General features: G+C 64.0%; 78 protein-coding genes, 6 tRNA genes and 5 pseudogenes (2 of these 89 cut by a window edge). 36 read left to right on the top strand and 53 right to left on the bottom strand.

The window, feature by feature from the left end:
- From fhuB to ACZ9GA_RS01190, 3 genes are all read left to right on the top strand, one after another.
- On the top strand, positions 1 to 1,210 hold the 3' portion of the coding sequence (gene fhuB / locus ACZ9GA_RS01200; protein ID WP_457357736.1) for a Fe(3+)-hydroxamate ABC transporter permease FhuB. The gene continues 776 nt to the left of window position 1, outside the view; the window shows 1,210 of its 1,986 coding nt (coding positions 777–1,986); its start codon lies beyond the left edge, outside the window; the stop codon is at positions 1,208 to 1,210.
- Entirely contained in the window at positions 1,207 to 1,965 is a 759-nt protein-coding gene (gene fhuF / locus ACZ9GA_RS01195) for a siderophore-iron reductase FhuF (protein WP_457357737.1), read from the top strand. Before fhuB ends, fhuF begins: the two co-directional genes overlap by 4 nt.
- Positions 1,966 to 2,069: 104 nt before the next feature.
- Positions 2,070 to 4,514, top strand: a complete 2,445-nt coding sequence (locus ACZ9GA_RS01190) for a TonB-dependent siderophore receptor (protein ID WP_457357738.1) — start codon at positions 2,070 to 2,072, stop codon at positions 4,512 to 4,514.
- Between the two features lie 64 nt (positions 4,515 to 4,578).
- Here ACZ9GA_RS01190 and ACZ9GA_RS01185 read toward each other — a convergent pair whose 3' ends face one another.
- The 11 genes and pseudogenes from ACZ9GA_RS01185 to ACZ9GA_RS01135 all read right to left on the bottom strand — a co-directional run bounded on the left by ACZ9GA_RS01185 (position 4,579) and on the right by ACZ9GA_RS01135 (position 44,841).
- Entirely contained in the window at positions 4,579 to 5,526 is a 948-nt protein-coding gene (locus ACZ9GA_RS01185; protein ID WP_457357740.1) for an alpha/beta hydrolase, read from the bottom strand.
- A 23-nt stretch (positions 5,527 to 5,549) separates the two neighbouring features.
- Positions 5,550 to 13,994 carry an amino acid adenylation domain-containing protein gene (locus ACZ9GA_RS01180; RefSeq protein WP_457357741.1) on the bottom strand — a complete coding sequence of 2,815 codons (8,445 nt, stop codon included), beginning with the start codon at positions 13,992 to 13,994 and terminating at the stop codon, positions 5,550 to 5,552.
- A gap of 18 nt (positions 13,995 to 14,012) precedes the next feature.
- A pseudogene (locus ACZ9GA_RS01175) lies at positions 14,013 to 18,455 on the bottom strand (amino acid adenylation domain-containing protein); the annotation flags it as partial.
- Between the two features lie 33 nt (positions 18,456 to 18,488).
- A pseudogene (locus tag ACZ9GA_RS01170) lies at positions 18,489 to 21,665 on the bottom strand (amino acid adenylation domain-containing protein); the annotation flags it as partial.
- A 21-nt stretch (positions 21,666 to 21,686) separates the two neighbouring features.
- Positions 21,687 to 23,123 (bottom strand): annotated as a pseudogene (locus tag ACZ9GA_RS01165) (condensation domain-containing protein); the annotation flags it as partial.
- 184 nt (positions 23,124 to 23,307) lie between these two features.
- The gene (locus tag ACZ9GA_RS01160; protein ID WP_457357745.1) at positions 23,308 to 29,778 is read right to left on the bottom strand and encodes an amino acid adenylation domain-containing protein; all 6,471 of its coding nucleotides are present in this window, start codon (positions 29,776 to 29,778) and stop codon (positions 23,308 to 23,310) included.
- On the bottom strand, positions 29,775 to 36,212 hold the full coding sequence (locus ACZ9GA_RS01155; RefSeq protein WP_457357747.1) for an amino acid adenylation domain-containing protein: 6,438 nt from the start codon (positions 36,210 to 36,212) through the stop codon (positions 29,775 to 29,777). Before ACZ9GA_RS01155 ends, ACZ9GA_RS01160 begins: the two co-directional genes overlap by 4 nt.
- 131 nt (positions 36,213 to 36,343) lie before the next feature.
- Positions 36,344 to 42,727: pseudogene (locus tag ACZ9GA_RS01150) on the bottom strand (amino acid adenylation domain-containing protein); the annotation flags it as partial.
- Between the two features lie 74 nt (positions 42,728 to 42,801).
- Complete coding sequence (locus tag ACZ9GA_RS01145) at positions 42,802 to 43,779, bottom strand: TauD/TfdA family dioxygenase (protein WP_457357749.1); 978 nt, start codon at positions 43,777 to 43,779, stop codon at positions 42,802 to 42,804.
- Between the two features lie 41 nt (positions 43,780 to 43,820).
- Positions 43,821 to 44,039 (bottom strand): MbtH family protein, encoded by a 219-nt coding sequence (locus tag ACZ9GA_RS01140; RefSeq protein WP_457357751.1) that lies wholly within the window; start codon positions 44,037 to 44,039, stop codon positions 43,821 to 43,823.
- An 85-nt stretch (positions 44,040 to 44,124) separates the two neighbouring features.
- Positions 44,125 to 44,841, bottom strand: coding sequence for a thioesterase II family protein (locus ACZ9GA_RS01135; protein ID WP_457357753.1), 717 nt, complete (start codon positions 44,839 to 44,841; stop codon positions 44,125 to 44,127).
- Between the two features lie 179 nt (positions 44,842 to 45,020).
- Between ACZ9GA_RS01135 and ACZ9GA_RS01130 the strand changes: the two genes are divergently transcribed.
- Positions 45,021 to 45,545 carry an RNA polymerase factor sigma-70 gene (locus ACZ9GA_RS01130; protein ID WP_457357754.1) on the top strand — a complete coding sequence of 175 codons (525 nt, stop codon included), beginning with the start codon at positions 45,021 to 45,023 and terminating at the stop codon, positions 45,543 to 45,545.
- On the opposite strand, the gene ACZ9GA_RS01125 is transcribed toward ACZ9GA_RS01130, so the two are convergent.
- Positions 45,529 to 46,449: a LysR substrate-binding domain-containing protein gene (locus ACZ9GA_RS01125; RefSeq protein ID WP_457357756.1), complete on the bottom strand. Its 921-nt coding sequence runs from the start codon at positions 46,447 to 46,449 to the stop codon at positions 45,529 to 45,531. The genes ACZ9GA_RS01130 and ACZ9GA_RS01125 overlap by 17 nt on opposite strands.
- A gap of 115 nt (positions 46,450 to 46,564) precedes the next feature.
- Between ACZ9GA_RS01125 and ACZ9GA_RS01120 the strand changes: the two genes are divergently transcribed.
- Complete coding sequence (locus ACZ9GA_RS01120; RefSeq protein WP_457357758.1) at positions 46,565 to 48,019, top strand: amidase; 1,455 nt, start codon at positions 46,565 to 46,567, stop codon at positions 48,017 to 48,019.
- A 170-nt stretch (positions 48,020 to 48,189) separates the two neighbouring features.
- Here the strand turns inward: ACZ9GA_RS01120 and ACZ9GA_RS01115 are convergent, their stop codons facing one another.
- Positions 48,190 to 49,407: an MFS transporter gene (locus ACZ9GA_RS01115; protein ID WP_457357760.1), complete on the bottom strand. Its 1,218-nt coding sequence runs from the start codon at positions 49,405 to 49,407 to the stop codon at positions 48,190 to 48,192.
- Between the two features lie 318 nt (positions 49,408 to 49,725).
- On the opposite strand from ACZ9GA_RS01115, the gene ACZ9GA_RS01110 reads away from it, so the two are divergent.
- The 7 genes from ACZ9GA_RS01110 (at position 49,726) to ACZ9GA_RS01080 (ending at position 54,169) form a co-directional block, all read left to right on the top strand.
- Positions 49,726 to 49,802 (top strand) — tRNA-Met (locus tag ACZ9GA_RS01110).
- 227 nt (positions 49,803 to 50,029) lie between these two features.
- The gene (locus ACZ9GA_RS01105; protein ID WP_457357761.1) at positions 50,030 to 50,272 is read left to right on the top strand and encodes a hypothetical protein; all 243 of its coding nucleotides are present in this window, start codon (positions 50,030 to 50,032) and stop codon (positions 50,270 to 50,272) included.
- Positions 50,269 to 50,676 (top strand): PIN-like domain-containing protein, encoded by a 408-nt coding sequence (locus tag ACZ9GA_RS01100; protein ID WP_457357763.1) that lies wholly within the window; start codon positions 50,269 to 50,271, stop codon positions 50,674 to 50,676. The genes ACZ9GA_RS01105 and ACZ9GA_RS01100 overlap by 4 nt, the downstream gene beginning before the upstream one ends.
- 373 nt (positions 50,677 to 51,049) lie before the next feature.
- Positions 51,050 to 51,391 carry a DUF6124 family protein gene (locus ACZ9GA_RS01095; RefSeq protein ID WP_457357765.1) on the top strand — a complete coding sequence of 114 codons (342 nt, stop codon included), beginning with the start codon at positions 51,050 to 51,052 and terminating at the stop codon, positions 51,389 to 51,391.
- A gap of 113 nt (positions 51,392 to 51,504) precedes the next feature.
- Positions 51,505 to 51,948 carry a Panacea domain-containing protein gene (locus tag ACZ9GA_RS01090; protein WP_457357767.1) on the top strand — a complete coding sequence of 148 codons (444 nt, stop codon included), beginning with the start codon at positions 51,505 to 51,507 and terminating at the stop codon, positions 51,946 to 51,948.
- A 48-nt stretch (positions 51,949 to 51,996) separates the two neighbouring features.
- Positions 51,997 to 52,377 carry a hypothetical protein gene (locus ACZ9GA_RS01085; RefSeq protein WP_457357769.1) on the top strand — a complete coding sequence of 127 codons (381 nt, stop codon included), beginning with the start codon at positions 51,997 to 51,999 and terminating at the stop codon, positions 52,375 to 52,377.
- A 100-nt stretch (positions 52,378 to 52,477) separates the two neighbouring features.
- The gene (locus ACZ9GA_RS01080; protein WP_457357771.1) at positions 52,478 to 54,169 is read left to right on the top strand and encodes an acid phosphatase; all 1,692 of its coding nucleotides are present in this window, start codon (positions 52,478 to 52,480) and stop codon (positions 54,167 to 54,169) included.
- Positions 54,170 to 54,416: 247 nt separating this feature from the next.
- Here ACZ9GA_RS01080 and ACZ9GA_RS01075 read toward each other — a convergent pair whose 3' ends face one another.
- The 3 genes from ACZ9GA_RS01075 to ptsP are packed head-to-tail and all read right to left on the bottom strand — an operon-like array spanning position 54,417 to position 59,976.
- Positions 54,417 to 56,150 carry a PTS fructose-like transporter subunit IIB gene (locus tag ACZ9GA_RS01075; RefSeq protein ID WP_457357772.1) on the bottom strand — a complete coding sequence of 578 codons (1,734 nt, stop codon included), beginning with the start codon at positions 56,148 to 56,150 and terminating at the stop codon, positions 54,417 to 54,419.
- An 11-nt stretch (positions 56,151 to 56,161) separates the two neighbouring features.
- Positions 56,162 to 57,103: a 1-phosphofructokinase gene (gene pfkB / locus ACZ9GA_RS01070; protein ID WP_457357774.1), complete on the bottom strand. Its 942-nt coding sequence runs from the start codon at positions 57,101 to 57,103 to the stop codon at positions 56,162 to 56,164.
- The gene (gene ptsP, locus ACZ9GA_RS01065) at positions 57,103 to 59,976 is read right to left on the bottom strand and encodes a phosphoenolpyruvate--protein phosphotransferase (RefSeq protein WP_457357776.1); all 2,874 of its coding nucleotides are present in this window, start codon (positions 59,974 to 59,976) and stop codon (positions 57,103 to 57,105) included. The genes pfkB and ptsP overlap by 1 nt, the downstream gene beginning before the upstream one ends.
- Before the next feature lie 350 nt (positions 59,977 to 60,326).
- On the opposite strand from ptsP, the gene cra reads away from it, so the two are divergent.
- Both cra and ACZ9GA_RS01055 read left to right on the top strand, forming a co-directional pair.
- Complete coding sequence (gene cra / locus ACZ9GA_RS01060) at positions 60,327 to 61,322, top strand: catabolite repressor/activator (RefSeq protein WP_457357778.1); 996 nt, start codon at positions 60,327 to 60,329, stop codon at positions 61,320 to 61,322.
- A 3-nt stretch (positions 61,323 to 61,325) separates the two neighbouring features.
- The gene (locus ACZ9GA_RS01055; RefSeq protein WP_457357780.1) at positions 61,326 to 62,108 is read left to right on the top strand and encodes a TatD family hydrolase; all 783 of its coding nucleotides are present in this window, start codon (positions 61,326 to 61,328) and stop codon (positions 62,106 to 62,108) included.
- Positions 62,109 to 62,234: 126 nt separating this feature from the next.
- On the opposite strand, the gene ampE is transcribed toward ACZ9GA_RS01055, so the two are convergent.
- The 3 genes from ampE to ACZ9GA_RS01040 form a co-directional block, all read right to left on the bottom strand.
- On the bottom strand, positions 62,235 to 63,071 hold the full coding sequence (ampE, locus tag ACZ9GA_RS01050) for a regulatory signaling modulator protein AmpE (RefSeq protein WP_457357782.1): 837 nt from the start codon (positions 63,069 to 63,071) through the stop codon (positions 62,235 to 62,237).
- Positions 63,068 to 63,631, bottom strand: a complete 564-nt coding sequence (gene ampD, locus ACZ9GA_RS01045; protein WP_457357783.1) for a 1,6-anhydro-N-acetylmuramyl-L-alanine amidase AmpD — start codon at positions 63,629 to 63,631, stop codon at positions 63,068 to 63,070. The genes ampE and ampD overlap by 4 nt, the downstream gene beginning before the upstream one ends.
- Positions 63,632 to 63,710: 79 nt before the next feature.
- Complete coding sequence (locus ACZ9GA_RS01040) at positions 63,711 to 65,936, bottom strand: DUF1631 domain-containing protein (protein WP_457357785.1); 2,226 nt, start codon at positions 65,934 to 65,936, stop codon at positions 63,711 to 63,713.
- A 365-nt stretch (positions 65,937 to 66,301) separates the two neighbouring features.
- On the opposite strand from ACZ9GA_RS01040, the gene nadC reads away from it, so the two are divergent.
- Positions 66,302 to 67,150, top strand: a complete 849-nt coding sequence (nadC, locus tag ACZ9GA_RS01035) for a carboxylating nicotinate-nucleotide diphosphorylase (protein ID WP_457357787.1) — start codon at positions 66,302 to 66,304, stop codon at positions 67,148 to 67,150.
- Between the two features lie 43 nt (positions 67,151 to 67,193).
- Positions 67,194 to 67,457: a hypothetical protein gene (locus ACZ9GA_RS01030; RefSeq protein WP_027981259.1), complete on the top strand. Its 264-nt coding sequence runs from the start codon at positions 67,194 to 67,196 to the stop codon at positions 67,455 to 67,457.
- Between the two features lie 110 nt (positions 67,458 to 67,567).
- On the opposite strand, the gene ACZ9GA_RS01025 is transcribed toward ACZ9GA_RS01030, so the two are convergent.
- A complete protein-coding gene (locus ACZ9GA_RS01025; RefSeq protein WP_457357789.1) occupies positions 67,568 to 68,341 on the bottom strand; it encodes an EAL domain-containing protein in 774 nt (257 codons plus the stop codon).
- Positions 68,342 to 68,621: 280 nt separating this feature from the next.
- Here ACZ9GA_RS01025 and ACZ9GA_RS01020 point away from each other — a divergent pair, with 280 nt between their 5' ends.
- The gene (locus ACZ9GA_RS01020) at positions 68,622 to 69,017 is read left to right on the top strand and encodes a hypothetical protein (protein WP_457357791.1); all 396 of its coding nucleotides are present in this window, start codon (positions 68,622 to 68,624) and stop codon (positions 69,015 to 69,017) included.
- A 23-nt stretch (positions 69,018 to 69,040) separates the two neighbouring features.
- Here ACZ9GA_RS01020 and ACZ9GA_RS01015 read toward each other — a convergent pair.
- From ACZ9GA_RS01015 to ACZ9GA_RS01005, 3 genes are all read right to left on the bottom strand, one after another.
- A tRNA-Thr gene (locus tag ACZ9GA_RS01015) sits at positions 69,041 to 69,116 on the bottom strand.
- A 66-nt stretch (positions 69,117 to 69,182) separates the two neighbouring features.
- Positions 69,183 to 69,599 carry a pilin gene (locus tag ACZ9GA_RS01010; protein WP_457357793.1) on the bottom strand — a complete coding sequence of 139 codons (417 nt, stop codon included), beginning with the start codon at positions 69,597 to 69,599 and terminating at the stop codon, positions 69,183 to 69,185.
- A gap of 57 nt (positions 69,600 to 69,656) precedes the next feature.
- Complete coding sequence (locus ACZ9GA_RS01005; RefSeq protein ID WP_457357794.1) at positions 69,657 to 70,079, bottom strand: pilin; 423 nt, start codon at positions 70,077 to 70,079, stop codon at positions 69,657 to 69,659.
- Positions 70,080 to 70,305: 226 nt separating this feature from the next.
- Here ACZ9GA_RS01005 and pilB point away from each other — a divergent pair.
- The 5 genes and pseudogenes from pilB (at position 70,306) to yacG (ending at position 74,920) form a co-directional block, all read left to right on the top strand.
- Positions 70,306 to 72,004 (top strand): annotated as a pseudogene (gene pilB / locus ACZ9GA_RS01000) (type IV-A pilus assembly ATPase PilB).
- Between the two features lie 3 nt (positions 72,005 to 72,007).
- Positions 72,008 to 73,225, top strand: coding sequence for a type II secretion system F family protein (locus tag ACZ9GA_RS00995; RefSeq protein WP_457357797.1), 1,218 nt, complete (start codon positions 72,008 to 72,010; stop codon positions 73,223 to 73,225).
- Positions 73,226 to 73,227: 2 nt separating this feature from the next.
- Positions 73,228 to 74,097, top strand: a complete 870-nt coding sequence (locus tag ACZ9GA_RS00990; RefSeq protein ID WP_457357799.1) for a prepilin peptidase — start codon at positions 73,228 to 73,230, stop codon at positions 74,095 to 74,097.
- A complete protein-coding gene (gene coaE, locus ACZ9GA_RS00985; RefSeq protein WP_457357801.1) occupies positions 74,097 to 74,720 on the top strand; it encodes a dephospho-CoA kinase in 624 nt (207 codons plus the stop codon). Before ACZ9GA_RS00990 ends, coaE begins: the two co-directional genes overlap by 1 nt.
- On the top strand, positions 74,717 to 74,920 hold the full coding sequence (gene yacG, locus ACZ9GA_RS00980) for a DNA gyrase inhibitor YacG (protein WP_425224195.1): 204 nt from the start codon (positions 74,717 to 74,719) through the stop codon (positions 74,918 to 74,920). Before coaE ends, yacG begins: the two co-directional genes overlap by 4 nt.
- Positions 74,921 to 75,020: 100 nt before the next feature.
- Here yacG and ACZ9GA_RS00975 read toward each other — a convergent pair whose 3' ends face one another.
- Positions 75,021 to 75,698, bottom strand: a complete 678-nt coding sequence (locus ACZ9GA_RS00975) for an energy-coupling factor ABC transporter permease (RefSeq protein WP_457357803.1) — start codon at positions 75,696 to 75,698, stop codon at positions 75,021 to 75,023.
- A complete protein-coding gene (locus tag ACZ9GA_RS00970) occupies positions 75,695 to 76,162 on the bottom strand; it encodes an FAD/FMN-containing dehydrogenase (RefSeq protein ID WP_457357805.1) in 468 nt (155 codons plus the stop codon). Before ACZ9GA_RS00970 ends, ACZ9GA_RS00975 begins: the two co-directional genes overlap by 4 nt.
- A 111-nt stretch (positions 76,163 to 76,273) precedes the next feature.
- On the opposite strand from ACZ9GA_RS00970, the gene ACZ9GA_RS00965 reads away from it, so the two are divergent.
- The 5 genes from ACZ9GA_RS00965 (at position 76,274) to hutC (ending at position 81,216) form a co-directional block, all read left to right on the top strand.
- Complete coding sequence (locus ACZ9GA_RS00965) at positions 76,274 to 76,903, top strand: DUF1780 domain-containing protein (RefSeq protein ID WP_457357807.1); 630 nt, start codon at positions 76,274 to 76,276, stop codon at positions 76,901 to 76,903.
- A 197-nt stretch (positions 76,904 to 77,100) separates the two neighbouring features.
- Positions 77,101 to 77,274 carry a DUF3094 domain-containing protein gene (locus tag ACZ9GA_RS00960; protein ID WP_008371549.1) on the top strand — a complete coding sequence of 58 codons (174 nt, stop codon included), beginning with the start codon at positions 77,101 to 77,103 and terminating at the stop codon, positions 77,272 to 77,274.
- A gap of 63 nt (positions 77,275 to 77,337) precedes the next feature.
- Complete coding sequence (locus ACZ9GA_RS00955) at positions 77,338 to 78,633, top strand: NAD(P)/FAD-dependent oxidoreductase (RefSeq protein WP_457357809.1); 1,296 nt, start codon at positions 77,338 to 77,340, stop codon at positions 78,631 to 78,633.
- A gap of 328 nt (positions 78,634 to 78,961) precedes the next feature.
- A complete protein-coding gene (hutH, locus tag ACZ9GA_RS00950; RefSeq protein ID WP_457357811.1) occupies positions 78,962 to 80,497 on the top strand; it encodes a histidine ammonia-lyase in 1,536 nt (511 codons plus the stop codon).
- Positions 80,494 to 81,216: a histidine utilization repressor gene (hutC, locus tag ACZ9GA_RS00945; RefSeq protein WP_457357813.1), complete on the top strand. Its 723-nt coding sequence runs from the start codon at positions 80,494 to 80,496 to the stop codon at positions 81,214 to 81,216. Before hutH ends, hutC begins: the two co-directional genes overlap by 4 nt.
- A 177-nt stretch (positions 81,217 to 81,393) precedes the next feature.
- Here the strand turns inward: hutC and ACZ9GA_RS00940 are convergent.
- From ACZ9GA_RS00940 to rluD, 7 genes are all read right to left on the bottom strand, one after another.
- Positions 81,394 to 81,470 (bottom strand) — tRNA-Pro (locus tag ACZ9GA_RS00940).
- A gap of 97 nt (positions 81,471 to 81,567) precedes the next feature.
- A tRNA-Lys gene (locus ACZ9GA_RS00935) sits at positions 81,568 to 81,643 on the bottom strand.
- A 5-nt stretch (positions 81,644 to 81,648) separates the two neighbouring features.
- A tRNA-Pro gene (locus ACZ9GA_RS00930) sits at positions 81,649 to 81,725 on the bottom strand.
- Positions 81,726 to 81,735: 10 nt separating this feature from the next.
- Positions 81,736 to 81,811: transfer RNA gene (locus ACZ9GA_RS00925), tRNA-Asn, on the bottom strand.
- A gap of 431 nt (positions 81,812 to 82,242) precedes the next feature.
- On the bottom strand, positions 82,243 to 84,807 hold the full coding sequence (gene clpB, locus ACZ9GA_RS00920) for an ATP-dependent chaperone ClpB (RefSeq protein WP_457357815.1): 2,565 nt from the start codon (positions 84,805 to 84,807) through the stop codon (positions 82,243 to 82,245).
- A gap of 244 nt (positions 84,808 to 85,051) precedes the next feature.
- Positions 85,052 to 85,780, bottom strand: coding sequence for a peptidoglycan editing factor PgeF (gene pgeF / locus ACZ9GA_RS00915; protein ID WP_457363600.1), 729 nt, complete (start codon positions 85,778 to 85,780; stop codon positions 85,052 to 85,054).
- A gap of 8 nt (positions 85,781 to 85,788) precedes the next feature.
- Positions 85,789 to 86,751: a 23S rRNA pseudouridine(1911/1915/1917) synthase RluD gene (gene rluD / locus ACZ9GA_RS00910; RefSeq protein WP_027981229.1), complete on the bottom strand. Its 963-nt coding sequence runs from the start codon at positions 86,749 to 86,751 to the stop codon at positions 85,789 to 85,791.
- Between the two features lie 149 nt (positions 86,752 to 86,900).
- Between rluD and ACZ9GA_RS00905 the strand changes: the two genes are divergently transcribed.
- From ACZ9GA_RS00905 to ACZ9GA_RS00890, 4 genes are all read left to right on the top strand, one after another.
- Positions 86,901 to 87,926 carry an outer membrane protein assembly factor BamD gene (locus tag ACZ9GA_RS00905; protein WP_457357817.1) on the top strand — a complete coding sequence of 342 codons (1,026 nt, stop codon included), beginning with the start codon at positions 86,901 to 86,903 and terminating at the stop codon, positions 87,924 to 87,926.
- 286 nt (positions 87,927 to 88,212) lie between these two features.
- The gene (locus ACZ9GA_RS00900; protein ID WP_457357818.1) at positions 88,213 to 88,446 is read left to right on the top strand and encodes a PP0621 family protein; all 234 of its coding nucleotides are present in this window, start codon (positions 88,213 to 88,215) and stop codon (positions 88,444 to 88,446) included.
- Entirely contained in the window at positions 88,436 to 90,028 is a 1,593-nt protein-coding gene (locus tag ACZ9GA_RS00895) for a sensor histidine kinase (RefSeq protein ID WP_457357820.1), read from the top strand. The genes ACZ9GA_RS00900 and ACZ9GA_RS00895 overlap by 11 nt, the downstream gene beginning before the upstream one ends.
- A gap of 2 nt (positions 90,029 to 90,030) precedes the next feature.
- Entirely contained in the window at positions 90,031 to 91,371 is a 1,341-nt protein-coding gene (locus tag ACZ9GA_RS00890) for a sigma-54-dependent transcriptional regulator (protein WP_457357822.1), read from the top strand.
- 111 nt (positions 91,372 to 91,482) lie between these two features.
- Here ACZ9GA_RS00890 and thiO read toward each other — a convergent pair whose 3' ends face one another.
- From thiO to ACZ9GA_RS00855, 7 genes are read right to left on the bottom strand one after another with little or no spacing between them, the layout of a single operon-like run.
- Positions 91,483 to 92,586: a glycine oxidase ThiO gene (gene thiO / locus ACZ9GA_RS00885; protein ID WP_457357824.1), complete on the bottom strand. Its 1,104-nt coding sequence runs from the start codon at positions 92,584 to 92,586 to the stop codon at positions 91,483 to 91,485.
- A gap of 30 nt (positions 92,587 to 92,616) precedes the next feature.
- Positions 92,617 to 93,015, bottom strand: a complete 399-nt coding sequence (locus ACZ9GA_RS00880; protein WP_457357826.1) for a type IV pilin protein — start codon at positions 93,013 to 93,015, stop codon at positions 92,617 to 92,619.
- A 12-nt stretch (positions 93,016 to 93,027) separates the two neighbouring features.
- The gene (locus tag ACZ9GA_RS00875; protein WP_457357828.1) at positions 93,028 to 96,162 is read right to left on the bottom strand and encodes a pilus assembly protein; all 3,135 of its coding nucleotides are present in this window, start codon (positions 96,160 to 96,162) and stop codon (positions 93,028 to 93,030) included.
- The gene (locus tag ACZ9GA_RS00870) at positions 96,152 to 96,667 is read right to left on the bottom strand and encodes a pilus assembly PilX family protein (protein WP_457357830.1); all 516 of its coding nucleotides are present in this window, start codon (positions 96,665 to 96,667) and stop codon (positions 96,152 to 96,154) included. The genes ACZ9GA_RS00875 and ACZ9GA_RS00870 overlap by 11 nt, the downstream gene beginning before the upstream one ends.
- 10 nt (positions 96,668 to 96,677) lie before the next feature.
- The gene (locus ACZ9GA_RS00865) at positions 96,678 to 97,397 is read right to left on the bottom strand and encodes a PilW family protein (RefSeq protein WP_457357832.1); all 720 of its coding nucleotides are present in this window, start codon (positions 97,395 to 97,397) and stop codon (positions 96,678 to 96,680) included.
- Positions 97,394 to 97,885, bottom strand: a complete 492-nt coding sequence (gene pilV / locus ACZ9GA_RS00860) for a type IV pilus modification protein PilV (protein ID WP_457357833.1) — start codon at positions 97,883 to 97,885, stop codon at positions 97,394 to 97,396. Before pilV ends, ACZ9GA_RS00865 begins: the two co-directional genes overlap by 4 nt.
- Positions 97,882 to 98,346 carry a GspH/FimT family pseudopilin gene (locus tag ACZ9GA_RS00855; protein WP_457357835.1) on the bottom strand — a complete coding sequence of 155 codons (465 nt, stop codon included), beginning with the start codon at positions 98,344 to 98,346 and terminating at the stop codon, positions 97,882 to 97,884. The genes pilV and ACZ9GA_RS00855 overlap by 4 nt, the downstream gene beginning before the upstream one ends.
- A 143-nt stretch (positions 98,347 to 98,489) precedes the next feature.
- On the opposite strand from ACZ9GA_RS00855, the gene ACZ9GA_RS00850 reads away from it, so the two are divergent.
- Positions 98,490 to 99,035, top strand: a complete 546-nt coding sequence (locus tag ACZ9GA_RS00850; protein WP_457357837.1) for a GspH/FimT family pseudopilin — start codon at positions 98,490 to 98,492, stop codon at positions 99,033 to 99,035.
- Here the strand turns inward: ACZ9GA_RS00850 and ispH are convergent.
- The 6 genes from ispH to murJ form a co-directional block, all read right to left on the bottom strand.
- Positions 99,015 to 99,959, bottom strand: a complete 945-nt coding sequence (gene ispH / locus ACZ9GA_RS00845; protein ID WP_457357838.1) for a 4-hydroxy-3-methylbut-2-enyl diphosphate reductase — start codon at positions 99,957 to 99,959, stop codon at positions 99,015 to 99,017. The two genes, ACZ9GA_RS00850 and ispH, sit on opposite strands and share 21 nt — an antisense overlap.
- 33 nt (positions 99,960 to 99,992) lie before the next feature.
- Positions 99,993 to 100,430: an FKBP-type peptidyl-prolyl cis-trans isomerase gene (fkpB, locus tag ACZ9GA_RS00840; RefSeq protein WP_027981215.1), complete on the bottom strand. Its 438-nt coding sequence runs from the start codon at positions 100,428 to 100,430 to the stop codon at positions 99,993 to 99,995.
- Entirely contained in the window at positions 100,423 to 100,938 is a 516-nt protein-coding gene (gene lspA, locus ACZ9GA_RS00835; protein WP_457357840.1) for a signal peptidase II, read from the bottom strand. The genes fkpB and lspA overlap by 8 nt, the downstream gene beginning before the upstream one ends.
- Positions 100,931 to 103,762, bottom strand: coding sequence for an isoleucine--tRNA ligase (gene ileS / locus ACZ9GA_RS00830; protein WP_457357841.1), 2,832 nt, complete (start codon positions 103,760 to 103,762; stop codon positions 100,931 to 100,933). The genes lspA and ileS overlap by 8 nt, the downstream gene beginning before the upstream one ends.
- Before the next feature lies 1 nt (position 103,763).
- Positions 103,764 to 104,717 (bottom strand): bifunctional riboflavin kinase/FAD synthetase, encoded by a 954-nt coding sequence (ribF, locus tag ACZ9GA_RS00825; RefSeq protein ID WP_455922124.1) that lies wholly within the window; start codon positions 104,715 to 104,717, stop codon positions 103,764 to 103,766.
- A gap of 107 nt (positions 104,718 to 104,824) precedes the next feature.
- On the bottom strand, positions 104,825 to 106,363 hold the full coding sequence (gene murJ, locus ACZ9GA_RS00820; RefSeq protein WP_457357843.1) for a murein biosynthesis integral membrane protein MurJ: 1,539 nt from the start codon (positions 106,361 to 106,363) through the stop codon (positions 104,825 to 104,827).
- A 251-nt stretch (positions 106,364 to 106,614) separates the two neighbouring features.
- Between murJ and rpsT the strand changes: the two genes are divergently transcribed.
- Complete coding sequence (rpsT, locus tag ACZ9GA_RS00815) at positions 106,615 to 106,890, top strand: 30S ribosomal protein S20 (protein WP_027981210.1); 276 nt, start codon at positions 106,615 to 106,617, stop codon at positions 106,888 to 106,890.
- 170 nt (positions 106,891 to 107,060) lie between these two features.
- Here rpsT and ACZ9GA_RS00810 read toward each other — a convergent pair whose 3' ends face one another.
- From ACZ9GA_RS00810 to rplU, 6 genes are all read right to left on the bottom strand, one after another.
- On the bottom strand, positions 107,061 to 107,696 hold the full coding sequence (locus ACZ9GA_RS00810; protein ID WP_457357845.1) for an autoinducer binding domain-containing protein: 636 nt from the start codon (positions 107,694 to 107,696) through the stop codon (positions 107,061 to 107,063).
- A gap of 613 nt (positions 107,697 to 108,309) precedes the next feature.
- Entirely contained in the window at positions 108,310 to 108,771 is a 462-nt protein-coding gene (locus tag ACZ9GA_RS00805; protein ID WP_457357847.1) for a CreA family protein, read from the bottom strand.
- A gap of 9 nt (positions 108,772 to 108,780) precedes the next feature.
- The gene (proB, locus tag ACZ9GA_RS00800; protein WP_455922128.1) at positions 108,781 to 109,899 is read right to left on the bottom strand and encodes a glutamate 5-kinase; all 1,119 of its coding nucleotides are present in this window, start codon (positions 109,897 to 109,899) and stop codon (positions 108,781 to 108,783) included.
- Between the two features lie 203 nt (positions 109,900 to 110,102).
- Positions 110,103 to 111,326 (bottom strand): Obg family GTPase CgtA, encoded by a 1,224-nt coding sequence (gene cgtA, locus ACZ9GA_RS00795; protein WP_457357849.1) that lies wholly within the window; start codon positions 111,324 to 111,326, stop codon positions 110,103 to 110,105.
- 185 nt (positions 111,327 to 111,511) lie between these two features.
- Complete coding sequence (gene rpmA, locus ACZ9GA_RS00790) at positions 111,512 to 111,769, bottom strand: 50S ribosomal protein L27 (RefSeq protein ID WP_003281574.1); 258 nt, start codon at positions 111,767 to 111,769, stop codon at positions 111,512 to 111,514.
- A gap of 34 nt (positions 111,770 to 111,803) precedes the next feature.
- The gene (gene rplU, locus ACZ9GA_RS00785) at positions 111,804 to 112,118 is read right to left on the bottom strand and encodes a 50S ribosomal protein L21 (RefSeq protein WP_007950961.1); all 315 of its coding nucleotides are present in this window, start codon (positions 112,116 to 112,118) and stop codon (positions 111,804 to 111,806) included.
- 239 nt (positions 112,119 to 112,357) lie between these two features.
- On the opposite strand from rplU, the gene ACZ9GA_RS00780 reads away from it, so the two are divergent.
- The 3 genes from ACZ9GA_RS00780 to ACZ9GA_RS00770 all read left to right on the top strand — a co-directional run bounded on the left by ACZ9GA_RS00780 (position 112,358) and on the right by ACZ9GA_RS00770 (position 114,301).
- On the top strand, positions 112,358 to 113,326 hold the full coding sequence (locus tag ACZ9GA_RS00780) for a polyprenyl synthetase family protein (RefSeq protein ID WP_457357851.1): 969 nt from the start codon (positions 112,358 to 112,360) through the stop codon (positions 113,324 to 113,326).
- Positions 113,327 to 113,576: 250 nt separating this feature from the next.
- Positions 113,577 to 113,918 (top strand): zinc ribbon domain-containing protein YjdM, encoded by a 342-nt coding sequence (locus tag ACZ9GA_RS00775; protein ID WP_027981204.1) that lies wholly within the window; start codon positions 113,577 to 113,579, stop codon positions 113,916 to 113,918.
- A gap of 140 nt (positions 113,919 to 114,058) precedes the next feature.
- Complete coding sequence (locus ACZ9GA_RS00770; RefSeq protein WP_457357853.1) at positions 114,059 to 114,301, top strand: PA4570 family protein; 243 nt, start codon at positions 114,059 to 114,061, stop codon at positions 114,299 to 114,301.
- A 106-nt stretch (positions 114,302 to 114,407) separates the two neighbouring features.
- On the opposite strand, the gene ACZ9GA_RS00765 is transcribed toward ACZ9GA_RS00770, so the two are convergent.
- Positions 114,408 to 115,025, bottom strand: a complete 618-nt coding sequence (locus tag ACZ9GA_RS00765) for an FKBP-type peptidyl-prolyl cis-trans isomerase (RefSeq protein WP_457357855.1) — start codon at positions 115,023 to 115,025, stop codon at positions 114,408 to 114,410.
- A 122-nt stretch (positions 115,026 to 115,147) separates the two neighbouring features.
- A protein-coding gene (locus ACZ9GA_RS00760; RefSeq protein ID WP_027981201.1) for a DUF6482 family protein crosses the window boundary here: on the bottom strand, positions 115,148 to 115,343 show its 3' portion. 110 nt of this gene lie beyond the right edge of the window; the window shows 196 of its 306 coding nt (coding positions 111–306); its start codon lies off the right edge, out of view; its stop codon occupies positions 115,148 to 115,150.

Raw genomic sequence — 115,343 nt, 5'->3', positions numbered from 1 at the left:
CTTTGTCGGCCTGGCGGCGCCAACCCTGGCCCGCCTGCTGGGTGCCCGGCGCCTGCAATCACGGTTGATCTGGGCGCCGTTGATTGGCGCCGTGCTGCTGTGGCTCACCGACCAGATTGTGCTGCGCTACCCCATGGGCTATCGGGAAATTCCAACCGGCATTGCCACGGCGCTGTTGGGTGCCCCCCTGCTGATCTGGCTGCTGCCGCAACTGCGGCCGTCGCGCCAGTTGCCGGTGGCGCGCACTGCGGCGTTCAGGCCGCTGGCCAAGCCACGGGCCTGGATGGGGCTGGGCTGCCTTCTGCTGGCCAGCCTGATCGGCGTCGCCCTGTTTGTGGGCCAGGGCCCGGCCGGTTGGCAATGGGCCGACAACAGCCAGTGGCAAGGCCTGCTGGCCCTGCGCGCGCCACGGGTGTGCGCGGCCGTGGCGGCCGGGGTGATGCTGGCGCTGGCCGGACTGTACATCCAGCGCCTGACCGGCAACCCCATGGCCAGCCCCGAGGTACTGGGCATCAGCGAGGGCGCCGCCATGGCGGTGATTGCCCTGACCTTCCTGGTGAGTGCACCGGAGCGCGGCACACAGTTGCTGGTCGGCGCGCTCGGCGCCTTGTTGATGATGGCGGTGCTGTTTGCCCTGAACGTGCGTGCGCATTTTGTCCCCGAACGGGTGCTGCTCAGCGGCATCGCCATTACCACGGTGTTCAGCGTGGTGGTGACGGTGCTGCTGTCCAGCGGCGACCCGCGCATGGTCGGGCTGCTGAGCTGGATGTCCGGTTCCACTTATCAGGTCAGCGCTGCCGAAGCCGTCCTGGCCGTGGCCTGCTGCCTGGTGCTGGCCAGCCTGACCCCGCTGTTGCTGCGGTGGCTGGAGCTGCTGCCCATGGGCTCGCCCACTGCCCAGGCCTTGGGCGTCAATATCGGCCTTGCACGTGTGTGCGTGTTGGTGATGGTGGCGCTGTTGAGCGCTGCCGCCACCCTGATTATCGGCCCGCTGAGTTTCGTGGGCCTGATGGCGCCGCATATCGCCCGCCTGCTGGGCTTGCGCAGTGCCGCACAGCAGGCGCTGGGCGCCATGCTGGTGGGCGCGCTGATCATGGTCATCGCCGACTGGCTGGGGCGCAACCTGATCTACCCGTTCCAGATTCCTGCCGGGCTGTTCGCCACCTGCATCGGTTGCCCTTATTTCATTTGGCTGATGCGCAAGGCATGAGCCGCCCGCCGCTGCCCGCCACCGCCGAGCAACGCCTGCAGGCCCTGCAGGACGATGCGCGGCTGCCGGCCCTGCATCGCTTTTCACTGGACCCTCACCAGGCCACCCTGCGCGCCAGCCAATTGCTGGACGACGCCACGCTGACCCACCTGCTGGGCCTGTACAGCCAACGGTTCCCCGGATGTGACCGGCGGGCGATTGTTTCACTGTGGAGCAAAGGCTATTTCGAGGCGTTGTTCCCGCCCTTGCTGGCCAGCTGCCTGGCCTTGGAGCTGCAACTGCCGATTGCCCTCGACCGCCTGGGGCTGGCGGTCAATGAACGCGGCACGCCGGTGTTGATCGTCCTGGAAAGCGCGGGCCGGATCATGGACAGCGCCGGGCAGGCACCGCTGCAGATCTGCGCCCTGTTCCACGACAACCTGCAGCCGTTCATCGAGCAGGTCGCCCGCTTTGGCCGGGTGTCGGCCAGGGCCCTGTGGGGCAATGTGGCCGCCTACCTGGCCTGGGCGCTGGGCCTGCTGGTGCAGCACCAGTGGATCAGCCCGGCGCGTGCGCTGGAGCTGCGTGCGCTGTTCAGCGCCCCGCAACTGCCCGATGGCAGCGTCAACCCGCTGCACAGTGCCTACCAGTTCGACACCGCTGACGGCCAGCCACGGCGCAGGGTGTGCTGCCTGCGCTATCAGCTGCCCGACCTGCCCTACTGCGCCGACTGCCCATTGACGTGTCGCCCGCCACGCCCTGCCCGCCGGGGCTGAAGCGCCCCTCAAAAAAACACAAAAAAATTTTCAGGTTTAATCCAGCAATTACGTCTCATTACTAATAACTAAAAATCTGCCACCTTCAACACTGGATAAAAAGCATGATCAACACCCTTGTGTCGCACCCGACCCTGCTCGCCCGGATAGTGCGCCAGCGCTGGCAGCCACTGGCTGCCGGCGCGATCTCCCTGGCGCTGATGTGCACACAGGTGCAGGCGGCACCGGTGGCCGTCAACATCAGCGCCCAACCCATGGCCGGTGCGTTGATGGCCCTGGGCCAACAGAGCGGACTGCAAGTGCTGTACCGCAGTGACCTGATCAAGGGCCTGAGGGCGCCAGCCGTGCAGGGTGAGATGGAGCCGGCCCAGGCGTTGCAGATGCTGCTCAACGGCACGGGGGTGAACTTCACCATCAGCAATGGCAGTGTCACCCTTTACCGCGCCGCCGACGAAGCCCTGACCCTGCCCAACACCAATGTGCAGAGCGTCCAGGTGCAAAGCATCACCGGCCCCATCGAGGGCATCGTCGCCAACCGCTCCGCCGTGGGCACCAAGACCGACACCGCGATCAACGAGGTCCCCCAGTCCATCTCGGTCATCACCCGCGACGAAATGGACAAACGCGGCGTGCAGGACTTCAACTCCGCCGTGGCCTACACCCCCGGTATTCGCGCCATCGACTACGTGGGCGGCCAAGGCGCACCCGACATCTACATGCGCGGCTTTCGCTCGTTCAACCTGTTTGGCATCTACAAGGACGGCCTGCGCACCGGTTTCAACCAGTACGACACTGATTTCGAAACCTTTGGCCTTGAGCGCATCGATGTAATCAAGGGCCCCGCCTCGGTGCTGTACGGCCAGATGGCCCCCGGCGGCATGGTCAACCTGACCAGCAAGCGGCCCACCGACGAGCCGATCCACGAAGTGCAGATCCAGGGCGGCAACTATGACCGCAAGCAGGGTGCCGTTGACTTGGGTGGGCGGCTGGATGACGACGGCAAACTGACCTACCGTTTCGTGGCCCTCAAGCGCGACAGTGGCACCCAGGTCGACCACTCGCCCGACAACCGCACTTACGTGGCGCCGTCGCTGACCTGGAAACCGGACGAGGACACCACCTTCACCGTGCTTGCCAGCTACATGAAGACCCGCGAAGGCGGTGCCGAACAGAGCTTTCCGGTCAACGGCACCCTGCACAACACCGCCCTGGGCCATGTGCCTTCCAGCACCTACCTGGGCGATCCCCATGTCAGTAAATACGAGGTGGAGAACACCTCGATCGGCTACCTGTTCGAACGCCAGCTGAGCGAGAACTGGAAGTTCAACCAGAACTTCCGCTACATGGAAGCCGACGTCGACTACATCAGCAACGGTGCGCGCAACAGCGGCCAGCTGGGCACCGATGGCCGCACCTACACCTTCGGCTACCAGAAGCGGCCGAAGAAAACCGACACCTTCCTGCTCGACAACAACCTGCAAGGCCACTTCAACACCGGCCCGGTCAGCCACGACGTGATGGTTGGCATCGACTACGGCCACTATTCGGGCCGCGAATCGCGCACCGGCTCCAACAACCAGACAGTCGACATCTACAACCCGGTGTACAACAGCACGGTGGTGTGGAACAGCGCCAAGTCCACCGACGGCAAAAGCGTGATCGTGCAGAAAGGCCTGTACGTGCAGGATCAACTGGCCCTGGACAACTGGCGCCTGACCATCGGCGGCCGCAACGACTGGCTGTCGGACCGTGAATACGATTACCTGGCCAACGCCCACAGCACCCAGTACGACCACAAGTTCACCGGCCGCGTGGGCCTGGCGTACCTGTTCGACAACGGCATCACGCCCTACGCCAGCTACAGCACCTCATTCCAGCCTACGTCCGGCACAGCCCAGGATGGCAGCACCTTCAAGCCGACCGAGGGTGAGCAATACGAGCTGGGCATCAAATATGCCCCGCCAGGGAGCAACAGTTTCATCACCGCGTCGGTGTATGACCTGACCCAGAAGAACGTCACCACCACCGACCCGACCAACGCCAGCTTCCAGGTGCAGACCGGCGAGCAGCGCTCGCGCGGGCTGGAGCTGGAAGGCAAGGCCGAGCTCACCAAAGGGCTGGACCTGATTGCGTCGTACGCCTACACCGATGCCGAAGTCACCAAGGCCAACACCGTGGGCACCGGCGCCACCGCCTACAGCCTCAAGGGCAATGTGCCGATTTCCGTGGCCAGGAACACCGCTTCGCTGTGGCTGGACTACACCCTGCAATCAGGGCCGCTGGAAGGCCTGGGCCTGGGTGCCGGCCAGCGTTACGTGGGCTCCTCCTATAACGCCAAGAATACCGTCAAGGTGCCGGGCTACAGCCTGACGGACGCCTCGGTGCGCTATGACCTGGGCCACGTGAGCGAAGACCTCAAGGGCGCCTCGGTGGATGTGTCGGTGAACAACCTGTTCGACAAGACGTATTTCACCCCCGGCTTCTATGAGAACACCGTGTTCTACGGCACCCGCCGTACAGTGATCGGCAGCCTGACCTACAAGTGGTAATACAGCAGTAGCCGAAAGGCCCCGTGCGGTCCGCCGCACGGGGCTTTTTTGTGTGTGGGCCAGGCTACTTGAACGCCTGGGCCAGCGCCTGGGCAATCAAGACCTGGGCCTGTTCGGCTTCATCCACCAACGCGCCCATTCGCACAAAGTCGTGGGTCATGCCCGGGTACACCTGGCACTGCACCGCGATGCCGCTGGCCTGCGCTTTGCGGGCGTAGGCCAACGCCTGGTCGTACAGGGGGTCGTGATCACCGATCAGCATCAGCATGGGCGCCACCTGCGTGGGCACGCTCCCCAGCAACGGCGAGAAGCGCGGGTCCAGGCGGTCTTCCAACCGAGTCTGATAGTGCTGGTAAAACCACTCCAGGGTGCGGGCCTCCAACAAGAATCCCGAGGCGAAACGCTGCATGGATTCGCCCTGATCGGTTGCGTCGGTGACCGGATAGATCAGCACCTGCAATCTTGGCTGCACGTCGGCCAACGCCGGGTTGGCCGCCAGCCGGTTGGCCAGCACGGTGGCCAGGCTGCCCCCCACGCTATCCCCTCCCAGGGCGATGCGCGAAGGGTCCAGGCCATGTTCGGCGCCGTTGGCCAACAGCCAGCGCAACGCCTGCAATGCATCATCGCAGGCTGCCGGAAAGCGATGCTCCGGCGCGCGCCGGTAGGCCACGGCCAACACCGCGCACCCAGCGCCGCGGGCCAGGTTGTGGCACAGGGAGTCATGGGAATCCAGACTGCCCACCACGTATCCGCCGCCGTGGAAGTACAGCAACGTGGGCTGCGGCGTGCCGTCGGTACCGCCCAGGTACAGGCGGCCCGGCAAATCGTCGCCCAGGTTCAGGGCCTGCACCGGCACTGGTTCGTCGGGGCCAAGGTCCAATTGTCGCGACGTCTGCTCAAACTCATGACGCGCCTGCGCGGGGCTCAAGTCGGCCATGGACTGCACCTTGCCTTGCGCCCGACCTGACTGGGCCAGTTCAAGGAATGCCGCGATTTCCGGGTTCAACTGCATACCACTCTCCCTCAAAGACAGGTTCAACGGGCACTCTCCAGCGAGTGTCCCAGCAGGCCTTGCAACGCCTCGAGCAGCGAGGCGTTGTGCATCACCTCGAAATGCCCGCAGGCCAACGGCGCCTGGCCCACGGCCTGTTGCCCCAACTGGCTGTTCAAGCGCTGCGCGTCGGCCTCGCGGCGGCCAATCCACCAGCACAACGGCACCGCCTGCACCGCAGGGCAGGCCGGCAAGCGGCGCGACAAATGCTTGAGCTGCCGCGCCACGCAGAACACCTGGGTCAACTCCTCACAGCCCAGGCGCGCCGCGAAGCTGTGCGGGTCAGCCCCTTCATCCAGGAAAGCATGCACGCTGGCACTCACGGCCTCGCGGCTTTCCGCGCCCGGCGGCACCGGCGGCACCGTACGCTCGCCGGCCATCAGCCCGAGAAACTCGCGCAGGTCATGGCGCCAATCGTCGATCGTGCTCGCGGCCTGCGGGTTGGGCACGTAACCGTCGATCAACCCCAGCAACTCCACGCGTTGGCCCATGCCCTCAAGCTCGGCGGCCATCAGCGTGGCGAGGGTGGCCCCCAGAGACCAGCCCAGCAGCAGGTAAGGCCCCTGCGGTTGCACCCCGCGTACCGCCTGCACATAGTCACGGGCCATCTGCTCCAGCGAGTCATCCTGCCAGCCGGGTTCGAGCAACATGCGTGACTGAATCCCGTACACCCGTCGCTGGCCATCAAGCCGGCGAGCCAGCGGCTCGTAGTCGAACACGGTGCCGAACCCGGCATGCACACAGAACACGGCCGGGGCATCGCCGGCGGCACTGTTCATGCTCAACAGCAGTTGCGGGGCATCGCTGCCCGCCTCCTGCGGCAGCAACTGGGCGATGGTCGGCTTCTGCATCAGTTCGCGCAGCTTGAGGCTGAACCCCAGGCCCTTGAGGGACCGGCTGCGGGCCACTACCTGAAGGCTGAGGATGGAGTCACCGCCCAATTCGAAGAAGTTGTCATCCAGCCCGACCTGTTCGACTTGCAGCACGTTTTGCCAAATCTCGGCCAGGGCTTTTTCCAGCGCAGTCCGGGGCGCGCGGTAGCCCTGCTGCGCCGTACCCGGGGTGACGGCCGGCAACGCCTGGCGATCGAGTTTGCCATTGGGCATCAGCGGCAACCGCGCCAGCACGCACCACTGGGCGGGCACCATGTAGTCGGGCAGTGCCGTCGCCAGCTGGACGCGCAGGCTGGCCAGCGCCGCTGCCTCATCCGCCTGGCCGGGCGCGAGCACCACGTAGGCCAGCAACTGTTTGCCGCTGGCCGCCGCTGTGGCTACCACCACGGCTTCGCGCACCTGGGGCTGCGCCCGCAGGCACGCTTCCGCCTCACCCAGCTCGATGCGGAAACCACGGACCTTCACCTGGTGGTCGATACGCCCCAGGTAATCGATCAGGCCATCCTCACGCTGGCGCACCAGGTCACCGGTGCGGTACAGCCGTGCGCCCACACTGAAGGGGTCGGCCACGAACCGCTCGGCCGTCAGCCCCGGACGTTGATGGTAACCACGTGCCAGGCAATGGCCACCGATGTAAAGCTCGCCGGCAACGCCAGTGGGCACCGGGTTCAGGTGCCCGTCCAGCACATGCAGCGAGCGCTCGCCCACCGCCGTGCCGATAGGGGCGTAGCTGGCCTGGCACGCCATATCGGCATCCGCCTTCCACAGCAGCGGGGTAATCACGGTTTCAGTGGGCCCGTAGCCATTGATGATGAACTGCGGGCGCAAGGCCGCCTTGGCGCGTTCGAAGCTGGCCTGGGGCACCGCTTCGCCACCGAAGCAGTAAACCCGTACAGGTGGAGGATTGCCGTCGCGCTCGGCCTCCTCGGTCAACTGCTGCAGGTACACCGGCGGGAAAGCGGCCACGGTCACCTGGTACTCCTGCAGGGCCTGGTAGGTACGCTCGGCGGTCCACAGTTCATCGTCGCGCACCACCAGGCTGGCGCCGTGGCTGAGCGCCGTCAGCCAGCGCTCCTGGGCGCCGTCGAAGGCGAAGGACATGAACAGCAGTTCGCGGTCCCCGGCGCTCATTTCATAGCGCTCGCCAATGGCCGCGCAATGGGCCGCCAGGGCCCCGTGCGCCACGGCCACGCCCTTGGGCTGCCCGGTGGAGCCGGAGGTGTAGATCAGGTACGCCAGGTCGTCGGGGTGCACGGCCGTGTGCATGGGCTCGGCGACGGCCTGGCCCATGTCCAGCCGGTCCAGCAGCAGCCGCAGCCCGGTGGCCGGCACCGGTACGTTGTCCTGCAATTGGCTGTGGGTAATCAGCAGCGCAACGGCGGCGTCTTCCAGCAGGTACTGCAAGCGCTCACGCGGGTAGCCGGTGTCCAGGGGCACGTAGGCGTGGCCGGCCTTGAGCACGGCCAGCATCGCCACGATCATCTGCTCGCTGCGCGGCAGTGCCAGGGCAATGTGACTGCGCTGCGCAAGCGGCAGGCTGCTCAAGTGTCGAGCCAGGCGGTTGGCCTGATCGTCAAGTTGGGCAAAGGTCAATTGCCGCCCCTGGCACAGCACGGCCACGGACTGCGGCTGGCTGGCGGCCTTTTCGGCGATGCGCTGATGCAACGGCGCCAGGCCAGGCATCGGCGCCAATGCCTGCGGCGTTAGCAGCGGCACAAGCGCCACCTGCCCCAGCGGTCGCGTGGCGTCCTGGGCCAGGGACAGCAGCAGGTGCTCCATGTGCCCGCGCAGGCGTTCGGCATGTTCGGTCTCGAACTTGTCCCGCAGGTACAGGTATTCGATTTCCAGGGTCAGGCCGACGCTGACCGCCAAGTCCATGGCGAAATGCGTGACATCGATTTTGCTCGGCTTCTCGAACCGCAGGCCGTGCTCGGTACGCGCCTGGAAGGCGCGGTCCACCGGGTAGTTTTCAAACACGATGATGCTGTCGAACAATGCCTGGCCTCCCAGCCCTGCCAAGCGTTGCACCTGTGAAAGCGGCGTGTGTTCGTGTTCGCGCAGTGCCAGGTTGTAGGCCTGCAGCTCGCGCAGCCATTCTCCGATCGGTTGCCCGCTGCGGGGCGTCTGGATCACCGGCAGGGTATTGATGAACAACCCCAGCATTTCCTCCGAGCCGGGCAAGCCCGCCGGCCGCCCCGAGACCGTAGCGCCGAACGCCAGCGTACGCTGGCCGGTATAGGCCTGCAGCAACAGCGTCCACGCCGCCTGCACCAAGGTGTTCAACGTTACCCGCTGGGCTTGGGCGAAGGCTTGCAACTGTTGCGTGGCACTGGCGTCCAGGCGTGTGTAAGTCACCCCATGGCCGCTGCCCGGCTGGGTGCAGGGCAAGCTTTGGGCCAGCAGGGTCGGCTCATCCAGCGCCTGCAGCCGCTCGCGCCAGAAGCTGTCGCTCAAGCCCTGATCCTGCTGCCCCAGCCAGGCCAGGTAGTCGCGGTAGCGCCCGGTCACCCTGGGCAGCGTATCGCCCAGGTAGGCCTGCATCATTTCACTGATCAGGCGCGCGCTGCTCCAGCCATCCATGAGGATGTGGTGGCTGGTCCAGATCAAATGGTGGGTGTGCTCACTGGTGCGCACCAGCACAAGCCTCAACAACGGCGCCTGCTGCAGGTCGAAGCCCTTGATGCGCTCCGCCTGGGCCAGTTGCAGCAGTTCCGGTTCGAGGTTTGCCGGGGCCTTGCCTCGCCAATCCAGCTCGCTGACCGGCACCTCGACGTGCTGGCGAACCACCTGCAACGGTGCTTTCAATTCATCCTGCCACAGGAAGCCGGTGCGCAGGATGGCATGGCGGCCAATCACCTGGCCCCAGGCCGCGCGGAAGCGCGCAAGGTCAATGCCGTGCACACGCACGTTGACCTGGTTGACGTACAAACCCGATGCCGGCGCGTTGACCGAGTGGAACAGCAAGCCCTGTTGCATGGGCGCCAGCGGATAAATGTCCTCCACCGTGCGCGGTACCAGCGCCAAGCGATCCAATTGGCCCTGATCCAGGCCCGCCAACGGGAAGTCGGCAGGCGTGAGGCCGCCCGCCTCGGGGGCGCAGCAATGCTGGATCACCGCGTCCAGCTCTTGCAGGTAATCATCGGCCACGCCCTGGAGGGTGGCGTGCTCGAATTGCTCGCTGCTGTAGATCCAGTTGAAGCTCAGCTGGCCATCGTGGACGTGGCTGTTGATGGTCAGCCAGTTGCTCATGGGCGCGTCTGCACTCTGGTTGGCGCCGGTGCCCTCGCTGGCCGGGGCCAGCAGACCATCGGCGGCAAAGCTGCTGTCCAACTGCCCCAGGTAGTTGAAGGTGACGCGCGGCACCGGCAGCCCGGCCAACTGGCTGACCACCTGGGCGTCCGCCAGATAGCGCAGCACGCCAAAGCCCAGCCCCTTGCCCGGCACGGCGCGCAATTGCTCCTTGATGGCCTTGATGGAGCCGTCCAGCGTATCGGCGGGGGTCAGTTGCACGGGGAACAGGCTGGTGAACCAGCCCACGCTGCGGCTCAGGTCCAGGGTGTCGTCCAGCGGCTCGCGGCCATGGCCCTCCAGCTGCACCAGGCACGAGTCGCCCTGGGTCCAGCGGCACAAGGTGCGGGCCAGGGCGGTCAGCAGCAGGTCGTTGATCTGGGTGCGGTAGGCAGCGGGCGCCTGCTTGAGCAGGCGCGTGGTACGGTCACGGTCCAGGCTGACGCTCAAGGTGCACGCACTGGCGTTGCTTGGTTCACGGTCCGGCATCGCACAGGGCAACGGTTGCACCGCATCACTGCCCTGCGCCAGCCAGAATGGCAGTTGCCCGTGCAGCGCCGGCGACGTCGCCAGGGCCTCAAGGCAGTTGGCCCATTGCTGCAGCGAGGCAGTTTTTGCCGGCAGCACATGCGCAGCGCCCGCTTCATACAGGCCCTGCAAGTCTTCCAGCAGTACCCGCCACGACACCCCGTCCACCACCAGGTGGTGAATCACCAGCAACAAGCGCTGGCTGCCATCGGCCATGTCCACCAGCAATACCCGCAACAGCGGCCCCTGGGCCAGGTCCAGGCTGCGCTGAGCTTCGTCACACAAGGCCCGCAGGGCCTGCTCGTCGCGGGCCCTGCGGTAACCGATCACGGTACTGGCCGGCGGGGCCTCGGCGAACTCGCCTTGCCACTGACCTTGCACCTGGTGGAAGCGCAGACGCAAGGCGTCGTGCTGTCGGATCAGGGCATCCACGGCCTGTTCCAGGCGCTGCGGCACCAAGGGCTGGCGGCTGGCGAGCAGCACCGACTGGTTCCAGTGATGGGCGTGGGGGATTTGACGCTCGAAGAACCGACGCGCCACCGGCAGCAGGTTCAGGGTGCCGCGCGGCCCCTGGTGTTGCACCGTGGCGGCTGCGCCGACGGCATCGCCGATGCTGGCCGCCAGTTGTTCGATGGTCTGCATTTCGAAGATCTGCCGCGAGCTGAGTTTCAGGCCGCGGCGACGCGCCCGGGCAATGATCTGCAGGCTGAGGATCGAATCGCCGCCCAACTCGAAGAAGTTCTCGTTGACGCCCACTGCCGGCACTTTGAGCACATCGGCCCAGACTTCGGCCAGCAGCTGCTCCTGCGGCGTGCGGGGCGCCAGGCGCTCCCCCGCGGCCTGCTCGATGACCGGCAAGGCCTTGCGGTCGAGCTTGCCGTTGGCGGTCAGCGGCATGGCTGGCAGCGCCATCCAGCGCGAAGGCACCATGTAGTCCGGCAGCCGTTCGGCCGCCAGGGCGCGGACCGCCTCCACGGCCCCGTCGGCGGCCAGCACCAGGTAAGCCACCAGTTGCGGCGCCTGGCCGCTTTCCTCGAGTACAACCACGGCATCGCGCACACCGGCCAGCCCTTTGAGGGTGACGGTGATGTCGCCGGTTTCGATGCGATAACCGCGCAATTTGATCTGCTCATCGCCGCGGCCGAAAAACTCCAGTGCGCCGTCCAGACGCTGGCGAACCCGGTCGCCCGTGCGATACAGGCGCTCGCCCTGCCCGAAGGGGTTGGCCAGGAAACGTTCCGCGCTGTGCCCCGGCGCCCCGCGGTAGCCGTTGGCCAGGGTCGGGCCGGCCACGTAAAGCTCGCCGATGGCCCCGGACGGCAGCGCGTTGAGCTGGTCATCCAGCACGTACACATGGGCTTGCCCCAACGGCACACCCAGCGGCACGCGCACGTCATGGGGCTGTTGCGGGTGCACCTGGGTGGCCAGCACACCGACCGTGGTTTCGCTCGGCCCGTAGTGGTTGTACAGGCGGCAACCGGGCTTGAGGCTGGCGGCCAGCTCCAGCAATGGCCAGTCGCAGGCCTCGCCGCCCAGTATCAGCGCATGGGCCGGCAGCACATCCGCCGGGCTGGCCGCTTGCAACAACGCCCGCAGGTGGCTGGGGACAATCTTCAGCACGCCCACCTGATGCTCGGCCATATAGTGGGCGAATGTGTCAGGGTCACGCACTTGCTCATCGCTGAGCAGGTGCAGCGTGCGCCCACTGCACAGGGCCCCGAACAACACCGTATGGCCCAGGTCGGCGGCGACGGTGGAGACCATGGCCATGCTGGCGTCGGCCGGCATTTGCACCCGCGCCAGCAACCCCGTCACGTACTGGTACAGCGCGCCGTGGCTGATGTCCACGCCCTTGGGCGCACCTGTGGAACCGGAGGTGTAGATCAAGTACGCACTGCTGGCGGCTGGCAGGCTGCACGGCGTGTACCGGGCATCCCCGGCCCGCAGGCTGGCGATGTCCTGGCAGGGGGTGTCGGCCAGCGGCTCCGTCTGGCGCCCGATCAGCAGCGGTGCGCCGCTTTGCCTCAAGACCGCAGCCAAACGCTGCATCGGTGTCGAAGGCTCCAGCGGTACATAGCTCAGGCCGGCCTTGAGTACGCCCAGCAGGGCAACCACCCAGTCGCAGCTGCGTTCCAACAGCAGTGCCACCGGCGTACCCAATGGCCAGCCATGGGCCTGCAACCGCAAAGCCACCTGGTCACTGGCCTGATCCAGCCGGGCGAAGGTCAATGCTTCGCGCTCATCCCGAATGGCCAGGGTCTGGGGCGTGCGCGCCACCGCCTCGGCAAAGTACTGCAGTACGGTGGCCTGCGGTGCGGGGGCCGGCGCGGGCGTGGCCGGTTGCGGCGCCAGCAGGCGCACTTCCCCGACACGCTGCTGGGCGCCGCGCGCCATGCCGTGCAGCAGGTAGGTCAATTGCTCGATGATCTGCCCCGCCGCCGCATCACTGAAGTGCTCGCAATGCCAGGCCAGCAGCAAGCCCAGGCAGCTGCCAGGTTCCACCATCAGGCTGAGCGGGTAATTGGAGCGGCCCGCAGTGCCCGAACCGCCCTCGCCACGCTCCAGCGACGGCAACAGGTTGATGCTCAAGGCTTGCTCAGGGCCTTGCACGGCTTCGGCCAAGGGGAAGTTCTCGAACACCAGAATGCTGTCGAACAGGCCCTTGCCTTCGTCATTGCCGGTGAGTTTGAGGATGTCCTGAAGCGCGCTGTGCTCATGCTCGCGGGTCAACAAGGCCTGCGCCTGGATGCCCTTGAGCCATTCGCCCAGGGGCTGATCGTCCAGCACGGCCACGCGCGCCGGCAACGTGTTGATGAACAGGCCGACAATGTTCTCGACGCCATCGTGCTCGGGTGAACGGCCTGACAAGGTGGTGCCGAAAATCACTTCGTCCTGCCCGGCAAACCGCGCCAGCAGCAACGCCCAAGCCCCCTGCACCAGGGTATTGAGCGTGACCCCGGCCTGCCGGCATACCGCATTCAACTGGTGGGTGGTGGCCTGGTCCAGGTCAAAGGCGCGTTCGCCATAGCGGCCGGCCAGCGCCACCTCGCGGGCCTGGTAGGGCAACGGCGTGGGCCGTACGGACTGGGGGAATACCCCGCGCCAGTAGGCCTCGGTGCGGGCCTGGTCGTGGCGCGCCTGCAGCCAGGTCAGGTAGTTGACGTAGTCGGTGCCGCCCTGTGCGGCCAGCTCCTGGCCCGCCGCCAGCGCACGGTAGGCCACCAGCGTGTCGCGCAGGGCCAGGCCCAGGCCCCAGCCGTCCAGGCTGATATGGTGATAGCTCCACACCAGCCAATGCTCGTCGGGGCCGACCTTCACCAGGTTGAACGACAGGTCCGCCGCCTGGCGGAAGGCGAAACCTGCCGCGCGTTTATCCGCCAGTAGCTGGCGCAGGCGTGCCCACTGCTCATCGCGGCTGCACGCGCTCCAGTCCAGGGTCGGCAAGCCAACCGGAACCTGCTTGAAGACGATCTGCACCGGGACGTCCACTTCTTCCCACCGATAATCGGCGCGCAGGGCCTGGTGGCGATCCACCGTGTGCTGCAGGGCCTGGTGGAAGGCCGCCACCTGAAGGTCGCCGCGCAGGCTGAATACCTGCTGGTAGTGGTAGGGGTCCTGGTTACCGCATTTGAGTGCATACGCCAGGATGCCCTTCTGCACCGACGTGATGGGCGCTACCACCTGGATATTGGCTTTGTGGCGAGGATTGACGGCAGTCATAGGGAATTCCATAAGTCGTTAAAATTCGCTGAGCAGTTCATCGAGGGCGTCCTGGTCAAGGTCAACGCCCACGACATCCGAAGGGGTAAGGGCACCGGCGTCGGCCCCCAGGCAATGGCCGATGACGGCCATCAGTTCCTGGCTGTACTCATCCGCCAGGGCCTGGATGACCTGGGGCTGCAGCACCTGGTCACTGAAGCTCCAGTGCACAGCCAGTTGCCCGTCCATCACCTGGCCGTTGAGGTTCAGCCAGTTGCTCAGTGGCGTGTCGGCGGCCTGGCTGAGACCACTGCTTTCCTCGGCCGGGGCGAACCGGCCGGTGGCCTGCAACCCGGCGTCGACCTGGCCCAGGTAGTTGAAGGTGACCCGGGGTTCGCCCAGTGTTGCCAGCGCCTGGCGGGTGGCGTCATCGCCCAGATAGCGCAGCACGCCAAAGCCCACGCCCTTGTCCGGCGCACCGCGCAGTTGCTCCTTGATGGTCTTGATGGTGCTGGCCATGTCGGCAGCCGGCGTGAGCCGTTGCGGGTAAGCGCTGGTGAACCAGCCCAGGGTGCGGGTCAGGTCGAGGTCGGCGAACAATTCTTCGCGGCCGTGGCCTTCCAGCAATACCTGGGTGGCCGCCTGCCCGGTCCAGCGGCACAGCACGCGGGCCAGCGCACTGAGCAGCAGATCGTTGACCTGGCTGCGGTACGCGGCTGGCGCCTGTTGCAACAACTGCCGGGTGTGCTCAGCGTCCAGGCGGCTGACCACTGTCCGGGCGTGGCGGCTGGCGTGGCTACCCGCCGGGTTGCTGCCCGGCAGCGGCTGGTCGGCGCCCTGCAATTGCGCCTGCCAGTAGTGCAATTGGGCCTGGGCCGCAGCGCTGCCCGCGTGGGCATGCAGGTGTTCGGCCCAACGCTGGAACGCACTGGTCTTGACGGGCAAGCGCAGCGCCTGCCCGGCCTCGAGCTGCTGGCAGAGCTGGTGCAGGTCCTCCAGCAGCACGCGCCACGAGACACCGTCTACCACCAGGTGATGAATCACCAGCAGCAGGCGCTGGCTGCCGTCGGCCATGTCCACCAGCAAGGCACGCCACAACGGGCCGTGCTGCAGGTCGAGGCTGGCCTGGGCCGCATCGCAGTGGTGTTGCAGTTCGGCGCTGTCGGCGGCCCGGCGGTGCCACACGACGGCGTCGGGCTGGGCGTCCCGGTAATGCCCGCCGGCGCTGTCGAACACCAGCCGCAGCACGTCGTGATGAGCCTGCAGGGCCTGCACCGCACGGCTTAGAACGTCCACGCCCAAAGGCTGGCGCACCTGTAGCAGCACAGCCTGGTTCCAATGGTGCGGCGCGGCCAGGTCACGGCCCAGGAACCAGCACTGGATCGGGGTAAGCCGTTGCTCACCTGTCACCGGCCCTTGGGGGCTGGCCTGGCCATCATCAATCTTCGCCACACGCGCCAGCGAGTGCACGGTAGGGTGTTCGAACACATCCTTGGGCGTCAGGCGCAACCCGGCCTGGCGGGCCCGGCCTACCACCTGGATGGAGATGATCGAGTCGCCGCCCAGTTCGAAGAAATTATCATGCACGCCAATATCGACCTGGCCGAGCGCCGCCTGCCACACCTGCAACAGGGTCTGCTCGACGGCGTTGGCCGCCGCGACGGCCACCGCCTGTTCGCGACGCTCCAGCTGCATGGCCGGCAGCGCCTTGCGATCAACCTTGCCATTGGGGGTCAATGGCAAGGTCGCCAGCACCATGATGTGCGTGGGTATCATGTAGGCCGGCAGGCGCTTGCGCAGGTGGTCCTTGAGGCTGTCGACACTGACCGCGGCATTGCCGCCGGCCACATACGCCACCAACTGCTGGCTGCCCGCGATCTGTTGCGCCTGGACCAGTGCCGCGCTGACCTGGGGGTGGGCCAGCAAGCCCGCCTCGATCTCGCCCAGTTCGATGCGAAGGCCGCGTATTTTCACCTGGTGGTCGATACGCCCTACGTATTCCAGCTCGCCCGAACCGTTGCAGCGCACCAGGTCGCCGGTGCGGTACATGCGCCGCCCGCCTCCGGCAAACGGATCGGCGACAAAACGCTCCGCCGTCAGTGCCGGCTTGCCCAGGTAGCCACGGGCCAGGCCTGCGCCCCCCAGGTACAACTCGCCGACAACCCCTGCCGGCACCAGGGCGCCCACGGGGTCCAGGATATAGGCATGGGTACCGGGCAGCGGGTAGCCAATGCTGGCGCGCCCCTTGGCCTGGCGACGGCAGACCGTGGAGTAGGTGGTGTCCTCCGAAGGGCCGTAAAGATCGTAGACGTGCTCGATGTGCGGCAGCCCGTACAAGTCATCCACCAGGCTTTGCTGCAAGGCCTCACCCGCCAGGTTGACGATGCGCACCGAAGGCGGAATCTGCCCGGCACGCAGCAGCGCTGCAATCGCCGAGGGCACGGTGTTGATCAGGCGTACCTGGTGGCGGGCAGGCAAGTCCGCCAGCGCCAGCGCATTGTCTGCCAGCACCAGGTAACCGCCACTGGCCAACGTGACAAAACACTCCCACACCGACAGGTCAAAGCATACCGAGGTACTGGCCAGCACGCCCTGCAGGTCGGCAGCCGTGTAGGTGCCCTGTGCCCAGCTGATCAGGGCACTGACATTGCGCTGCTCGATGGCCACGCCCTTGGGCTGGCCGGTGGAACCCGAGGTATAGATGACGTAGGCCAGGTCCTGGGGCGCCCCGATGGGCTGCGGGTTGCTGGAGGGATACCCGAGCACCTCCTCGTCCAGATACAGCAGGCGCACGGGTGCGTCCGCAGGCAGGTCCGGCGACAGCGACGGCAGGGTGATCAGCAGGCTGGCACGGCTGTCGCCGAGCATGTAGGCCTGACGGTCACGCGGGTAGTCAGGGTCGATGGGCACGTAGGCGCCCCCGGCCTTGAGCACGGCCAGCATGGCCACCGGCAGCAGCTGGGTGCGCGGCAGTGCAATGCCGACCAGGACGCCCGGCCCCACGCCCATCTGCCGCAGTTTGTGTGCAAGGGGATTGGCCTGCTGGTTCAACTGCCGGTAGCTCAGCTGCTGGTGACCGTCGATCAGCGCCAACGCGTCGGGGGTACGCGCTACCTGCGCCTCAAACCACTGGGCCAGGCCGAGCACCGGCGCATCCAGCTCACCTGAGCGTCGGCCCGCCGCCAGCACCGCGGCCTGCTCGTGATCATCCAGCAGGCTGAGGTTGCCCAGTGCCGCCTGGGGCTGCGCCATGAACGCCAGCAGCAGCTGGCGCAAATGGTCCGCCACACGGGCCACCCCCTGTGCGTTGAATGCACGGCGCTGGTATTTGAACTGCAGGCTCAACGGGCCCGCCGCCGTCACCACCAGCGTCAGGGGATAGTTAGTCTGCTCCTGCGCCTGCACGGCGCCGAAGCTCAGCCCCTGGGGCGCCCCCGCCTGCAGGGCTTCGCTCACCGGGTAGTTTTCGAACACCAGCAGGGTGTCGAACAACGGTTCGCCATTGTGCCCGGCCCAGCGCTGCACATCCGCCAGGGCCGTATGCTCATGGTCACGCAGCGCCAGGCCCGCGGCCTGAACGCTGTGCAGCCACTGGGCCACGCTGTACTGCGGGGCGGGCTGCAGAATCATCGGCAAGGTATTGATGAACAGCCCCAACTGCTGCTCGATGCCGGGCAACTGCGCCGGCCGCCCCGATACCGTGGCGCCAAACGCCACGCCTGGCTGGCCGTTGTAGCGCTGCAACAGCAAGGCCCAGGCCGCCTGTACCAGCGTATTCAAGGTGGTTTTCTGCTGGCGGGCGAAGTCCCCAAGCTGTCGGCTCACGCTGGCGTCCAACACCAGGTGGTGCTCGCCATGGCCGTCCTGGTCACTGCCCTTGCCAAGCACGGCGGCCAGGTGAGTGGGATCGCCCAGTTCGCCCAGGCGTGCCTGCCAGAATGCCTGGCTCAGCCCGGCATCACGCTGCTGCAGCCAGCCCAGGTAATCCCGGTAGCTACCCAGGCCAGGCGCCAGGGGCTGGCCGGCGTAGCGTTGCAATACTTCACCCAGCAGTTGCGAATTGCTCCAGCCATCGAGCAGCAAGTGGTGGCTGGTAAACATCAGGTGATGGCGCTGCTCTGCCGTGCGCACCAGGGTCAGGCGCAGCAGCGGCGCCTGATCCAGCGCAAAGCCGCTGGCCTGGTCCGCCTGGGCCAGGTGCGCAAGCCGGGCGGTCGGGTCGGCGTCGGCGTCGGCGCGCCAATCCTCGACGCTGATCGCCAGCGGCGCCTGCCGGTGAATGATTTGCAGGGGCCGGGCCAGGCCTTCCCAATGGAAGCCGGCACGCAGCACAGGGTGGCGGTCGACCGTGGCCTGCCAGGCCGCGCAGAACCGCTCCACGTCCAGGCCATCGACGTCCACGCGCATCTGGTTGACGTAGGCGGCGGTGTGCGGTTCGTACAGGCAATGGAACAACATGCCCTGCTGCAAGGCCGTCAGCGGGTAGATGTCCTCGATGTCCGCCGCCGCTACGGTCAGGGCCTCCAGTTCATCCTGGCCCAGGTCACGCTGGGTGAAATCGCTCGGGGTGACGCCCGCCTCGCCCACGCACAGGCAATGCTCGACCAGCTCCGTCAGTTCGTCGGTAAAGGCGTCGGCCAGCGCCTGAATGGTGTCAACGTGAAAACGCTCGGCGCTGAAGGTCCAGGTCAGGCTCAGGCAACCGTCGTACACCTGGCCATCGATACCCAGGTCACTGGTCAGCGGCGCCAGGGCATCGACGTCACTGCCACGCGGTTCACTGGCCGGCAGCCATGCCGCATCGGCCTGGAAGCTGGCATCGAACTGGCCCAGGTAATTGAAGGTGATGCGCGGTTGGGGCAGCGCCGCCAGCACGCTCGCCTCGCCACTGAGGTAGCGCAGCACACCATAGCCCATGCCTTTGTCAGGGACGCCGCGCAGTTGCTCCTTGATGGCCTTGATCGATTCCGCCAGCTCGCTGCGCGGGGTCAGGTGCACCGGGTAGACACTGGTGAACCAGCCAAGGGTACGGCTCAGGTCGGCATCGGCCACGGATTCCTCGCGGCCATGGCCTTCCAGTTGCAGCAACACCGATGGCTGGCCGGTCCAGCGCACCAGCACCCTCGCCAACGCCGTCAGCAGCAGATCGTTGATCTGCGTGCGGTAGCTGGCAGGGGCTTGCTGCATCAGTTGCCGGGTGCGCGAGCGATCGAGCACGGTGCGCAGCCGCGTCGCCTGGCCGTGCAAGGTCTGCACTGGCTGGCCATCCTCGGGTAGCGCCACGCTGGCACCGGCCAACTGGGCCTGCCAGTAGTCAAGCTGGGCCAGCAGTTGCGGGCTGCGCGCATAGTCCGACAAGCCCCGTGCCCAGTGCTGCAATGACGTGGTGCGGGCGGGCAGGCGCGGTGTCTGACCTTGGCTGGCCTGCTCCCAGGCACTGTGGAGGTCTTCAAGCAAAATGCGCCACGAGACGCCATCGATCACCAGGTGATGCACCACCAGCAACAGGCGCTGCTCGCCATCGGGCAAAGTCATCAACACCGCACGCATCAGCGCGCCACTGGCCAGGTCCAGGCTGGCCTGGGCTTGGGCACAGAGCGGCGCCAAGGCCTGGAGCGATGGCAACGCCCGCACCCACAGCGGGTCCGCCACCTCGCCGAGGGGCAGGTACACACCCTGACGCTCATCGAAAGCCAGGCGCAGCCCGTCGTGGTGGGCCAGCACTGCCTGCAATGCCACCTGCAACGTGTCGGCGGCCAGCGACTGGCGCGGTTGCAGCAGCAGGGACTGATTCCAGTGGTTGGCATTGCTCAGCTCAAGCGCCATGAACCAGTGCTGCACCGGCGTCAACGGCACCTCGCCATGGGCCGGAGCCTGGTCGACCGACACCGATGTCTCGGCCCGCGTTACTGCCGCCAGCGCCGCCAGGGTCTGCTGCTGGAACACGTCCTTGGGGCTCAGTTGCAGGCCGCCCTGGCGGGCGCGGCTGACCACCTGGATGGCGACGATGGAATCGCCCCCCAGCTGGAAGAAGTTGTCATCGCGCCCTACCCGTTCCACGCCCAACAGGCCTTGCCAAATCTGCGCCAGGGCCTGTTCGACCGGGCCCTGGGGCGCCAGATAGGCCCCTTGCAGTTGCGTGATATCCGGGGCCGGCAACGCCTTCCTGTCCACCTTGCCGTTGGGCGTCAGGGGCAGGTGGTGCAGCAGCACCAGGTGGGTCGGCACCATATAGTCGGGCAGCACGTCGCGCAGCCAGGCTTTGATCGCCGGCATCAAGGCCGCTTCATCGTCCGCCTGGGCAGTCACGGTGACGTAGCCCACCAGTTGCTTGCCCGCCACGGCCTCCCGGGCCACCACCACGGCTTCGCGTACCTGGGGATGTTGTTGCAGGCGTGCTTCGATCTCGCCCAGCTCAATGCGGAAGCCGCGGATTTTCACTTGCTGATCGATACGGCCGATGTACTCGATGACGCCGTCCTCGCGCTGGCGCACCAGGTCGCCGGAGCGGTACAGCCGCCCCCCACCGCCAAACGGGTCGGCGACGAAGCGCTCGGCCGTCAGGGCCGGCCGCTGATGGTAGCCGCGCGCAAGCCCTTCGCCGCCCAGGTACAGCTCGCCGACGGCGCCCAGTGGCACCGGATTGAGTTCAGTGTCCAGCACCCAGGCGCTGCGCTGTCCGACCAGGCTGCCGATGGGCGCATACGCCGCCCCGCAGCGGTCAGCGGGGCCGGCCTTCCAGATCAGCGGCGTGACCACTGTTTCGGTAGGCCCATAGCCGTTGATGATGAACTGCGGGCGCAGTACGCGCTTGACCTGTTCGAAAGCGGCCTCGGGCACGGCATCACCGCCAAAGCAGTAAATGCGTACCGGCGGCGGGTTGCCCATGCGCTCGGCATGCTCGGCCAGCTGCTGCAAGTACACCGGCGGGAACGCGACGACACTGACACGGTGCTGATGCAGGGCTGCGTAGGTCTGCTCAGGCGTCCACAGCTCATCGTCACGCAACAACAGGCTGCCGCCGTGGGTGAGGGTCGTCAGCCAGCGCTCATGCGCACCATCGAAGGCGAACGACATGAAGTGCAGCTCGCAGTCTGCTTCACTCATCTCGTAGCGCAGGCCGATGGCCGCGCAGTGCATGGCCAGGGGCCCGTGCGCCACGGCCACGCCCTTGGGCTGGCCGGTGGAGCCGGAGGTGTAGATCAGGTACGCCAGGTTCCCGGGTTCGCACGCCACGTCCGGGCTGTGCCCGGGCTGGGCGTGCAGGTCCAGCCCAGCCATGTCCAGCACGGGCAAGTGCGCGGGCACCGGCAGATCGGCCAGCACGGCGGTGTCGCTGATCAGCAGCGCCACACCGGCATCGTCCATCAGGTAAGCCAGGCGTTCAGCTGGGTAGCTGGCGTCAAGCGGTACATAGGCGCCGCCGGCCTTGAGCACTGCCAACAGCGCCACCAGCAACTCGGGCGAGCGCGGCAGGGCCACGCCCACCCGCACTTCGGCGCCGATACCCAGCCCCCTCAGGTGCCAGGCCAGTTGATTGGCGCGGGTATCAAGTTCAGCGAAGCTGGTGCGCCACCCCTGGCAGATCACCGCAGTGGCCTGGGGCTGGCGCTGGGCATGGGCGGCGATTTTGCGATGCACCGGCACATAGGCCACGGCCGGGGTCTGCGGGCCGTTCCAGGCCCTCTGTCGCAGCAACTCGCCGGTGTCGACCAGCGACAGGTCGGCCAGCGGCCGTTGCTGATCCTCCACGATCTGCCCCAGCAGGGTTTCGAAGTGGCCGCGCAGGCGCTGCATGCGCGGCTCATCGAACAAGTCGGTGGCGTAGCTCAAGGTGGCGAACACGTTGCCCGCAGCGTCCTCGGCAGTGTCCAGCGCCACATCGAACTTGGCCACCGGGGCGCCCACGGCCAGCACCTGCGCCGTGACCCCGGTCAACCCTTGCAGGCTGCCCAGCTCACGGCGCTGGTGGTTGTACATCACCTGGAACAACGGGTTGTAGCTGAGGCTGCGCGGCAGGTCGAGCCCCTCGAGCAACTGCTCGAAGGGCAGGTCCTGGTGCGCCTGGGCTTGCAGGGTAGTGGTTTTCACCTGGGCCAGCAGGTGCGCGAAGCTGGCCTGGCTGTCCAGCTGGCTGCGCAGCACCTGGGTGTTGACGAAGAAGCCGATCAGGCCTTCGGTTTCCAGCCGGTTACGGTTGGCCACCGGTACGCCGACGCGGATGTCGGCCTGGCCGCTGTAGCGGTGCAGCAGCACCTTGAAAGCGGCCAGCAGCACCATGAACAGCGTGGCATTGTGGCGCCGGGCAACAGCGTGCAGCCCCTGGCACATGGCAGGGGGCAGGCTGAATTCCAGGCTCGCGCCGCGCAAGCTTTGCTCGGCGGGACGCAAGCGATCGGACGGCAGTTCCAGGGGTGGGTGTTCCTGCCCCAGCGCCTCGCGCCAGTAGGCCAGCTGGTGCTGGGCTTCGCCCGCTTCCAGCAGGCTTTTCTGCCACACCGCATAGTCAACGTACTGGATCGGCAACGGCGCCAGGCCCGCCTGGGGGCCGCTACTGAACTGGCCGTACAGTGCAACCAATTCACTGATCAGCACCTTCATCGACCAACCGTCGGCGACGATGTGGTGCATGCACAGGCTCAGCACATGCTGCTGTTGCCCCGTCTGCAACAGGGTGGCGCGCAGCAGCGGGCCATGGTGCAGGTCGAACGGTGCCAGCGCATCGGCGCGCAGAATGTCCTGCACCTGTGCAGGCTCGCAACGGCGCTGCTGCAGCGTGAAGCCCGACTCGGCCTGCACACGTTGATAAGGCTGCAGGTCGTCCTGGCTGAAGGTGGTCCGCAACGCGGCATGGCGGTCGATCAACGCGGCGAATGCCTGGGCCAGCGCCGACGGGTCAAGGGCACCGTCCAGTTGCACCGCCGAGGCGATGTTGTAGGCGCCGCTGTCGGGCTGCATCTGCCACAGCACCCACATGCGTCGCTGGGCGAACGACAGCGGGGTCTGCCGGTCACCGGCCAGGCCATCGGGAATCGGATACAAACTGAAGTCCACGCCACGCTCGCGCAGGCTGCGCCAGAAGATCTGCTGTTTCTCACGGGGCAGACCGATGAAACGCCGGACCAATTGCTGGGACTCTTGTGTGCTCATTCCGATTCTTTTCTATCGCTGACGGCGCAAGCGCCGGCATGGGTTGATGTTTCGCCGTGACAGGTCGCCAGGCGCCCACGTGGCTCATTAATCAGATGACGAAGGGTGTGGCGGTTTCTTTAGCGAGGCATTGGCTGAAGTCCGGCGGCGCGGCGCCGCCGGACAGGCCAGTGAGGGGCGGGGGTCAGGCCTGTTCGAGGCTGGCCAGCAGGTCGTCGATCATCGCCGCATCGCCGCCGCTGGCCCGTGGGGCCGTGCTGGTTTCGATGTGGCTGGCCAGGTCGGCCAGGGTGGCGCAGTCGAACAGCTGCGCCAGGCTCAGGCGCACGTGCAGGGTTTGCTGGATACGCGACAGGGCCTGGGTCAACAGCAGGGAGTGGCCACCCAGTTCGAAGAAATCATCGTCCAGGCCGATGCGCTCCACCCCCAGCAACGAGGCCCAGATGCTCGCCAACTGGCGCTGCAGTTCGGTGTGTGGCGCACGGTACTGACGCGCCTGCACCTGGGGCAGCGGCAAGCCCTTGCGGTCCAGCTTGCCGCTGGGCGTAAGCGGCAGCGCAGGCAGCACCTGCCAATGGCTGGGCACCATGGAGTCCGGCAACGACTGCCGCAGGTACTGGCGCAACGTGGCGGGCAAGTCGCCGCCATGCTTGGCGTCGGCCAGCACCAGGTAAGCCACCAGTTGCGGACCACTGCCACCCTGGTGGGCGATCACCACGGCTTCATCGACAAGGACATGCTCGCCCAGCCGCGCCTCGATCTCGCCCAGCTCGATGCGCACCCCGCGGATTTTCACCTGATGATCAACCCGCCCCACGTACTCCAGCACACCGGCCTCGGTGTAGCGGGCCAGGTCGCCACTTCGGTAAAGGCGGCTGCCATCGGCGGCAAACGGGTCGGCCATAAAGCGCTCCGCGCTCAGCGAAGGCCGCTGGTGGTAGCCGCGCCCCACGCCAGTGCCGGCGATCAGCAGTTCGCCCACCGCACCGGGCGGCAAGAGGTTGAACTGACTGTCCACGATGTACAGCCGGGTGTTGTCCACGGCGATGCCGGTGGGCACCTCGCCGTCAGTGCCCTGCCAGGTATGCCAGGCCACCACGTCGGTGCACTCGGTGGGGCCATAGCTGTTGTGCACCTGGGGCGGGGTGGGCAAGTGCGCCAGATGCCCACGCAGTTGGGCGCCGTGTATCGGCTCGCCCCCCAGGAACACGTGGCGCAGGCTGCCCAGCTGGGCGGCCGTGCCCATGTCGAGCAACGGGTAAAACATGCTGGGGGTACAGTTGAGCGCCGTGATGCCTTGGCCGGCGATGTGCTCCAGCAACGCCAGCGGCTGGTAACCGGCGGCCGCCATGTGCACCTGCCCACCGCAGAGCAGGGGCGCGTAGAGGTTTTTCTGGGTCAGGTCGAACGCCGGCGATGTCATCACCAGGAAGCGGTCGGCCGCGCCCAGATCAAACTGCCCGCCGTACCAGTGCAGCAAATTGGCAAAGCCTGCGCGCGTGACGCCCGCGCCCTTGGGCTGGCCGGTGGAGCCCGAGGTGTAGATCACGTACAGCAAGGCCTCAGGGCCGGCCAGGGGTGGCAGATCGTGACTGTCCAGCACGGCCAGTGCAGGTTCGTCGCGGTCCAGGCACAGCACCTCGACGCCCTGCACGGGCAGGCGCGGGGCCAGGCTGCTCTGGCTGATCACCAGCCGCGCACCGCTGTCTTCCAGCATGTAGGCCAGCCGTTCGGCGGGGTAATCGGGGTCCAGCGGCACATAGGCGCCCCCCGCCTTGATCACCGCCAGCAGGGCCACCAGCAGCGCCGAGGACCGCTCAAGTGCCACGCCTACCAGCACGCCGGGCGCCACGCCGCGGCGACGCAACTCACGCGCCAGGCGATTGGCCCGGGCGTTGAGCGCGGCATAACTGAGGGTCTCGCTGGCGCAGGCGACGGCGATGGCGTGCGGGCTGCGGGCCACTTGCGCCTGCACCCCCAGGCTCAGGCACGGCAGGGGCAACGGCCGCGCTGGCGGGTTGAAACCCAGCACCTGCGCCTGGGCGCGGCGGTCGAGCAACTGCAGATTGCCCAGCGCCGCGTCGGGCGCCTCCAGCATCTGGTCCAGCACGTGCAACAGCTGCGCCTGCAACGCCTGTATGCGCGGTTCGTCGAAGGCCTCACGGCGATAGCCGAAGACAATCTCCAGGGTGCTGCCGGCGTGCACCGTCAAGGTCAACGGGTAATGGCTGGTCTCGCGATTGTGCACCTGGGTCAGGCGCAGGTCAGCCGTGCTGCGCTCACGCAGGGCCTGGTCCACCGGGTAATTCTCGAACACGATCAGGCTGTCGAACAGCGCCTGGCCACCCTGCCCGGCCCAGCTCTGCAGTTGGTACAACGGCGTGTGCTGGTGCTCGCGCACCGCCAGGTTGCTGTCCTGCAGGCCGCGCAGCCAGTCGCCCACGGCGGCCGACGGCGGCACCGCGCAAATCAGTGGCAGGGTATTGATGAACAACCCCAGCATCTGCTGCGCGCCTTCCAGCTCGTGCGGGCGGCCAGCCACCGTGGTGCCCACGCAGACCGTGTGCTGAGCGCTGTAGCGCTGCAACAGCACCAGCCAGGCACCTTGCACCAGCGTGTTGAGCGTGACGCCACAGGCCTTGGCGAACGCCTGCATGCCGGCGCTGCGTGCATGGCCCAGTGTGCAGGGATGCTGGGCAAAACCTTCGCCCCGCAGGCTTTGGCCCACGGCGGCGGCCAGCAGTGTGGGCGCTTCGAGGTTGCCCAGGTAGTGGCGCCAGAACGTTTCGCTCACGGCTGCGTCCTGACGTTGTAGCCAGGCCAGGTAATGCCTGAAGGGCGCTGCCACCTGGGCAGGCGCGTGCCCCTGGTAACGTTGCAGCACCTCATTGACCAACTGGGCGCTGCTCCAGCCGTCCATCAGGATGTGGTGGCTGGTCCAGATCAGCTGATGGGTGCCCTGCCCCACGTCCACCAGCAGCAGCCGTTGCAGCGGCGGGCACGCCAGGTCGAAACCCTTGTCGCGCTCGGTTTGCGCCAGCGCCTCCAGGGCCGCGGGAGTGACGTCGCGGTTTGACCAGTCAAGCACCTGGAAGGGTACCGCCACCGCCGCCAACACGATCTGGGCCGGCTCGGCCAGCACCTCGTCGCTGCTGACGAATGCCGTGCGCAGGGCCGGGTGCCGAGCGATGGCTTGCTGCCAGGCCGAGGCCAGGCGTGCGGGGTCGAGCCCCTCAATGCGCAGGGTCAGCTGGTTGACATACAACCCCTGCCCTGGCGCCTGCAAGGCGTGGAACAGCATGCCCTGTTGCATGGGGGACAGCGGGTAGATGTCCTCGATATCGCCGTGGCGACTGCGCAATGCCTCCCACTGCGCCGGTTGCAGCGCAACCAGCGGCGCATCGAGGTCCAGCCCGGCATCGGCCAGTACCGGTCGGGCGACCGCCGCCATGGCGGCCAGGGTCTGGTGCTGGAACACTTGCTTGGGTGTCAGGGCCAGGCCGGCGTCACGGGCCTGGCTGACCATCTGGATGGACAGGATGGAATCGCCGCCCAGTTCGAAGAAATTGTCATTGCCCCCTACCCTGTCGACACTCAGCAACCGCTGCCATATCGCCGCCAGGCTGTGTTGGCTTGCCCCCTGAGGTTCAACGTACGCGGCCTCGCGCAGCGCCATGTCCGGCGCCGGCAGCGCCAGACGGTCAAGTTTGCCGTTGGGGGTCAGCGGCATGTGGGCCAGGAACACGAAATAGGCCGGCATCATGTGCTCCGGCAGGCAGGCTTGCAGGTGCTGGCGCAGCGGCGTCACCTGCTCGTCGCGGGCGCACAGGTAGGCGACCAGTTGCTTGCCCTGAGCCCCATCGCGGGCAATCACCGCCGCCTCGCGCACGCCCGCCACTTCCCGCAACCGCGCCTCGATTTCACCCAGTTCGATGCGGAAGCCACGCACCTTGACCTGGTGGTCCACCCGCTCCAGGTACTGCAAGCGGCCATCCGCGCGCAACCGTACGCGGTCCCCGGTGCGGTACAGACGGCCTCCCGGTTCACCGAACGGGTCCGCGACAAAGCGCTCGGCCGTCAGCCCCGGGCGGCGCAGGTAGCCACGGGCCAGCCCGCGACCACCAATGTACAGCTCGCCGGCAACACCGGGTGGCTGTCGGTTGAGTTCATCGTCCAGCACGTAAAGCTGGGTGTTGTCCAACGGCCGGCCCAGCCAGGCCTGGTCCGAATCCAGTGCCTGCACCGCCGACCAGATGGTGGTTTCGGTGGGGCCGTAGAGGTTCCACACGCTGCTGCCACAGGCCAGCAAACGGGCGGCCAGGTCGCTGTCCAACGCCTCGCCACCGCACAACAGCCGGCGCCCGGCCAGCGCGGCACTGCCATTGCCGGCCAACAGCATGCGCCACGTCGACGGCGTGGCCTGAATCAGGCTGACATCGTGGTGACGCACTTGCGCCAGCAGGCGCTGAGGATCGCGCGCGCAGTCGCGGTCCACCAGTACCAGGCGGGCGCCGTTGAGCAATGGCAGGTACAGCTCCAGGGCCGCGATGTCGAACGACAATGACGTCAGGCCCAGCACTCGGTCACTGGCACTGATGCCTGGCGCGCGGGCCATGCTGGAGAGGAAATTCACCACCGCGGCGTGGCTGATGGCCACGCCCTTGGGCTTGCCGGTGGAGCCAGACGTGTAGATGCAGTAGGCCAGAGTCTGCGTGCCCTGCGCCGCTGCGGGAGGGCTGTCGGGCAAGGCCGCCAAGCTCGCCTGGTCACGGTCCAGGCACAGCACGCGGGCCTTGCCCGGGGCCAGGTGCTGCACCACCTCATGCTGGCTGACCAGCCAGCCGGCGCGGCAATCATCGAGCATGTACGCCAGCCGCTCCGCCGGGTAATCGGGGTCCAGCGGCACATAGGCGCCGCCGGCCTTGAGAATACCCAACAGGCCCACCAGCAATTCCAGCGAACGCGGCACGGCAATCGCCACCAGTGCATCGGGGCCCACGCCCCAGGCCCGCAATTGATGCGCGACCTGATTGGCCCGCCGGTCCAGTTCGGCGTAGGTGTAGTGCCGTTCGCCACACACCACCGCGCAGGCCTGGGGCGTGCGTGCGGCCTGGGCTTCGAACAGATGGTGCAGGCAGGCATCGGGGAACGCCCGTTCGGTGCGATTGAAGTCGTCGAGCCAGGCGGGCGTAGCTGCCACCCCCAATTCACCCACCCGCCCCTCAGGCTGGGCAGCGATCTGTTCCAGCAGGGCCAGGTAACGGTCCGCCATGCCCTGCACGGTGGCGGTGTCGAACAGTGCCACGGGGTAGGTGAACAGCGCGCGCAGGCCGCCCTGGTCGTCCTCCTCGGTGTCCAGCGCCAGGTCGAAACGGGCGCTGCGCTGAACCTGGACGAAAGGCTCGGCGGTAAGGCCGGGCAGCCGTTCGAGCGCCCCCAGGTGACGCTGTTGGTGGTTGAACATTACCTGGAACAGTGGCGTGCGGTTCAAGCTCCGCTGCCCTTGCAGTGCATCCACCAATTGCTCGAACGGCAGGTCCTGCCAGCTTTGCGCCTGCACGCCGGTTTCCGCCACCTGGGCCAATGCACTCAGAAACGTCTGGCGCGGGTCCAGGCGGCAGCGCATCACCTGGGTGTTGACGAACAGCCCCAGCAGGTTCTGCACTTCCTGACGCTGGCGGTTGGCAATGGGCACGCCCACCAGCAGGTCACGCTGGCCGCTGTGGCGCCACAGCAACAGGTTGAACGCGGTCAGCAGCACGCTGAACAGGCTGACTTGGCCTGCGCGCGCAACCGCCCGCAGGCCTTCGGCCAACCCCGCCGCAATCGACAACGGCACGCTGGCCCCCTCCAGAGTGGGGTGCAGCGCGCGGGGGTGGTCTAGGGGTAGCTCCAGCACGCCGTCATGCCCGGCCAACTGCTGGCGCCAGTAGTCCAACTGCCGTTGCCCCTCGCCGGCGCGCAGCAGGTTGCGCTGCCATAGCGCGTAATCCTTGTACTGCACCGCCAGTGTCGGCACATCGGCTGCCCCGCCGTAGAGGGCGGCAAACTCGTTGATCAGCAGGTTCAGCGACCAGCCATCGGCGACGATGTGATGCAAGGTCAGCAGCAGGACATGGTCGTCATCGGCCAAGCGTATCAACCCTACCCGCAGCAGCGGCCCGCAGGCGAGGTCGAACGGGCGCCGGGCCTCTTGCTCCACCAGGTTCTGCGCCCGCGACAGGCGCTGATCGTCATCCAGCCAGGTCAGGTCATGCAACGTCACCGGCACCGCCGCCGGCGGATCGATGCACTGCCGGGCCTGGCCATCGGTGGCGGGGAAGCGGGTGCGCAACGCCTCGTGGCGGCGCACCACGGCGGTGAACGCTTGCTCTACCCGGTCAATCGCCAGGGCGCCGCGCAGGCGCAGGTTGCTGGCAATGTTGTAGGCGGGGCTGTCCGGCTCCAGTTGCCAGAGGAACCACAGCCGCTGCTGGGCGTGGGACAGCGGCAAGTCCTCACTGCGCGGCGAGGCGACAATGGGCAGCTTGCCCAGGGCAATCCCCTTGGCGCCCAGTTGGCGCAGGAACGCCTGTTGTTTTTCGTCACTCAGGGCGCTGGCGCGCCGGGCGATGTCTTGCAGGGCCTGAGCCTGCTGCGCCAGGGATGTGGTCATTCGCTTTGCTCCAGCTCGGCCAGCATCGCGGCCATGCTATCAAGGTCACCGCCAAGGTCGGCGGCGGCCAGTTCTTCTTCCACCAGAACGGCCAGGGCCGCCAGGCTGCCGGCTTCGAATACCCAGCGCAGGGGCACCTCGATCAGCAGCGCCTGGCGAATGTCGGCGGCCATGCGCGTGGCCAGCAGCGAGTGCCCGCCCAACGCAAAAAAGTCGTCACCCAACCCTACCCGCTCGACGTTGAGCAAGCGCTGCCAGATGTCCGCCAACTGCTGTTGCACGGCGGTGGCTGGCGCCTGGTACTGCACCTCGCTGTGCCACTGCGGCGCGGGCAGCGCCTTGCGGTCCAGCTTGCCGTTGGCACTCAGGGGTAGCCGTGCCAAGGCCACGAACAGCCCCGGCAACATGTACTCGGGCAAGTGCTGGCGCAGGTGGCGACGCCATTCGCCACCCAGGCCATCCGCCGCCAGGCCGGTGGCCACGTAGGCCACCAGTTGCTGCCCGGCAGGGCTGTGCACGGCCAGCACCACGGCGTCGTCGACACCGGGGCAGCGACGCAATTGCGCCTCGATTTCACCCAGCTCGATGCGCTGGCCGCGCAACTTGACCTGATGATCACAGCGACCGGCGTACTCGATGGCACCGTCGGCGCGGTAGCGCGCCAGGTCGCCGGTACGGTACAGGCGCGACCCCGCCGGCCCGAACGGGTTGGCCACGAAGCGTTCGGCGGTCAGGCCCGGGCGCCCACGATAGCCGCGGGCCAGGTTGTGGCCACCGATGTACAGCTCGCCAATGACGTTCAGCGGCAGGGGCTGCAGTGCGGCGTCCAGCACGTACAGCTGGGTGTTATCGATGGCACGACCGATGGGCACGCTGTCGCGCCCTTCGTCGTGGCAGGTCCAGTGACTGACGTCGATGGCCGCCTCGGTGGGCCCATACAGGTTGTACAGGCCGGCGTGGGGCAGGCGTGTCAGAACCTGCTGTTGCAGCTGTGCCGGCAGCGCTTCGCCACTGCAGACGATACGCTTGAGGCTGGGTAGCGGCGGCGACGGCTCGGCGGCCATGAAGGCTTGCAGCATCGACGGCACGAAATGCAGCGTGGTGACGCCGTAGTCGCGGATACGCTGCGCCAGGCAGATGGGGTCCTGGTGTTCGCCCGGACCGGCCAGGGCAAGGCGCGCGCCGAACATCAGCGGCCAGAAGAATTCCCACAATGACACGTCGAAACTGAACGGCGTTTTCTGCAGCACGCAGTCATCGGCCCCCAGCGGGTAAGCACTTTGCATCCACGCCAGACGGTTGGCGAGGGCGCCGTGGCTGTTACCTGCGCCCTTGGGCTGCCCGGTGGAGCCGGACGTGTAGATCACGTAGGCCAGTTGTGCAGGGTCGAGCGCCGGGGTGGGTGCCTGCGCCGACTCGTGTTCGCACGGCTGGGCCAGGTCCACCACGCGCACCCCGTCAGGCAGCGCCAGCCCATCCAACAAGGCGGGTTGCGCCAGCAGCAGTTCGATGCCGCTGTCGGCCACCATGTAGCCCAGGCGTTGCGCCGGATAGTCCGGATCCAGCGGCAGGTAAGCCGCCCCGGCCTTGAGGATCGCCAACAGGCCCACCACCAGGTCGAGCGAACGATGGGCGGCGATGCCCACCACCACTTCCGGCCCGGCGCCAAGGCGCATCAGGTGATGGCCCAGGCGGTTGGCACGCGCCTCCAGCTCGCCGTAGCTCATGCGCGCTTCGCCCATGACCAGCGCGGTGGCCTGAGGGTTGCCGGCTGCCTGCCGGGCGATGGCATGGTGCACGTACAACGGCTGCGGGGCGGCCCGCTCGGGGCCGCAGGACAGGGCCAGCAAGCGCTGGCGCTGCGCCGGATCCGCCAATTGGAAGTCATCCAGCGCCTGGCCGGGGCGGCTGACGATCTGGTTCAGCAGGTGGATGAAATGGCCGGCCAGGCGCTCGATGCTCTGGGCTTCGAACAGGTCCTGGGCATAGCCGAAGCTCAAGCGCAGGCCACCTTCCGCGCATTCTTCACTGTTGAGCATCAGGTCGAACTGAGTGCTCCGGGTGCCTTGCTCCAGCACCTGGATGTCCAGGCCATTGATGCCGTGCAGCGCCTGGGAACGCAACCGGGTGTGGTTGTACATCACCTGGAACAGCGGGTTATGGCTCAGGCTGCGCTGCGGGTTGATGGCCTCCACCAGTTGCTCGAATGACAGGTCCTGGTGTTCCTGGGCGGCCAGCACCCCAGCCTTGACCTGCGCCAACAGTTGCTCGAACGATTGCTGGCCGCTCAGTTGGCTGCGAAGTACCTGGGTGTTGACGAAGAACCCCAGCAGGTTTTCAAACTCGACCCGATTGCGGTTGGCCACCGGCACCCCGACGCGCAGGTCGGCCTGGCCACTGTAGCGGTACAGCAGCACCTGGAAGGCGGCCAGCATCACCATGAACAGGCTGTCGCCGCGACCCTGGGCCAGGCCGCGCAAGCCATCGGCCAACGTGGGTGCCAACTGCACCTGGTGCCGGGCACCGCGAAAGCTCTGCTGCGGCGGCCGTGGATGGTCGCCGGGCAGTTGCAGCACAGGTTGTTCGCCCTCCAGCGTCTGGCGCCAATACTGCAACTGGCGCTGCTGATCGGCACTGCCAAGCCATGCCTGCTGCCAGGCGACGAAGTCCTGGTACTGCAAGGCCAGCGGCGGCAGTTGCGGCGCCTGACCCTGGCTGAACCGGGCGTAGCAGTGGCTGAACTCCTCGGTCAGCAGGTTCATGGTCCAGCCGTCGGCGACTATGTGGTGCACGACCATTGACAGCACATGCTCCTGCTCGCCGAGCACCAGCAACTTGAGCCGCAGCAGCGGGCCGCTGGCCAGGTCGAAGCAGGTGCCGGCGTGAGCCTGCAAGCTGTCCGACAGGTGCTGGGGGGCCTCCACGGTCTGCAACTCAAGGACGGGCTCGTAGGGCTTGCCGATGTACTGGCGAACGCTGCCTTCCACTTCCCGGAACGTGGTGCGCAACCCTTCGTGGCGCGCCACCAGGTAGGCGAATGCCTGGACCAGCGCCTGGCGGTCGAGCGGGCCGCGCAGGTGGATGGCGGCCGCGATGTTGTAGGCGCTGCTGTGCGGCACCAGCTTCCAGAGGAACCACAGGCGCTGCTGGCCCAGTGACAACGGGCCCTGCTGACGGTCGCCCGCATGCGGCATGAGCGTGGTGACGGCGGGGGCTGGCGCCACGCTGTCGCCAAACAACAGCGCCAACTGTTCTACGGTCTGCTTTTCGAATAACTGCTTGGGGGACAGCTTGAAGCCCAGTTTGCGCGAACGGGCGATGATCTGCAGGCTGAGAATCGAGTCACCACCCAGTTCGAAGAAGTTGTCCCTTACCCCCACTCGCGGCACCTTGAGCACCTGCGCCCACACGTCAGCCAACTGCCGTTCCACGTCATTGCGCGGTTCGATGAATTGCCCCTGGGCCTGCTCCGGTGCCGGCAGCGCCCGACGATCGAGCTTGCCGTTGGCGGTCAGCGGCATGGCGTCCAGGCGCTGCCAGTGGCTGGGTAATTGATAGTCCGACAGTTGTCCCTGCACGGCCTGCTGCACGCTGGCCAGCGAGGTCTGGCTGTCCAGCACGCACCAGGCCGCCAACTGCTGCGTGCCGGTGCTGCCCGGGCATGCCAACACCACCGCATCGAGCACGCCGGGCACGGCCTTGATCGCCAGCGCCACTTCGTTGAGCTCGACGCGGTAGCCGCGAATTTTCACCTGGTCGTCATTACGCCCCAGGAACTCCAGGCGCCCGTCGCGGCGGTAACGCACGCGGTCGCCCGTGCGGTAGAGGCGTTGGCCATTGCCGGCAGGGTCGGCGATAAAACGTTCTGCGCTCAACCCGGGCTGGCCCAGGTACCCTTGCGCCAACCCGGCGCCGCCCAGGTAGAGCTCGCCCATGGCGTTGACCGGTACCGGGTTGAGATCGCCATCCAGCACCCTGGCCCAGGTGTTGGCCAGCGGCAGGCCCAGCAACGCCGTGGCGCTATTGGCCAGCCTGGCCCCCACCTCACCCACCAATACGCCGACGGTGGTTTCGCTGGGGCCATAGTGATTGATCAGGCGGCACCCCGGCGCCAGCCGGCGGATGTGTTCCACCAGGTCCCAGTCGCACGCCTCGCCGCCAGTGATCAGCGCATGCTGCGGCAGCACTGCAGGGTTGTCAGCGGCCTGCAACAGGCCTCGCAAATGGCTGGGGACAATCTTGAGCACGCCCACCTGGTGGCTGGCCATGTACTGCGCGAAGGCCTCGGCGTCGGCGCACTGCTCGTCGCTGAGCAGGTGCAGCCTGCGGCCGCTGCACAGGGCACCGAACAGCACCGTGTGGCCCAGGTCGGCGGCTACGCTGGAGACCATTGCCATGCTGGCGTAGGGGGCAAGCGCCGTGCTTTCCAGCAGGCCCTGCACGTAGTTGTTCAACGCCCGGTGGCTGACCACCACTCCTTTGGGCTGGCCGGTGGAGCCGGAGGTGAAGATCACGTAGGCGGGCATCTCCGGGTGCACGGCCGCGCCGGGCACGTGACCTGTGCATTGCCGCCACTCAGGCTGGTGCAGGTCGATCACCTGCAGGCCGTCGACGGCGGCCAGGTGGGCGTCTGCGGTAACCAGCCAGCGCGCCTTGCTCTGGGCGGTGACCTGCGCCAGCCGCTGCGCAGGTACCTGCGGGTCGAGGGGCACGTAGGCGGCACCGCTCTTGAGTACCCCCAGCAGGCCAACCACCCACAGCGGCGAACGCGGGGCGGCAAGCAACACATACTCCCCTGCCCTTACACCTTGGCGTTGCAGGTACACCGCCAGGCTATTGGCCTGGGCGTCAACTTCGGCGAAGCTCAAGGCCTGGTTCCCCGCCTGCACGGCCACGGCCTGGGGCTGACGATCGCAGTGCTGTTGCCACGCGTGCAGTACGCTGGTGGCGGAAAAGTCACGGGCCGGGCCTGCGAGGCCAGCATGGCTGGGCTGCTGCTCGGCCACCGACCACAGCGGAACGGCAGGCCGGTGCACCAGGTCACCCAGCAAGGCGACGAATTCGCAGGCCAGGGTGTCGATGCTGCCGGCATCGAACAGGTCGCGGGCATAGGTGAAAGCGCCCTGCACCCCGGTGGCCGTGTCGGTCAGGTCCAGCGCCAGGTCGAAATGCGCACCCAGGTGCTGGCTGGGCCAACGGGTCATGCTCAGGCCTTGCGGCGCGGGCAGGCTGGACACATCGAAGCCGTAGTTGAACTTCACCTGGAACAGCGGGTTATAGCTCAGGCTGCGCTCGGGCTGCAGGGCCTCCACCAGACGTTCGAAAGGCAAGTCCTGATTGGCCTGCGACGCCACGGAGGCCTGATGAACCTGCTGCACCAGCTGGCGGAAGCTCTCGCGGCTGTCCAGGCGTGTGCGCAGTACCAGCGTGTTGACGAAGAAGCCCACCACGCCTTCGGTTTCCAGGCGATTGCGGTTGGCCACGGGCACGCCGATGCGCAGGTCATGCTGGCCGCTGTAGCGGTACAACAGCAGGTTAAAGGCGGCCAGCAATACTACGAACAGGGTCACGTCCTCGGCCTTGGCCAGCGCTTTCAAACGCTGGCTCAGGTCCTGGTCCAGGGCAAGGTCGAGGCTGGCACCACGGGCACTGAGCTGGGCCGGACGCGGGCGGTCCAGGGGCAGTTGCAGCGGTGGGTGTTCATCGCCCAGTTGCTGGCGCCAGTAAGCCAGTTGCCGATCGCTTTCGCCGGCATCCAGCCATTCGCGCTGCCAGTGGGCGTAATCGGCGTACTGGATCGGCAGTGGCGCCAGCTCGGCCTGCACCCCGGCCTTGAAGCCGTCATACACCTGCGCGAACTCCTTGAGGAACAGGTCTACCGACCAGCCATCGGCGATGATGTGATGCAAGGAGACCAGCAGCAGATGGTCGTGCGCGTCCAGGCGCAGCAGCTGCAGGCGCAGCAGCGGTCCACGGCGCAGGTCAAACGGTGCCAGGGCCTCGCGCTCGGCAAGCTCGCCGGCCTGACGCAGGGCGTCGTCCTGCGCCAGGTGACTGAGGTCGACCCTCGCCACCGGCACCGTCAACTGCGGGTGGATAACCTGCACATCGGTATCGCCACGGTGGTCAAAGGTGGTCCGCAGCGCCTCATGGCGCGCCACCAAGTGATCGAACGTGCGCTGTACCAGCGCCGTGTCCAGCGGGCCTTGCACGCGCAGGGCACCGGGGATGTTGTAGGCGCTGCCATCAGGGTCCATCTGCCAGAGGAACCACAGCCGTTGCTGGGCAAACGACAACCCCAACGGCTGCTCGCGGTCCAGCGCCGGGATGGGCAGTTGCGCATGCAGGTCGATGCCTTTCTTGGCCAGCATGGCGATCAGCGCCTTGCGCTGGGTGGGCGTCAGGCCCTTGAGCGAATCCAGTAATGCGTTCATGAAATCATCCCTTGAGCGGTGTTACCGGCCAACAGCTGTAGATCTTCCTCGCTGAGCCCTTGCAGGGCGGCCAGGGCTGCGGCCACTTCGGCGTTGAGGTGTTCGCTGGACAGCCGCTGGCCGCCCAGTTGTTCCACCACCTCCACCAGTGCGCCCAGGTGGCGGGTTTCGAACAGGCTGCGTACCGACAACTTGATCTGCAGCTCTTGATTGATCCGCGACACCACCTGGGTGGCCAGCAATGAGTGCCCGCCCAGATCGAAGAAGTTGTCCTCCAGCCCCACGCGCTTGGCCCCAAGCACTTCCTGCCAGATGGCGGCCACGGCCTGCTGCAGCTCGGTCTGGGGGGCGCGGTAGTGGGCATTGCCGGGTTGCGACAGGCTGTCATGCCCGGCCAGCACCTGGCGGTCGAGCTTGCCGTTGCTGGTCAGCGGCAGGGCGTCGAGCACCACGATCTGGGCCGGCAGCATGTGCGCAGGCAGGCTTTGCTTGAGCTGCTCGCGCAGCACCACCGGCAGTTGCTGGCGACGGCGCGCCATCAACGGGTTACTGCTGTGGGTCAGCCAGGGGCGATGCTGGGCATGCGGCTTCTTGATGATGGCCTGGTCCACCGGGTAGGTGTCCCGGCAATGCGGATCGATCAGCAAGGCATCGAAATGCCCTGGCACGCCTTGCTCACTCCAGTGCAGGCGCACTTCGTAATCGTGGGCCTGGCCCAGGTCGCAGAACGCCTGGGGATCACTGTCGGGCAATGGCAAGGCAAGCAGTTGTTCACGCAGCTGCCCGGCGGTGACGCCTTCAGCGGCGCGGTCGATGTGGTGCCAGGCTTGCAGGTCACGCGCCAGCCGCGGGTTGGCCAGCCCATGCAAGCGCACGGCCGGCGGCCGCTGGTGGGCCAGCAGCGTACGCAGTTCGTCCAAGGCCTGGTCACCGGCACGCCAGGCCAGCAAGTCGGCGTTTTCATCCGCCACCGCGTGGCCCACGCGCAGGACGGCGTCGTAACGGTAGGCGCTGAGTTCGTTGTGCCAGGCGCCACGACGCAGTTGCAGGCTGATGCCGGCCACCCCTTCGAGCTGTTCGGCCAACTGGGTGAAAAACGCCGGCGCCAGCAGCAATTCGTTGTCTTCGGCCATGGCCTTGAGCACCCGGCTCTTGAGCTGCCTGAGCGACAGCTGCGCGGGCGCCCGGGCCAGCTCCAACGAGGCATGGAACAACGGCAACAGCCCCAGGTGGCGCACATCGCCAACAAAAATGTGGCCCCCGGGCGCCACCGCCATCACGGCGTTTTTCAACACCTGCACCAGGTAGTCGACATCGGGGAAATACTGCGCCACCGAGTTGATCACCACCGTGTCGAAGCTGCCCGGCGCGATGCCCGTGAAGTCCGTGGCCTGGCGGTGCTGCAACTGCACGTGGTGCAAGGTGGGTTGGGTGTTGGCCCAGGCCCCCAGCTCGGCGATGGCCGAGGCGGAGAAGTCGCACCCCTGGTACACCTCGCACACGGGCGCCAGATGCTGGGTCAGCAAACCCACGCCGCAGCCCACCTCCAGCAGGCGCTTGGGCTTGAGCGCAAGGATGCGCTGCACCGTGGTGTCCAGCCACTCCTGCATCTGTTCATGGGGAATTGGCTGGTCGTGATAGCTGTCGTTCCAGCCCGTGAAGCTGGGGCCACGAATGTCCTGGGGCAGGTCATAGGTGGCATCGAATACCGTTTGCCACTGGTCCAGCAAGGCACTTTCCGTGCTGGCCTGCTCATCGGCCAGGCGGCGCGTGTCGGGCACCACATAGGCTTGCAGGCGCTTGTCGCCGCTGCCATCGTCACCCACCAGCACCACCGCATCCCGCACTTGGGGGGCCTGACGCAGACACGCCTCGATCTCGCCCAGCTCGATGCGGAACCCACGCACCTTGACCTGATGGTCGGCACGCCCCAGGTACTCCACCGCGCCATCGGCCAGGTAGCGGGCCAGATCACCGCTGCGATACAGACGGCTGCCCGGCACGCCGAAGGGGTTGGCAACAAAGCGCTCGGCGCTCAGGCCGGGGCGGCGCCAGTAACCCCGCGCCAGCCCTGCCCCGCCGATGTACAACTCACCAGCCACGCCCGGCGGCACGGGATTCATCTGGTCGTCCAGGAAATACCATTGCAGATCGGCCAGTGGCTGGCCAATGGGGCTGCCGGCACGGCCGAGGTCGGCCTGGCTCAGCAGGCGATAGGTCACATGCACGGTGGTTTCGGTAATGCCATACATGTTGACCAGGCGCACCTGCTGGTCACCAAAATGACTGAACCAGGGCGCCAGCGTTCCCACCTCCAGGGCCTCACCGCCGAAGATCACATGGCGCAGGCTGAGCGCTTGCGCAGGCGCTGCCACGGCGAACGGGATCAACTGGCGGAAGGCCGAAGGCGTCTGGTTGAGCACGGTGACGCCCTCGTCGCACAGCAGGCGGTAGAACGCCTGGGGCTCGCGGCTGGTGAGGTACGGCACGATCACCAGGCGCCCACCCTGGGTCAGCGCACCGAATATCTCCCAGACCGAGAAGTCGAAGGCGCAGGAGTGGAATAGCGTCCAGACCTCGCTGGGGCCAAACCGGAAGTCGCGTTGGCTGGCTTGCAGCAGGCGGGCCACGTTGGCATGGGTGACCGGCACGCCCTTGGGGTTGCCGGTGGAGCCGGAGGTGTAAATGCAATACGCCAGGTCATCGGCGCCGGGGCCGCTTTCCAGGTTGTCTTCGCTGGCGCCTGCGAAGGTGGCGGCGTCGTCCAGGCAAATCACTTCCAGGCCTGGCACCAGCGCCAATTGGCCTACCAGCTCACGCTGGGTCAGCAGCAGGTCGATGCCGCTGTCCTGCTGCATGTGGGTCAGGCGCTGGGCGGGATAGGCAGGGTCCAGCGGCAGGTAGGCGCCCCCCGCCTTCAGGATGGCCAGCAGCCCCACGATCAGGTCGAAGGAGCGCTCGGCGGCAATGCCCACCAACACCTGCGGGCCCACTCCGCGGCTGCGCAGCACATGGGCGACGCGGTTGGCACGGGCGTTGAGCTGGGCATAGCTGAGGCGCTCGGTACCGCTGCTCAAGGCCACAGCCTGCGGAGCGCGGGCGGCCTGCCGTTCGAACAGGCGGTGCAGGCACTCGAGGTCGGGAAACTGCTGGCCCGGCGGGTTCCAGCGCAGCAACAACGCTTGTTGCTCGGCGTCCGTCATCAGCGGCAGTTGCTTGACCGGGGTGGCGGGCTGGTCGACGGCCGCCTGCAACAGCACGCACCATTGCCGGGCCATGCGCTGGATCGTGGTGGCATCGAACAGGTCGGCGCTGTAGCTGAAGCCCGCCGCCAGGCCGTCGCCGTTTTCGGTGGTGTGCAGGATCAGGTCGAACTGGCTGGCCTGCTGGCTGTGCGTCACCTGTTCCAAGGCCAGGCCGGGCAGTGTCTGGAAGGCATCCAGGTGCTGCCATTGATGATCGTAGGCCACCTGGAACAGCGGGTTGTACCCCAGTTCCCGGCCCGGCTGCAGCACCTCCACCAGACGCTCGAACGGCAGGTCTTGATGGGCCTGGGCCTGCAGCGCCACCTCACGGACCTGGGCCAGGAAGTCGAGGAAGCCGGGGTTGCCGGCCAGGTCGACGCGCAGCACCAGCATGTTGACGAAGAAGCCGATCAGCCCTTCGGTCTCTACCCGGTTGCGGTTGGCCACGGTGCTGCCGACACGGATATCGTCCTGGCCACTGTGCCGGGACAACAGCACCTGGAAGCTGGCGAGCAGCACCATTGGCAAGGTCAGGTGGCAGCGCTGGTCCAGGGCCTTGAGTGAAGCGGTCAGGGCCGCTGGCAGTTGCACCTGCACCTGCCCGCCTCGGCCGCTGGGGCTCGCTGGCCGCGGCCGGTCGGCGGGCAGTGCCAGCAACGGTTGCTCATGCCCCAGGCGCTGCACCCAGTAGGCCAACTGCCGGGCGCTGTCGGTGCCCGCCAGCCACTGCTGTTGCCAGGCCGCAAAGTCGGCGTATTGAATGGCCAGCGGTTGCAGCCCTGGCATCTGCTCGCACGTGGCTGCACGGTAGAGCTCGGCAAGCTCGCCGCTGAGAATGTTCATGGACCAGCCATCGGCGACGATGTGCTGGATACTCAGCAACAGCCGGTAGCGTTGATCATCGAGCAACAACAGGCGGGCACGCAGCAACGGCCCGTTTTCCAGGTCGAACGGCGCCTGCGCCTCATTGTCCGCCCAGTGTTGCAAGGCCTGCTCGAGGGCCTCGCCCGTCAACCCGCGCAGGTCGCTGACCGGCAACGCCACCGGGGTGACGGCTGCCACCTGTTGCTGCAAGCCAGCGTGCGATTCGATGAACCGGCTGCGCAGCACTTCATGGCGCGAGACCAGCGCTGTCAATGCCTGGCCCAGGCTGCCGACGTCCAGCAGGCCGCGCAAATGCAGCGCGCCGGAAATGGTATAGGCACTGTTTTCCGGGGCCAGCTTCCACATGAACCACATGCGCTGCTGCGCGGGCGACAGCGGCCGCGCGGCATCGGCGCGCAGACGCGCAATCGCCGTGCCCGGCGTAGGTGCAGGTGCGAAAGGTGGCAGGCGAGCGACAAAGGCCCCCAGGGTTGGCGCTTCGAACAGCTCGGCCAATGCCACGTCCACGCCCAGGCGCTCACGCAGACGGGCCATGACTTGCACCGCGCTGATGGAGTTGCCGCCCAGGGCGAAGAAGTGCGCATCGACATCGGCAGGCGCCTGCCCCAGCACTTCACCCCACAATGCCGCAACCTGCCGTTGACGCTCATCCAGCCCCTGTGCGGGCGCCTGCCTCGCCACGGGGGCGTGGCCGGCCACATGAACGTGATAGCTGTCCAGGGTGCCCGCCTGCCATTGCGAGTAACAGGCCGAGCGTTGCAGCTTGCCGCTGGAGGTTTTCGGCAAGGCGCCAGGCTCCAGCAGGATCACCAGTGCCGGGGACTGCTGGCAGACTTCGCCAACGCATTCGCTGATGGCCTGAACCAGCGCCTCGGCCGCCAGCAGCTTGCGCACCCCGCGGCCGATTTCCACGGCTATGCCGATGGCTTCGGCGCCATCGTGCTGCAGCGCAAAGGCGGCGATACGCCCTTTGCGCAGCACATCCAGGGACGCCTCCAGATGGCTTTCGATGTCTTGCGGGTACAGGTTCTGACCCCGAATGATCAGCATGTCCTTCAAGCGCCCGGTCACGAACACTTCGCCCTGGTGCATGAACGCCAGGTCGCCGGTACGCAACCAGGCAACGCCATCGCGCATCACGAACGTGCGGGCGGTGGCCTCGGGATTGTTCCAGTAGCCACGGGCAATGCTGGGGCCGCTGGCCCACAATTCACCCACCTGCCCTTCGGGCACCGGTTGCAGGTTGGCCGGATCGACCAATAGGATGGCGTGACCGGGCTGGCCGTACCCACAGCTGATCAGCGTCAGGTCGTTGCCCGGTTCGAAACGGTTGGCCGCCAGCGCGGCGCCCGAGCCACGCACCTGACCAATGCCCTGCCCGGGCCGGCCGCCGGCGACAAACAGCGTGGCCTCGGCCAGGCCATAGCTGGCGAAGTAGGCAGATGACACAAAACCCTGTTCGGCGAACTGCTGGGCAAAGCGCTCAAGGGTCTCGGCGCGGATCGGCTCCGAACCCGAATACGCCACCCGCCAATGGCTCAGATCCAGACCGTGACGCGCTGCATCGCTGATGCGCTCACTGCACAGCCGGTAGGCAAAGTCCGGCCCGCCGCTGATGGTGCCGCGGTAACGATCGATCGCCTCCAGCCAGCGCACCGGGCGCTCGAGGAAGTACTTGGGCGACATCAGCACGCAGGGCACACCGCTGTAGATAGGTTGCAGCAGGCCCCCAATCAGCCCCATGTCGTGGAACAGGGGCAGCCAGCTGACGATCACGTCGCCCTCGCCAATGGCAAATCCATGACGGATCAATTGTTCGTTGGCCAGCAGGTTGCCGTGGCTGACCTCGACGCCCTTGGGCGCCGACGTGGAGCCGGAGGTGTACTGCAGAAAAGCGATATCGGTGGGCAACGGCAGGCGCTGTTGCCAGTCATCGGCCAGGTCGGTCTCAAGCGTGTCCACTGCCACGCAGTGCACATGGCGCCCGGCGCATACCGGCGCCAGGGTGGTCAGCAGGGCCTGTTCACTGAGGATCACGCTGGGGGCCGCATCGCCAAGGATGGATTGCAGGCGCAGCAGGTGCTGGTCGCGCGTCGACTCCGGCGGGTAGGCCGGCACGGCAATCACGCCCGCGTACAGGCAACCGAAGAACGCGGCCACGTAATCACCGCCACTGGGCAACAGCAGCAGCGCCCGATCGCCTGGCTGCGCCTGCCCGGCCAGGCTGGCAGCGATGGCCCGCGCACGGCGGTCGAGCGCCTGGTAAGTCAAGGACGTCTCACCGCTGTCGGCAAGAAAACGCAAGGCCACTGTATGCGGGGACTCACTGGCACGCAGCAGCAAAATCTCGACCAGCGTGGCAGCGGCATCGATACGGGAATTCATGGCATCACCTGTAATGACGCAGGTGTCGCCGGGACACCTGCGGGGTTGAGTCTGGGGAGGAGGACCCGCGAGGGTCAGTCAGCGCGGTGTGCACCGGCCATGGCGACCACCACCTTGCGCGGGCCGCTGAAAGGGGCCCGCGCATGGGCGGCGAGCATGTTGTCGAGCATCAGCACGTCACCGCCCAGCCAGGGGAAACTGACTTTGTGGCTGTCGAGCACGTCGCGTACTTGCGCCAGCAGGTCTTCTTCCAGCGGCGTACCGTCGGCGTAATAGACGTTGCGAGGCAGGTCCTGCTCGTCGACGATGTCCAGCAGGGTCTCGCGCACTTCGGCCTGCAGGTTGGAGATGTGGAACAGATGCGCCTGGTTGAACCACACCGCCTCGCCGGTCACCGGGTGCCGCGCCGTGACCTGGCACACTTGGCGGGTGCGCAACTCACCGTCGGCCTTCCACTGGCACTGGATGCCACGCGCCCGGCAATAGGCCTCCACCGTGCCGCGGTCATCGGTGTTGAAGACGTCCTCCCAGGCCACGTCCAGGCCGTTGCCGTAGTTGCGCACATACATCAGCCCTTTGTGCTCCCACCGGGTACGAATGGCCTCGGGCATGGCGCGGTAGATTTCACGGCTATCGGCGATGGGCGTTTCACCGCCCTGCTGCGCGGCGATCATGCTGTAGAACCAGATGCGCCGAGGCCACTCGTTGGTGTAGGCCTGCTCGTTGTGCAGCGGGATGTGCTGGTGCTGGGGGTATTCGGTGGAGGTGTAGACCCCGGCCGTGACATTGCTGCGCGGCGTGGAGCCGAATTCGTAACTGAGCAACGGGTCACCGAAGCCGGCGGCGAACTGGCGGAACTGCTCGGCACCGTCCAGGGCGAAACCGCGGAACAGCAGGCCGCCACTGCGCAGCAGGTGCTCATCGACCAGGGGACGCAACTGCTCCAGGGCGTCGAACAGGTTGAGGCCCGGCTCCGGGGCCTGGACCAGCAGCGGCAGGGTGCCCTGGACACCGGGCATGGGACGAATATCGAGCGTCAGTACGGCACTCATGGGGCAGGCTCTCCAGCAAGGCAGCGACGGGTGACGGGGAATCAGTGGGCCAGGGCGTCCTGCTCCATCTTCTGACGCAGGCTGAGGGGGCGCATGTCGGTCCATACCTGCTCGATGTACGCCAGGCATTCGGGCTTCAGCCCCTGGGTGCCGGTTTCACGCCAGCCTTGAGGCACGGTCTTGTAGGCCGGCCACAGGGAGTACTGTTCTTCGTGGTTGATCAGAACCTTGAACACTGTGTCTTCACGATCGAATGCCATTTCACACCTCTTTCAGATTGATACGGCGCACCCGGTGGTGGCCTTTCAAGTACGACGAAATACGTTTGAAAATAATTAGCACTACTCAAGCGTCAGGCGGCACGCCCAGTTTTCCGGCGACGCAGGCCAGCACCGCAGGCGTCTGCTCATGGATGAAGAAATGCCCGCCATCGAACAGGTCCAGCGAGCAGCCCCCGCGGGTTTCCAGGCCCCAGGCGTCCAGGTCCTCGCGCGTGGCGCTGTCCTGGTGGCCGGCCAATACGTGGATCGGGCAATCCAGCGGCGGGCGAGCCAAGGGGCGATAGTGAGCGCACAGGGCAAAATCGGCGCGCAGCACCGGCAAGGTCAGGGCCATCAATTCCGCATTGGCCAGCAGTTCGGGCGGGGTGCCGTTGAGGTCGCGCAACTCGGCCAGCAGTTGCTCGTCGCTTTGCAACCGGGCAAAACGCTGGGTGTCGCGACGGGTAGGCGCGGCCGTGCCGCTGGCAAACAGCCTGGTTGGCGCAGCGCAGCCACGGGCCCGCAATGCGTGCGCCACTTCATGCGCCAGCAACGCCCCCAGGCTATGCCCGAACAGGGCGTAGGGCACACCCAGCTGGCCGGCCAGCTCGCTGGCCAGTTGACGGCCCAGGGCCTGAAGGTCAGTGGCCAGCGGCTGCCCGAAACGACGACCGCGTCCGGGCAATTCGACGGGGATTACTTCAATGGCGGCAGGCAGGCTGTGCCGCCAACGGCTGTACACCATGGCGCTGGCGCCCGAGTACGGCAGGCAAAACAGCCGCAGATCGCGGGATTTCCACATGATTTCCACCCTTTTCCAAGTCACGTTCCTGGACGAACGGCAAGGGGGGAAAATTTAGTCAGCGCATGATGGCGTCATGAAATCGTCAAAGTTTCATGAAATAAACAATTTGATAAAAGTTCTCAATCGCATTAGCTTTACGTTTTTCTTGTGTGGTCTACCGCATAGGTTTCTGCCCCATGTTGAAAACAATCGAACTAGAGCCAAGGCCGGCGCTGCACCAGCTTTTCGTGACGCATCGCCAGCGTTTCATCAACGCAGCCACCCGCATTCTCGGGTGCAGGGCGTCGGCAGAAGATGTCGTCCAGGACGCATTCGTGAAGATGAATGACACCGCCGGTGCAGGCATTGAGTCACAAAGTGGATACCTGATGCGCGTGGTGCGCAACCTGGCGATTGACCACTACCGGCGCCAAGCGCTGGAAAAACGCTACAAGTGCAGCGAAGAAGAGGGCCTGTCGGTGACGGCGGTGCCGGGTGCCAGCCCCGAGACGCTGCATGAGGACCGCCAGGCCCTGGACAAGTTGGCGCTGGCCATGCAGGAGCTGCCGTCGCGCACCCGCTACGCATTCGAGCAGTACCGCCTGGTTGGCCGGTCGCAGAAAGACATCGCTCAGGAGCTGGGCGTGTCACCCACGCTGGTGAACTTCATGATCCGCGATGCGCTGGTGCATTGCCGCAAAACCCTCAGGCCCCAGAGCTGAGCATTGCGTCGACGGCGCGGGGAAATTCTGCGCGCAAGGCATCGCTGAGCCATTGCTGGAACCACTGTACATCGGCGGACAACTGCCCTGTGGGCGTCAGCAGTTGATAACTCTCCAACGCCACTTCCACACCGATGGCGCGCACCAGGGTGCCGGCCTGTAATTCGTCACGCACCAGCACCTCGTTGGCCAGGGCGATGCCCTGCCCTGCTTCGGCCACGGACAGCGCGTGGTCATTGCTGACATAGAGCACATCGGAGGACAACTGCGCGTCGATGCCCAGCGCCTTGAACCACATGTTCCACCATTCGCCATCGTCAAAATGGATCAGGTCGAGTTTCATCAGGTCCTGGGCCCGGCGAATGGGCTTGATGCTGGCCAGGTACTTGGGCGTGCACACTGGGAACACCCGCGGGCAGATCAGCGTCGCCCGGCTGTTGGCGTACTGCCCCGGCATGCCATAGGCAATGCCCAGGTCGGCGGTGCGGCCGTCCACTTCAGTGAAGGTTGAATTGGGTTCGATGGCCACCTTCAGGCCTGGCCGCAACTTGCGCAGGGTGTCGATCTGCGGCGTCAGCCAGCGCTTGGCCAGGCCCGGCACCACCATAATCCGCAGCCAGCGTTCGGTGGCGTGGGGTTGCAGCGCCTCACCGGCGTCGATGATCTGCTGCAAGGCGCGGGAGATCTTCTGGTGGTAACTGCGCCCTGCCGGCGTCAGCATCACACCACGGGAGGTGCGCTCGAACAGCTGCACCCCCAGCCACTCCTCCAGCAACTTGACGTGGCGGCCCACCGCCGGCTGGGTCACGTGCAGGGCCTTGGAGGCTTCCACGTAGCTGCCCAGGCGGGCGGCGGCGTCGAAGGCGCGAAGGGCGTTGAGCGGGGGCAGGCGAAGGTTGGGCATGGCAAACCTGGCTGTTAATTTTTTTAACAGCTTCGATGTTAAAATTGATCTGTCGCCTGCGCAATCCCCGCCTGATAATCCGGCCATCGCACCGTTTCGCCTACAGGGGATTGCCATGCATCACACGTCCATCAACGAACTGGTACTGCTTGCCGCCCATGAACTTGCGGAGAAAATCCGCCTGCGCCAGGTGTCCTGCCGCGAAGTGATGCAGGCCTACCTGGCCCACATCGAGCGCTTCAATCCAGTGGTCAACGCCCTGATCAGCCTGCAACCGGCCGACGCCCTGCTGGCCCAGGCCGACGAGCGCGACGCGCAACTGGCACGCGGCGAGTACCTGGGCTGGATGCACGGCCTGCCCCACGCCATCAAGGACCTGTCGCTGACCAAGGGCATCCCCACCACCCTGGGCTCGCCGCTGTTTCGCGATTACCTGCCCGAACGCGACGGCATCATGGTGGGGCGCATCAAGGCTGCCGGCGCGATCATCATCGGCAAGACCAACACCCCGGAATTTGGCCTGGGCTCGCAAAGCTACAACCCCCTGTTCGGCGCCACCGGCTGTGCCTTCGACCCGGACAAGACCGCCGGTGGCAGCAGCGGTGGCGCGGCGGCCGCCCTGGCCCTGCACCTGGTGCCGGTGGCCGACGGCAGCGACATGATGGGCTCGTTGCGCAACCCCGCCGCGTTCAACAACATCATCGGCTTTCGCCCTTCCCAAGGCCGCGTGCCCTTCGACGACGCCAGCGACCTGTTCTTCGACCAGCTGGGCTACGAAGGCCCCATGGGTCGCAACGTGCGCGACACCGCCCTGCTGCTGTCGGTGCAGGCCGGCCACGACCCGCGGGCGCCGCTGTCGCTGGCCGGTGACGGCAGCGAATTCACCGCGCCGCTGGCCCGTGAGTTCAAGGGCACGCGCCTGGGCTGGCTGGGCGATTTCGCTGGCTACCTGCCGATGGAAAACGGCGTCACCGCCCTCTGCGAAAAAGCCCTGGGCGACTTCCAGGCCCTGGGCTGCAGCGTGGAAAACGCCGAGTTGGGTTTCAGCCCCGGACGCCTGTGGGACTGCTGGCGCACCCTGCGCCACTGGACCATCGCCGGCAACCTGGGCAAGGCTTATCAAGATCCCACCAAGCGCGAGATGCTTAAGCCCGAGGCCCAATGGGAAGTGCAAAACGGCCTGAGCCTGAGCGCCAGCGACATCCACCAGGCCGCCGTCACCCGCACCGACTGGTACCGCGCCATAAGCAAACTGTTCGAGCGCTACGACTACCTGCTGCTGCCCAGCGCCCAGGTCTTCCCCTTCGACAAGCGCCAGCACTGGCCCAGCGAAGTCGCTGGCCGCAGCATGGACACCTACCACCGCTGGATGGAAGTGGTCATCCCCGGCACCCTCAGCGGCTGCCCGGTGGCCAATGTGCAGGTGGGGTTCAATGGGCAGGGGTTGCCCATGGGCATGCAGATCATCGGGCCGCATCAGGCGGACTTTGCGGTGCTGCAGTTGGCGCATGTGTATGAGCAGGTGAGCCGGTGGTTTGCGCGGGTGCCGGCGCCGGTGTTGGCGCGATAGAGAAGTCGCGCCATTTCACCTCTGTAGCCGCTACCGCCAGGCTGCGCTGGCCACCCTATTCACTGGAGATCTACAGCGGAGCCAAGGGCCAGCGCAGCCTGACGGCAGCGGCTACGGGCATTGCCGACCTGGAATAAGAAAGGCCCGCATCACGCGGGCCTTTTCACAGGTCAGGCTTTCTTCGTGTTGGGCAACAGGATTGTCAATATGCCGAACAGCGGCAGGAACGAGCACAGGCCGTACACGTACTCGATGCCGCGAATGTCCGCCAGGTGCCCCAGCAACGCCGCGCCGATGCCGCCAAAGCCGAACATCAGGCCAAAGAACACGCCGGCGATCATGCCGACGTTGCCCGGCACCAGTTCCTGCGCGTACACCACGATGGCCGAGAAGGCCGAGGCCAGGATGAAGCCGATGATCACGCTGAGCACGCTGGTCCAGAACAGGTCCACGTAAGGCAGTGCCAGGGTGAACGGCGCCACGCCCAGGATCGAGAACCAGATCACCGCCTTGCGGCCGATCTTGTCGCCGATTGGCCCGCCAAAGAAGGTCCCCGCCGCCACCGCGCCCAGGAACAGGAACAGGTGCAGCTGCGAACTGGCCACCGACAGCTGGAATTTCTCGATCAGGTAGAAGGTGAAGTAGCTGGTGAAGCTGGCCATGTAGAAGTACTTGGAGAACACCAGCAGGCCCAGCACCACCAGCGCGGCCGTAACCCGGCGCTTGGACAGCCCGTGGGTGGCCTGGCCGCCCTTCTTGGCCTTGAACAGGTTCAGGTGTTCCTTGTACCAGCGGCTGAGCATCCAGGTCACGCCCAGGGCAAACAGCGCGAAAATCCCGAACAGCGCCACGTTACCCTGACCGAACGGAATGATCAGCGCCGCCGCCAGCAGCGGCCCGAACGCCGAGCCGGCGTTGCCGCCCACCTGGAAGGTCGACTGCGCCAGCCCGTAGCGCCCACCGGACGCCAGGCGCGCGATACGCGAGGTCTCCGGGTGGAAGGTCGACGAACCGATGCCCACCAGCGCCGACGCCACCAGAATCATCGGGAAGCTGCCGACAAAGGCCAGCATCACGATGCCGATCAGCGTACAGATGGTGCCCAGCGGCAACAGGTTAGGCTTGGGGTTGCGGTCGGTATAGAAGCCCACCCACGGCTGCAGCAGCGACGCGGTGATCTGGAACGTCAGGGTAATCAGGCCGATCTGGGTGAAGCTCAGGCCATAGCTGGCCTTGAGCATGGGGTAAATCGACGGCAGTACCGACTGGATAAGGTCATTGATCAAATGCGCCAGCGCACAGGCGCCGATGATCCGCATCACCAGCGGACTGGTCTGGGCAGCCGCGGCCGCGGGGGGCGAGCTGGTTTGAACGTTACTGATGGCCATCAAGCAATCTTCCGGACAACGGGTAGGAACGCTGTTCAGCGTGCCGCGAACAAGTGCACGACCAGCGCGAGGGATCCTAATGTGCCATTTTTCGGGGCAGGATTGCTAACAATGAAACAATTTATGTCACGTAGCCGCTGCCGCCAGGCTGCGCTGGCCGGTGCAGGCGCCTTGGAATGTGGGGTGTACATGCGGTCCAGCGCAGCCTGTCGGCAGCGGCTACGGAGGTATTTGCCATAACCTTTTGATCGCACGTAAAAAAATTTGAAAAAGATGCTTGACGCATCTTCGTTCTGAGGGAATAATGCGCGCCATCTTGGCTACATAGCTCAGTTGGTTAGAGCATAGCATTCATAATGCTGGGGTCCGGGGTTCAAGTCCCTGTGTAGCCACCAAGTACGAAAAAGAGCTTACCGAAAGGTAGGCTCTTTTTTTTTGCGCTCGGAAAAGTCCTACAGCCATTTGGGGTTGGGCTGATATAAGCTGATCACAGACGGACGTATTCTGGTGGCTGTCATTCTCAAGCAGGAGCCAGGATCGCGGGTTCGCCCACGATGCGCAGCCAATCATGGATCACATTCCTCATTGCGAGTCACCTCGACCACTTTCCAGGGAGGTCTTCGTGAACACCTCCAACTCGAAAGCTCAACATCGATATCCCCTTGCGCGGAGCCGCGCGATTGTCATTGACCCCGACCGAAACTTCGGCAGACCCATCCTTTCAGCTAGCGGAATTGATACAGGGTTGCTCTACCACGCCTATTTGGCGGAAGACAAAGACCGCAAGCGAATCGCTGTGCTTTACGAAATCCCGGTGACTGACGTGGACGCTGTCATAGCGTTTGAGGGTGGGGGCACAGCTTGAAGTTTTTGCTCGATCACAACTTACCTCCAGCCTTGGCAAAAGCGCTCAATGAACTCTCGAAAGGGGAAGGACATTCTGTTTACCCACTTGCAGAGCGATTCGCACGAACCACCAGTGACGTAACCTGGCTCGCGACACTCAAAGCAGAAGGCGACTGGGTAGTTATATCCCAAGACCGTTTCACAAAAAGCGAGGCAGAGCGCCAAGCGTTTCGACGCTCAGGGATGCCCATTTTCTGCCTGGCACGGCAGTGGTCAGTAGAAAGCTACTGGAGCAAGGCCCATAACCTGGTTCGCTGGTGGCCCGCCATCCTCAAGCAATCATCACTCATCAAAGGCGGAGCTGCTTTCAAGATCAGCTGGCGCTTCTCTCCACCTGGTAAATTCGAACAGCTGAAGATTTGAAGGCATCTAGAGCGAACCCAGCGACCAGCTCAGCCTGACGGCAGCGGCTTGTGACACAACTTGTCTCAGTGCGGTGGTTCGTGATCTTTGGGAAATGTCCTACCATTCCTTCGGCCGTTTCCGATTGTTTGAGCAAGCTGGCGCTTCTAGCCTTTCACCGTCATTGGGAATCAATGACCGGGTCATTAGCAGCCCCGTATCACTGGCAGACATATCCACCAGGAAACTGGCTATTCGCACGTTTCATGGCGGCTGTGCGCGGGGCACTTTCGAGTGCGCCGGGTTGCCAGTCTACCGGTCTGCTAACCCGCGCTCAGCTGCCACCCTTCGTTTAGCAGCGATGGCGGTAGCTCCAACAGACTGGAGATTTGCCATGAATAAAATCGTCCCCGATCCACCTCTACCACCACTCGATCCCTACCCTACCGCCCCCGACGACACCTTCTTCACCGCCCACACCGAAGTCGGCAACCGAACCTACGATGAACTGCACCTGTTCACCGTGCGCGAAGGCCTCAACATCGACAACGCCCTGATGCACGCCAGCGAACTATTGGCCTGCACCTCGACCACCGCCTACGAAAACGCCGACAACTTCACCGGCCCCCAACGCAGCCAGGCCATGACCCTCTACCACTTGGTGAACATGGCCAAGGCACTGGTGGACGCCTCGCTGGAAAGCCGTGACAGGCAAGGCAAACGGCTGAGTCGATAGGGAGACGGCATTACCTTGGGAAAGGTCCTACCCCTTTCTCAGGGTAAGCCGATAGGCAGCCTTAGCGCGAAAGCCTATCTTGGCGACATATTCACCACCTTTCCGGAACCCCCATGCACAGCGCCTTTGACGTCGCTCAATATTTCCTGGCACAGACCAGCGAGGATGCAGGCGATCTTGTCTCCAACCTCAAACTGCAGAAGCTCGTCTACTACGCGCAAGGTTTTAGCCTTGCCCTACATGGCAGCCCATTGTTCGAAGAGCCCATAGAAGCCTGGCTGCACGGCCCGGTAGTACCAACGCTGTACCAACGCTACAAGTCCTTCGGCTCTGGGCACATCCCCCATCCGGAAGGTTTCGACCTCGACTGTTTTTCGCCACCTGAACGTGAGCTGCTGGACGAGGTTTACGAATTCTACGGCCAGTACTCTGCCTGGCGACTGAGGCAACTGACCCATGACGAAACTCCATGGAAAGAGAGCTATCAGAGCGGCAGCAATCAGGTCATCAGCCAAAGCCTCATGACCCGCTTCTTCAGGACTCAAATCGTTCAGTGAGGGACTATGGCTAAAAGGATGCGATCCGCGCCAGTGAGGCAGAGCAAGTTGATCCACCCAACGCATGTTTCGACAGAGCGCAGCCCCGAGCAGTTACCACCTATTTTTGCCCTTGAAAACCTCCAGAAAAGCCATTGTATTTCCGCCATTCGCGATCGCTCCGAACGCGGGCTGTTTCTGGATGCGCTATTTACTCTCAGTCGGATGACCTGGGCACAAATCAACTCGGCCCCTAGGCACGGCCTGGGCACAGAACGAATGCCCGCCTGCCAGATAAAGGCACGGTTACCGACCTGCGTTACTGCAGACGTAAATCTTCTCGTTTTCCGCTGGAACGGAAAACTCCCTTTTATTGGGTATCGAGATGGGCGGGTGCTGCAAGTGTTGTGGATCGAGCAACAGTTCGGTGAGCTATACAATCACGGCTAACACGCCCGCGCCCTGCCACATTCCCGCCGCATAACCGTCACAATCCACTGCTAGCCTCCCCGCCTGTAATTTTTTGTTACGCCTTATCAGGGATGCCGTAATGAGCGACAAGACTGACGACACGCAACAGCCAACCTCCCCCCTGCTGCCCGACACCAGCCGCCGCCGTTTTCTCGGTGGCGTGGCTGTGCTGGGCGTGGGTGCCGCGACGCTGACGGCCTGTGGCAGCACCAATGACCAAAGCGGCAAGGCCGACGAGCATCCGCTGTCGCCCACCGAGCTGGACAAGGCGCTGGCCGACAATGTGAAGACCGTGGTGGTGATCTACGCCGAAAACCGCAGCTTCAACAACCTGTTCGGCAATTTCCCTGGCGTGGAGAAGCCGCTGTCGTCGCTCAAGCCTGAGGAGTATCAGCAGCGCGACCGTGACGACAGCCTGCTTAAGACCCTGCCACCGGCGTGGGGCGGCACCCTGCAGGTCGGCCCGCAGACGGTGGATGGCGTGACCTATGCCGCCGGCGTGCAGTACCAGGAGAACCTGCCCAATGCGCCGTTCGCGCTGAAGGGGCCGAACAAGGAAGACCTGCCGCTGAACGTGATCACCCGCGACCTGTGGCACGTGTTCTACCAGAACCAGATGCAGATCAACGGCGGCAAGAACGACAAGTTCGTGGCCTGGGCGGATTCCGGCGGCCTGACCATGGGCTATTACGACCAGACGCAATATTCCCTGCGCCTGTGGGACGTGGCCCGTGAGTTCGTGCTGTGCGACAACTTCTTCCAGGGTGCCTTTGGTGGTTCGTTCCTGAACCACCAGTACCTGATCAGTGCCACCGCGCCGTTCTACCCCAACGCCAGCACCTCGGCGGCCAAGGAGCAGATCGCCACGCTGCAGAGCGATGACCCGCTGGACACGCGCTTGAAGCCGCTGGACAAGACCCCGGCCAGCGCCATGACCGGCGCCCCGGCGTTCGGCCCCAGCGCCATCACCCCGGACGGGTTCGCCGTGAACACCATGGCGCCGCCCTACTGGCCCACCTGGATCCGCGACCCCGAGCGCCCCGACTATTCCAAGCCGGACCTGGCCAGTGTGCTGGTACCCCAGAGCCACGAGCATATCGGCGACAAGCTGAGCAAGAAGAACATCGACTGGGCCTGGTACGCCGGCGCCTGGCAGGCCACCTTGGACGAGTTCAAGGACTCGGGCGGCATTCCGAAAATTCCCAATTTCCAGTACCACCACCAGCCGTTCAACTACTTCAAGCAGCAAGGCCCGGAAAACCCGGCCGAGCGTCAGAAGCGTCTGCGCGACGGCGGCCTGGGTGATGAGCTGAGCACCAACACCTTCTTCGCCGATGCGGCGGCGGGCAAGCTGCCGGCGGTGACCTTCTACAAGCCCCAGGGCAACCTCAACATGCACGCCGGTTACGCCGACGTGGCCGCGGGCGACCGCCATATCGCCACGGCGCTGAAGGTGCTGCGCAACAGCCCGCAGTGGAAGAACATGGTGGTGGTGGTGACGGTGGACGAGAACGGCGGCTGGTGGGACCACGTGGCGCCGCCCAAGGGCGATCGCTTCGGCCCGGGCACGCGTATTCCGGCACTGGTGGTGTCGCCGTTTGCGCGCAAGGGGACGGTGGATCATACGGTGTATGACACCGCCTCGATCCTGCGGTTGATCACCCGGGTGTTCAAGCTGGAGACGCTGGATGGTCTCAAGCAGCGTGATGACGCCATGAAGGCGCGCGGGCAGAAGCCGATGGGCGATCTGACCAACGCCCTGAAGTTCTAACCTGCCTGGACACTGCTACAAGCTCTTGTGGGAGTGGGCTCTGCCCACGAAAAGAACACCGCGGTATGTCAGAAACTCCGCGTGCCCTTTTTCGCGGGTAGAACCCGCTCCCACAGGAATGGTGTAGCAGCTGCCGGAGGCTGCGTCGCAGGCGCCGCGGCGGATCAGCCAGTGCGCGGTGCCTATGACGCGGCCTGGCGGCCGCTGCTACAGGTACCATGGCATCTCCCACTGTGGACGGTTGTGGCTACGCAGGCTCCGGGGTCAGCTCTACCACTTCGGCTTTTTTGATCACCGCATACACCACCGCCGTCACCGCCGCACCCGCCACAATCGCCAGCAGATACAACAACGCATGGTTGATCGCATTCGGGATCAACATCACGAACAGCCCGCCATGGGGCGCCATCAGTTTGCAGCCGAAGTACATCGACAGCGCACCGGTCAACGCACCACCGGCAATGCTGGCCGGGATCACCCGCAGCGGGTCCTTGGCGGCGAACGGAATCGCGCCTTCGGAAATGAAGCACAGCCCCAGCACCAACGCCGCCTTGCCCGCCTCACGCTCGCTCTGGGCAAACTTGCGACGTGCCAGGAAGGTGGCGATGCCCAGGCCGATCGGCGGCACCATGCCGGCCGCCATGGTGGCGGCCATGGGCGCGTAGCTCTGGGAGGCCAGCAGGCCCACCGAGAACGCATAGGCCGCCTTGTTGATCGGCCCGCCCAGGTCCACGCACATCATGCCGCCCAACAGCACGCCCAGCAGAATGGCGTTGGTGGTGCCCATGCTGTCCAGGAAGTGCGTCAGCGCTTCGAGCATGCCGGCCACCGGCTTGCCCACCACGTAGATCATCACCAGGCCGGTAAACAGGCTGGCCAGCAGCGGAATGATCAGGATCGGCTTCAGTGCTTCAAGGCTTGTGGGCAACCGCGCGTAACGGTTGATCGCCTTAGCGGCGTAACCGGCGATGAAGCCGGCGACGATGCCGCCAATAAAACCTGCGCCCAGGGTGCTGGCCAGCAGGCCACCGATCATGCCCGGCGCCAGGCCAGGGCGATCAGCGATGGAATAGGCGATATAGCCCGCCAGCAACGGCACCATCAACTTGAAGGCACTGTCGCCACCGATCTGCATCAAGGCGGCGGCCAGGGTGCCCGGCTCCTTGAACGCGGTAATGCCGAAGACGAACGACAAGGCGATCATCAGGCCGCCCGCTACTACCATGGGCAGCATGTACGAGACGCCGGTCAGCAGGTGCTTATACGCACCGGTCTTCTCTTGCTTGGCTGGCGCACTACCGCTATTCCCGGACGCAGCCGACTCTGGCTTGGCTTCCGCCAGCGCCTTGTCGAGGATCGACTTGGCCTGCTTGAGCGCCACACCAGTGCCGCAGCGATAAATGCGCTTGCCGGCGAAACGCTCGGTGGCGACATCGATGTCGGCAGCCAGCAGCACCACGTCGGCTTCCTGAATGGCGGCAGCGCTGAGTGGATTGCGCGCGCCTACCGAACCCTGGGTTTCCACCTGCAAGTCATAACCCATCTGCTTGGCAGCGGTCTGCAGGGCTTCGGCGGCCATGAAGGTATGCGCCACGCCCGTGGGGCAGGCAGTAATCGCCACCAGACGCGGGGCGCGCTCGCTGGCAACCACCGGCGCAGGCGCGCTGGCCTCAAACACCTTGGCCTGCTCGGCGGCCTGACGCAGGAAGCCATCGGCATCCTGCAAGGCCGCTGCCGGCGTGCTCTGGAACAGGCGCTTGCCGACGAAGCGGCTCAAGTCGATGGGGCCGGTGTTGACCACCAGCACCCAATCGGCAGCCTCGATGGCAGCAGCAGTCAGCCGGTTCTCCGGGCGCTGCGGGTCGTGCACTTCAACGCTGGTGCTCCAGCCCTGGCGCTGGGCCACGGCGTCCAGCAACCGGGCGCTGAGCACACTGGAAACGCGGCCGCTGGGGCAGGCCGTGACAATGGCAAGTTTCATCGCATTCCCTCTTATTGTTCTGTCAGCGTGCGTACACAGACGCCGCTTTCGAGCCGCGCCAGCAAGGCGTGGTCACTGATACCGAAACCGATCTGGCTGACCGCCATGGCGGCAATGGCCGTGGCGGTGCACAGGGCCTGCTCGCGCGCAGAGCCGCTGAGCAGGCCGTGGACCATGCCCGCCAACAGCGAGTCGCCCGCCCCCACGGTGCTGGCCACATCGACCGTGGGTGGCAGCGCCTGCAACGTCGGCTGGCCGCTGAACCAGAGCACGCCTTGGGCGCCTTGGGAGATCACCACGTTCTCGATGCCCTGGGCCTGCAGACGCTTGGCCACTGCTGCCTGTTCTGCCAGCGTGTCGACGCGCTCGCCCAGCACTTCGCTCAGTTCATCGGTGTTGGGCTTGATCAGCCAGGGCTGAGTGGCCAAGCCGCCGCGCAGGGCGGCACCGCTGGTGTCCAGGGCCACTTTGAGGCCCATGGCCACCAGGCGCTCCAGAAGGGCCTGAAACCATTGGACGCTGATGCCGCGCGGCAGGCTACCGGCGACCACCACGGCGTCATGGCCGGGGGCGGTCTGTTCCAGGCGCGCCAGCAGGGCGGCCTGGGCGTCGTCGTCGACAAAGGCTCCCGGGCCATTGAGGTCGGTGATGCGCCCGCCGCTCTCGGCCAGCTTGATGTTGCTGCGGGTCTCGCCCGGCACGCGGATGAACTGGTCATCGAAGCCGCGCGCCTTGAACAGCGCCTCAAACGGCAGCGCGTTGTCCTCACCGAGAAAACCGCTGACGGTCAGCTGATGCCCCAGGTCAGCCAGCACCTGGGCCACGTTGACGCCCTTGCCGGCCGCGTGGCTGTGCATGGCCGTGCTGCGGTTGACGTCGCCCACCAGCAGGCTGTTGAGCTCCACCGTCAGGTCCAGCGCCGGGTTCAGGGTCAGGGTCAGAATCTTGGCCATCAGTGTTTCTCCACCAGGGCGCGCACTTCAGTGGCGCTGCCCAGGCCCAGCGCGGTTTGCGCCAGGCCCTGTGCTTGGCTCAGGGTGAGTTCGCGCACCCCGGCTTTTACCTCGGCAATGCTGCGCGCCGAGACACTCAATTCATCCACGCCCAGCCCCACCAGCAACGGCACGGCCACCGGGTCTGCTGCCAACTCGCCGCAGATGCCTACCCACTTGCCATGGGCATGGGCGGCCCGCACGGTGATGTCGATCAGTTGCAGCACCGCCGGGTGCAGGCCATCGGCCTGGGCCGACAAGGTCGGGTGGCCGCGGTCGATGGCCAGGGTGTACTGGGTCAGGTCGTTGGTGCCGACGCTGAAGAAGTCCACCTCGCGAGCCAGCACCGGCGCCAGCAGGGCGGCCGACGGCACTTCGATCATGATGCCCAGTTGCAGGTCGGCCACCGGGATTTCCAGGCGCAGACGCTCGGTCATGTCGCGGGCCTGACGCCACTCTTCGACACTGCCGACCATGGGGAACATGATGCGCAGCGGACGGTTGTCGGCGGCGCGCAGCAGGGCGCGCAGCTGGCTTTCCATCACGTCGGGGCGTTGCAGGGTCAGACGGATGCCGCGCACGCCCAGGAAGGGGTTTTCTTCCTTGGCGATCGGCCAGTAGCTCAGCGGTTTGTCACCGCCCACGTCCAGGGTACGCACCACCAGCGGGCGACCGGCCAGGCCGTCGAGCACGCGGCGGTATTCGGCTTCCTGGACGGCTTCGTCAGGAGCCTGCGAGTGGGCCATGAAAATCAGCTCGGTACGCAGTAGGCCGACGCCTTCGGCGCCCTGCTCCACCGCCGCCTTGACGCCCGCGCTTTCGCCGATGTTGGCGAACACTTCCACGGCATGGCCGTCACGGGTAACCGCGGTTTCCAGGCGACGGGCGTTGGCCGCTTCCTGGCGCTGGGCCCGCTGCTCGCGCTCTTCGATAGCGCGTTGGCGCACGTCATCGCTGGGGTCGACGATCAACTGGCCGCGCTGGCCGTCCAGCAGCAGCGGGCAACCGGGCTTGAGCAACAACACCGCTTCACCAGCGCCGACAATGGCCGGAATGCCCAGGGCACGGGCGACGATGGCGCTGTGGGCAGTGGCGCCGCCACGGGCCGTGAGGATACCGGCCACGCGGGCGGGGTCCAGGCGCGCTACGTCGGACGGGCCGACTTCATCCATCACCAGGATGTAGGGCTGGTTGGGCTCCTCGACACTGTCCACACCGCACAGCTGCGCCAGTACGCGGCGACCAATGTCGCGCAAGTCGGCGGCGCGCTCGGCCAGCAGCGCATCGGCCAGGCTTTCCTGTTGCACGGCGGCGGCTTCGATTACGCCAATCCAGGCGGCCGGGGCGCTTTCGCCCTGCTTCAAGCGGCTAGTCACCTCATCGGTCAGCGCCGGGTCGTCGAGCATCTCCTGGTGGGTGACGAAGATCTCGCGGATGGCCTTGGCCTGGGCGCGGCGGATCAACCCTTCAATGTCGTCGCGCACCTGCACCAGTGCGTCTTGCAGGCGCTGGTGCTCGATGTCGTGGGACTCGCCCCGCAGCGGGTAGTCGAATGCCTGCGGCACCTGCACATGGGCCGGGCCCATGGCGATGCCCGGGGCGGCGGCGATGCCGTTGATCTGCTGGCCGGCCACGGGGGCCTGGACCTTGGCGGTAATGACCGGTGTTTCTTCCACCTGGACAACGACGGTTTCGACCACGGCCGGCAACGGCTCGATTTCTTCGCCCAAACCTTCCGCCACCGCGGCCAGCAACGCCGGCAGCGCATCGTTGGCAATGCCTGGCTCGACGATGAATTCCAGCACCTGGCCACGGCGTGCGCCCAGGCTCAGCAGCTTGCTCAGGCTCTTGGCCGACACGGCTGGCTCGTGGCTGTCCACCAGGCGCAGACGAATTTCGCCGTCGAAACTCTTGGCCAGTTGCGCCAGCTCCTTGGCCGGGCGGGCATGCAGGCCATGGGCATTGGCCAGGCCAATGCGCGCACTGGGCCAGTCGGCTGGTACTTCGCCGCCCAGCACTTCCAGCACGGCACGGGTGCTGGTGGCACGGCCCAGTTCCTGGCCGCGCCCTTCGATCAGCAGCGCACACAGACGCTCCAGCAAGGCCTGATGGGCCTCACCCAGGCTGGCCAGGCAGAACAACCCGGTCAGCGGCTGGCCCAGGTAGCGCAGCGGCTGCTGCGGCGTAACGAAAGCCAGGCCGGGCTTCTTCACGGTCTGCTCGCTGTGCAGCCACCACAGGCCATCGCCCAGCGGCAGCGCCTCGACCTGTTGCAGCACGGCAGCAAAACCATTGCTCACGCAATCGGCCTGGCGCAGCAGACGGGCGCCACGCCATACCAGTTCTTCGAAGTCTTCGGCGGCCACGCTGAGGCTGATCATCTGCGCGTCCAGCGCCAACTCTTGCGGCGCGCCCTGCAACAGTTTCAGCAACGCTTCGGGGGAGCCCGCACGGCGCAAGGCCTGGCCCAGGTCGGTTTCGCCCAGGGCGCGGGTCAGCAGTTGCAGCAGCCGCAGGTGTTCATCGGACTTGGCGGCGATGCCGATGGCCAGGTACACGATCTGGCCATCGCCCCAGTCCACGCCATCGGGGAACTGCAGCAGGCGCACCCCGGTGGCAAACACCAGGTCGCGGGTTTCGGGGGTGCCGTGGGGGATGGCGATGCCCTGGCCCAGGAAGGTCGAACCCTGCGCCTCTCGGGCTTGCAGGCCGGCCAGGTAACCCTCGGCCACCAGGCCGTCGGCAACCAGTTTTTCGGCGAGCAATTGCAGGGCGGCGGGTTTATCCACAGCACTCTGGCCCATGGATATCTGCTCTATAGTGAGCTCGAGCATGCCAATCTCCTTTACGGCATCCGCTGGATGCAGAAGTCTTGTTTTAAGGGTTCAGCATAGGGCTGAAATCATGCTGCGGTCAGCCCCGGGCTGGTCGACGTCATTCAGTTCACACTGCGGGGAAAATTAGCTGACCACCCCGACAGATTTTTTTCGGCAGAAAAACATGTGAGCTGAATCGTTTAACCTAGAATGACAGGCACGTTACCCGATAATCTTCAGGCATTGAAGCCCAACCTGTCGGCGGCGCTGCGACCATGGTCGCGTGCCACAACCGGAAAAGATCGTGAAAAATGCTCGGCAGCGCCTGGCCACACGGTGCAGCGCTGCGCATAACAAGGAATACTCGGTTGAAACTCAGTGATATTGCCCGCCTGGCCGGTGTGTCGGTGACCACCGCCAGCTACGTCATCAACGGCAAGGCGCAACAGCAGCGCATCAGCAAGGCTACCGTGGAGCGTGTCCAGGCGGTGGTGGAGGCGCACGGCTTCACGCCCAACCCCCAGGCCGCCGGTTTGCGCAGCCGCCATACGCGCACCTTGGGCTTCATCCTGCCGGACCTGGAAAACCCCAGTTATGCGCGCATCGCCAAGCGCCTGGAAAAGCGCGCCCGCGAGCACGGCTACCAATTGTTGATCGCCAGTTCCGACGACGAGCCGGCCAGCGAGCTGCAACTGCAGCAGCTGTTCAAGGCCCGGCGCTGCGATGCGCTGTTCGTCGCCAGTTGCCTGCCGGCCAGCGACACCAGCTACCTGGAATTGCAGAACAAGGGCCTGCCGATCATCGCCATCGACCGCGAGATGGACAGCAGCCAATTCTGCTCGGTGGTCAGCGACGACCGTCACGCCGCCCTGCAACTGACCAGCAGCGTGCTGCGCCCCGCGCCGAAAGACATCGCCCTGATCGGCGCCCGCCCCGAGCTGAGCATCAGCCGTGAACGCGCCGCCGGTTTCCATCAGGCGGTGGAAGGCTTCAAGGGCAAGGTACTGGTGTCCGAAGGCGAGTCCTTCAGCCGTGAGTGCGGCCGCCAGTCGATGCTGCAACTGCTGGAGCAACTGGGCCATCTGCCGGAAGCACTGGTCACCACCTCCTACGTCCTGTTGCAGGGCGTATTCGATGTGCTGCAAGGCCATCAGGACGAATTCCCCTCGCTGCACCTGGCCACCTTCGGTGACACGCAGTTGCTGGATTTCCTGCCCCTGCCGATCAACGCCATGGGCCAGCAGCACGATCTGATTGCCAGCAAGGCCCTGGAGCTGGCACTGGCCGCCGTGGAGCGCAACGAGTACCAGCCTGGCGTGCACGCCATCGCCCGTACCTTCAAGCAGCGCATCCACGAGGCCTGAGCCATGGGGCTGATCGACACCCACACGCACCTGGACTTCCCGGACTTCGACGTCGATCGCCCTGCCCTGCTGGACAATGCGCGCGCCCTGGGCGTGCAGCGCATGGTGGTGCTGGGCGTGCACCAGGCCAACTGGCAGCGGGTGTGGGACCTGGTGCAAAGCGATGATCAGTTGTATGCGGCCCTGGGGCTGCATCCGGTTTATCTCGACGAGCACAAGCCGGAGCACCTGGTAGCGTTGCGTACCTGGCTGGAGCGCTTGGCGGGTCATCGGCAACTGTGCGCCGTGGGCGAGTTTGGCCTGGACTATTTCCTCGAGGACCTGGACCGCGAGCGTCAGCAGACGCTGTTCGAGGCGCAGCTGGCGCTGGCAGCCGAGTTTGAACTGCCGGTGCTGCTGCATGTACGCCGCAGCCATGCGCAGACCATCGCCACGCTCAAGCGCTTCAAGCTCAAGCGCGGTGGGATCATTCATGCGTTTGCCGGCAGTTATGAAGAGGCGCGCGAGTACCTGAAGCTGGGGTTCAAGCTGGGGTTGGGCGGCGCGGCAACCTGGCCGCAGGCGGTGAAACTGCGCAAGACGGTGGCGCGGTTGCCGTTGGAGGCAGTGGTGCTGGAGACCGATTCACCGGATATGGCGCCGGTGATGTTTGCGGGGGTGCGCAATAGTCCGGAGCATTTGCCGCAGATTGCGCTGGCGTTGGCTGAGGTGATGGGGGTGGAGGTGTCGGCGTTGAGTGAAGCCAGCACGGCAAATGCCTGCCAACTGTTCAACTGGGACCTGTAGCCGCAGCTACAGGACCGCGTCGTCTGCATCGCGGCCAAGGCCGGCTCCTACCACGGACGGGGTAGGAGCCGACCTTGGTCGCGATGCACGCGACGCCATTTCAAGACAGTTGCTGCTACAGATTGGCTAGAACAACACCGTCCACAACGCGATAACGGCGTACCACAGCACCGCCGAACGCAGCAGCAACTCCCACAGGCTATCCAGGCTGGCGACGCCCGCCTCACCCGCTGCCGATTCCGGCAACTCCCCTGCCACACGCCCCACATCGGCAATCAGCTTCTTGGCGCCAATTCCCCAGTGCAGCAGCTCGTGCAACATCACCTTGCCCACCGCGACAAAATTGCCCACCAGGGCAAAGCTGGCGGCCAACACCCGCACCGGCAACCAATCGAAGGCATGGCGAATGCTGCCCGCGCGAGCAATAACACCCGGGTTCTTCGAATTAGCGATGGCCAGCGCCAGCAGTCGATACACCAACGCCGCCACCGGCCCCAGCAGCACATACCAGAAGATCACCGCAAAGAAGCTCTGGTACGCCTGCCACAGCAGATGGTTCTGCACCTTGGCCAGCAGGCTGGCTTCGTCATCGCCGGTCAGGTTGAGGTCACGTTCGGCCACGTGCACCGCCGCCTGCTCGTCGCCACGGCGCCAGGCATCGCGGAACGGGCCGATCGACGCCTTGATATCGCCCCGGCCGAGAGCGTAGATCACCACCCACAGGTGGATCGGGAAGGCCAGCAAGCCATAGGCCACCGGCTTCAACGCCAGCAGCACCACACCCAGCAGCACGGCCGGCAGCAGAATCCACAACGCCAGGATCAGCGCCGGCTCCTTGGCCAGCCGCGGCTTGGCTTCCAGGCGGGCCAGCTCGGCCAGCCAGCCCTTGTCGCGCTGCAGTCGATGGCGCAGGGCGGAAAATTTCTCGACCCACAGCACCAGCACCAATACCAGAAAACTCATTGTTCGCCCTCGTCGGCCACGAGACTGGCGCGGTAACGCGCCCAGTCGAAATGCGGCCCTGGATCGGTCTTGCGCACCGGCGCGATGTCGCTGTGCCCGCAGATGCGCGATGGGGTGATGCCCGGGTACTGCGCCAGCAACTGACGGGTCAGGGTGGTCAATGCCCGGTATTGCGCGTCGGTGAACGGCTCGAAGTCAGTGCCTTCAAGCTCGATGCCGATGGAGAAGTCATTGCACGTCTCGCGCCCTTCGAAACAGGACACGCCAGCGTGCCACGCCCGCTCAAGACAAGAGACGAACTGCGTCAATTCACCGTCACGCTCAATCAAAAAGTGCGCCGACACCCGCAGCTCGGCAATGGTCTCGAAGAAGGGGTGGGCACCGGTGTCCAGCTGGTTCTGGAAGAACTGCTGCACCCGCCCGGTCTTGAATTGCCCGGGGGGCAGGCTGATGTTGTGGATCACCAGCAGGGAAATCTCGCCCTCGGGCCGCTGATTGAAATTGGGCGAGGGGCAATGTTGCGCGCCCTGGCACCAGCCAGTGGCGGAATCGATGTTCATCAGGGTTCCTTGGCAACACACGTCGATGGCCCAGTATGCCGCGCCAGGACGCTGCTGGGCAGCCTGGGGCCGCGAAGAATTATTTCCCTTTGCGTTGGCGCAGATTGGTAACAACCGAGTCCAGCGCGCGGTCGAACAACAGGGCATCATCAAGGATGCGCACCGATCCGCGACGGAACTCCACCGCCAGGCCCATGCGCGTCTTTTCCAGCACCTTCATGCCGGTGCGGTTGACGAACACATACTTGCCGGTGGCCTCGATAATTGCCGTCAGCTTGCAGCGCAGGCGGTTGTCATCCTCTTCCTTGATCTCGACCCAACTGCCGGGGCGCAGTTTATCCACCTGCAGCAAGCCCGGATCGTCGGCAGGCAGGCGCACCAGCGGCTCGCTGTCGCCAGCATCGCCATGACCGGCCAGCACGATCTCTTCCACCACCGCCACCAGTGCCGGCGGCTGCTGGCCTTCGGCAAGTTGCGCGGGCTGATGGGCGTCGCGCTTGAGTGCCTGCACGTGCAGCACTTCCAGCTGACTGAAAAATTCGCTGGTGGCGAAGGGATCGAACGCCGAGCTGGTGAGGCCGTCGCGCAACGACTTGAGCAAGCCAGGCACCACTTCCAGCAGACGCTGGTGGGCATCGGGCTCGTCATGGGGCTCCACGCTCCAGATCAGGTCGTCCATGGTGGCCAGGCCTTCCTGCCACTGCGGCGAACCATCGCCGTGCTTGAGGCAAGTCAGCAGCAATACCTTGCTCCAGGCCTCCTCCAGCAGACGCACCACCACCTGCGGCAACAGCTTGCCCAGCAGCCGGCGGTTGAGCTCTTCCTGCACCCGATGGCGGGCCAGTTCCGCCTTGGCGCGGCCTTCCTCGGCGTCGCGGGTGCGCTGCTCAAGCAGCTCGCTGCGGCGCCGTTCGTCGGCAGTGAAGGCCAGGAAATCGGCCAACAACTCGGAGAAAATCGCCGGGTCGTCGACAAAGTCATTGAGCAAGCGTTGCACGATCTGCTCGATGCGCAGGTACAGGCTGTCACGCTGGTAATCGTCGCGATTGCCCCAGCCCATGGCCGCCGAGGCGATCTCGTTGAGCAGGCGACGGGCCGGGTGGCTGCCACGGCTGAAGAAGCTCTTGTCCAGCACCGCTACCTTGAGCATCGGGATCTGCAGGCGGCCGATCAGGGCCTTCAGCGAATCCGGCAGGATACGGTCGTCGAGTATGAATTCGAACAGCATGGCGATCAGGTTGATGACGTCCTCGTCCATCACCCCGATCACCCGGAACTTGCCGCTCTTGACGCTGACGCGGGTCAGCAACTGTTCCAGCTGGTGGCGCAGGTCGTAGTCGTCCTGGGCAGCCTGGGACGATGGCACGTACTGCTGCAGGTGCGACAGCAGGCGCATCAGGTCGTTGGTCGAGATGGGCTGGGCTTCGTTGCTCGTTTCCAGCTTTGGCGCGACGCTGCCGCGCAACTGGTGCAGCAATTCCTGCAGGGCGCCAAAGACTTCCTGCACGTTTTCATCAAGATGGACGGCGCCCGCCGGGGTATTGCCGGTCTGGTCCTCGCGGCGGTTGCTCGGCCGTGGCGGCGTGCGATCGGCACTGCGACGCGCGGGGGCGGCCTTGAGTTCAGGCAGCACGCCGGTGGCGATTAGCAGCTGGTTGGCCTCGACATACAGCTGATCGCAGTCGCTGAGCACGTACTTTTCGAACAGCTTGAGCACGATCAGCTTGACCTTGATCTCCACGCCCAGATTGCGCCCAGCCTCCAGGAAATAGTCACACAGCATCGCCGGCCCCAGCGGGTTGCTGGAATCGTCCAGGCGCTTGAGCACCAGCGAATTGAGCCGCGCCGTCAATTGGCCAAGGGCCAGGCCATCACGCGACAGCACCTTGCCCACCATGGCGTCCAGGGCCACAGTGCGCTCCAGGTCATCGTTGGCCACCAGCTCCAGCTTGTCGTAATTGACCGGCTGGGTGATCACCGGCTCGGCGATTTCATACTGGCCAATGGCGACGAAGGCTTCGTAGAGGCGCTCCAGAAAACCGCGCTCGATACTCTTGCGCTTGAGACGCAGGTCGCGCATGGCTTCGAAAAAGGTGTTCTGTTCGGCGTTGTTGCAGGCCCGGTCGGCCATTTCGAACAAGGTGTCGTCGGCATTGTCGAACAGCGCCTGCAGCCCTTGCTTGAGCTGCTGCGCGGCCTTGTCGCGCACTTGCAGGAGGACAACGGGCAGGCGTGCCAAGGGCGTCTGATTGGCTTGATCAGCAGCCGCCTTGTTCAAGGGCACGACTTTCCCATCGTTGTGCATCCCGTTCTCCTGAAAGAATGAGGCCTGGTGTGTCGCTAGTATGCAGGTTCCCGGCACGCGCCCACAGGGCTCTGCGCAACGCCTTTGTAAGCAACCGCATTCAGAACGACAACAATCCCGACCAACGTCAAAGACATGACGCCAAATACAAGGCGCTCATTATCTGCAAAACCTGAGTACAGCGCTAGGGTGGCTGAACGAGTTATTTGCAACCCGATGCGAAGTGGACAACAAAAGCAGGTAAAAGCTCCCTGTACGCGCCGCTATTTTGCCATCCCACGCCATTGGACCGCGCAGCGTTCGCAAAGCTTCGCGCCAAGGCATCGCTGCCCTATAATCCGGCCACTTTGCCTGTGGAGCCTGCTATGCCGAATCTACGCCTCGCCGACCTGACTGCCGAGATCGAAGCCAACGTGCGCCGTGCGTTGCTTGAAGACATTGGCAGCGGCGACATCACCGCCCAGCTGATCCCGGCCGAGCGCCTGGCAAAAGCCACCATCATTACCCGCCAGGATTGCGTGGTGGCCGGCACCGCCTGGGTAGACGCGGTGTTCCGTCAGCTTGACCCACGCGTGGCCGTGCATTGGCAGGTCGTCGACGGCCAGCGCGCCACCGCCAACCAGGCCCTGTTCCACCTTGAAGGCCCGGCCCGCTCGCTGCTGAGCGGCGAGCGCACCGCGCTCAACTTCCTGCAGATGCTGTCCGCCGTGGCCACCCAGGCCCAGGCGCTGGCCGACAAGGTGGCCGACACCCAGGTCAAGCTGCTCGACACCCGCAAGACCCTGCCCGGCCTGCGCCTGGCGCAGAAGTACGCGGTCACCTGCGGCGGTTGCCACAACCACCGCATCGGCCTGTACGACGCCTTCCTGATCAAGGAAAACCACATTGCCGCCAGCGGCGGCATTGCCCAGGCCATCAGCGCCGCGCACCGCATCGCCCCCGGCAAGCCGGTGGAGATCGAAGTCGAAAGCCTGAGCGAACTCAAGGAAGCCCTGGCCGCCGGCGCCGACATCATCATGCTCGACGAACTCAGCCACGACGACATGCGCGAAGCCGTGCGCCTGAACGCCGGCCAGGCGAAACTGGAAGCCAGCGGCGGCATCAACGAAACCACCTTGCTGCCCATTGCCCAGACCGGTGTGGACTACATCTCCATCGGCGCAATGACCAAGGACGTCAAGGCCATCGACCTGTCGATGCGCCTGAGTCTGTGACACCACACCCCACGAGATGAACGAAGGTATTGGAGTACTCGCTGTGACGAACACGCTCAACCCCGGGGCCGACAAGGTCTACATCATCCGCATCGACGGCACCCGCCTGGGGCCTTTCCAGACCAGCGTCGAACCCAACAAGGCGCTGATCTACGAAGTGACCCTCAACGCCGGCGCCGGCGACACCCTGGAACACCACCGTGAAAACGGTCAGGTGGACAAATACCTGATCACCAACACCCACTTCCAGCCACAGATGACAAGCGTAGCGGCGCACTACACCGTGCGGTGGCGTCAGGAAGGCTGACACTGCGTGTGATTCCGTAGCCGCTGCCGCAGGCTGCGCTGGCCCTCATGTTCACTGGAGATCTCCAGCGAGGCGTGGGGCCAGCGCAGCCTACGGCAGCGGCTACAGGGTTACGGCTTAAGCGGCAACTCACCCACCTGCGGCCGCGCAAACAGATACCCCTGCATCAACTCGATCCCCAGCCCCAGCAGCGCATCGCGCTCCCCTGCCGTCTCAACTCCCTCGGCCAACAAAGTAATCCCCAGCCGCTGCGCCACCAGCACGATCCCCGCCACAATCGCCTCGCGCACCGGGTCGGTGTCGATAGTGCACGTCAACGCCATGTCCAGCTTCAGCACCTGCGGCTGAAACGTCGCCAACAGATTCAACCCCGAGTAGCCCGAGCCAAAGTCATCGATCGCCGTGGTAAACCCCTGCCGCTCGTACGCCTTGAAGATCGACTTCAAGTGCTCCGGGTCTTCGACCTTCTCGCCCTCCGTCACCTCGAACATCAAGCGCTCCAGCGGGAACGCCGACGCCTTGGCCGCCTCCAGCGTGGCGCGGATGCACGTCTCGGCCCGGTACACGGCGTTGGGCAGGAAGTTGATGCTCAGTTTGCAATCGGGGATGTCAGGCAAGCCCAGCCCTGCTGCCAATTCGATGGCCTTGACCCGGCACGCCTGGTCGAAGCGGTAGCGGTTGGTGTCGTTGACCTGGGCCAGCACGCTGGCGGCGGATTCGCCATTGAGGCCGCGAACCAGGGCTTCGTAGGCGTACAACGTGCCGGTGCGCGCGTTGAGGATGGGTTGGAAGGCCATGGTGAAGGCGAAGTCCAGGGCTTCCAGGTTGCGGCATTGGGCGCAGGTGGCGGGTTCGAAGGGTTGGGGGAAGAGGGTTTGGATCATGGGGCCTCCCGGGGAGGTAGATCGGGTAGAAGACAAGATTGAATACCAGCACATGGCCAGCATGACATCTGACTGCGAAAGAGCACGGAAAATTTCGTAACGGTGGTGATATGCGTTGCCTATCAGCGCGGATGAGCCGAGGGTTAGCCGATTTTCCCGCAAGATCGACCGCGGTGCCATTGATCGATAACCGACTTAACCGCCATAGCCGACATCGGCGGCGCGTCTACGCTGGAATAAAGCTCCGCAACAGGGCTATTTCCAACATAGGCGAACAATCATGAAAATACTCTGCCCGGCGGCACTGCTCATTCTGATGGCAGGCTGCGCCGCGCCGCACAGCGGCCCCGCCAACGATGCCCACGCCCCTGCTCCGGCCAGCGCCGTGGAACTCAAGGGTGACGCAATTCGCTCCGCCCTGGTCGGCCGGCAACTAAGCAGCGTAACCGCAGACGGCAAGCCCTTTACTGAAACCTACAGCCCGGATGGGATCGCGACCATAACCATCAGCGGCAGCGCGGCGCAGAAGGGTAGCTGGCAGATCAATGAGGGGGTGATGTGTGTGAATTACGCGGCGTATGGACAGGAGTGCAATACGATCAAGGCGGATGATCAGTGGGTGTGGTTGATCGATAGTACCAAGATGACTACTAATAACCGGTTTTCGCGGCATTGAGTGGGGTGTGAGGCGATAGGGGATGGTGCCGGGGATAGGAATCGAACCTACGACCTTCGCGTTACGAGTGCGCTGCTCTACCGACTGAGCTACACCGGCGGTTATAGCGCCAAACTACCACCTGTCCATGATCCAATCAACCGATGCTAAGGAAGGTGAGCGCCATCAAATTCCTGGGCAACTGAGCGGAGTCATGGCTACAGGCGCGTCTGTAGTACATCGCCAGCCCGAAGCTGTGGTGAGTGTCCAAGTGATAACCTTTCCTGATACCGAGGACGGTGCATTGGTCAACGTGCAGGTGATAGTTCCCCCTCCCGAACTGACGGTAGCCGACGCAGTTATGCTGCTGCAGGTATTAGTGGTAGTTACCCCGCCAATGGCCGTTGGGGTGGATACATCATCCCCGTTGCTCAAGCTGTTTTGGAGGCCGGCCTTCAATACAGAGGTTTCAGTAATGCCCGCCACGACTGCGGAACGGGACTGAAATTTTTGATAGGCCGGAAACGCTATAGCTGCGAGTAGCCCAGTGATAGCCAGGGAAATCATTAATTCAACTAAAGTAAAACCGTTTACCAGCTTCATAATGCCCACCTGAATACAAAAGCCCGCAAAGCGCGGGCTTATAGTCGCAACTTGCTATCAGTTGGCTGCAGCGGTGTTAGTGCATCCCTTAGGCGTGTAGGTCGAAGCGATCGAGCTGTTTACCGCACAAGTCCAAACACCCGCAGTGGTGCGAGTCAGGGTAATTACGCCTCCTGCCACTTGCGTTGGCGGAGTTAGCAGGGTGCAGCCGATGGTGCCGGCGGTCGAGGAGGCGGACAGCGTGCAGTTCGTGGTGGTGCCGCTTGCTGCGCCAATTGATGTCGCGTCACTGAAAGCGGTGCCGGTAGACATCGCATCTTCGAAGCCTGCTTTCAACGAAGATACTTCTGCCAAACCAGCAGTCACTTTAGCCTTGGCCTGGTAACGGGAGTACGCAGGCAGTGCGATAGCGGCCAGGATGCCAATGATCGCTACCACGATCATCAGTTCGATCAACGTAAAACCTTTCTGTGCTTTCATGTCATCCACTCTCCGAACGTTAAGGGCCATACGACCTGCAAGTATCTGAGCAATGCCCGTGCCAACGACTGCCGTGGAGACTTACAAGAGGTTTCTCGCGAATTCCGACATCCCCCACCGCCCTGCAGGGAAAGAAACTGACATTTATTGTCACTATGTGTAACCCGATTTGGCACCTCCTCCTGACTAGGCTATAAATCACGGATTAGATGTGTACGGTGCCGAGATGAATGATATTGCCCTGACAGGTTTGGCTAAGCATTTGGTCCAGGCTGAATTGCTCACTGACAAAAGCGCACAGCAAGCGCATCAGCAAGCGCAACGCAACAGAACCCCTTTTGTACATTTCCTGGTACAAAATAAACTGGTCAAAAGCCGCGAAGTCGCTGAAATCGCCTGCGAACAGTTCGGCGTGTCCTTCCTGGATTTGAGTACGTTAGACAGGGAATCTCAACCCAAGGGACTGGTAAGTGAAAAGCTGGTCCGCCAGCACCATGCACTGCCTCTATGGCGAAGGGGCAATAAGCTATTTGTCGGGGTGTCGGATCCCACCAACCACCAAGCCATCACGGATATTCAATTCAGCACCGGCCTAACCACGGAAGCCATCCTGGTCGAAGACGACAAGCTGATGGATGCTATCGAGAAATATTTCGACAATGGCAGCACTGGCCTGGAAGGTATGGCCGATGTCGATCTTGATGACCTGGATGTCCAAGTCATGGACACCAACCATGACGAGCCTGTCGCCCAAGAATCTGACGATGCGCCGGTCGTGCGGTTTGTCAACAAGATGCTCTTGGACGCGATTCGCGGCGGCGCCTCGGATTTGCATTTTGAAACCCTACGAAAAAATTTATCGGGTGCGGGTTCGTACCGACGGCATCCTGCGCGAAGTTGCGAAACCGCCAATAAATCTGGCAGGTCGCATAGCTGCGAGGTTAAAGGTGATGGCCAGCCTGGACATTTCCGAGCGGCGCAAGCCGCAGGATGGGCGGATAAAAATGCGGCTGTCAAAAAACAAAGCCATCGACTTCCGTGTGAATACGCTGCCCACCCTTTGGGGCGAGAAAATCGTCATGCGGATCCTTGACCCCTCCAGCGCGCAGATGGGCATTGATGCATTGGGTTACGAGCCCAATCAGAAAGAGTTGTACCTACAGGCACTTCGCCAACCCCAGGGCATGATTTTAGTGACCGGTCCTACTGGCTCGGGTAAAACCGTATCGCTGTACACTGGCCTGAACATACTCAATACCGTAGATATCAACATCTCCACGGCGGAAGACCCTGTCGAGATCAACATGGAAGGTATCAACCAGGTCAACGTCAACCCCCGCCAGGGACTGGACTTCGCGCAAGCCCTACGCTCATTTCTTCGACAAGACCCTGACGTGATCATGGTGGGTGAGATTCGCGACCTGGAAACTGCAGAGATTGCCATCAAGGCCGCCCAGACCGGCCACTTGGTACTCTCCACCTTACACACCAACAGCGCTGCAGAAACCCTTACCCGCCTGCAAAACATGGGTGTTGCGGGCTTCAATATCGCTACCTCCGTGAACCTGATCATTGCCCAACGACTCGCCAGGAAGCTCTGCCCCCTCTGCAAACGCCCCGCTCAGATCCCGAACGAAACTTTGCTGCGCGAAGGTTTTCCCGAGGAACGCGTGGGAACTTTTCAGGTATTCGAGCCCGTTGGGTGCGATCAATGCAACGGGGGGTACAAAGGTCGCCAGGGCATATATGAAGTGGTCAAGAATACCCAAGCGTTGCAACGCCTGATCATGGGTGACTGCAACTCCATCGAGATTTCCACGCAAATGCGAAAAGATGGCTTCAATGACCTGCGTACTTCCGGACTGGAAAAAGTCATGCAGGGCATCACCAGTCTCGAGGAAGTCAACCGGGTCACCAAGGATTAATCAATGGCTGGCAAAGCAGCAAAGATAACTCAGTTCGACTGGGAAGGGAGCGATCGCAAAGGCACCGCAGTCAAGGGCGAGATGGGCGCCATGTCGGCTGCACTGGTCCGGGCGCAGCTGCGCAAGCAAGGCATCAACCCGACCAAGGTGCGCAAGAAAGGCACGGCGCTGTTCAGCAAGGGCAAGCGCATCAAGCCTATGGACATCGCTTTATTTACCCGGCAAATGGCAACCATGATGCGCGCTGGCGTTCCGCTCCTGCAGTCATTCGACATTATCGGCGAAGGCTTTGACAACCCGAACATGCGCAAACTGGTATATGACCTCAAACAACAGGTCGCTGCCGGTAACAGTTTCGCTGTTGCATTGCGCGGCAAGCCGCAGTATTTCGACGACCTTTACTGCAACCTCGTAGATGCTGGCGAGCAAGCAGGTGCACTTGAAACGCTGCTGGATCGTGTAGCCACATACAAAGAGAAGACCGAAGCGCTCAAAGCCAAGATTAAAAAAGCGATGGCTTATCCAATAGCCGTCGTCGTCGTTGCGTTTATCGTCTCGGCGATTCTATTGATCAAAGTGGTGCCGCAGTTCCAATCGGTATTTCAAGGGCTCGGTGCGGAGCTTCCAGCCTTCACGCAGATGGTGATCAATCTTTCCGAGCTGCTGCAGGAGTACTGGCTAATTTTCCTGGCAGGCATTGTCGGCGCGGTGTTCGCCTTCCGATACGCTCACAAGAGCAGCCAGCGTTTCCGTGACGCGTTAGACAGGGCTTCACTGAAAATCCCCATCATTGGCGGCATTTTATACAAGTCATCGGTCGCGCGTTACGCGCGCACTCTTTCCACGACCTTCGCCGCAGGCGTGCCTCTGGTCGAAGCCCTTGACTCTGTGGCAGGCGCGACCGGCAATGTCGTGTTCAAGACCGCCGTCAACCGTATCAAGGTGGACGTATCTACCGGCATGCAACTCAACGTCTCCATGCGGTCCACTGGCGTGTTCCCCACCATGGCCATCCAGATGACGGCCATTGGCGAGGAGTCGGGGTCTTTAGATGACATGCTCGGGAAAGTCGCAAGCTACTTCGAAGCTGAGGTAGACAATATGGTCGACGGCCTGACTAGCCTGCTGGAGCCGATGATCATGGCATTTCTGGGCGTTATCGTGGGTGGCTTGGTCATTGCCATGTACCTTCCCATATTCCAACTTGGCAACGCGATTTAATCATGCCCCTATCCGAATACCTGGCCACCGCCCCCGTGGCCTTCACCCTCTGCGCCCTGATCCTAGGCCTCGTAGTAGGCAGCTTCCTAAACGTCATCATCCACCGCCTCCCGAAAATGATGGAACGCGACTGGAAAGCCCAAGCCCGCGATATCCTCGGCCTACCCGCCGAGCCCGAAGGCCCACGCTACAACCTGATGCTCCCCGCCTCCGCCTGCCCGCACTGCCAGCACAAGATCCGCGCCTGGGAAAACATCCCGGTGGTCAGCTGGCTGGCCCTCAAAGGCCAGTGCAGCCAGTGCAAAGCCCCCATCAGCAAACGCTACCCACTGGTGGAACTGGCCAGCGGCCTGCTGAGCGCCTTCGTGGCCTGGCATTTCGGCTTCGGCTGGGCGGCCGGCGCAATGATGCTGCTGACCTGGGGCCTGCTGGCGATGAGCATGATCGATGCCGATCACCAATTGCTGCCCGATGCACTGGTGCTGCCGCTGCTGTGGCTGGGGCTGATCCTCAATGCCTACGGCGTGTTCGCCAGCCTCACCGATGCCCTGTGGGGCGCCGTGGCCGGTTATCTGGCGCTGTGGCTGGTGTTCTGGGTGTTCAAGCTGGTCACTGGCAAGGAAGGCATGGGCCACGGCGACTTCAAGTTGCTGGCGATGCTGGGTGCCTGGGGTGGCTGGCAGGTGTTGCCGTTGACCATCCTGTTGTCGTCGCTGGTGGGGGCGGTTCTGGGCGTGATCATGCTGCGGTTGCGTAATGCCTCGCACAGCACGCCGATCCCGTTCGGGCCTTATCTGGCCATTGCGGGGTGGATCGCTTTGCTGTGGGGTGGTCAAATAACGGCTTCTTACATGCAGTTCGCTGGTTTCTGATGACTACAGCTTCTTCGACACCCTGGATTCTGGGCCTTACCGGCGGTATCGGCAGCGGCAAGAGTGCCGCCGCCGAGCGCTTTGCCGAACTGGGCATGCACGTGGTGGATGCCGATCAGGCAGCCCGCTGGGTGGTTGAGCCCGGGCGCCCTGCCTTGGCGGAGATTGCCCGGCATTTTGGCGCGGGGGTGTTGCAGGCGGATGGTTCGCTGGACCGCGCCGCGTTGCGCCAGCTGATTTTCAAGGATGCCGAGCAGCGGCGCTGGCTGGAAGGGCTGCTGCACCCGCTGATCGCCACCGAGATTGCCGAGGCGCTGGCCAAGGGCACGTCGCCCTATGCGGTGTTTGTCTCGCCGTTGATGGTGGAGTCGGGGCAGTACCGACTGGCCCAACGCCTGCTGGTGATCGATGCGCCGCAGGCGCTGCAGATCGAGCGCACCTTGCGGCGTGACAACACCAGCCTTGAGCAGGTGCAGGCGATTCTCAAGGCCCAGGCCACCCGCGAGGAGCGCCTGCGCCATGCTGATGATGTGCTGGTCAATGACGGCGACCTGGCGACGTTGCGCGCCGAAGTCGAGCGGCTGCATGATTTTTACCTGACGTTGACTGGAGGCCAATCATGAGCCAACCCCTGACCGTACAATGCCCCACCTGCGGCGCGCCCGTGGAGTGGAACGCGGCCACGCCGACCCGGCCTTTTTGTTCTGATCGTTGCAAGTTGATTGACCTGGGGGCGTGGGCGGCTGAAGAGCACAAGATTCCGGTGGGGCCGGATGCCGAGGATGAAATGTTTTCCGGCGACTTGCCCCACAGCGAGCACTGATTCTGTAGCCGCTGCCGCCAGGCTGCGCTGGCCCCGTGCCCCACTGGCGATTTTCAGGGTTCACACCGGCCAGCGCAGCCTGGCGGCAGCGGCTACGGGTTCACTCGTCTTTCCAGGGGGCTGCCAGGTAACGGGTGCGGTTGAAGGTTTCCAGCCACTCGGGGCAGAACACTACCAGCGCCGTGACGATCACCCCGTTGATGAACGCCTCGGGGAAGATCACCAACCACAAGTACCCCACGAAATCCCAGATCCACTCCGGCAGCGCGAAGCGCCCGTCCAGCCACAACAACCCAAGCCCGGCAAACACGCACAGCAACGCCGCCAGGGCCGCCGGGAAAAAGCCTGAACAGAAGATGTAAACGAAGGGATTCTTCGGCTGCGCCCGCTCCACGGCCAGCGCACAGAGTTCAGTGACCAGCACGGGCAGCCCGATCAGCAACACGCCATTGATGCCCGCCGCCAGCAAGTCCTGACGCCCAAGCAACACCAGACCCATCTGCGCCACCAGCCCGCCCAGCATCGCCAACGGCCAATCCAGCAGCAGGGTCACGGCGGTCATGCCGATGAAGTGATAGGACACGCCGGTGTCAAAGTCGCGACGCACCAGCCACAGCACAAACAGCGCCAGCACGGTGCCAAACAACAGATGCTGACGACGGCTGTCGGTGAACAGCTCCACCCACGGCGCCCGCCACGCGGCCCAGCCCAGCACCGGTATATACAGGCACCAGCCGACGCTAAGCGTCGCGCCGGACAGCACCTGCGCGCTGATCATTTTTTCGCCTGTTCCAACGCCGCCTTCAACGCAGCGGCGTCGGTGAATTCATGCTGGGCCACCAGGCGTTGGTGATCCAGTTCCAGCCACAGCACCGAGTCATCGGCCACGTTGTAGGCCGGGGCGATGCGGCCCTCTCGATCGAGCACCACGCGGTAGTCATAAGAGCGCATGGACGGCAGCGCGAACATTTTGGCGATCAGTGTCGGCATGCGCTGGATGTCCGCAAGGAATACCGCCTGGCGCCCCTCCAGGTAACCCTTGGGCTGGCCTTGCAGCGCCGCATTGACCAGCTTGGCGCCGCCCATGTCGCGGGCCACCAGCAAAATGCGTGCATCTTCGTTGAGGCTGTAGGGTGCATCGAACTGGTCCAACAGCGTCCAGGCGGGTAACCGCTCACCCACTTCCAGGGCCATGGCCCAACAGGGCAGCAGGCTGAGCAGCAACAGGGTCCAGAACTTCATGGGCACGTTCCTCTGGCAGATTGGCTTGTTGGCAGTTTACACCCCCACCTGTGACACGGCGCGTGCAAGTCATTCACGGCAAAGCGCAATTTGAGCGCTAAGCTTGTGTGCATGGATGATTCAGATTACTTGCGCCTGCTTACCATCCAGGCCGAACAAGCCAATGCGTTCCTGTCCAATGCCCGCAAATGGGAGCGCGAGCGTTGGGTCTGCCAGCGCCTGCTGCAAGGGCTGAACATCCCCTACCGCAACGAGGAGTTCAACCCGGCGAGCCAGGAACCTCCCGACGTACTGTTTCGCGATGCCTGCTTCGAGGTGTTCTTTGTGCTGGACGAAGGGCGCCGGCTCAACGACGAATGGCGCGAGGAACTGCAGCGCCGTCGCAGCGCCTTCTCCCTGGCCCAGCTGGTACGCCGCGAGGCCCGGCCCAAGCGCATCGGCGCCCCGGAACTGCTGCAGCGCCTGGCGCCAACGTTGCGCAAGAAGTCGCACAACTATAAAGAGCGCGGGCTGGACCTGGGCGAGCTGGACATCATCGCCTTCGCCAGCCTGAAGCGCGAAGTGCTGGACCTCAACAGCCATTTCCCGCCGCCCACCGAATACCTGCGCCAGGGCTGGCGCTCGTTGTCGCTGGTGGGGCCTACGTTTGCCAGGGTGCTGTTCGCCCACCCCGATGCGCCGGATTTCCTGCGCAGCAACCTGGGGCGCAGCATTGTGTTCGATGTAGGCATCAGCCTCTGACCGCAGGACAATATCCCTGTAGCCGCGGCTGCGCTGGCCCCCGAGTACACCCGGGACCTTCCCTGCGCATGATAGGGCCAGGGCAGCCTGGCGGCAGCGGCTACGGAAGTTAGCGCCCACCGGCGCAACTGTATTGCTTTCGTTGTGGAACACTGTACTTTTCCCACAGTCAGAAGCGTCTACCTTACGAGGTCACGATGAGCAGCCGTCTGAATCCCGAAGATCAGCAACGCGTGGATGAATACCTGCAACTGCCCCAGCACAAAGTCGAGCGCCGGCCCTTCCGGCCGTGGATGCTCCTGGTGCTGACGGTGGCCGTGACCGTAGGACTTGGCCTGTTGAGCCGCCTGATCAGTTACCTGGTGCTTTGAGCTGCCTTGCGCTCGCCCTTCCCACTGACCCACAGAATTCCGTAAACCTTATGAGTACTTTGAATGACACATCGTATCGTGATTGTCGGCGGCGGCGCCGGCGGCCTGGAGTTGGCGACCCGCCTGGGTAAAACCCTGGGCAAGCGTGGCACTGCCAGCGTGACCCTGGTGGACGCCAACCTGACGCACATCTGGAAACCACTGCTGCACGAAGTGGCCGCCGGCTCCCTGAACTCCTCGGAAGACGAGCTGAACTACGTGGCCCAGGCCAAGTGGAACCATTTCGAATTCCAGCTGGGGCGCATGAGCGGTCTGGACCGTGCTGCCAAGCAGATCCAACTGGCCGCCACCATCGATGAGAATGGCCTGGAGCTGCTGCCTGCACGCACCCTGGCGTATGACAGCCTGGTGATTTCGGTGGGCAGTACCACCAACGACTTCGGCACCCTGGGCGCGGCGCAGAACTGCCTGTTCCTGGACACCCGCAAGCAGGCCGAGCGCTTCCACCAGCAACTGCTCAATCACTACCTGCGCGCCCACGCCCACACCGACCTGGACAGCCAGATCAGCGTGGCCATCGTTGGCGCCGGCGCCACCGGCGTGGAACTGGCGGCCGAGCTGCACCACGCCGCCCACGAGCTGGCCGCCTACGGCCTGGACAAGATCAAGCCTGAGAACATGCGCATCACCTTGATCGAAGCAGGTCCCCGTGTGCTGCCAGCCCTGCCCGAGCGTATCGGCGGCCCGGTGCACAAGACCCTGGAAAAGCTCGGCGTCACTGTGCTGACCAATGCTTCGGTCAGCGAAGTGAGCCCCGACAGCCTGAAGACGGCCGACGGCACCGTCATCCCGGCCAGCCTCAAAGTGTGGGCGGCAGGTATCCGTGCGCCAGCGTTCCTCAAGGACATCGACGGCCTGGAAACCAACCGCATCAACCAGCTGCAAGTGCTGCCGACCCTGCAGACCACGCGCGACGAGAACATCTTCGCCTTCGGTGACTGCGCGGCCTGCCCGCAGAAAGGCACCGACCGCAACGTCCCACCGCGCGCCCAAGCAGCTCACCAGCAAGCCTCGCTGCTGGCCAAGTCGCTGAAGCTGCGCATCGAGGGCAAGGAGCTGCCGGAATATACCTACAAGGATTACGGCTCGCTGATCTCGCTGTCCAAGTTCTCCGCCGTGGGCAACCTGATGGGTAACCTGACCGGCAGCGTGATGCTGGAAGGATGGCTGGCGCGCATGTTCTATGTGTCGCTGTACCGCATGCACCAGATGGCGCTGTATGGCACGTTCAAAACCATGATGTTGATGCTGGGCAGCCGAATTGGCCGCGGCACCGAACCGCGCCTGAAACTGCACTAACCCCACCCCAACCTGCGGCCGCCACTACCCTGTAGCAGCGGCCGCAGGCCGCGTTACTCCCCCCGCGTATTGCCTGACACCCTCGCGTTTGCCCCGACGCAGCTTTCGGCAGCTGCTACAGGACGGCGTCGCCTGCATCGCGGCCAAGGCCGGCTCCTACCACGTACTGCGTAGGAGCCGACCTTGGTCGCGATGCAGACGACGCCGTTTCAAGGCAGCTGCCATCTTATTTGCGACAGGCTGTGCTTTACCGGCGACCCAGTGCTTGCTATACCTGTATATACAGGCTTATATAGCTCCACTCTCAACCTGACATCAGGACACCGCCATGCCCGCCACCCTGCACATCCTGCCCGGCCATTTCGACCTCGATCAACTGCGCGCCATCTATCAGCACCAGGCTCCCTTCGAGCTCGACGCGTCGGCCAGGGATGTAGTGGCGGCCAGCGCCAACACTGTCAGCCAGATCATCGCCAATGAACGCACCGTGTACGGCATCAACACCGGTTTCGGCCTGCTGGCCCGCACGTCGATCGCCACCGACAAATTGGCAAAGCTGCAGCGCAACCTGCTGCTGTCCCACTGCACCGGCACCGGCCCGCTGCTGGACGACGCCAGCGTCGGCCTGATCATGGCGCTGAAAGTGGCCTCGCTGGCCCGCGGTTTTTCCGGTGTGCGCTGGGAACTGATCGAGGCGCTGCGCAGCCTGTATACCGCCAAAGTGTTCCCGTGCATTCCGTCCCAAGGCTCAGTAGGCGCCTCGGGTGACCTCGCGCCCCTGGCCCATATGTCGGCAGTGCTGATCGGCGTCGGCCGCGTGCGCCATGAAGGCCGCGACATGGACGCCGTGGAAGGCCTGGCTATCGCCGGGATGAAGCCGCTGGAACTGGGCCCAAAAGAAGGCCTGGCGCTGATCAACGGCACTCAGGTGTCCACCGCCCTGGCCCTGCGCGGCCTGTTCGCCGCCGAAAAGCTGTTCAGCGCCGCCGTGGTCGCCGGCAGCCTGACCGTGGAAGCCCTGAAAGGCTCCGCCGTACCGTTCGACCCGCGCATCCAGGCCGTGCGCGGCCAGCCGGGGCAAATCGCGGCGGCCGCCTATTACCGTGATCTGCTAGGCACCACCAGCGAGATCCGCCAGTCCCACGCCGACTGCAAACGCGTACAAGACCCCTACTCCCTGCGCTGCCAGCCTCAAGTAATGGGCGCCTGCCTAGACCATATGCGCTTCGCCGCCGGCGTGTTCCTGCGCGAAGCCAACGCCGTTTCCGACAACCCGCTGGTATTCAGCGCCGACGGTGACGTGTTGTCGGGTGGCAACTTCCACGCAGAACCGGTGGCCATGGCCGCTGACGTGCTGGCCCTGGCCATTTCGGAAATCGGCGCGCTGTCGGAACGCCGTACTGCGCAACTGGTGGACCCAGCCCTGTCCGGCCTACCCGCCTTCCTGGTACGCGAAGGCGGCCTGAACTCCGGTTTCATGATCGCCCAGGTCACCGCCGCCGCCCTGGCCTCGGAAAACAAGACCCTGGCCCACCCGGCGTCCATCGACAGCCTGCCCACGTCCGCCAATCAGGAAGACCACGTATCCATGGCCACCTTCGCCGCGCGCCGCCTGCTGGACATGGCCGGCAACAGCAGCGCCGTGGTCGCCATCGAATTGCTGGGCGCAGCCCAGGGCATCGACCTGCTGGCCCCGCTGAAAACCTCGCCGAAATTGACCGAGGTGATGACTTTCATCCGCGAGGGCGTGGCCCATTACGATGAAGACCGTTACTTCGCTCCCGACATCGCCGCTGCCCGTAGCTGGGTCGAAGACGGTGTATTCAGCCGCTGGCTGGCGTTCGGCGAGCTGTACGAGGCATGAGTACCCGCCCCGCCCAGGCGCTGTATCAGACAGCCAAGGATTTTGTGCTGAACAAGGTCCACGCCGGGCATTGGAAGCCCGGCGATCTGATTGCCTCGGAAAACCAGCTGGTGCAAACCCTTGGCATGTCGCGCATGACCGTCAACCGCGCCCTGCGCGAGCTGGCCGAGGAAGGCCGGCTGGTGCGGGTCAATGGCGTGGGCACCTTCGTGGCCGAGCACAAGCCGCAGTCCAACCTGATGCGCATCAGCAACATTGGCGATGAAATCGTCGCCCGCGGCCATCGGTATGAATGCCGCATGCTGCACATGGGGCGTGAAGCGGCGTCCATGGGCGTTGCGGCGGCCATGGGGCTGGCTACCGGTGCGTCGGTGTTTCATCTGTTGTGCGTACATCTGGAGGAAGGCGTGCCGGTGCAATTGGAGGATCGCTACGTCAACCCGGAGCTGATTCCGAAGTTGCTGGAGCAGGAGTTTGGCGCCCAATTGCAGCCCGCGAGCTATTTGCTGCAGGTGATTCGGCCGGATGAGATGGAGCATATCGTCGAGGCCGGGCACCCCCGCGAGGAAGAAGCCAGGTTGTTGCAGATGGAGACCGATGAGGCGTGCCTGGTGTTGTTGCGGCGCACGTGGAGTGCGGAGCGGGCGGTGACGTATGTACGGTTGGTGCATCCGTCTTCGCGGTATCGATTGGGGAGCCGAATGACCGTAAAACCCTGACACCTGCCGAATCCGCTGCCGTGAGGCTGCGCTGGCCCTACGCATCGCTGGAGATCTTCAGTGCTCACGCAGGCCAGCGCAGCCTGGCGGCAGCGGCTACGGGTTGGGGTCGGATTGATCAGGTTTTTTGTCAGGCATAAAAAAAGGCGTCCACGAGGGACGCCTTTTTTCTGAAGATGGTCGGGGTAAGGGGATTCGAACTCCTGACATCCTGCTCCCAAAGCAGGCGCGCTACCGGACTGCGCTATACCCCGGTACAAAAAAGGCACCCAGAAGGCGCCTTTTTTGATGCCTACCGACGTTACTCGGTAGGTCTTTTTAAGATCTGACCCAGCGAACTGGAATCAAAAATGGTGGGTCGTGTGGGACTCGAACCTACGACCAATTGGTTAAAAGCCAACTGCTCTACCAACTGAGCTAACGACCCAAAAATGGTCGGGGTAAGGGGATTCGAACTCCTGACATCCTGCTCCCAAAGCAGGCGCGCTACCGGACTGCGCTATACCCCGATATGAAATTTGGCTCCGTGACCAGGACTCGAACCTGGGACCCAATGATTAACAGTCATTTGCTCTACCGACTGAGCTATCACGGAACTATCAATTTCAGATGCAACAATTTCAGTACTGCAAGTTTCGAAGCTGTATCACTACCGCCTTGAACTCTTCAGCTTTCCCGCATCGCTGCGTTAGTGCCCCTGAGGCGCGCTATTCTACATCCTTCAAAACCCTTGTCAACCCCTAATTTTCATTCAACTTACTGAATTTCAAACTATTTTTCAGACCCCGGTGTTGCTGGTGTCTGTGGGTTGCCGTTACAGCGAGGCGAACTTTACTCAACCTTTTTGAGAAATGCAAATAGAAACATGCATTTAGCTCAAACTTTTTTTCAATACCCCGATTTCTCGGGGCTAGAACCCTGTAGCCGCTGCCGAAGGCTGCGCTGGCCCCTGAGTACACCCGTGAAACATCTGGTGTATGAAGGGGCCAGCGCAGCCTGGCGGCAGCGGCTACAGGGACTCAACTATCAGGCGAAGACGATTTCGTCGTCGGCCACGCTGGCAGTCACGGTGGTGCCCGGCAGGAATTGCCCGGACAGGATCAGTTGCGCCAACGGGTTCTCGATCCAACGCTGGATCGCACGCTTGAGCGGCCGTGCGCCATACACCGGGTCGTAACCAACGGCAATCAGCTTGTCCAACGCCTCATCGCTCAGCACCAGGCTCAGGTCCCGCTCGGCCAGTCGGCTGCGCAGGCGGCCCAGCTGAATCTGCGTGATACCGGCAATCTGGTCACGAGCCAGGGCGTCGAACACCACCACTTCGTCGATACGGTTAATGAACTCCGGCCGGAAGTGCGAGCTCACCGCATCCATTACCGCCGCCCGCTGGGCCTCGCGGTCGCCCACCAGTTCCTGGATCTGCGTGGACCCCAGGTTGGAGGTCATCACGATCACCGTATTGCGGAAGTCCACGGTGCGGCCCTGGTTGTCGGTCAGGCGACCGTCGTCCAGCACTTGCAGCAGCACGTTGAACACATCCGGGTGCGCCTTCTCTACCTCGTCCAGCAGCACCACCGAGTACGGCTTGCGGCGCACGGCTTCGGTCAGGTAGCCACCCTCTTCATAACCGACGTAGCCCGGAGGCGCGCCGATCAGGCGAGCCACGGAGTGTTTCTCCATGAACTCGGACATGTCGATGCGCACCATCGCCTCTTCAGTATCAAAGAGGAACTCGGCCAACGCCTTGCACAGTTCGGTCTTGCCCACGCCGGTAGGGCCCAGGAACATGAACGAACCGCTGGGGCGATTCGGGTCTGCCAGGCCGGCACGCGAACGGCGCACGGCGTTGGACACGGCCACCACGGCCTCGTCCTGGCCGATCACGCGTTGGTGCAGCAGGCTTTCCATTTTCAACAGCTTCTCGCGCTCGCCTTCGAGCATTTTCGAGACGGGGATGCCGGTCCACTTCGAGACCACTTCGGCAATCTCTTCCTCGGTGACCTTGCTGCGCAGCAACTGGTTGTCGCTCTTGCCGTGCTGGTCGACCATCTGCAGGCTGCGCTCCAGGTCCGGGATCACCCCATACTGCAGCTCGGCCATGCGGTTGAGGTCGCCACGGCGACGGGCCGCTTCCAGTTCCTGGCGCGACTGTTCGATTTTCTGCTGGATCTGCGCCGAGCCCTGTACCTCGGCCTTTTCCGAGGTCCAGATTTCTTCCAGATCCGCGTACTCGCGTTCCAGGCGGGTGATCTCCTCAGTCAGCTTCTCCAGGCGCTTGATGGCCGCCTCGTCGTCTTCCTTCTTGAGGGCCTGGGATTCGACCTTCAGTTGAATCAGGCGACGCTCCAGGCGGTCGAGCACTTCGGGCTTGGAGTCGATCTCCATGCGGATGCGGCTGGCGGCCTCGTCGATCAGGTCGATGGCCTTGTCCGGCAGCTGGCGATCGGTGATGTAGCGATGGCTGAGCTTGGCCGCGGCAATGATCGCGCCGTCGGTGATGGCCACCTTGTGGTGCACTTCATAGCGCTCTTTCAGGCCGCGCAGGATGGCGATGGTGTCTTCCTCGCTCGGCTCATCCACCAGTACCTTTTGGAAACGCCGCTCAAGGGCCGCGTCCTTCTCTATATATTGGCGGTACTCGTTTAGGGTGGTGGCGCCCACGCAGTGCAGCTCGCCACGGGCCAGGGCCGGCTTGAGCATGTTGCCGGCGTCCATGGAGCCCTCGCCCTTGCCGGCGCCGACCATGGTGTGCAGTTCGTCGATAAACAGAATGACCTGGCCGTCCTGTTTCGACAGGTCGTTGAGCACGCCTTTGAGGCGCTCTTCGAACTCACCGCGGAACTTGGCGCCCGCAATCAGCGCGCCCATGTCCAGGGACAACAGGCGCTTGCCGCGCAAGCCGTCCGGCACTTCGCCGTTGATGATGCGCTGGGCCAGGCCCTCGGCAATGGCGGTTTTACCCACGCCAGGTTCGCCGATCAGCACGGGGTTGTTCTTGGTGCGGCGTTGCAACACCTGGATGGTGCGGCGGATTTCGTCGTCACGGCCGATCACCGGGTCCAGCTTGCCTTCTTCGGCACGCTTGGTCAGGTCGACGGTGTATTTTTCCAGAGTCTTGCGCGTGTCTTCGGCGTTGGCGTCATTCACCGCATCGCCGCCGCGCAGGTTGTTGATGGCGTTTTCCAGGGCTTTCTTGCTCACGCCCTGCCCCAGCAACAACTTGCCCAGCTTGCTGTTCTCGTCCATGGCCGCCAGCAGCACCAGCTCGCTGGAGATGAACTGGTCGCCCTTCTGCTGCGCCAGGCGGTCGGCCTGGTTGAGCAGGCGTGCCAGGTCCTGGGACATATTGACGTCGCCAGTGGGGTTCTGGATTTTCGGCAAGCGGTCGAGTTCTTTGCTCAATTCCTTGCGCAGGCTGTTTACATCAAAGCCGGTCTGCATCAGCAAGGGCTTGATGGAGCCGCCCTGCTGATCGAGCAACGCCTGCATCAAATGCGCAGGCTCGATGGCCGGATGGTCCATGCCAACGGCCAGGGATTGGGAATCGGAGAGCGCCAACTGTAGCTTGCTGGTCAAACGGTCTATACGCATGAGTCACCTTCCTATAGGGGCAGGCCGGAGCGATGGACACACCTGATGACGAAAAACCTGCCTGAGATACCGATATAGATGGGGGGGATTGTTCAAGATTCAAGCGGCAGGGGCTTGACCCACATCAATAAGGCGAGCCCCGTAGCCGCTACCGCCAGGCTGCGCTGGCCCCGTGCCCCACTGAAGATTTTCAGGGTTCACACGGGCCAGCGCAGCCTGGCGGCAGCGGCTACAGGTGCTGTGGTCAGGCGTTATCGAGCCAGATCAACGAAGCAAAGCGCCCCGTCTGCGGCGCACGCCGGTAAGAGAAGTAGCGTAGATCCTCGATGGTGCATTCACCACCGCCATACACGGCCGTGATGCCCACCGCCGCCAGGCGCAGGCGCGCCAGGGCATAGATGTCGGCCAGGTACTTGCCAGGCAGGGCGCCCGGCACGAACGCCTCGGCGGTCTGCGGGTGGCTGGCCATGAAGATGTCACGCACCTCGGCGCCCACCTCGAAATTGCGCGGGCCGATGGCCGGGCCCAGCCATACCAGAATGTCGCTGGCCGGTACGCCAAGGCTTTCAACCGTGGCTTCCAGCACCCCGCCCGCCAGCCCGCGCCAGCCGGCGTGGGCGGCTGCCACACGGGTGCCGGCGCGGTCGCAGAACAGCGCTGGCAGGCAGTCGGCGGTCATCACCGTGCAGGCAATGCCCGGCATCGACGTCCAGCTGGCGTCGGCCTCGGCGATCACTGCCGGGTCGGCATGGGCCACGGTGATGCCGTGTACCTGCTTGAGCCATGCGGGTTGGATGCCGAACGCCTCGGTCAGGCGCCGACGATTCTCGGCGACCGCAGCCGGGCTGTCGCCCACGTGGTCACCCAGATTGAAAGACTCGAAAGGCGCGGCGCTGACGCCGCCCTCTCGCGTGGTGACGCAGGCCTTCACAGTGGCCGGTGCCGGCCAATCGGGAAAAATCAGGTCCTGCATCACGGTACTCACCCGATGAACGCCTCGCGGTCCTGCTTGAGCAGCGACAACAGCCAGACGAAATCGTCAGGCAGTGGCGATTCCCAGCTCATCCGCTCACCGGTGGTCGGGTGTTCCAGCTCCAGGAAGCGTGCATGCAGCGCCTGGCGCGGGAAGGTCTTCAGCGCTTCGACCATGCTGGGGTTGGCAGCTGGCGGAATACGGAAGCGGCCACCGTAGGCCTGGTCACCCACCAACGGGAAGTTAATGTGCGACATGTGCACACGGATCTGGTGGGTACGACCGGTTTCCAGCTTCACCCGCACGTGGGTGTGGGAACGGAAACGCTCCAGCACGCGGTAATGGCTGACGGCCTGCTTGCCACCTTCCATCACCGCCATGCGCTGGCGCTGCTGGCCGTGGCGACCGATGGGGGCGTTGATCTTGCCCCCGGCGGTCACCACGCCAATCACGATGCACTCATAAATCCGACTGACGGTACGGCTTTGCAGCTGGGCAACCAGTTTGGTCTGCGCCTGGATGGTCTTGGCGACCACCATCAGGCCAGTGGTGTCCTTGTCCAGGCGGTGCACGATACCGGCGCGCGGGACATTGATAATGTCCGGCACGTGGTGCAGCAGGGCGTTGAGCAGGGTGCCATCGGCGTGGCCGGCAGCCGGGTGCACCACCAGGCCCGCAGGCTTGTTGATGACCAGGATGTCGTCGTCTTCGTAGACGATGTCCAGCTCGATGTCCTGGGCGATCCACTCGCCCTGGGCTTCCTGTTCGGCGGTAAGGGCCAGGATGGCGCCGCCGTGAACGATGTCACGCGGGCGCAGCACGTCACCGTCCACGGTGAGGCGGCCTTCTTTGATCCAGGCGGATAGGCGCGAGCGCGAGTGCTCGGCGAACAATTGTGCGGCGACTTGATCGAGGCGTTGGCCGCCCAAATCGGACGGCACCTCTGCGCTAAGTTGTATGATCTCGGACATGCTCGGACTGTGCGGCGGCACAGCCTTTGGTTTCGGCTGCACGCTTGTGGTTAAATACGGCGTCTTTTGCCCCGAGGCTTCCACGGGGCGCTCATCATAACAGGACGGTCACGCCCAAGACAGCGGCCGTCATAGGGACGCAAGCCGCCATGCAAGTGAAACACCTGCTGCTGATCGCCATCCTCGGACTCACGGCCGCCTGTTCGTCGAAGAAGGAAGTTGTCGACGAAAACCTGAGCGAAACCGAGCTGTACCAGCAGGCGCAGGCCGATCTGGACAACCACAGCTACACCAGCGCCACCGCCAAGCTCAAGGCTCTGGACTCGCGCTATCCGTTCGGGCGCTACGCCGACCAGGCCCAGCTCGAGCTGATCTACGCCAACTACAAGAACTCCGAGCCTGAAGCGGCCAAGTCGGCTGCCGAACGCTTTATCCGCCTGCACCCGCAGCACCCGAACGTGGACTACGCCTACTACCTCAAGGGCCTGACCTCGTTCGACCAGGACCGCGGCCTGCTGGCGCGCTTCCTGCCGCTGGACATGACCAAGCGTGACCCGGGCGCTGCCCGCGACTCCTACAACGAGTTCGCCCAGCTGACCGCCCGCTACCCCAACAGCCGCTACGCGCCGGACGCCAAGCAGCGCATGATCTACCTGCGCAACCTGCTGGCGGCCTACGAGATCCACGTGGCCGACTACTACCTGACCCGTCAGGCCTACGTCGCCGCCGCCAACCGTGGCCGCTACGTGGTGGAAAACTTCCAGGAAACGCCGTCCGTCGGCGACGGCCTGGCCGTGATGGTCGAGGCCTATCAGCGCCTGGGCATGGACGACCTGGCTGCCACCAGCCTGGAAACCCTGAAGCTCAACTACCCCAACCACCCGCAACTGGTGGACGGCCAGTTCGTGGCCCAGCAGAAGGAAGCGGACAACCGCTCCTGGCTGACCAAGGCTACCCTGGGCCTGGTAGGCACCAGCGCGCCGCTGCCGCCGGGTGAAACCCGCGCCAACCAGGAACTGACCAAACAGTTCCAGGATGACAAGGACGCGATCCCGCACGACCTGCTGCCAAAAGAGCAAGGCGGCACCGCCGACGAGCCGGCCCAGCCTGTAGACGACGCACCGAAGAAAAAGCGTGGCTTCTTCAGCTACATGACCTTCGGCCTGTTCGACTAAGCAGCGCTGCACTCAAAAAAGAGACCTTCGGGTCTCTTTTTTTGTATCCGCAAAAAAATATTCTGCCGCCTCCATCTGTAGCCGCTGCCGCCAGGCTGCGCTGGCCCGGTGCCCCACTGGAGATTTTCAGTATTCATGCGTGCCAGCGCAGCCTGGCGGCAGCGGCTACGGGGCTCTTGCGCAATTAGCCATCAAAAAGATATCACCGCCGATACCCATCGCCGCTTGTCCCCCAGCCCTGCCCGCTCCTACACTGCCGCATCTCTTCCTGTCTGAGCTGTTGACCATGATTCGCCTGATTTTCTGGATCGCCATCGTCTTTGCCGTGCTGTGGCTATGGCGCAAGATCAAGCCCGCCCCACAGCGCCCAGGCCGCCCCGGCGAGGCGCAACCGCTGCTGATGGTGCGCTGCGCCCACTGCGGTGTGCACCTGCCGCAAAATCGCGCCATCGGCACCGGCAATCAGTGGTACTGCAGCCAGGCTCATCTGAACGAGGGCCCGGCCCCACGTGAGCGCTGAGACCTTCCTGCCCGGCGGCCCCCAGGCGCGGCGGATGCTGCGCCTGTATCACCTGTACCGTCTGACCATCGGCATCACCCTGATCCTGCTGATCTCCAGCGACCTGGACGACAAGCTGCTGGAACTGGCCAACGGCGCCTGGTTCCGCACCGGCAGCTGGGCCTACCTGCTGCTGAACATTGCTGCCGTGATCCTGCTGGAAAAACTGCGCCCGCCAGGCCACGTGTTCGCCTTGGCGCTGTTCGACATCCTGATGCTGTCGGGGCTGTTCTATGCCGGCGGCGGCACGCCCAGCGGCATCGGCAACCTGATGATCGCCTCGGTGGCCATGAGCAATCTGCTGCTGCGTGGGCGCAATGGCCTGTTGATTGCCGCGCTGGGCAGCATCGGCATCATCTACCTGACCTTCTACCTCAACTTCCTGCGTCCCAATAACGTCACCAATTATGTGCAGGCCAGCACCCTGGGGGTGCTGTGCTTCGCCGTGGCGCTGATGGTGCAGGCCCTGACGCGCCTGCTGCGGGTCAGTGAAAACCTGGCCGAACAGCGCGCCAGCGATGTCACCAACCTGGAAGAGCTGAACGCGCTGATTCTGCAGCGCATGCGCACCGGCATCCTGGTGCTGGACACCGTCAACCGCGTGCAACTGGCCAACGAAGGGGCGCTGAAACTGATCGGCCAGTACCAGCTCAATGGCCAACTGATCGCCGCCTATTCGCCGGAATTGATCGAGCGCCTGCTGCAATGGCGCACCAACCCTACCTTGCGCCTGCGCAGCCTGAAGTTCGAGCCCACCGGCCCCTCGGTGCAGCCCAGCTTCATCGCCCTGCGGCGCGGCGAGCAACAGCAGACCTTGGTGTTTCTCGAAGACCTGTCGCAGATCGCCCAGCAGGCCCAGCAGCTCAAGCTGGCGGCACTGGGCCGCCTAACCGCCGGCATCGCCCACGAAATCCGCAACCCGCTGGGCGCCATCAGCCACGCTGGCCAACTGTTGCAAGAGTCCGAAAGCCTGGACCCGGCCGACCTGCGCCTGACCGAGATCATCAAGGATCAGTCCAAGCGCATGAACCTGATCATCGAGAACGTGCTGCAACTGTCCCGCAGGCGCCAGGCCGAGCCCGAGTTGCTGGACCTGACGGTGTTCATGCAGCGCTTCCTGGACGATTTCCGCGCCACTGCCACACCGCGCCAGGCCTTGCACCTGTACGTCACCGACGGCCCCATCGAAACACGCATGGACCCCAACCACCTGACCCAGGTGCTGACCAACCTGGTGGAAAACGGCCTGCGCTACAGCGCCCACAGCCATGGCCAAGCCCAGGTGTGGTTGAACCTGTTCATCGAACCGACCAACGGCTTGCCTATTCTTGACGTTTTGGATGATGGCCCCGGGTTTTCAGCCGATCAACTGCAACACATCTTCGAACCTTTCTTCACCACCGAGACCAAAGGAACAGGATTGGGCCTCTACATTTCCCGTGAACTGTGCGAAAGCAACCAGGCACACCTAGACTACAAACCACGTGAACGCGGCGGCAGCTGCCTGCGCATCACGTTCGCCCATGCACGGAAGCTGAGTTGAACATGAGCCAACGGCAAAGAATCCTGATCGTCGACGATGAACCGGATATCCGCGAACTCCTGGAAATCACCCTGGGCCGGATGAAGCTCGACACCCGCAGCGCCAAGAACGTCAAAGAAGGCCGCGAACTGCTGGCCAGCGAGCCTTTCGACTTGTGCTTGACCGACATGCGTCTGCCCGACGGCACAGGCCTTGAGCTGGTGCAGCACATTCAGCAACGTTTCCCGCAACTGCCCGTGGCGATGATCACCGCCTATGGCAGCCTGGACACCGCCATCAATGCCCTGAAGGCCGGCGCGTTCGACTTCCTGACCAAGCCTGTGGACCTGACGCGCTTGCGCGAACTGGTGGGCACCGCCCTGCGCCTGCAAGGCCCTGCCGACAAAGCGCCGAGCATTGACGATCGCCTGCTGGGCGACTCGCCGCCCATGCTGGCCATGCGCAAACAGATCAGCCGCCTGGCCCGCAGCCAGGCGCCGGTGTACATCAGCGGCGAATCGGGCAGCGGCAAGGAATTGGTCGCCCGCCTGATCCACGAACAGGGGCCACGCGCCGAGCTGCCGTTCGTGCCGGTCAACTGCGGGGCCATCCCCTCGGAGCTGATGGAAAGCGAATTCTTCGGCCACCGCAAAGGCAGCTTCACCGGCGCGGTGGAAGACAAGCCGGGGCTGTTCCAGGCGGCCAACGGCGGCACGCTGTTCCTCGACGAAGTGGCTGACCTGCCGCTGGCCATGCAGGTCAAACTGCTGCGCGCCATCCAGGAAAAGGCCATCCGCAGCATCGGCGGCCAGAGTGAAGTGGTCGTGGATGTACGCATCCTGTGCGCCACGCACAAAGACCTGAATGCCGAGGTGGCGGCCGGGCGTTTCCGCCAGGACCTTTACTACCGCCTCAACGTGATCGAACTGCGCGTGCCGTCGTTGCGCGAGCGCCGTGAAGATATCGCCATGCTGGCTGCCAAGGTACTCAAGCGTTTGGCCCACGGCAGCGGCCTGCCCCCGGCGCAATTGAGCGCGGCTGCGCTGGAAACCCTGAAAGGCTACCGCTTCCCGGGCAACGTACGCGAACTGGAGAACATGCTGGAACGCGCCTACACGCTGTGTGAAAACGAGCGCATCGAGGCCAGCGATCTGCGCTTGACCGAGTCTGCGCCCACTGCTGAAAACGGGCTGCCGGACCTGACCAATGTGGATAACCTGGAAGACTTCCTGGAAACCATCGAGCGCAAGCTGATTTTGCAGGCCCTTGAAGAAACCCGCTGGAACCGTACCGCGGCGGCGCAGCGGTTGAGCCTGTCGTTCAGGTCGATGCGTTATCGCCTGAAGAAGTTGGGGTTGGAGTAACCAGCACTACGCCCCTGTAGCCGCTGCCGAAGGCTGCGCTGGCCCTGTACCTGGCTGGAGATCTCAAGCGGTCATAAGGGCCAGCGCAGCCTGGCGGCAGCGGCTACAGAGCTAAGCCAACCGACCGGTAGAGCTATAGGGCGCAGGATCAATGATCGGCTCACGCCCCAGCATCAGATCAGCAAACAACTGACACGACGCCGGCGCCAGCACCAACCCATTGCGGTAATGCCCGCAGTTGAGCCACAACCCTTCAAACCCCTCCAGCGCCCCGATAAACGGAATCCCCTCGGGCGACCCAGGCCGCAGCCCCGCCCAATGCTTGACCGGGGTGGCGCCCGCCAGCGCTGGCAATAACTCTACCGCTGACGCCTTCAGGCTTTCCAGCGCACTGACGGTAGGCGTCTTGTCATACCCTTCATGCTCCAGCGTACTGCCCACCAGGATATGCCCATCACGCCGCGGAATCGCATAACGCCCCTTGGCCAGCACCATGCTGGGCAGAAAATCAGCCTCGCACTTGAACAGAATCATCTGCCCCTTCACCGGCTCCACCGGCAAACGCACACCCAGGCTCTCCAGCAAGTCGCCGCTCCAGGCACCCGCGGTCAACACCACCTGGTCAGCCCGCAGTTCGCCTTGCTCGGTATCCACACCCACCACAGCCTTGCCATCACGCAAGAACCCACGCACCTCACAGTGCTCGCGCACGGTGACATTGCCACACGCCTGCAATGCTGCCTTCAACGACTTCACCAGACGCGGGTTGCGCACGTTGGCCACGTCAGCCATGTACACCGCGCTGCGGTAACCGCCACCCAGCACCGGCACATCGTCGTAGGCGGCCGAGATATCGACCTTGCTCAGCGGGCGGTTCAGGCGTGCGGCCCAGGCCAGGGCTTCTTCCTCGTCGGGCAGGTCCAGCCAATACAGGCCGGTGGTGTGCACCTCGGGGTCAATACCAGTGTCGGCGAACAGGCGCGCGCCCAGTTGCGGGTAGAAATCCTGGGACCAGTGCGCCAGCGCGGTTACAGCGGCGCTGTAGCGCCACGGGTACAGCGGCGAGACGATGCCGCCGCCGGCCCAGGAGGATTCCTGGCCTACGCCTGAGCGGTCCAGCAAGGTGATGCGGCCCACGTGGGGGGCGAGGTTGAGGGCGGTCAGCAGGCCGATGACGCCGCCGCCGATGATGATGAGTTCTTGTTGTGTGGGCATGCTTGATCCAGGTTCAGATTGAGGCGGCCATCAGCGGCCCCAGCAGGTCGCAACGGTACCGGCGCTGGTGCGCGCACCGGTGTTGTCCAGCGTTAATGTGCCACAGCTATCGGCCGCCATCATGCTGCTCGCCACCGGTACCGCGCTAAGGGTGTAGGTAGTGGCGGCGCGATTTGTGAAGCTGACGGTGTACCAGGCATTGCTCGCCGGCGGCGTGAACGTGGTGGCGCCATCCAGATAAGATCCGGTTTTCGAGTAGAAGCGCTCCAGGTTCTGAGCGGTCTCCGACAGCAACTCGGCAATTTCCAGTCGGTGAGTCTTCCTCACATGGTTGATATACGACGGATAGGCAATCGCCGCCAGGATGCCGACAATCGCCACCACCACCATCAATTCGATCAAGGTGAAACCGCGTGTGGTCTTGCGCATGTTCAGTTCCTTCTATTGGATTTGCCGCCACAGAATCCGCCCGGGAGTCGTCGTGCCCCCCGCCTCCACCAGGTTGGTGAGGGTGCCGCTGGAGTCGTTGACGAGCTTGCGTTGGCTGGCCGTTGTGGTGGACGTGGCGGCCACACTGATGATGGAGTTCAGGTTGGGAATGCCGGTGGAAATGTACAGTCCGGCTACCCGCGTGTCAGTACTCGTCACTTTGCCATCGGCGTCGGTGTCCAGCACCGGATAGCTCAGCAGACTGCCGTTGAGGGCATCGAGCTCGATCACGTAACCACTGCCTTGGCTGGAGCATGGGTCGGTAGTATCGATGTCAGCCGTGGTGAACACGATCCGCCCGGTGGTATAGGCCGCCTGGTAGATGACGCGGTTCCCCGTCAACAGGGTGCCGTAGACCAGCGGTATGTACCAGCCCTTGAGCGAGGTGTAGTTGGTGGTGTTGGCCGAGGTGGTCAGGTACTGGCTGGTGCCCGAAGTGTAGGTGCCCGTGATCGACTGCGACTGCAGATTGGAAACCGTGTAGTTGCCCGTCGCGTTGTCGGCGTCCCACACCGCGTAGAACGATTGATTGTCAGTGGTGGTCTTGTCGGCCGTTTCCATCAGTTTGCCGGTACCGAAATACACCATCTTGCCGCTGGTGCTGTTGGTGATCAGCAACGGTTGCGCTGTGATGGGCTGGGTCGACCCGCCGGGGGCGGTGAACAACGGGTTGCCGGAAAACGCCACTGCCCAACTGGCGGTTGCCGTGCTGCTCAGGTCGAACTTCCACATATGCCCCAGCAGGTCGCCGCCGTAGGCAGCCTGCACCACATTGGAGGCGTTGACCTTGAGTTTGACCGAGGACAGGCCGTTGCTGCCGTTGCTGCTCTCGGCCACGATTTCCTTGATCAGTGCGCCCGTGGCCAGGTTGACCACGAACAAAGAGGCGACGCCCTTGGTGCTGCCGTAACCATTGGCAATGAACGCCGCCCAGGTGCCATCGGGCAGGCGTGCCACTTCCGGCTTGGAATAGGCGTAGCCGAGGTTGGCAAACGTGGTGGCCGTATCCGGACGCAACTCCCACAACGCCTTGGGCGTGTTGCTCTTGGTGGTGCCATCGAACAATTGCACCGCGGTATAGGCTTTGCCCGCCCCGCCCGTACCCGTCAGCGCGATGGTTTTCCACAGCGTACCGACCTGCGCGTCGTACACAGCGACCTGCCCGTCGTTGAGGAAGGTGTGCGAGGTGCCATTGATGTAATTGGTGTCGCTGACCTTGTACAGCGACGCCAGCGCCGTGGAGGGCATATAGGCATAACTGCGCACGCCACTGGTGTTCAGTACGTTGAAATAGCCTTCGTTGTCGTTGACCAGCAGGCGCGGCGTCATGTTGGCGGCCTTGACCGCCAGATACGCCGTGTAGGTCGAATCGTTGGTCAGGTCCGAGGCGGTCTGGTCGGTCGCGCTCGCCAGTGTCAGCGGTGAGTTGATGATGTCGCCCAGCTGAACCGTGCGCGTGCGCAAACCGGTGATGTTGGTGCCCTGGCTCCAGTTCACCAGGTTGATGCCGGTGATACCGGTGGGCAGGTTGGCGTTGAGCACCGTCTGCTGCGCCGGGGAGTAATTGGCATACGCCATGGTGATCGGCAGGCCCGTCGTGGTGTTGAACGACTCGAAGCTAGTGCCTGCGGTGCCGATGGCCATCGTGGTGTTGGTGGTCCAGCTGGCGGTCGAGCTCACCACGCCAGCGGTACTGATGGAATAGGCATTGATCACACCACGCCAGTCAGCCGGGTCGTACAGGGTTTGGTAATACACCGTGGTGGACGACAGGGTCGAGGAGTTGGTGGCACCCGCGCCACCAGAACCGGCCTTGGAGGTAATGTCGCTGAGCGCCGAGGACAGCGCCGTGGTCAGACTCGCACTGTCGATGGCCTGGTAGTACTTGCCGTGGCCATAGCTGGCCGCGTCGGACAGCATTTGGTTGGACGCGGTGAAGCCCACGGTGTAGGTAAACATGTTCTGCTTGGGGAAGTCGGCGGCGTCCCAGCTCTTGCTGGCTGCGTCGGTGCTGGTGGTGGAAGCAGCGCGCATGTCGATGTCATAAGCGAACTTGGCGATGTCATCCAGGTACAGCGTGTCGCCCTCGCTGTCGCCATTGAGGTCGTCACCGTCGTTGTTCACGCCATCCCAGTTAGGAAGCTTGCTGCCACCCAAGGGGTCGTTGGTGGGGAACGTGCGGTCGTAGGTGGGCAGGCCGTCGGTGATCACCACGCCGAAGTTTTTCTGGCAGCGGTACTGGATGGGGCTGGTGTAGGTGGACGGCGTGGAGTTGTAGTACGGGGTCATGCCGCGCATGTAGCGGGTGATCTCGTAATAGGTTTCGGCCAGAGGCGTGTTGGCCACGGCGGCCAGGCCGTTGATCGAGCTGAGCAGGTTGTTGTAGTTGGTGGTGGCCTGGCTAGTGGACGTCGTAGTCGCCGTAGTTGGGCCGGTGACGGCCTGAAGGTCGCTGATGGAACGGGCGATGTATCCGCCCGGACCGCGATCGAAGGTCGTCGGCGAGTTGAAGGTGGCCAAGCCAATGCGCAGGTTCCGGTTGGCGGTTACCAGGGCGGCGGACACGGTACGCGCCACGTTGATGCGGTAGTCGTTGGGAACATTGCCCGTGGTGAAGTCAGTGTTGGAGCCGTTGGCCAGCTTGATCAGGTAGGCCAGATAGGCCGCCGAGTAACGGGTGTCCTTGCCGCCCACCGGGTCCGGCAGCTTCAGGCACAAGGGCGTCGACGTGCCTTTATAGAAACTGTAATAGCCGCTGCCGGAACAACCTGAGGTGGAAAGAGAAGACAGCAGGATGTTGGTGTCGCTCATGTCCAGCGTGGTGCCACGGCTGCAATTGCTGGTGGTACAGGTATAAACCTGCGCCCAGGTTGCATTCGGATCGAATGCCGTGGCCCAGATGATGCTGTTCATACTGCCCGAGTCGTCCACCAGCAGCATGACGTTGGGCGTCACCGCCGCCGCACTCAGCAAGGGTGAGCTGGACGGCGAAAACGCTGCGTGGGCAGGTACGCCGATATAGAACGCCAGCAACAGCCCCCACACCAGGCTCACCCAGCGCGGCAAGCTCCTTTTGCTATTTTGCATAGACGCTCTCCAGCACGGTGCGCGGGTTGGTCAAAGGCGTGGCAGCGGTAAAGCCGATGGCCGTGATGCGGTACAGCGAGGGGCTGCCGGTGCCATTGGGGTTCACCGGGTCGGCGGTGACACCCAGGTATTGCACGCCATAGAACCCGGTGGAGCCTACGGCCACCCAGTTGATGCCAGCGGTGCCGGAAGTGCCCGCCGCGACCACTGCGTTGTAGTCGGTGGCCGGTGGCGGCGCGCAGCCCGCAGTACCGGAGCACTGGGTCAGGCTGTAGGTGCTGGCCGACACCGCGTTTTCACCTGCCCTCAAGGCCATCTCGGCGGACTCGAAGGTGGTGGTGCGGGTCTGCACGCTGCCGGCCATCTTTTCCTGCATCGTGGCGTTCTGCATGGACGAGATGCCGATCATGGTGATGAGCAGCAGCATCACCAGCGCAACCAGCAGCACCATGCCGCCCTGGCGTCGCGGGCCTGGGGCGCAGGCGATGTGTCGTACATTGTTCATCGACCTCTCCTCACGGCAGACGGTTGCGGATGCCCGCAACTGCGCTGAATACCTGATCCTTCACCCGACCATTGGGATCGGTCAGCGTCAGGCTGATGCGCACGCTGCGCACCATGCCCAGGGACGTGGTGGCCGGGGTCGCGTTGTAGGAGGTGATCGGCGTACTCAAGCTGGTATCGGCCGCCATTCCGAACAGCAGTGTGATGGCCGAGACATTGTTCAGCAGCACCGACTGGGTGGTACCGGTGGTGGTCAGCAGTTGCTTGGTAGTTGCGTTGTAGGTGTAGATCACCCGGCGGATCGGCAACGCGATCTGCCCGGTAGCCGCTGTTTTCGCCCCTGCGGAAACGGTCGAGGTGGTCAAGCAGTCAGTCAGGATGGTCCAGGTTGGCGTGGTGCCGTTGGCGCCCACGTCGCCAGTGACCAGGGTCAGGGTGTTGGTGGCCGAAACGAAGTTGATCGGGTACAGCACCGAGGCCACCCAGTCGGTGGCCGTCGCGTCCGGGGTCACGGTGTTCACGCAACCGAACATGCCCACCATGCGGATTTCCTGCAGCATGCGGCTCAGCGCATAGCGGGCATCTTCCTGCATCGCCGCCGAAGCGTTCTGGGCCAGGTAGGTATTCTTCGCGGAGACGAATATCTGCGTGACGCCCAACAGAATGATCACGCCCAACAGCATCGCTACCATCAGTTCGATCAGGCCCAAACCGGCTGAATGCTTTCTCATTGGGTGGCCGTCCCGTCGTTGAAGGCCCGGGAGACGAGCGTGAAGGTCTGGGTGGGGGAACCGCTGCGATCGGCGACGATCGCCCCGACTCCATTCAAGGTGCTTGCTGCACGCTTGTCATCCCAGCTGATAGTGATAGTGATCACGTTGCTGGCAATGACGATGGAGCCGGTAGCAGCACTGCCCAACTGATTGACTATGTTGTACTTGAAGTCGTACCAGTCCAGCGAGCGCGGGTTGCTGGTGTCATTGGTGGCCGTCGACGTGCTCGTAGATGCCAGGCTGTAATTGACCGTGTTATTGGCACGAATACGATCAAGCATGTCGTACGCGATGAAGCTGGCCTGGGTACGCAAGGCCGAACTGTCGGTGTACTTCAGCGCATTGAGCTGGATCGCCGCAGCCCCCAGCAAGCCGATGGCCATGACCAGCAGCGCCACCAGCACTTCGATAAGGGAGAAGCCCTTCTGGGCAGGTTTCAGGCTCATGAGCAGGTCCCACTCAACACCACCCGGCCATTGAGGCATATCCCCAGGTTACGGGTGATGGTGCCTTGGGTGTAGGTCAAGGTAAGGGCAGCCGCCGGGTAGTTCAGGGCGCCCAGGTTATTGAACTCAATGTACGCGGCAGTCGTGCTGAAGCTCAGTGCAGAGTTGCTGCTCATGGCCGGAATGACCCGCAAGGTGGTGCCAGCCGAGCTCATGGCCACGTTAAGGGCGCCTGTCCAGACGCCGGGCGTCGCCGGGGTGATGCGCACATTCAAACCACGATCTATCGCTTCAACGCGTGCATAGGTCAGGGCCCGGTAGAAATCCCCGGTTTCACTGTCAGCGCGATTACTGGCGATCAGTCGAGTGAACGCAGGTGCAGCGATAGCGGCCATGATCGCCAGTATCGCGACGGTCACAATCATCTCCACCATGGTAAATCCGTTACGTCTTGAATCCATCTGCCCCACCCCTCCCCAATGCGCCGGACTATAAACCACCACTACCTGCGCCAAAGCACGGCACAGGATATACGGTTGTTCCAGAGGGATCAGCGTCCATCTGTACAAACTCGTTTCCAATTCGCCACGCAAGGAGCGCCGGCATGCACCAACAGGGTTTCAACCTTTTGCAATTGATGATGGCCGTCACCATCGCCGCGGTGCTGATGCACCTCGCCCTGCCCACCTTCCACAGCATGATCCAGGCCCAGCGCCGCCACATCGCCGCCCATGAACTGCTGACCGGCCTGCGCGCTGCGCGCACCGAGGCCGTGCTGGGCAGCCGCGATGTGTTGCTGCATGCGTTGGACGGTGACTGGAGCAATGGCTGGCGGATCATCGCCGACCACAGCGGCAAGGGCGCTGAAGATGCCAGCAACCCGGTGCTGCGGGTCAATCAGGGGGATTCGCGGCTGACGGTCAAGGGCAATGGCCCGGTACGCCAGCAGGTGCGCTTCACCCCGCAGGGGTGGGCATTGCAGGACAGCGGGGCGTTTCAGGCGGGTACCGTGCATGTCTGCGACGGTGCGACAGGGGAAAGTCACTATCAGGTGGTCGTGGCCAAGACCGGCCGCGTGCGCCTGGCAAACGAAAGGGCCCATGAGGCCCTTTGTTCACCGCAGCAGCGATCAGATCGCCTTGACGCGTAGTTCCTTGGGCATCGAGAACGTAATGTTCTCCGGCCGCCCGTCCAGCTCTTCGGCACCGGTGGCGCCCCAGGCATGCAGTTGCGCGATCACGCCGCGCACCAGCACTTCGGGGGCCGACGCGCCGGCAGTGATGCCGATGCGTTGCACGCCGTCGAACCAGGATTGCTGCATGTCCTCGGCACCATCGATCAGGTACGCGGGGGTGGCCATGCGCTCGGCCAGTTCGCGCAGGCGGTTGGAGTTGGAGCTGTTGGGGCTGCCCACTACCAATACCACGTCGCACTCGTCGGCCAGTTGCTTGACCGCGTCCTGGCGGTTTTGCGTGGCGTAGCAGATGTCATCCTTGCGCGGGCCGCCGATGTTCGGGAAGCGCGAGCGCAGCGCATCGATGACGCGACTGGTGTCGTCCATCGACAGGGTGGTCTGGGTCACGAAGGCCAGGTTGTCGGGGTTGCGCACCTGCAGGCTGGCAACGTCCTTCTCGTCCTCCACCAGGTAGATCGAACCACCGGTGCTGGCGTCGTACTGGCCCATGGTGCCTTCCACTTCCGGGTGGCCGGCGTGGCCGATCAGGATGCATTCGCGGGCGTCGCGGCTGTAGCGCGCCACCTCGATGTGCACCTTGGTCACCAGTGGGCAGGTGGCGTCGAACACTTTCAGGCCACGGCCAGCCGCTTCCTGGCGCACGGCCTGGGAAACGCCGTGGGCGCTGAAGATGACGATGACGTCGTCCGGCACCTGATCCAGTTCTTCGACGAAGATGGCGCCGCGGTTGCGCAGGTCTTCGACCACGAACTTGTTGTGCACCACTTCGTGACGCACGTAGATCGGCGGGCCGAAGACTTCCAGGGCGCGGTTGACGATTTCGATCGCCCGGTCCACGCCGGCGCAGAAGCCACGGGGGTTGGCGAGTTTGATTTGCATGCTAGGCCTCGTGTCAGCGCGCAGGCGTCAGGCTCAAAGAGCCTTGACGTCGATGATGTCCACTTCGAAGTTCAGGGTCTTGCCGGCCAGCGGGTGGTTGAAGTCGACGGTCACTTGCGCATCGTCGAACGCCTTCACTACACCTGGCAGCTCAGTATTGGCCGCGTCGTTGAAAATCACCAGCAGCCCTTCCGACAGCTCCATGTCCTGGAACTGCGAGCGTGGCATGATCTGCACGTTCTGTGGGTTGGGCTGACCGAAGGCGTTCTCCGGCGGGACCACCACGGTGCGCTTGTCACCGGCCTTGAAGCCGAAGATGGCGGCCTCGAAGCCTGGCAGCAGGTTGCCGTCGCCCACCTTGAACACGGCCGGGGCCTTGTCGAAGGTGCTGTCGACGGTGTCACCGTTTTCCAGGTGCAAGGCGAAGTGCAGGGTGACTTCGGTGTTTTGAGCGATACGCTGCTCAGTCATTGACCGCTTCTCCGGTTTTCTTGCTCTTGAACATGTCCAGGGCCAGCATCACGGCGCCCACGGTAATAGCGCTGTCGGCCAGGTTGAACGCCGGGAAGTACCAGCGGTTCTGCCAGTGCACCAGCACGAAATCGATGACGTGGCCCAGCGCGATGCGGTCGTACAGGTTGCCCAGCGCGCCGCCCAGCACCAGCACCAGCGCTACCGCCAGCCAGTTCTCGTTGCGGCCCAGGCGCTTGAGCCACACCAGCAGCACGGCGCTGACCACCACGGCAATCAGGGCGAACAACCAGCGCTGCCAGCCCGAGCTGTCAGCCAGGAAGCTGAAAGCGGCGCCGGTGTTATAGGCCAGTGTCCAGCTGAAGTAGCCAGGGATGACCACCATCTGCTGGTACAGGCTCAGGTTGCTCTGGAAGTAGAACTTGCTGGCCTGGTCGAGGACCAGGACCAGCACGCTCAGCCAGAGCCAGCCCAGGCGCCCGAAGCGCCCGGCATCGGCCTTAGGCATAGTGACGCACCTCGCCCGCACCGCTGATGTTGTCCACGCAACGGCCGCAGATTTCCGGATGCTCGGCGTTCACGCCGATGTCATCGCGGAAGTGCCAGCAGCGGGCACACTTGGTGTAGCCGGACTTGACCACTTTCAGCTTCAGGCCCGCCACTTCGGTGACCACGGCATCCGCCGGGGCATCGACGAACGGCGCCACGCTGGCCTTGGAGGTGATCAGCACGAAGCGCAGCTCGTTGCCCAGCTTGGCCAGGTCGGCGCTGACGGTTTCGTCGGCGTACAGGGTGACTTCGGCCTGCAGGTTGCCACCGATGGCTTTCGCCGCGCGCTGGTTCTCCAGCTCCTTGTTGACCGCGGTCTTCACCGCCATCACGCCTTCCCAGTATTCGCGACCCAGTTCGAAGCCTTCCGGCAGCTCGGTCAGGCCCTGGTACCAGGTGTTGAGCATGACCGATTCGTTGCGCTCGCCCGGCAGGTACTGCCACAGCTCGTCGGCGGTGAACGCCAGGATCGGTGCGATCCAGCGCACCAGCGCTTCGGAGATGTGGAACAGCGCGGTCTGGCACGAACGGCGTGCGGTGCTGTTGGCGCCGGTGGTGTACTGGCGGTCCTTGATGATGTCCAGATAGAAACCACCCAGCTCCTGCACGCAGAAGTTGTGGATCTTGGAGTACACGTTCCAGAAGCGGTATTCGCCGTAGTGCTCTTCCAGCTCGCGCTGCAGCAGCAGGGCGCGGTCGACGGCCCAGCGGTCCAGGGCGATCATTTCATCGGCTGGCAGCAGGTCGGTGGCCGGGTTGAAGCCCGACAGGTTCGACAGCAGGAAGCGCGCGGTGTTACGGATACGGCGGTAGGCGTCGGCGCTGCGCTGCAGGATGGTGTCCGACACGGCCATTTCGCCCGAGTAGTCGGTGGCCGATACCCACAGGCGCATGATGTCGGCGCCCAGGGTGTCGTTGACCTTCTGCGGGGCAATGACGTTGCCCAGCGACTTGGACATCTTGCGGCCGTTCTCGTCCACGGTGAAGCCGTGGGTCAGCAGCTCGCGGTACGGCGCATGGTTGTCGATGGCGCAGCCGGTCAGCAGGGACGAATGGAACCAGCCACGGTGCTGGTCGCTGCCTTCCAGGTACAGGTCGGCACGCGGGCCGGTCTCGTGGCCCATCGGGTGCGAGCCACGCAGCACGTGCCAGTGAGTGGTACCGGAGTCGAACCACACGTCCAGGGTGTCGCTGATCTTGTCGTACTGGGCCGCTTCGGCGCCCAGCAGCTCAGTGGCGTCCAGCTTGAACCAGGCTTCGATGCCTTCGACTTCAACGCGCTTGGCCACTTCTTCCATCAGTTCGACGGTGCGTGGGTGCAGCTCGCCGCTTTCCTTGTTCAGGAAGAACGGGATCGGCACGCCCCAGTTGCGCTGACGCGAGATGCACCAGTCCGGGCGGTTGGCGATCATGGAGTGCAGGCGCGCCTGGCCCCAGGCCGGAACGAACTTGGTCTCTTCGATGGCTTTCACCGCGCGGTTGCGCAGGGTGGCACCGTCGGTAGGCTGCTTGTCCATGCCCACGAACCACTGCGCGGTGGCACGGTAGATCAGCGGGGTCTTGTGGCGCCAGCAGTGCATGTAGCTGTGGCTGATGGTTTCGGTGTTCATCAGCGCGCCGACTTCGGCCAGCTTGGCGATGATGTTCGGGTTGGCCTTCCAGATGAACTGGCCACCGAAGAACTCCAGCGAATCCACGTACACGCCGTTGCTTTGCACCGGGTTGAGGATGTCATCGTTGACCATGCCGTACTTCTTGCAGGTCACGAAGTCGTCTTCACCGTAGGCAGGCGCGGAGTGAACCACGCCGGTGCCGGCGCCCAGTTCCACGTACTCGGCCAGGTAGACCGGCGAGGTGCGGTGGTAGAACGGGTGCTGGAAGTGGATGTTTTCCAGGGCCGAGCCCTTGGTGGTGGCAATGGTGTTGCCGGTCAGGCCGTAGCGGCTCAGGCAGGCTTCGACCAGCTCTTCAGCCAGGACCAGCAGGCGGTCACCGACGTCCACCAGGGCGTAGGTGAAATCCGGGTGCACGTTGAGTGCCTGGTTGGCCGGGATGGTCCACGCGGTGGTGGTCCAGATGACGATGGCGGCAGTCTTTTCCAGGCCCGGCAGGCCGAAGGCGTCGGCCAGGCTCTGCTGGTCGGCGACGTTGAAGGCCACGTCGATGGTGTCGGATTTCTTGTCCTGGTATTCCACTTCCGCCTCGGCCAGGGCCGAACCGCAGTCAAAGCACCAGTTCACCGGCTTGAGGCCCTTGAACACGAAACCGTTCTTGACCATTTCGGCCAGGGCGCGGATTTCACCGGCCTCGTTGCCAAAGCTCATGGTCTTGTAGGGGTTGGCCCAGTCACCCAGCACACCCAGGCGGATGAACTCGGCCTTCTGGCCCTCGATCTGCTCGCTGGCGTAGGCGCGGCACAGTTCGCGGGTCTTGTCGGCGCCCAGGTTCTTGCCGTGGGTGACTTCCACCTTGTGTTCGATCGGCAGGCCATGGCAGTCCCAGCCCGGCACGTACGGCGCATCGAAGCCGGCCAGGGTCTTGGAACGGATGATCATGTCCTTGAGGATCTTGTTGACCGCATGACCGATGTGAATGCTGCCGTTGGCGTACGGAGGGCCGTCGTGCAGCACGAACTTTGGACGATCCTTGCCAATTTCACGCAGCTTCTGGTACAGGCCAATGCTGTCCCAGCGCTGCAGAGTTTGCGGCTCGCGCTGGGGCAGGCCGGCCTTCATTGGGAAGGCGGTGTCCGGAAGGTTTAGCGTGGCTTTGTAGTCGGTCATTTCAGGCTCTTGGGTTAGCAGTTGGCCGATGCTCAAGGGCATAGGCTCGGGCGGCGGCGACATCCGCATCGATCGCCGACTTCAGCGCCTCAAGGGAGGCGAAACGCTGCTCATCACGCAGCTTGTGGTGGAATACCACCGTCAAACGCCGGCCATAGAGGTCACCGGCAAAGTCCAGCAAATGTACTTCCAGGTGGGCACTGCCATCACCTGCAACGGTTGGCCGCACGCCTATGTTGGCGACTCCCGGCCATAGCGTGCCGTCGATTTCGGCGCTTACCTGGTACACCCCGGTAAACGGCACGCGACGGCGCTTGAGCTGCACGTTGGCCGTTGGCCAGCCCAGTTGGCGGGCCAGCTTCTGACCGTGCAGCACCCGCCCGGCAATGCGGTACGGGCGGCCGAGCAGTTGCTCGGCCAGGGAAAAATCGGCGGCGGCCAGGGCCTTGCGCACCTGCGTGCTGCTGACGCGCACGCCATTGAGCTCGACGGTTTGCGCCGCTTCAACGGTGAAGCCCTGGACCACGCCCGCCTGCATCAGGAAGTCGAAGTCGCCCAGGCGGTCGCAGCCGAAGCGGAAATCATCACCCACTTCCAGGTGCTGCACACCCAGACCATCGACCAATATGGTGTCGACGAACTCGGCGGCGCTGAGCTTGCACAGGCGCTGGTTGAAGGCCAGGCACAGCACGCGGTCCACGCCCTCCTCGGCCAGCAGCGCCAGCTTGTCGCGCAGGCGCGCGAGGCGGGCCGGGGCGGTCTCGGGGGCAAAGTATTCGCGCGGCTGGGGCTCGAAAATCACCACGCAGCTGGGCACGCCCAACTCCCGGGCACGCTCGCGCAGCCGCGCCAGGATAGCCTGGTGGCCACGGTGAACACCGTCAAAGTTGCCAATAGTGGCGACACAGCCCCGATGTTGGGGCCGCAGGTTGTGGAGGCCTCGAACCAGCTGCATAACGCGCTTCTTGCTCATAAAGTGGCCGATTATAACCACACACGGGCGCTGGCGACAGGCGCCACCGCCACAGGCAGGTCACATAACCGGAAAACCGACGCCTGGCTTTACGCCAGCCCGCGCCGGGCAAAGTCGCGCAGTCGGAAACCGAAGGCGAACAGCACACCGAAATACACTACCACGCCTGTCAATACCAAAGCGCCCAGGCGCAGGAAGCGCGCCAGCATCTGGCCGTCCGACCAGGCGGGCATATAGTGCAGCATGCCCAGCAGCACCGCCGCCATGGCGATCACCGCCAGCAACAGTTTGACAAAGAACTTCATCCAGCCCGGCTGGGGCTGGAACATGTCCTGCTTGCGCAGCTGCCAATACAGCAGGCCGGCGTTCAGGCACGCCCCGCCACTGATCGCCAGGGCCAGGCCGGCATGGGCCAGGGAGCCGATGAACGCCAGGTTCATCAATTGCGTGGCCGCCAGGGTGAACACGGCGATCTTTACCGGGGTGCGGATGTTCTGCTGGGCATAGAAGCCTGGGGCCAGCACCTTGATCAGGATGATGCCCAGCAGGCCGACGGCGTAGGCGATCAGGGCGCGCTGGGTCATGGAAGCGTCAAAGGCATCGAATTTGCCGTATTGGAACAGCGCCACGGTCAGCGGCTCGGCCAACAGCGCCAGGGCCACCGCGCACGGCAACACCAGGATAAAGCACAGGCGCAGGCCCCAATCGAGGATGCGCGAATACTCGTGGCGGTCTTTATTGGCGTAGGTCTTGGCCAGGGTGGGTAGCAGGATGGTGCCCAAGGCCACGCCCAGCACGCCGGAGGGCAGCTCCATCAAGCGGTCGGCGTAATACATCCACGACACGGAGCCTGCGGCCAGATAAGACGCGAAGATGGTGTTGATGATCAGCGAGATCTGGCTCACCGACACACCGAGAATCGCCGGCCCCATCTGTTTCATCACGCGCAGCGCGCCGGTGTCGCGCCAGCTGAAACGCGGCAGCACCAGCATGCCGATCTTTTTCAGGTGCGGCAGTTGGTATAGCAGCTGCGCCAGACCACCGGCCAGCACGCCCCAGGCCAGCACCATGATCGGCGGGTTGAAGTACGGTGTCAGGAACAGCGCGAAAATAATTTGCGCGATATTCAGCAGCGTCGGCGTGAAGGCCGGCACCGAAAATCGGTTCCAGGTATTGAGGATGGCGCCCACGAACGACGACAGCGAAATCAGCAATATGTAGGGGAACGTCACCCGCAGCAGGTCAGCGGTAAGATGAAATTTTTCCGGCGTGTCGGCAAAACCCGGCGCCGTGGCCCAGATGACGAACGGCGCGGCGATCATCCCTGCCACCGTCACCAACGCCAATACCAGGGTGAGCATGCCCGCCACATAGGCGATGAAGGTGCGCGTGGCCTCCTCCCCCTGCTGGTTCTTGTACTCGGCCAGAATCGGCACGAAGGCCTGTGAAAACGCGCCTTCGGCAAAGATACGCCGCAGCAGGTTGGGCAGTTTGAAGGCAATGAAGAAGGCGTCGGTGGCCATGCCGGCACCGAAAATGCGGGCGATCAGGGTGTCGCGCACAAAGCCCAGCACCCGCGAGATCATGGTGATGGAGCTGACCGCGAACAATGACTTGAGAAGATTCATCGAAAGAATTTTTGCCTTCTGGACAAAGAGCAGCGCGAGAATGCGCCCAACTGTGCGATACTCCGCGCCGCATCAGCAGGCAGAGCCAAAAAACGCGAGTTTACAGGTCATGCGTCAGAAGTGAATCACTCACTCTGGTTAACGACCACTCAGCGGAACGTCTCAAGCACCCTTGACAACAGATTCAGTCATCGGCATGATTCGCGGCCTATTTTGTTTGCTATTTAAAAAGTCTTTCGAGGAGCTCGACGGTGGCCAACTCACCTTCCGCCAAAAAACGTGCAAAACAGGCTGAGAAGCGTCGCAGCCACAACGCCAGCCTGCGTTCCATGGTCCGCACCTACATCAAGAATGTAGTCAAAGCCATTGACGCAAAAGACGCCGAAAAAGCACAAGCTGCTTACGTTCTGGCTGTGCCAGTTATCGACCGTATGGCCGATAAAGGCATCATCCACAAGAACAAGGCTGCTCGCCATAAAGGCCGTCTGAATGGCCACATCAAAGCACTGGTTCAGGCTGCCGCCTAAGCTTATTGCTTGATGTACCAAAAAACCGACCTCAGGGTCGGTTTTTTGTTGCCCGTAATAAATGCCCCGTAGCCGCTGCCGCCAGGCTGCGCTGGCCCGTGTGAACCCTGGGAATCTGCAGCGAGGCACAGGGCCCGCGCAGCCTGGCGGCAGCGGCTACACGCCGCGCCTCAGAATGAGATCAGGCCCTGGGACACGGCAATACCGATGGCATGGCCACGGTTGCTGGACCCCAGCTTATGCCCGGCATTGGCAATGTGAAAGTCCACCGTGCGCTCGGCACAGCCAATGATGCGACCAATCTCCCAACTGGTCTTGCCCATGCTCGCCCACCCCAGGCATTCAGCCTCCTTCAAGGTCAGGCACGAGGTAGGCGCCTGCTCGATCGCCATGCGCCGCTGCAAGCCTTCGATCAGGTAGGGCACCATCATGAACAGCAACCCCAGATCATCATCACTGGCCACCAAGCCATCGCCGATCGGGTGGGCAACACTCAGCGAGCCAGAGAGGGTCTTGCCGCGCAGCGGGATACTGACGCCCGCACGCATGCCATGCAGCCCCATCGCCTCCCAGTACTCTTTGGTGCGCCCCCGCGCCCGCCGCTGCGCGCGCTCCCAGAACAACGGCTTGAGGTGCTGTCGGCAATGCCGGGTAATGGGATCAATTTCCTGGTACGCCTCGCGCTCGTAATGCTCAAGCCAACTTCGGGGGAAGTTGGTCAACGGCCGTCCGAACTCCGTGTTTTTGACCCCGGAAAATGACATGGAGTAATAACGGTAGCTCATGCGCTTCAATATGCTGCGCAAGCGTAATTCCCATCCGCGCTGATGAGCACGCCCCGCCAATAAGGCAAAGTCCGCCAACAGTGAACTTTCCAACAAACGAACACCGTCGACCGACTGATTCAATACCCGGCTTTTAATCATAGTCCTGCACTCAATAAACGTTTCAACCATTACAAGAGGGACAGCGCTATCCCTCTGCTTGCAGAACCCTCGGCCTGCGGGGCTCTGCGTGTCGCGCCGGCGTGCGACCGGGCGGGACACTACGCACGCACCGAAAACGTGTCAATGCGCCGAAACACTTTCATCGGTCAGGGAAAAACTGCCTTGGCAACGACTGAAAAATGGATCCCAACCAATTACCGGAACACTCGGAAACATCTACAGACCGCCTATATCAAGGGGCCTATGGACGACACTGCATTAATTATTTGAAAAGCACTCATACACCCCCATAGCAACTTTATGCGACGCCTGATAACTGTAACTTCCACAAGGAAACAAACACCCTGCAATTCCATGAGCCATTTGATTACCAGCCATACGCAAGAGGGAATAAACTTCCCGGCAACTTTTCAAACGCATAAAAAAACGGCGAGCCAGGCTCGCCGTTTCTTTTGAACATACCGCACCGCCGCTAAGGCTTGGCCCACGGCAGGATTGGAATGGCAGTGACCGCATTCTGCGGGCTACCCTCGATCACGCGATCGCTATACACCAAGTACACCAGGGTGTTGCGCTTCTTGTCGAAAAAGCGCACCACCTGCATGGTCTTGAACACCAGCGAGGTGCGCTCCTTGAACACCTCCTCGCCATCCTTCATGTCCGCTGGCAGCTGGATAGGCCCCACCTGACGACAGGCGATCGATGCTTCCGCGCGATCCTCGGCCAGGCCCAGCCCGCCCTTGATGCCGCCCGTCTTGGCGCGCGACAGGTAGCAGGTCACGCCCGGCACCTTGGGATCATCGAAAGCCTCCACCACAATACGGTCATTGGGGCCGACGAACTTGAACACCGTCGACACCTGACCGATTTCCTCGGCCGAGGCCAACAACGGCAGGGCCAGCAACAGCCCGACAATTCCTTTGATCACGCGCATGGTGAATCCTCAGACCAGAATGAGATTGTCGCGGTGCACCAGCTCAGGCTCGGCAATGTAGCCCAACAGGCTTTCGATGACCTCGGAGGACTGACCGATGATCTTCTGCGCCTCCGCTGCACTGTAGTTGGCCAGGCCGCGGGCGACTTCACGCCCATCGGGCGCCAGGCACACCACCATCTCGCCGCGACGGAACGCACCCTGCACGCCCTTCACCCCTACCGGCAGCAGGCTCTTGTGGCCTTCCAGCAGCGCCTGGACGGCGCCGGCATCCAGGGTCAGGGTGCCACGGGTTTGCAGGTGGCCAGCCAGCCACTGCTTGCGCGCCGCCAGCATGCCGCGCTCAGGCGACAGCAGGGTACCCAGGCGCTCGCCCGCCTTGAGGCGATCCAGCACGCGCTCCAGGCGACCGCCGACGATAATGGTGTGAGCGCCGGAACGTGCCGCCAGGCGCGCTGCACGCAGTTTGGTCTGCATGCCGCCGCGCCCCAGGGCACCACCGGTACCGCCCGCCACCGCATCCAGCGCCGGATCATCGGCACGGGCTTCGTAGATCAGCTGGGCATCGGGGTTGTTGCGCGGGTCGGCGTCGAACATGCCGTCGCGATCGGTGAGGATCACCAGCAGGTCGGCCTCCACCAGGTTGGCCACCAGCGCCGCCAGGGTGTCGTTGTCGCCGAAACGGATCTCGTCGGTGACCACGGTGTCGTTCTCGTTGATCACCGGGATCACCCCCAGCTGCACCAGGGTGCGCAGGGTGCTGCGGGCGTTGAGGTAGCGCTTGCGGTCAGACAGGTCGTCGTGGGTCAGCAGGATCTGCGCGGTGTGCCGGCCGTGCTCGGCAAAGCTCGACTCCCAGGCCTGCACCAGCCCCATCTGGCCGATGGCGGCGGCCGCCTGCAGCTCGTGCATGCCACTGGGTCGCTTGGCCCAGCCCAGACGGCTCATGCCGGCCGCCACGGCGCCCGAAGACACCAGCACCAGCTCGACACCCGCCTCATGCAAGGCCACCATCTGCTCGACCCACACGCCCATGGCGGCACGATCCAACCCCTTGCCGTCAGCTGTCAGCAACGCGCTGCCGATTTTCACGACCCAGCGCTGCGCACCCGTCACCTTGCTCCGCATGTTCTTCCAACCTATGCCCGGGAGAAATAATTCGTAGAAACCAAAACGCCGCTCCCTGGAGGGGAGCGGCGCTGTAGTTTACTACGGACTTGCAACCTACACACCGTAGCCGCTGCCGCCAGGCTGCGCTGGCCCTGTGCACCACTGAGAATCCCCAGGGTTCACACCGGCCAGCGCAGCCTGCGGCAGCGGCTACAGCAAAGTCAGTCGCGTACGTAGATGATTTCCGGACCGTCTTCAGCGTCCTCTTCATCCCAGAAGCTGTCATCTTCGCCGATGTCATGCACGCTTTTCACGCCAGTGCGGCGCAGGGTACGGGCATCGTCCAGCGCCTGCAGCTGGGCACGCGCCTCGTCTTCGATGCGCTGATCCAGGTCACGCAGCTCGGCCGCGTAGGCCGGGTCGTTGGCCAGGCGGTCGGCGCGGTCTTCCATGTAGCGCATCAGGTCGCGGGTCAGGCGCTCGGTGCCCTCTTTGGCGATGGCCGAGATCACGTAGACCGGACCTTCCCACTCCAGGCGGTCAACGATTTCCTTGACGCGCGCTTCGTGCTCTTCTTCCAGGATCTGGTCGCACTTGTTCAGTACCAGCCAGCGCTCACGCTCCACCAGCGACGGGCTGAACTTGGTCAGCTCGTTGACGATGACTTCAGCGGCATCGGCCGGATTGGTCTCGTCCAGCGGCGCCATGTCCACCAGGTGCAGCAGCACACGGGTACGAGCCAAGTGCTTGAGGAAGCGGATACCCAGGCCGGCACCGTCGGAAGCGCCTTCGATCAGCCCCGGAATGTCGGCGATGACGAAGCTCTTCCAACGGTCGACGCTGACCACGCCCAGGTTCGGCACCAGGGTGGTGAACGGGTAGTCGGCAACTTTCGGCTTGGCGGCCGATACCGAGCGGATGAAGGTGCTCTTGCCGGCGTTCGGCAAGCCCAGCAGGCCGACGTCGGCCAGCACTTTCATTTCCAGCTTCAGGTCGCGCTGCTCGCCCGGCTTGCCCGGCGTGGTCTGACGCGGCGCACGGTTGGTGCTGGACTTGAAGCGGGTGTTACCCAGGCCGTGCCAGCCGCCATGGGCAACCAGCAAGCGCTGACCGGCCTTGACCAGGTCACCGATGATTTCCTGGGTAGCCGCGTCGATCACGGTGGTGCCGACCGGCACGCGCAGCTCCAGGTCTTCACCCTTCTTGCCGGTGCAGTCGGTGCTACCGCCGTTCGAACCGCGCTCGGCGTCGAAGTGACGGGTGTAACGGTAATCCACCAGGGTGTTGAGGTTTTCGTCGGCGATCATGTAGATCGAGCCGCCGTCACCACCGTCACCGCCGTTGGGGCCACCATTTTCAATAAACTTTTCCCGGCGGAAGCTCATGCAGCCATTGCCGCCGTCGCCTGCTTTTACCCGGATGGATACTTCATCAACAAATTTCATGAAAAACGCCTCTCGCCTTACGGACGAGCCAAAAGAAGCAAAGACATAAGGCTCTTGCAAAAATGAGCGCGGCGGACCCCATCAACGATACTCGCGCCAGCGGCCCATGCAAACCTTTGCAAGAGACTCACCCCACAAACGAAAAAGCCCCGTCGCGAGACAGGGCTTTCCAAGCGAATTCGCGATTAGGCCGCGACTACGCTCACGTAACGACGACCGAAGGCGCCTTTAACTTCGAACTTGATCACGCCTTCGACTTTAGCGAACAGAGTGTGATCTTTACCCATGCCAACGCCGTAGCCAGCGTGGAATTGGGTGCCGCGCTGACGCACGATGATGTTGCCTGCTTTGATAGCCTGGCCGCCATACATCTTCACGCCAAGGCGTTTGGCTTCTGAGTCGCGACCGTTACGGGTACTACCACCAGCTTTTTTGTGTGCCATGAGTCAATTCTCCTAGTGAGGAATTAGGCTGAAATTAAGCCTGAATACCGGTGATTTTGATCTCGGTGTACCACTGGCGGTGGCCCATGCGCTTCATGTGGTGCTTACGACGACGGAACTTGATGATACGAACCTTGTCGTGACGACCTTGGGAGATCACTTCAGCAACAACGGTAGCGCCAGCAACAACTGGAGCGCCGATGTTGACGTCGTCGCCATTGGCGACCAGCAGAACGCGATCAAAGGTAACGGATTCGCCAGTGGCGACTTCCAGTTTCTCGATCTTCAGGTACTCACCCGGGGCGACTTTGTACTGCTTGCCACCGGTAACAATTACTGCGTAAGACATGGTATTTCTCCGATAATCCTGCTCACCCAGCTCTTTATAAGTAGAGTGTCGGCTGGCATGGCTGCATGGGGTGGAACGACCCAAATGCAATTGCGTAAGGCAGGTGCTGCCCAGGAAGTTCAGGGTGCGCGATTGTACGCAAGCCCCGCCCGCCTTGCAATAGGCCGTCCATCGCGCCTTGACAGGGCCGGACCTGCGACCTAGCATGCCGCGCATCCCTTCTGGAGCACCTGTCGCTGATGCAACCCCAAGCTTTCTACCGCGCGGTGGCGGACGATTTCAACGCCGTCGACGTCATCATCAAGAAGCAACTGACTTCGCGCGTACCGCTGGTGTCGAAAATCGGCGACTACATCACGTCGGCCGGGGGCAAGCGACTGCGTCCTTTATTGGTGCTGCTGTGTGGCAAGGCCCTGGGCCGCGAAGGCGACGACCTGCGCCTGCTGGCCGCCACCATCGAATTCCTGCACACCGCCACCCTGCTGCATGACGACGTGGTCGACATGTCCGGCATGCGCCGTGGCCGCTCCACCGCCAACGCCATGTGGGGCAACGCCCCCAGCGTGCTGGTGGGTGACTTCCTGTACTCGCGCTCGTTCGAGATGATGGTCGAACTGGGTTCGATGCCGGTGATGCGCATCCTGTCCCAGGCCACGCGCGTGATCGCCGAGGGCGAAGTGCTGCAATTGTCCAAGGTTCGCGACGCCAGCACCACCGAAGAAGTGTATATGGAAGTGATTCGCGGCAAGACCGCGATGCTGTTCGAAGCCTCCACCCACAGCGCCGCGGCGCTGGCCGAGGCCTCGCCTGAGCAGGCTGAAGCCCTGCGCACCTTCGGCGACCACCTGGGCGTGGCCTTCCAACTGGTCGACGACCTGCTGGACTACAAGGGCGACGCCGAGACCCTAGGCAAGAACGTGGGTGACGACCTGGCCGAAGGCAAGCCTACCCTGCCGCTGATCTACACCATGCGCGAAGGCACGGCCGAACAGGCAGCCCTGGTGCGCAAGGCGATCCAGAAAGGCGGTATCGAAGACCTGGAAAGCATCCGCGCCGCCGTGGAAAGCTCTGGGGCGCTGGACTACACCGCCAACCTGGCCCGCGACTACGTGAAGCGCGCCATCGCCTGCCTCGACGCCCTGCCGCCAAGCGAATACCGCGATGCGCTGGTTGAACTGAGCGAATTCGCCGTAGCCCGCACGCACTAGATCGCGGCGCCTCGTTCCCGGGCAGAGCCCGGTCCTACACCGATCGCGGCAGTTGAATCAATGACATCAAGCTTTTAGCCTTTGGGGGCGCAGCAGGGAGACCTGCGGTGCCTCCAAGGGCTAATAGCTTTGCCTCCCTGACACTACTGCCGCGACCGGTGTAGGACCGGGCTCTGCCCGGGAACCAGACAACGCGATTAAAAACCCTATACAATGCGCGCCTTTATTTTGCCCGCACCGAGGATCCCGCGTGAGCACTCTGCCTGCCTGCCCCAAATGCAACTCCGAATACACCTACGAGGACGGCACCCAGCTGGTATGCCCCGAGTGCGCCCACGAGTGGTCGGCCGGCGGCGAAGCCGAAGCTGCCAGCGATGACGCGGTGAAAAAGGATGCCGTGGGCAACGTGCTGCAGGACGGCGACACCATCACCGTGATCAAGGACCTCAAGGTCAAGGGCACCTCCCTGGTGGTCAAGGTGGGCACCAAGGTCAAGAACATCCGCCTGTGCGACGGCGATCACGACATCGACTGCAAGATCGACGGCATCGGCCCGATGAAGCTGAAGTCCGAATTCGTCCGCAAGGTCTGACCTGACGAATGGTTGCGAGGCTGCCCGCTGCGGCCTCCGCCCCCCTCCTCTACCCCCGCTCGAGAAAATACCCGCGATAGAGCCTTGCTATTCTTTGAATAAGAATTATTCTCATTGAAACGCTTTCAAGGAGAACTATCATGACTTATCTCATCGACGCCTGGCTGGACCGGCCACAGCCCTACCTGCGCATCCTGCATCGCGAGACGGGGGAAGTGTGTGCGGTACTGGAGCAAGAAGCACTGGATGAACTGCGCGACCAGGGCGACCTGGACTTGTCGGGGTTGAACTCCAGCGAGCCGATCGTGCTCAAGGAGCTGGTGCGAAACCTGTTTCTGTTCTGCTATGCCCGAGCGTTGCGCCCAGTAAGCAGCCTGCATTGAATCGCAATCGTAGCCGCTGCCGCCAGGCTGCGCTGGCCCTGAGCCTCGCTGAAAATCTCCAGTGTACTCGGGGACCAGCGCAGCCTACGGCAGCGGCTACAGAGTCTTACAGTACGTCCAGCAGCTCTACGTCGAACACCAGCACGCTGTGCGGCGGGATGCTGCCAACGCCCTGGGCACCGTAGGCCAGTTCGCTAGGCACGTACAGACGCCATTTGCTGCCGGCGTTCATCAGTTGCAGTGCTTCAGTCCAGCCAGCGATCACGCCGCCTACCGGGAATTCAGCCGGTTGGCCACGCTCGTACGAGCTGTCGAACACGGTGCCGTCGATCAGGGTGCCGTGGTAGTGGGTGCGCACGCTGTCTTCACGCGAAGGCTTGGCGCCTTCACCGGCGGTCAGCACTTCGAACTGCAGGCCCGAAGCCAGGGTGGTGATGCCTTCACGCTTGGCGTTTTCAGCCAGGAACGCCAGGCCAGCGCCAGCGGCCGCTTCGGCCTTGGCAGCCGCTTCGGCTTGCATCACTTCACGGATCACCTTGAAGCTGGCAGACAGGTCGTCCTGGCTGACACGGCTGGCTTGGCCGTTGAAAGCGTCGGTCAGGCCGGCCAGGATCGCGTCCAGGCTGACACCCGGTGGCGGGTTGTCGCGCAGCTGGTCGCCCAGCTGACGGCCAATGCCGTAGCTGACGCGGGTTTCGTCTGTGGACAGGTTTACTTCGGACATCTTCGTGCTCCGCTGCAGGGCCCGGCAGCCGGCAACCATGACGTCACCTGCCTCCCCGGGCCCAAACCAAAAGGGCAAGCAGACTAGCACACTGAAATGGCCAGTCCAGCCTGCCCGGGCCGTCAGTGGCGGGAGCGAAAGGAGATAGGAACGCGCAGGTCCTCTTCGGCACTGGCACCCAGGCCGCACATTTCGTCGTGCACCGAACCGTGGATCAGGTGGAACGGCACCACGGGCAATGTGTGCAACAGGTCGCGGGCATGCTCCACCGAGCGCAAGTGCATGGCGTGCCCGCTCGCATCGTTGAGCGGGTGGGCC

The organism is Pseudomonas sp. TE3644, from assembly GCF_056278815.1.
The sequence above is the reverse complement of the archived record's forward strand: the minus strand, read 5'-3'. Positions and strand labels throughout refer to the sequence as shown.

Bases quoted from the DNA above. Each gene is read 5' to 3' on its own strand.
- fhuF (WP_457357737.1), top strand. From the start codon at position 1,207: ATGAGCCGCCCGCCGCTGCCCGCCACCGCCGAGCAACGCCTGCAGGCC.
- ACZ9GA_RS01190 (WP_457357738.1), top strand. From the start codon at position 2,070: ATGATCAACACCCTTGTGTCGCACCCGACCCTGCTCGCCCGGATAGTG.
- ACZ9GA_RS01185 (WP_457357740.1), bottom strand. From the start codon at position 5,526: ATGCAGTTGAACCCGGAAATCGCGGCATTCCTTGAACTGGCCCAGTCA.
- ACZ9GA_RS01180 (WP_457357741.1), bottom strand. From the start codon at position 13,994: ATGACTGCCGTCAATCCTCGCCACAAAGCCAATATCCAGGTGGTAGCG.
- ACZ9GA_RS01160 (WP_457357745.1), bottom strand. From the start codon at position 29,778: ATGACCACATCCCTGGCGCAGCAGGCTCAGGCCCTGCAAGACATCGCC.
- ACZ9GA_RS01155 (WP_457357747.1), bottom strand. From the start codon at position 36,212: ATGAACGCATTACTGGATTCGCTCAAGGGCCTGACGCCCACCCAGCGC.
- ACZ9GA_RS01145 (WP_457357749.1), bottom strand. From the start codon at position 43,779: ATGAGTGCCGTACTGACGCTCGATATTCGTCCCATGCCCGGTGTCCAG.
- ACZ9GA_RS01140 (WP_457357751.1), bottom strand. From the start codon at position 44,039: ATGGCATTCGATCGTGAAGACACAGTGTTCAAGGTTCTGATCAACCAC.
- ACZ9GA_RS01135 (WP_457357753.1), bottom strand. From the start codon at position 44,841: ATGTGGAAATCCCGCGATCTGCGGCTGTTTTGCCTGCCGTACTCGGGC.
- ACZ9GA_RS01130 (WP_457357754.1), top strand. From the start codon at position 45,021: ATGTTGAAAACAATCGAACTAGAGCCAAGGCCGGCGCTGCACCAGCTT.
- ACZ9GA_RS01125 (WP_457357756.1), bottom strand. From the start codon at position 46,449: ATGCCCAACCTTCGCCTGCCCCCGCTCAACGCCCTTCGCGCCTTCGAC.
- ACZ9GA_RS01120 (WP_457357758.1), top strand. From the start codon at position 46,565: ATGCATCACACGTCCATCAACGAACTGGTACTGCTTGCCGCCCATGAA.
- ACZ9GA_RS01115 (WP_457357760.1), bottom strand. From the start codon at position 49,407: ATGGCCATCAGTAACGTTCAAACCAGCTCGCCCCCCGCGGCCGCGGCT.
- ACZ9GA_RS01095 (WP_457357765.1), top strand. From the start codon at position 51,050: ATGAATAAAATCGTCCCCGATCCACCTCTACCACCACTCGATCCCTAC.
- ACZ9GA_RS01090 (WP_457357767.1), top strand. From the start codon at position 51,505: ATGCACAGCGCCTTTGACGTCGCTCAATATTTCCTGGCACAGACCAGC.
- ACZ9GA_RS01080 (WP_457357771.1), top strand. From the start codon at position 52,478: ATGAGCGACAAGACTGACGACACGCAACAGCCAACCTCCCCCCTGCTG.
- ACZ9GA_RS01075 (WP_457357772.1), bottom strand. From the start codon at position 56,150: ATGAAACTTGCCATTGTCACGGCCTGCCCCAGCGGCCGCGTTTCCAGT.
- pfkB (WP_457357774.1), bottom strand. From the start codon at position 57,103: ATGGCCAAGATTCTGACCCTGACCCTGAACCCGGCGCTGGACCTGACG.
- ptsP (WP_457357776.1), bottom strand. From the start codon at position 59,976: ATGCTCGAGCTCACTATAGAGCAGATATCCATGGGCCAGAGTGCTGTG.
- ACZ9GA_RS01055 (WP_457357780.1), top strand. From the start codon at position 61,326: ATGGGGCTGATCGACACCCACACGCACCTGGACTTCCCGGACTTCGAC.
- ampE (WP_457357782.1), bottom strand. From the start codon at position 63,071: ATGAGTTTTCTGGTATTGGTGCTGGTGCTGTGGGTCGAGAAATTTTCC.
- ampD (WP_457357783.1), bottom strand. From the start codon at position 63,631: ATGAACATCGATTCCGCCACTGGCTGGTGCCAGGGCGCGCAACATTGC.
- ACZ9GA_RS01040 (WP_457357785.1), bottom strand. From the start codon at position 65,936: ATGCACAACGATGGGAAAGTCGTGCCCTTGAACAAGGCGGCTGCTGAT.
- nadC (WP_457357787.1), top strand. From the start codon at position 66,302: ATGCCGAATCTACGCCTCGCCGACCTGACTGCCGAGATCGAAGCCAAC.
- ACZ9GA_RS01025 (WP_457357789.1), bottom strand. From the start codon at position 68,341: ATGATCCAAACCCTCTTCCCCCAACCCTTCGAACCCGCCACCTGCGCC.
- ACZ9GA_RS01020 (WP_457357791.1), top strand. From the start codon at position 68,622: ATGAAAATACTCTGCCCGGCGGCACTGCTCATTCTGATGGCAGGCTGC.
- ACZ9GA_RS01010 (WP_457357793.1), bottom strand. From the start codon at position 69,599: ATGAAGCTGGTAAACGGTTTTACTTTAGTTGAATTAATGATTTCCCTG.
- ACZ9GA_RS01005 (WP_457357794.1), bottom strand. From the start codon at position 70,079: ATGAAAGCACAGAAAGGTTTTACGTTGATCGAACTGATGATCGTGGTA.
- ACZ9GA_RS00995 (WP_457357797.1), top strand. From the start codon at position 72,008: ATGGCTGGCAAAGCAGCAAAGATAACTCAGTTCGACTGGGAAGGGAGC.
- ACZ9GA_RS00990 (WP_457357799.1), top strand. From the start codon at position 73,228: ATGCCCCTATCCGAATACCTGGCCACCGCCCCCGTGGCCTTCACCCTC.
- coaE (WP_457357801.1), top strand. From the start codon at position 74,097: ATGACTACAGCTTCTTCGACACCCTGGATTCTGGGCCTTACCGGCGGT.
- yacG (WP_425224195.1), top strand. From the start codon at position 74,717: ATGAGCCAACCCCTGACCGTACAATGCCCCACCTGCGGCGCGCCCGTG.
- ACZ9GA_RS00975 (WP_457357803.1), bottom strand. From the start codon at position 75,698: ATGATCAGCGCGCAGGTGCTGTCCGGCGCGACGCTTAGCGTCGGCTGG.
- ACZ9GA_RS00970 (WP_457357805.1), bottom strand. From the start codon at position 76,162: ATGAAGTTCTGGACCCTGTTGCTGCTCAGCCTGCTGCCCTGTTGGGCC.
- ACZ9GA_RS00965 (WP_457357807.1), top strand. From the start codon at position 76,274: ATGGATGATTCAGATTACTTGCGCCTGCTTACCATCCAGGCCGAACAA.
- ACZ9GA_RS00960 (WP_008371549.1), top strand. From the start codon at position 77,101: ATGAGCAGCCGTCTGAATCCCGAAGATCAGCAACGCGTGGATGAATAC.
- ACZ9GA_RS00955 (WP_457357809.1), top strand. From the start codon at position 77,338: ATGACACATCGTATCGTGATTGTCGGCGGCGGCGCCGGCGGCCTGGAG.
- hutH (WP_457357811.1), top strand. From the start codon at position 78,962: ATGCCCGCCACCCTGCACATCCTGCCCGGCCATTTCGACCTCGATCAA.
- hutC (WP_457357813.1), top strand. From the start codon at position 80,494: ATGAGTACCCGCCCCGCCCAGGCGCTGTATCAGACAGCCAAGGATTTT.
- clpB (WP_457357815.1), bottom strand. From the start codon at position 84,807: ATGCGTATAGACCGTTTGACCAGCAAGCTACAGTTGGCGCTCTCCGAT.
- pgeF (WP_457363600.1), bottom strand. From the start codon at position 85,780: ATGCAGGACCTGATTTTTCCCGATTGGCCGGCACCGGCCACTGTGAAG.
- rluD (WP_027981229.1), bottom strand. From the start codon at position 86,751: ATGTCCGAGATCATACAACTTAGCGCAGAGGTGCCGTCCGATTTGGGC.
- ACZ9GA_RS00905 (WP_457357817.1), top strand. From the start codon at position 86,901: ATGCAAGTGAAACACCTGCTGCTGATCGCCATCCTCGGACTCACGGCC.
- ACZ9GA_RS00900 (WP_457357818.1), top strand. From the start codon at position 88,213: ATGATTCGCCTGATTTTCTGGATCGCCATCGTCTTTGCCGTGCTGTGG.
- ACZ9GA_RS00890 (WP_457357822.1), top strand. From the start codon at position 90,031: ATGAGCCAACGGCAAAGAATCCTGATCGTCGACGATGAACCGGATATC.
- thiO (WP_457357824.1), bottom strand. From the start codon at position 92,586: ATGCCCACACAACAAGAACTCATCATCATCGGCGGCGGCGTCATCGGC.
- ACZ9GA_RS00880 (WP_457357826.1), bottom strand. From the start codon at position 93,015: ATGCGCAAGACCACACGCGGTTTCACCTTGATCGAATTGATGGTGGTG.
- ACZ9GA_RS00875 (WP_457357828.1), bottom strand. From the start codon at position 96,162: ATGCAAAATAGCAAAAGGAGCTTGCCGCGCTGGGTGAGCCTGGTGTGG.
- ACZ9GA_RS00870 (WP_457357830.1), bottom strand. From the start codon at position 96,667: ATGAACAATGTACGACACATCGCCTGCGCCCCAGGCCCGCGACGCCAG.
- ACZ9GA_RS00865 (WP_457357832.1), bottom strand. From the start codon at position 97,397: ATGAGAAAGCATTCAGCCGGTTTGGGCCTGATCGAACTGATGGTAGCG.
- pilV (WP_457357833.1), bottom strand. From the start codon at position 97,885: ATGAGCCTGAAACCTGCCCAGAAGGGCTTCTCCCTTATCGAAGTGCTG.
- ACZ9GA_RS00855 (WP_457357835.1), bottom strand. From the start codon at position 98,346: ATGGATTCAAGACGTAACGGATTTACCATGGTGGAGATGATTGTGACC.
- ACZ9GA_RS00850 (WP_457357837.1), top strand. From the start codon at position 98,490: ATGCACCAACAGGGTTTCAACCTTTTGCAATTGATGATGGCCGTCACC.
- ispH (WP_457357838.1), bottom strand. From the start codon at position 99,959: ATGCAAATCAAACTCGCCAACCCCCGTGGCTTCTGCGCCGGCGTGGAC.
- fkpB (WP_027981215.1), bottom strand. From the start codon at position 100,430: ATGACTGAGCAGCGTATCGCTCAAAACACCGAAGTCACCCTGCACTTC.
- lspA (WP_457357840.1), bottom strand. From the start codon at position 100,938: ATGCCTAAGGCCGATGCCGGGCGCTTCGGGCGCCTGGGCTGGCTCTGG.
- ileS (WP_457357841.1), bottom strand. From the start codon at position 103,762: ATGACCGACTACAAAGCCACGCTAAACCTTCCGGACACCGCCTTCCCA.
- ribF (WP_455922124.1), bottom strand. From the start codon at position 104,717: ATGCAGCTGGTTCGAGGCCTCCACAACCTGCGGCCCCAACATCGGGGC.
- murJ (WP_457357843.1), bottom strand. From the start codon at position 106,363: ATGAATCTTCTCAAGTCATTGTTCGCGGTCAGCTCCATCACCATGATC.
- ACZ9GA_RS00805 (WP_457357847.1), bottom strand. From the start codon at position 108,771: ATGCGCGTGATCAAAGGAATTGTCGGGCTGTTGCTGGCCCTGCCGTTG.
- proB (WP_455922128.1), bottom strand. From the start codon at position 109,899: ATGCGGAGCAAGGTGACGGGTGCGCAGCGCTGGGTCGTGAAAATCGGC.
- cgtA (WP_457357849.1), bottom strand. From the start codon at position 111,326: ATGAAATTTGTTGATGAAGTATCCATCCGGGTAAAAGCAGGCGACGGC.
- rpmA (WP_003281574.1), bottom strand. From the start codon at position 111,769: ATGGCACACAAAAAAGCTGGTGGTAGTACCCGTAACGGTCGCGACTCA.
- rplU (WP_007950961.1), bottom strand. From the start codon at position 112,118: ATGTCTTACGCAGTAATTGTTACCGGTGGCAAGCAGTACAAAGTCGCC.
- ACZ9GA_RS00780 (WP_457357851.1), top strand. From the start codon at position 112,358: ATGCAACCCCAAGCTTTCTACCGCGCGGTGGCGGACGATTTCAACGCC.
- ACZ9GA_RS00770 (WP_457357853.1), top strand. From the start codon at position 114,059: ATGACTTATCTCATCGACGCCTGGCTGGACCGGCCACAGCCCTACCTG.
- ACZ9GA_RS00765 (WP_457357855.1), bottom strand. From the start codon at position 115,025: ATGTCCGAAGTAAACCTGTCCACAGACGAAACCCGCGTCAGCTACGGC.